Below are 115,343 nucleotides of genomic sequence, written 5' to 3' on the forward strand. Positions count from 1 at the left end.
ATTTGGATGGGCTGGATTCTCCTGTGTCACCAGGCTCCACTTTAGGCGGTGTTTTGATTATAAATTCGGTCAAGGCAGAATTGGCCAGCATACTTCATAAAAGTGGGAAGTCGCCTAAGGTTTTGAGCAGTGGCAAAATCGTTGGGGAGGAACAGGCAAAGGATTTATTTGAATCGGCCTATGACGAGCATGCCCATTTAATGGCAAAATTGTATGAAAATGTAGGCCTCCAAAAATAATCGTATGCACTTTACCTCAAAAATCACAAAAAACTATACAACGGATATTCTTATCATCGGTAGTGGAAGTGCCGGGTCTACCGCCGCAATTGCCGCCTCCTCGGGAAAATTCAAAGTAACCCTTGTGGAACGTTATGGGTTTCCTGGAGGTACTTCCACACAAATGCTGGATACGTTCTATGGTTTTTTTACTCCATCCGACAACCCGAAAAAAATTGTCGGAGGTATACCGGACAAAATAGTGGATACCCTGAACAGATCAGGAGATATATTTTTAAGGCCCAATACATATGGCGCCGGAACGGGTGTTAATTACAATCCTGAAAAACTAAAACAGGTTTGGGATAATCTATTCATGGAAAGCGGTGTAGAAGTCTTTTACCACTCCACCTTGGTGGGTGTAGAAGGTGTGGGGGAAACTTCTATCTGCATCTTCTTTCATAAGGGGATGGGTTTTTTTTCCATAAGTGCAAGGCGCATCATTGATGCTTCCGGTGATGCAGATTATTGCCATTGGGCAGATATTCCCTATGAACTTGCCGGGGAAAAAGAACCCGCACAAAGTATGACGACTACTTTTCGGATGTCAAATGTAGAGCATCAGGTTTATGAAGCGGCGGGAGGTAAGAAAATGCTCAAGGAAAAAATGGCAACTGCTTATGATAAGGGTTCACATCCCCTGCCCCGAAAGGAAGGATCCGCTCATGAAATGTGCCAGCCCAAATGTATATCCACAGTTGCCGTAAAAGTAGTAGACCTGGATCCTTTGGATGTGGAGGGCATTACCAAGGCAGAGATTGAAGGACGCAAGCAGGCCTTTATTTTTGAAGATTTCTTTAGGGCCGAAGTTCCTGGTTATGAGAATGCCAAAATAATTGGACTTTCCCATCAGATTGGTGTTCGGGAAACCCGTCGCGTTTTTGGTGAATACCGATTGACCAAAGCAGATTGTATGTCCGCAAAAATGTTTGATAACCAGATTTTTCTTTGTGGTGCACCTATCGAGGACCATCGTAAGTCCGATGATGGCACGTCGGAGACTTTTTGGCAATATGTTCCCGATGGAGGAACCTACGGTGTTCCGTACGGTACTATTGTCCCAAAGGAAAGTACAAATACCTGGGTAGTGGGTCGATGCTTTTCCGCTACCCACGATGCCCATGCCTCCTGTCGTTCCATGGCTCAGACTATGAGCATGGGACAGGCCGCCGGTGCTGCGGCGGTACTTTCTTTGAGCTTCGATCAAGAGCCGAAACATGTAGAAATCCCAAAACTACAGGATTCCCTAATTGAACTGGGAGCAGTTTTGGAAACACCAAGTAAGATTGCGGATATTTCGCGCAATGGATGGGCCAAAAATTAGAATTATGACGCAGGATTTTTTTAGAACCGTGTTAGGTGATAGGCCGGTTACGGAAATGGGGCTTACCTACGCCCATGAGCACATTGTTATAGATGATTGCTATGTTACCGCCAAACACCCGGAGTTCTTGCTAAATGATGTTCATAAAATTTCTGCCGAGCTTACCAGTTTTTACAATTCCGGGGGTAGAACCGTTGTGGATACCATGCCCGTCAATAGTGGTAGGAACATTTTAAAGTCGGTACAGGTTAGTGAAAATAGCGGGGTAAACATCATTGTACCTACGGGACTTCACCTGGAAATCTACTACCCGGAAAGCCATTGGCGCTATACTAGTACGGAAGATGACTTGACCCGACTTTTTATAGCGGATATTGAAGAGGGCATCGATCAGTTTGACTATTCCGGTCCTTTGGTCAAAAGAACGCCCCATAAGGCGGGGCTCATTAAATTGGCAACAGGGGATGATTCCTTTACAAAACATCAGGAGTTGATCTTTAGGGCTGTGGTCAATGCCCACCGGGAGACCGGAGCCCCAATTTTGACGCATACCAATTTTGGCAGGCAGGCACTGGAACAAGCCCAGCTTTTTGAAAAACTGGGCGCCAATTTGCAACACGTTGTTTTGTCCCATGTAGATCGTGCGATGGATGTTGAGTATAACAGGGCCGTTCTGGAAGTCGGTGTACGTGTAGAATACGATAGTGCCTTCCGCTGGAAAAAAGGACAGCCCAACCATACCCTCCATCTTTTGGAAGAACTACTACCGGAATATCCCGAACAGATTACCATGGGCATGGATATGGCCAAAAATGCCTACTGGAAGAGTTATGGTGGCCAACCTGGGTTAAACTATCTTATTGAAACCATACCTGATTTTCTGAAATCAAAAGGATTGGAGGAGTATTATCAGCAAGTATTTTTTGAAAACCCAAAGATGTTATACGCATTCTTTAGCCCCTCTTGAACAAATTACAGGAAGTAACTATTTCGAATCGGGTATTCTTTGGTGTTACAATACAAATCCCCATAAAGATTAAGACCCGCTTTGCTGGTTCTAAACCGAACTGAAATATGCAAAATGGGATTCCCTTTGGAAATCCCCAAATTTTGTGCTATTTCTTTCGTGGCAGTTATTGATCTTAATTCTTGTTCGGCACCCATTACTTCAATTAGGTATTCCTGACTCAGGGTTTTAAAAAAAGAACCCTCTACGAAATCATTCGGTTTAATAATCTCCAAGGCATTGAGCGAATACCAGTTATTCTCCAATACTACCGGTCTGTTGTTAATATGCCGAACCCGTTGAAAATATACACATTTGGATTTTTGCTCTTCCTGTGTCAGGGGAAATGCTATGGTCGGGTCCCAACTCGTAATTTTTGGTTCTTTGGTCAGTACCGTTTTCACTTCATAATCAATCGCGCCGGAAAACCCCTTTATGGTCAATAGCCCCAAGGATTTACGCCGTTCCAGAACTTTGCTGCCCTTACCATGTTCCTTTTCGATAAAACCTTCCTTTATCAATTCGTCAAGGGCCTTTCTTACCGTTGTCCTTGTTGTGCCGAACTTGTGGCAAAAATCATGCTCAGAGGGCAGATAACTTCCTATGGGATATTTACCGGTTTGTATCCTCTTCTTTATGTATTCCTGAATCCGTTGGTATTTTTTTGCTTTCTTCAATAGTAGGGAATCGCTGTTTATAGGGCAATATACATCATAATAGAAACTTTGGCCAAACCTATGGATTCCTGATCTTACTTTGTTTACGATGCCAAACTTTTAAAAATGATAACTTCAGTAAAAGGTAAAGTATTTATGATTCTCACCTAATAGGTGCAAGTGACCTGCCCATTTTAAATTTCTTAGCGAGCCCACAGCTAATTGTAAGAATAATTTGTCTATAGCACTTTTGTAGTTCTTGATTCTGGAGGGAATTACCGTATTTCTACTGTAACACTTATATCTTTTTGTCGTCCAAATAGAAAAGAAGTTTTGATGTGGATTTAGTCGTAATAAAAGAAGTCTCTTTGCTGATGAATGCCGTAGGGGTGGGGAATTGCTTTTTATTATCATTCTTGTACCTCAAAAAGAAAGAAGATAGAACGCTTGTAAATCCTGTTCTTTCCTTGTTGTTCTTTATTCTCGGGTCGGTAATCTTGAATACCATATTTAACTTTATGGACTATAGTAATTCCTTATATGGGTTTGAGCCCATTACAAATGCTCTTGTATTCGGCATAGCGCCTCTATTGTTTTTGTATGTACGAGGTCTTGGCAAAGAGGCTCATTTTACTAATCTATGGTCTGTTCACCTCATTCATTTGTACTGCTATTTGGCCATTACTATTATTTCTATAATACTTCCTCATAGTGGTTTTGGTCAATGGGGGCGATTGCTAACGGAGAGCAAATGGATGATCGTTTTATGGAATTTTCATTTTTTGGTCTATCTGATTGTAATTTTCCTTAAGTTTAGAAAGGAAGATATCAACTTTCCATGGACGTCAAAATTGTTGGTTTACGGCATCGCTTCTATTTGGTTTCTTAATTTATTGTTCTTCCTATACCGTTTTTACGTGCAACCGCTGCCTAATTTGTTCTACCTTAATATTACACTTTTGTTTTCCGCTATGACCCTGTATATTTTCTATCAAAAATTAGGGGTGGAAGTCATACCTAAATCAAATTGTAGAGGAAGAAAATTAGGTAAGACCCAAATGCCGAATGGTGGAACTGATGTTTTGGTAGCCACCATCCGGGAGCAAAAGTACTACAAGAATCCAGAACTTGATATTCGGACTTTATCCGAGCTGGTACAGATGCCTTACCACGAATTGAGTTTTAAAATCAACCAAGAATACCATCAAAATTTCAATACCTTCATCAACAGCTTTCGAGTCCAAGAAGTAGTTCGGGCACTTGAAAATCAACAACATAAATCATATACCATTATGGGCCTGGCCAGGCAAGCGGGCTTTAAGTCGGCATCTGTGTTTTATGCCGCCTTTAAGAAAGAGAAGGGCTCTACCCCTACAGACTTTCTAAAGGATATTATTTGAAATCTTCTTTTCCTGTTCTGATTTGTAAATGCGAACAATGAAAATTCAAGAAGCCATCTTGATTTTAATAGTATTGTCATAGCATTTATTTCATCAATCAATAATCTTTAGGCTGGGTACCGACTAAAAATCCGGTCTGTTTAAAAATGACATCATGAAACCGTTACTACAATTTACCGTATTATTCCTATGTATTTGCTATGGAACACACGCAAAGCAACCCCAACTGGATGTAAGAGAAAACAAGATCGCTTACGAAATTACTATTGATTCAAAAAACGTTAGGGTAGCCAAGGTCAGGATGTCCTTTATTCCTAAGGACAGTGTGCTCTACATGACCAATGGTGCCAGTCAGCTTCCTAAAAGATGGGCCACTTTTGTTCAAGAAATCAAAGCTGTGGATTCCAAAGGAAAATCGATTTCCCTAACACCAATGGACGATGCCATGTGGAGATTGCCATCGTCTGTCAAAGAAAGAATAACCGTAAGCTATGAGGTGCATCTTGATCACGAAAACTACGAATGGAGTGGAGGACTTGACGGAGTGGCTTATGCAACGGAGTGGGGCGTGTTTTACACGGCAAGGGCTCTTTTAATTTTTCATGGGGAGAACTGGGAGGATATCCGTATTGACTTTAATATACCAGAATCATGGAAGATGACCACGCCATGGCAAAAGCTGAATCCCGATAAGCACTCCTTTAAGGCCCAAAACCACTCGGCATTGATGCAAGCCATGTTATTTGCCGGTACCCATGATGAGCTTTCATTTAGAAAAGAAGGGTTTGAATTGGTTTTTGCATTAGGGGGACAAGAGGTATTGACCGAAAAGCAGACTTATGAAGATATGGCAACGGGGATATTGGATTATTATATCGACTTAATGGGTGGGGTGCCTAATCCGTCGCCCAACAATGTTTTGGACAAGGCGGTTGTTATTATCAACAGTGCGGGGACTACAGACGGAGAGGTAATCGGTAACAACATAAGTATTTTGGTTGAAAAGGGAGGAGATCAGATGTCCAAAATGATTTCCAAATTTATTTTTGCCCATGAGTTTTTTCACTTATGGAATGGGAAATCTTTCCTGCCGGAAGGGGAGGACACCGAATGGTTTAAAGAAGGCTTTACTAATTTTTACACCTTAAAAGCTTTACGCCATATCGGTTTTTTGAACGATGAGGCCTATTTTCAAGTGCTCAACAATCTTTTTTATCAGCGTTATAGCCAAGATGAGGGCGTTGGCAAACTATCAATGATACAAGGGGAGGAAAAACATGCTCATTGGGGGTTGATTTATGGTGGAGGATTGTTCGTAGCCATAGCCCAAGACATAATTATTCGCAAGGCTACAGCTAATGCCAAGAGTTTGGATCATTTGATGAAAGCTTTTTTTAAAAAGTATGGTGGGACGAATGAGCAATATACTATTGAAGATATACGGCATACTCTAAGTGAGTTGAGTTCAAAAGACCAAACTAACTTTTTCAAGACCCATATAGCCGGGACAGAACCTTTGCCCATAGCAGATTACCTCTCCATGGCCGGGTTGCATGCTAGAATAGAGGAAGGCAATCTTCGCATCGCTAAAAATGAAAGTGCTTCTCCTTTCGAAAAAGAGATGGTTAAAGGTCTTTTGGGACTTTTAGAATGACCTTGAGTAATTTTAGTATGAAAAGGAATATATTTCTCGTCCTAGCATTATTGAATTTAGCGTGCAAGGGTCAAAAAACCCAAGATAATGGGGAAATAGGGACGGTTGCCATAACCGGTACGGATGGAATAATTTACACCGGTGAATCCGGGTTTATCAATGTGCCGGAAAATAGAGATAGCTCGGTATCCAAAAGCATAAGACTCCCTTTTTTTAGGATAAAAACGGAGCATCCCGTTCCGTTTCCCCCCATTTTTGTTTTTGAAGGCGGGCCTGGCGATAGTCCCTCTATTTTGCAACACTTGGAGGATTTAATGCCGATTTTATATTCCTTCTCGAAACGTAGCGATGTGATTGTAGTGGAGCAGCGCGGAAATGGCCGGTCCGAGCCTAATTTAAGTTGCCCGGGGTTTTTTGAGCTACCTCTGGATGTTGACCTTACCAAAGAGGGTTTTTCCCAGGTTTATAAGGCATTTATGGAAAATTGCGCTCTGTATTGGCAAGATAAAGGGCGGGAGTTATCCGGTTATAACGTTTTGGAAATGGCCGACGATATCGATGCCGTTCGGAATTTATTAGGGTATGAAAAGATTATGCTATTTGGAGGTAGTTTTGGAAGTCACCATGCGCTGGCCTATCTGCAACGCTATCCTGATAGAGTAGAGCGCGTTTTATTGGATAGTGCCGAAGGACTGGGTCATACGATGAAACTTCCCTTGGATGCGGATTGTATGTTGAAACAGCTGTCGCAATTGATTTCGGAGCATGGCAGCCATTCCAAAACACTTCCATCCTTTATTGAATTAGTAAAAACAATAATTCGAAAATTGGATAAGGAACCTGTCCAGATAAATACGTTACACCCTGTCACCAATAAAGAGGTACCCATCGTTTTAGGAGCCTACGATTTACAATTGGCCACGGCCTTGGAACTAGGAAGAATAGGATATCGAGAGCTTCCGTATCGTTATTTGCAAATGCAAAAAGGGGACTTTTCTTGGTTAGCGGCCTATGCGATTCGGATACGCTTGGGACAGTCCCGTAACCTCATGGCAGTACTTACGGATTGTGCCTCGGGTGCCTCCATGGAGCGGCGGGAAATGGTAATGGAGCAAGGTAAAACGGCCATTTTGGAAGATGCGCTCAACAATATCAACTTTGAGGCCTGTGACCTGTTACCTTTTAGGAATGTGAATTTGACCTTGACGACGGACTTTAAGTCACCGGCACCCTTGTTGATAGTGAATGGTAATCACGATGCGAGAACTCCTTTGACCAATGCAAAGGAAATTTTGGAACACTTTGAAAACGGAAGGATTTTGGAGGTCAAATACGGTTCGCACGACCTGTTCAGGGAAGGTTTTGACATCTTGGCTCCCGTACTAATCGGTTATTTGACCAGTGATGACCCATTAGGCTTTAAGTTACCGGCCCGATTGGAAGTGCCTTTGAATCTAAGACTTCATTAAAAGGACGAAAATGATTTCAATGTTGCAATTTTTTGCAAAGAGTGGCTGTTGGTTCTAGGTACAAGTATTGTTACTAAAGATTCACAAATTCAAACCCGACCAAAGGAATATTCCGAAGATCCCTTTCTGTTTCATTGAGTAGAATGCCATGCTCCAGATAAGCCTTTAAGTTGGCCAGCCAAAAGGTCCAGCCATTGCTACATCCATAATGGATGTTCAACCTGCTCTCCTCGTCTGTGGGAATATCATACTGTTTTAAAGTTAGCAGACATGCGTTTCCTTGACTTTCTATTTGTACGGAGACTTTGCTGTCTGTAAAAGAAATCTCTAAAAAATCCATACCATTGTTCCGTATAACTTGTCCCTTTTCCTGGTCATCCCAATTATGCCATTCCCAAATATAGCTATCGCCGATTTGCATAGAGTCCTTTTCATTACGTCGCTCGCCTTCCGGCGAGAAGTACTGGGCCTTTCTCAGGAACCAGGAACAGATGCCTTCAGGAGTTGCCCAGCACCAATAGAGTTTTTCCTTTGTAGTGTTTATATATATTTTCTTGGTGAAAGAATCAAAACTTAGCTTTTCCATAGGGTTTATTTAGCACGTTTTAGTTCGTAATCATATAACTGTCTTCCCAACTCTGCTAAAAAGGGAATACCAATTTCATCATATTCATACTGGTTATCATTAAAGATACCGTCCTTATTGACCAAGATGGTGGCCGAAAGCATAAACTCTACATTATTTTCCGCATCCGTTATATACGCGCAGTCCGTGAGTGTGCCATAAGCAAAACCAACCTTATTGTAGATTTTTATGTTCCCAGGAATGTTTTCCTTGGTATCGCCGTACAAAAAGAATTTACAGTATCCATCATAATACTCCTCTGGGTCGTAACCCAGGGCTTTGGGCAAGGTATGCATGGCCGTTAATAAATATTCCCTTTGTGGTTCGGTAAGTTGGAACTTTTCCTTATCGGAAAACTTCTCCGGGAAAACTACCCTTTTCAATACCCCATGTTGGGCATCTATGGGATAATAATTTTTCAAACTAAAGTCAAAAGGTCCTTTCATTAATGAGTCTTCTTCATAGAACCCTGTTCCTTTCCTTGTTTTGTTCAGTTGCAAGGGCCTTGGAGCCGTATTTGTACTCCCCTCCAATGTGGCTGTTGTACTGTCATTGAGGTAAATGATAAGAGGTTTTGTAGTAACATCATCGGAATGATAGCCCAAACGGTGGGAAATCCGTACCGGGTCCACGCCCTTATCTCTTAATCGGTTATTGATCGCATCTTGACCTAAAAATTCTACCAAGCGATTATTGGCGTGATTGTCGCTAACCGCAAAAATCTCGGAAATAGCTTTGGCGAAGGTAGTCTCGATGGAATCGCCTTCCACATAAAAGCGAGTATTCCTATTCAGCGTATCGATTTCGTTTAGTTTTTCCAGGGCCAGGACCGCAATGGGAAACTTTACTGTGCTTGCGGGATAGAAATAATTGTGCTTGTCTACTTGAAAATCGTAATCTGTAAAAATGATACTGTCCTTTTTGCGATTTATTTGGGTATAGCGGATCTGTACTTCAAATTGGTCTACGCTATCCATAACTTGTTTTATATTCGGATTCTCTGAGGAAAGCACCTTTTGCAGGGGGTCCTCCAAGACCTGGGCATGCGAACAAGCCATTAAAACACTACATATGGCTAAAGAAAAAAAGAATAATCTCATTCTAGTTTAAGTTTTGGTCGGTTGTTTTTTCTTCATTGGACTAAAAGTGGTTGTATGTTTTTCATGATCAGGCTATTTCCCTTCTTTTGAGAACCCTGGAGAGCTCTTTTCGTAAATCTCTCCACGATGTGGCTTCAAAGCATCCCTTACTTTGATCATGTCAGACTCATCAACAATCAAATAGGCAATACTGTGGACATCGTTTAGTCGTTTGGAACCTGCAAGCCCCTTATTCAAATTAATGGTGGCACTATACTGTTTCAAGTGTATTTCGTGATGTTGTGCCGTTTTATCCGCGGCTGGGCCCCTAAAGTCCCAAATAAGTCGTATTCTTTTCATCGCTTTGGTTCCAAAGGTTTATGCATCGGCAACAGAGATGCCATTTTCGGCAAAGGCCTTAAAATCTTCTGCATATTTTTGAGATTGTTTCTTAAAAGCTCCGGGCATAAGGAATCCCATTACTTTCATCATGAAACTGGAAAACTGAAATTCCGCCTCGGATATCCATTGGGTACTATGTCCGTCTATGTCCTTAAAATAATTCTTCTGAATGTTGTGTACCCCTTTAGTATCATAGGTAGCATGAAATTCATGGGGAAAGTTGCTTCTAAGAATGGTTTCAATAAGCACCATATCTCGCTTGCCCATTTTATAATGTAGTTCCATTTGGGCCCCTTCCGCTCCTGGTGTGTCTGAGAGCTGTTTATAACTTACAAGGCCGCGTTGCCAATGTTTCATATTATCGGGATTATCCAACTTCTGGACAAACGCCTCAATAGGAATGTCAATAGTGATTTCAGTAGTATATTTCATGGTTGGTGTAGTTATTGTATTCGCCCTACTAATGTAATAAAATAATGTAGGGGCGGCCTCTAAAAATGTGTTAATCCAAGGTTCATAACTTGTTAAGCACACATTAATTTTTATTTTTGCCGGATGTTTATCTTTTTAAGCAATGCAAGGACAAAAGGTTTCCTTTGCTTTTTTGTAGTGCTCCTTATAATGTCCTGCGGTTCCTTTTTGAAGGAAAAAGAGGCAAAAGAACCATTGGCAAGGGTAGGGGAGCATTATTTGTACAATGAAGATATTTTGCCCCTGTTAAGAAAGGGCATTTCCCGTGAAGACAGCGCTTCCTTTGTTACCAATTACATCAATAATTGGGCTTCCAAACAACTTTTGTTGGATAAGGCAAAAATTAATTTACAGGAAGAAAAATTAGCAGAGTTCGATGCCTTAGTGGCCGATTACCGCACAGACTTATATACTAGGGCCTACAAGGAAGCCTTGGTAAGCCAAGGAAGTGATTCCTTGGTAAGCCACTCCCAATTGAAGAGTTTTTATGAGCGTGAAAAGGAAAACTTTAAATTGAAGGAAAAGCTGGTACAGCTTCGTTTTATTGAGCTCCCAACCGAGTTTCTGAATAAGGGAGAAGTCATAAAGCGACTAAAAAGCTTTACGGAAGAGGATATGGTCTATTTGGATTCCATAGGGGTGCAGTTCCGTAAATTGAATTTCAACGATTCCATTTGGATCAGGGCCTCCAGGGTAATCGAGGAGATTCCTCCTTTGACCATTGATAATCAGGACCGATACTTAAAAAAATCACAATTTTTTGAATTGGAGGATTCAATAGGGGTATATTTGGCTAGGATAAACGATGTTCGTCAGGTTAACGAAATAGCACCCTTGTCCTTTATAGAGCCTACCATTAAACAAGTACTTCTCAGCAGGAGAAAATTGGACTATATACGTAAATTGGAAACGGAATTGATAGATGAAGCCATTAAACAAAATGAATTCGAGGTCTATGCACAAGATAACTAAATCGCTTATTTTAGGTTCGCTTATATGTATGCAAGGGATTTTATCGGCCCAAAGTAGCAATGCTGTTGCATCGGATTCCCAAGAGGAGCCCATGGCGTCCACAATGCAAGCCGAGGCGGAAATTAAAAAAGACACCTCAGAGAACCTCAAAAGAATTAAATTGGATGGTATTGCAGCGGTGGTTGGCGACTATGTAATCTTGGATTCCGACATCGACAAAACGCTGATAGATCTCAAAAGTCAAGGTGCGTCCACCGAGGATATCACGAGATGTGGACTTTTGGGAAAACTTATGGAAGATCGCTTGTATGCACATCAGGCCGTACAGGACAGCCTTTTGGTATCTGATGATGAGGTGGCGGCCACTACCGAGGCACAAATTCAGGAACTGGTCTCAAGAACTGGATCTATGGCCAAGTTGCTAAAGTTCTACAAGAAGGATGACGAGGCCAGCTTGCGGGAAGAAATCGGTAAAATAAATAAACTTCGTATGTTGTCCGAAAAAATGCAACGTGATATCATTTCGGAAATTGAGATTACCCCGGAAGAAGTGCGGCAGTTTTTCAATAAAATCCCTGAGGATGAACGTCCTGTTTTTGGTGCCGAGCTGGAAATTTCCCAGATTGTAAAGCAACCAAAACCCACTGAAGCCGAAAAACAGAAGGTTATTGACAAGCTCAATACCATTAAAGCTGACATTGAGGACAACGATGCCAGCTTTAGTGTAAAGGCCATTTTATATTCCCAGGATCCCGGCTCAAAACCAAGGGGTGGATTGTATACTAGTATTACGAAGAAATCAGGGTTTGACAAGACCTTCAAGGATGTAGCTTTCAGCTTACGGCAAGGCGAGGTGTCCGATCCTTTTGAGACCATGTTCGGTTTCCATATTATTTATATTGAAAAAATAAGAGGTCAAGAATTGGACCTTCGCCATATCTTGATCCAGCCTGAAATTTCACAGGAAGCTTTGGATGGGGCAAAGTCCGAATTGGACAGTATAAGGCAGAAAGTGTTGGACGGGAAATTTACATTTGCCGAGGCAGCACTGAATTTTTCCGATGAAAAAGAAACCAAATTTGATGGAGGCCTTTTACGGAATCCTACCAATTTTGATTCTAAATTTGAGTTGACGAAAATGGATCCCACATTATATAACCAGGTGAGAAATTTAAAGGACAATGAGATTTCCTATCCCATTTTTGAGGAAGATCCACGGGGTGGCGGCCCAAAGTACAAGATTTTGAAGGTTACCAACAGGTATGATGAACATATCGCTGATTTTGCAAGGGACTATACCAAAATCCAACAGTTGGCCCTTACGGAGAAACAATACAATGCCATAAAAAAGTGGATGGAAGAACATATTGAGGATACCTACATTAGCGTAAACGACAAAAACAGGGAGTGCAATTTTGCCAACAATTGGGTAAAGAACTAGGAGAATGTCAGACGTTACGGCGATCAATCAACTTGTAGAAAAACATAGTGCGCTCAAACAGGAAATTGCCAAGATTATTGTTGGTCAAGAAAAGGTCATAGACCAGATTTTACTTTCCATTTACACGGGAGGCCATTCATTGCTGATAGGTGTTCCGGGGTTGGCCAAAACCTTAATGGTAAATACAATAGCCCAAACTTTGGGGTTGGATTTTAAGCGTATACAGTTTACTCCGGATCTTATGCCCAGCGATATTCTGGGGAGTGAGATCTTAGATCAGAACCGAAACTTTAAGTTTATAAAGGGACCGGTATTCGCCAATATAATTTTGGCGGACGAGATAAATCGTACACCACCAAAGACACAAGCCGCACTTTTGGAAGCCATGCAGGAGCGTGCGGTTACCATTGCCGGGCAACGCTATAAATTGGAATTGCCCTATTTTGTCCTGGCCACACAAAACCCAATAGAACAGGAAGGGACCTATCCATTGCCCGAAGCCCAGTTGGATCGTTTTATGTTTGCGATAGAGCTAAAGTACCCGTCCGTTGAAGAGGAAGTACGCGTGGTAAAGACTACCACCAATGACGAATTTCCAAAGGTTGAGGCACTTTTTAATGCCCAAGAGATCCTGGAAATTCAACATTTGATTCGGAGGATTCCAGTACCGGACAATGTAGTGGAGTATGCGGTCAATTTGGTCAACAGTACACGACCTGTTTTGTCATCTGCCTCGGATTTTGTTAAACAGTACATCGATTGGGGTGCCGGACCTCGGGCTTCACAGAACCTTATTTTGGGAGCCAAGGCCCATGCTGCCGTTCACGGTAAGTTTTCTCCGGATATGGAAGATGTCCGGGCCGTGGCCATGGGAATTCTACGGCATAGGATCATTAAGAACTACAAGGCAGAGGCCGAAGGTATTTCCGAAGAGGACATCATAACAAAACTTCTTTAGGAATTATTCCTAACTTTTCAAGGTGAAAAGAGCAAAGGACAAATTTTCAAAGCAATCCAAAGCGTATAAAAAATTCCGTCCAACCTATCCAAGTACCTTATATGAGGAACTATTAAAATGGGTGCATACCAAGGATGTGTGCTGGGACTGTGGTACCGGAAATGGTCAAGTAGCCTCTGCCTTGTCCCCATATTTTAGTACCGTTTTTGCCACGGACATTAGCCAGAAACAGATTCAAAACGCCGGAAACCGGGACAATGTTATTTTTAAGGTCGAAAGGGCCGAAAACACCAACTTCCAGGATAGTCAATTTGATTTAATAACCGTAGCACAGGCTATTCATTGGTTTGATACGGCCGGATTCAATAACGAAGTTAGGAGAGTTGGCAAAAATGGAGGGGTACTGGCTGTATGGGGCTATGGATTGCTGCGGATTTCCCCGGTAATTGATGAATTAATAGCTCATTTTTACAAAGATATCATCGGTCCCTATTGGGATAAGGAAAGAAAACATATTGACGCGGCTTACGAGACTATTGATCTGGACTTTCAACCACTTGCCATCAAATCGGATTTTGCAATAAACGTCCAATGGGATTTAAGAAGTCTAAACGGCTATTTGAATACTTGGTCCAGTGTTCAAAATTATATGGGCCAAAATAATGGCGAAAACCCTGTGGATGGTTTTATGGATAAGTTAAAATCCTCATGGGGCGATATCGAGCAAAAGAGCATCAATTTCCCAATTTTTATGAGGGCTTTCCGAATTGAAAAATAACTATGGGAGTAGTTTTTTTCTTCCACTTTTTCAGGTAGACGGACTAAATTATAATCAAACCCGAAATTTTTTGCCCATTACCTGAAAATAGTTGCCCTACGCGTTCAAAAAATTTCTTTTGCCCCTTGGATTTTCTTAATTTTACTGAATTGCAACCATTAAAACTAAGAAGAGAATGGCATTTGATATTGACATGATAAAAACGGTGTATGCCAACATCGCGGAAAAGGTAGAAGCTGCTCGAAAAATCGTTGGTAAACCACTTACCCTTTCGGAAAAAATATTGTATTCCCATTTGTGGGATGGCAAAGCTACCGAGGCTTTTGTCAGAGGCAAGGACTATGTGGATTTTGCGCCGGATAGAGTGGCATGTCAAGATGCAACGGCCCAAATGGCCTTATTACAGTTCATGCATGCCGGGAAGCCAAAGGTGGCCGTTCCCACTACGGTCCATTGTGATCATTTGATCCAGGCCAAAGTAGGGGCCGAAGCAGATTTGAAACGGGCAAACCAGACCAGTAACGAAGTATTTGATTTTTTGGAATCTGTATCCAATAAGTATGGTATCGGGTTTTGGAAACCGGGTGCTGGAATTATTCACCAAGTAGTTTTGGAAAACTATGCCTTTCCCGGAGGAATGATGATAGGAACGGACTCCCACACGGTAAATGCAGGAGGATTGGGCATGGTGGCCATAGGCGTTGGAGGAGCCGATGCGGTAGACGTAATGGCCGGCATGGCATGGGAATTAAAGTTTCCCAAGCTTATTGGGGTAAAGCTTACCGGAAAACTGTCCGGATGGACCGCTCCTAAGGATGTTATCCTAAAAGTGGCGGACATTCTTACCGTAAAAGGAGGAACAGGTGCCATAGTGGAATACTTTGGGGAAGGGGCTACCTCTATGTCCTGTACCGGAAAAGGAACCATATGTAACATGGGTGCCGAGGTAGGAGCTACCACTTCTACCTTTGGATATGATGAATCCATGGATAGATATTTAAGGGCTACAGATCGGGCCGATGTGGCCGATGCGGCATTACAGGTAAAGGAACACCTGACCGCTGATTCCGAAGTTTATGCAAATCCAGAACAGTACTTTAATCAAGTCATTGAAATAAATCTTTCGGAATTGGAACCTCATCTCAACGGCCCCTTTACTCCGGATTTGGCTACTCCTATTTCTAAAATGAGCGAGGCCGCCAAGGAAAACGATTGGCCGTTAAATGTTGAAGTAGGATTGATAGGTTCTTGTACCAACTCCTCCTACGAAGATATTTCAAGAGCTGCGTCATTAGCCAAACAGGTAGCCGATAAGGATTTAAAAATGAAATCCGAATTTACGATTACCCCGGGTTCCGAGCAGGTGCGCTACACCATAGAACGTGATGGATTTATCAATACCTTCAATACTATAGGGGCAACGGTCTTTGCCAATGCCTGTGGTCCTTGTATAGGGATGTGGGACCGGTATGGGGATAAGGCGGCCGACGGGCCTCGGAATACGATTGTACACTCCTTTAACCGGAACTTTGCCAAGCGTGCAGATGGAAACCCAAATACACTTGCCTTTGTGGGCTCCCCAGAGCTGGTTACAGCAATTGCTATCGCCGGACGGCTGGATTTTAATCCTGTTACGGACAAACTGATCAATGAGGAAGGTGAAGAAGTAATGTTGGACGAACCTAGGGGTTATGAACTTCCACCTGAAGGTTTCGCGGTAGAGGATGCGGGTTATATTGCTCCCAAGGAAGATGGATCCGGTGTTGAAGTTAAAGTTAGTCCAACTTCGGAAAGGTTACAATTGCTGGCTCCTTTTGAACCGATAAAACCGGAACAATTGCAGGGGATGAAGTTGTTGATCAAAGCCTTTGGAAAATGTACAACAGATCATATATCAATGGCTGGACCTTGGTTACGTTATAGAGGACATTTGGATAATATCGCCAACAATACGCTAATCGGAGCTGTTAACGCATTCAACAAAAAGACCAATTTTGTAAAGAATCAGTTGGAAGGAGAGTATGGCGGTGTTCCAGACACCCAAAGGGCGTATAAAGCCGATGGGATCAAAACCATTGTTGTTGGAGACCATAACTATGGTGAGGGATCTTCCCGTGAACATGCAGCCATGCAGCCTAGGCATTTGGGAGTTGCCGCAGTATTGGTGAAGTCCTTTGCCCGTATTCATGAAACCAACCTGAAAAAGCAAGGCATGTTGGCGTTGACCTTTGCCGATGAAAGTGATTACGATCGTATCCAAGAGGATGATACCTTCAATTTTGTGGATATTACTGATTTTAGCCCGAATAAACCCTTGACCATTGAAGTGGTTCATGCGGACGGAAGTAAGGACAACATCATAGCGAATCATTCCTATAACGATGCGCAAATAGGATGGTTTAAGGAAGGCTCGGCACTGAATGTAATCAAACGGGAAAATGCCTGAACCAAAACATTTTGAATATAAAACTCCCGATTTTAGGGAGTTTTTTGTTTAGATATTGCAATGAAACGAAGTACAATACTCACACTCCTGGTCATCGCCATGGTATTGGCACTTTTCGTTACACCCCTAGGTTATCATGGCAAAGTATGGCTGAATCAGTTATTTGCCGGAACTCCGGATATAATTCCCATCTCCAGACGGGACAAGCTGGTAGATTATAATTGGAAGCTTAAAGATGACCAATGGGATTTCTTTAGTTTTGAAAAATCCAAGGGAAATGTGGTCTTCGTCAATTTTTGGGCCTCTTGGCGCTTGCCTTGTGCAGCGGAACTCAAGGGCATACAGAAATTGTACGATGCCTATGGGGATAAAGTTGACTTTTATATCATTACCAATGAGGAACGACCTCCGGTGGAAGAATTTATGGAGGTCAAAGGTTTTACCTTTCCCGTCACCTATTTGATTATTGGTGGGCGTTCACCAATTGAGGTTTTGGAGCCTCCGGCTTCCTATATTATAGATAGGAATGGATACATTGTTGTAAAGGAAGATGATATCAAGGATTGGGATACAACATCGGTTTACCAATTGTTGGATAAACTTCTAAATACTGGGACTTAGTGAGATACTCAAAAAAACACGTTTTCTTACGCCTTTCAGTCCTAGGTACGTTGGTATTTTTGTTTTTTACCCCTTTAGGATCTCGGGTTATGGCAAAATTAAGTGGGTTGGTCGCTCAAAGTTCTGCGATAGTCAAAACGAAAATGCGGACCCCCTTGGATACGTATCAATGGGAATTGGAGGATATGGATTCCCAAACCTTTAATTTTGAAACCCAAAAAGGAAAAGTTGTGTTTCTTAATTTTTGGGCAACCTGGTGCCCTCCCTGTGTTGCAGAAATGCCCAGTCTTCAAAAATTGCATGATGCTTATAAGGACAAAGTCACTTTTATGTTTGTTGCCAAGGACGAACCCGAGCGTGTATCCAAATTTTTGAAAAAAAAAGGTTATGACTTGCCAGTTTATTATTCTAAAACCCAAGGGCCCAATGTTCTTACCGCGAAAACGATTCCGACTACTTATATTATTGATAGGGATGGAAAAATAATCCTTGCCGAGACAGGTTTGGCAAATTGGTATAGTGAAGAAGTTAGGGAAAAACTGGACGGTCTGGTTAAGACTGAATGAGAATGGATGCCGATCAAATAACTACCTTGACTTTCTTTAGATATTCCGGTCTAAGGCAGAAAATTTGGGCTTTTTGGATGATGCAATTTGCACATAACCCTTTGTCCCACACCCAAGGACTTCAATTCTACAAATTGCTGGGCAGTGGAAAGGTAGGCTTTAACCCCTTACCGGATTGGTCTGTTTATGGTCTCTTACAGGTTTGGGAGAATGAGGAAAAGGCAAATTCCTTCTTTGAAACCTCGGATTTAATGAAACGTTATCGTAGAAAAAGTTCCGAGCAATGGATACTCTATATGGGCAACATTAGTGCCAAGGGCGAGTGGTCCGGAAGCAATCCTTTCAATGAAAGCAGCAAACTGAACAAGCACAACCCTTATATTTCAGTAATCACTCGGGCCACCATAAAACTGAGATGGTTGGTTAGGTTTTGGAAATATGTACCAAACTCGCAGCAGCCCTTGACGAATAACAAAGGGCTGCTCTTTACCAGAGGTATTGGTGAGGTGCCTTTTACCCAAATGGCTACCTTTAGTATTTGGCAGGACAAGGCATCGCTAATGGATTTTGCTTACCGTAGTAATGCCCACCGCAGTGCAATTGAAAAGACACGGCAGCTGAATTGGTATAGTGAGGAAATGTTTTGTAGGTTTCAGCCCTATAGATCGGTTGGGACTTGGAACGGGAAAAACCCGCTCCCTGAATTACATACCTATCTTAAATAAAAGAAAAGGAAAAACACCAACTGGGACAGATATATGTGGATGGAAAAAAGTCTGTTTCCTTTGATATCCAACGCCCTAAGAATGAACTGAAGTACCAAGGCCAAAAAGAACCAGGTCACATAATTGGGGTAGGATGCCAAATTATCCTCAAAGGTCCAAAAGTCCAAAAGGTGGGAGCTTTGTTCCATAAAAAAATCGAGTGCCACCATCAAAAGTGCGGCACATAGTATTTTTAAGGTTTTCGATATTGAAAGATAATCTACAATTCCTGCACAGACAAAGGTGAGCAATGCCCATAGCGCTCCGATAAGATAAGGTACTCCATCTAGTTCTGGGCCAAGATTAGTACCATATTCATAGTTTCCAAAGAGTATCCCATAGTTTACACCAAGCCATTCCGTAAATATCCCACATGAAAAGAAAATGAGAAAAGCCAGTAGTCTTTTGATGGTATGGATCGGGTATACCCAAAAAAAGAGTACCAAAAAGACGATAAGGTTCAAAGGGGTCTTTTCAATGAACCACTGAAAATGGCCCAATGCAATGCCAATAATGGCGGAGATATGAAAAAGCCAGATAATGCCAATAGCCCATCCTACCTTGTTTTGTTTTAATCGTTCAAGCATGGTTCAATGGTTTTGGCGCAAGATCCCCCACGATTTTGGCTGAAAGTAGACAAAGCGGAATTCCTCCCCCGGGATGTACCGAACCCCCACAAAAAAGGAGGTTTTTTATAGAGGGTTTAAAGTTAGGGTGGCGCAGAAATGCTGCAAATTTGGAATTGCTGGCAGCTCCATACAACGCTCCCCTGTGGGAACTTGTATTGGATTCTATCCCCATAGGATCAAGAACATGCTCCACAGTAATCAATGATTCCAAATCTACGTTCAATTGGGTGTTTAGTTTTTGTATGATCCAATTACGGCCCTTTTTCCTTAAAGAATCCCAATCCTGACCATAATTACCAGGGGCATTGATCATCACAAACCAGTTTTCATGGTCTTTGGGCGCATCCGAAGGCTTATCCTTGCTGGTGATATTAATATAGATCGTAGGATCCTCGCATAGCGTTCTTTCTTGAAAAATAGCCTTGAACTCACGGGAGTAGGAACTGCTGAAAAAAATATTATGCAGATCCAGTTCGGGAAATTTTCTGGAGATTCCCCAGTAGAAAATTAGAGCAGAGCTGGAACGTTCTTGTTGCAGTACCCGTTTGGGCTGTTTTTGCCCCTGTAATAGATTTTTGTAGGTGGGATATACGTCCATATTGGAAACCACTAAATCTGCTTTGTGAAAACCAATATGGGATTCCACTCCGTTGGCTTTTCCCTGCGCTACATTGATGCGGTTTACTTTACAGTTAAAATTGAATCGAATTCCCTGTGATTGGGCCAGACGGTAAAGACTCAAGGTAATAGTATGCATTCCACCTTTAGGGAAATAGGTGCCGTAATACATCTCCAAATGGGGTATCATAGACATGATACCTGGTGTCTTAAAAGGAGAGGAGCCATTATAGGTGGCATATCTATTGAAGAGTTGGACTAGTTTAGGGTGTTCAAAAAACTTTTTGTTCACCTCATCCATAGAAGAATTGATGTCCAGCTTTGCCAGACTGGAAATGGCCTTGACAGTATCCTTGGAGATATAAGAGGATATTTTATGCAATGATTTTTCCAAAAATAGTGGTGCTGTCAACTCATATTTTCTACGATTTCGCTCAAGATATCGGGTTATGGATTTTTCGGAGGCACCAAAAAGTTTGGAGGTATCCTTTACAAAAGTTTCCATGTCGGACTTCGCGGTAAACCGGGTACCATCGTTCCAGAAATAATTGCATAGGGTCTTTTTTCGGATATACTTGAAATAAGCCTCGGGCTTAACTTCAAAAAGCTCAAAAAGTTCGGTTACCAAATGGGGCATGGTGAAAAGGGAGGGGCCAAGGTCAAAACGATAACCACTTTTTTCTATTGCGTGTAGCTTACCACCAGGATAAGAATTAGCTTCCATTACGGTTACCTCATAGCCTTTTTTCCGTAATCGCAATGCGGATGCAATACCGGCGATGCCAGATCCAATAACAATGGCATGCGCCATATGCCTTATTTCTTAAAGTATTTAAAGGGGACGAAAAGCATTCCAAAACATTCACCGTCCTCCTTGCCTAAATGCTTGTGATGCATCTTATGGGCTCGGCGTATGCCGCGAGCGTACCAATTGTTGGCATTTCTAAAGAGTTTGAAGCGCTGATGGATAAAGATATCGTGTACCAAAAAATACGTGCCACCATAAGCCATGATTCCCAGGCCGATAGGCCATCCATACCAAAACCAACTGGAAGTAGCTATCATAATGAAGGACATGCTTACCACTGCGTAGAAGATGAAAAAAGCGTCATTTCGTTCAAACCAAGAATCATGGTCCTTTTTGTGATGATCTTTATGTAGGCTCCATAAAAAGCCATGCATAATATATTTATGGGTAAACCAAGCCATAAATTCCATGAAGCAAAAAGTTCCTATAAAAATGATAATCCAAATTAGTGCTGTCATCTTATACCAAATGTAATTTATAATTCACATAAGATTTGGCCAACAAACCTATTTTCTCATAATTAGGAACCCGTATCCGTGTATTTTTGATTTCCAGAGAGGGTGTTTTCTGTAGCTTTTTTAAAAGTTTGTAATAGTACTTATAGGCAGTATACACCCCAAATTTGGCTTCTTGAGGCAATAGTAGAATTCCTTCATATCCTTTTTTGAAATCGGACTTGATATCTTCCACTATTTCGTTTTTGGATGCTTCATCCAACTCATTTAGGTTGGTATTTGGGAAATAAGTACGGTTAAGGTCTTCAAAATCCTCTTTTAAATCCCTTAAAAAATTCACTTTTTGAAAAGCCGACCCCAGAGCCATGGCTGAATCCTTTAGCTGTTCATACTTTTGTTCGTTGCCCTTAACGAATACGCGCAAACACATAAGGCCGACTACATCCGCTGATCCATAAATATAGGCCCGGTATTCCTCGTCTGAAAGGTATGCACTTTTGGTTAGGTCCGTGCGCATACTTTTCATAAATGAAGCTACCAAATGATATGGTATTTTATATTTATGGTAGGTATGCTGAAAGGAATTCAAAATAGGGTTTAGGCTAATTTTACTTTCAAGGGCATCTTTTAAACTATTTTCAAAATTATCAAAAAGTGTATGCTTTTCATAATCATGGAAGGTATCCACGATTTCATCTGCAAAACGTACAAAACCATAAATGTTATAGATATCCCCGCGTATGGAGGAATCCAACATTTTAGTGGCAAGCGCAAATGAAGTGCTGTAAGACTCCGTTACGATTTTGCTACAACTATAGGAAACTTTGTCAAAAATAGTTTTCATCCTCCACTTATTTCTGTTTGACAATTAGTTGAGATACTAGTTTCCCTGAAATTAATGAAGGAGGCACGCCTGGTCCTGGAACCGTTAGTTGGCCTGTAAAGTAAAGATTCTTTACTTTTTTGCTTTTTAGCCCAGGTCTAAGAAATGCCGTTTGCATTAACGTATTGGCCATGCCATAGGCGTTTCCCTTGTATGAGTTGTATTCTTCCTCAAAATCCTTGACACAAAAGGACTCCTTAAAAACAATATTTTGGTCTACCTTTTGTTTTGTGATATTTTGAAACCGATGCATGATAAGATCAAAATATTGACTTCTTAGTTCCGGGGTATCTTCCAGACCCGGTGCAATGGGAACTAAAAAGAAACCGGTCTCAGATCCTTCCGGAGCCATACTATCGTCCGTAACTGATGGGAAATTGGCATAAAAAAGTGGATTTGAGGGCCATTTCGGCTGATCATAGATTTCTTGGGCGTGCTGTTCAAAATCGGTATCAAAAAACAAATTATGATGTTCTACATTTTCCAATTTCTTGTTGAAACCAACATAGAACAAAAGTGAGGATGGCGCAAAGGTTTTATGTTCCCAATAACTCTCGGAGTATTGTCTATAGGCTTTATCCAACAAAGATTCGGAATGGTGGTAATCCGCACCGCTCAGTACAAAATCACTGTCTATCTCATTTCCGTTGCTAACAATTCCAATGCAACGGCCGTTCTTCACCCGTATTTTTTCCACCGGACTGTTCGCAAATAGGGTTACACCCAATCCTTCCGCTAAACTGCGCATTGCCTTAATAATTTCATACATTCCCCCTTTGGGATGCCAAGTCCCGAGTCCAAAATCGGCAAAATTCATAAAACTGTAAAAAGAAGGGGTCTTACTAGGTTTTGCGCCTAGGAATAGTACGGGAAATTCCAAGGTAGAAACCAGTTTGGAATTTTTGAAATTCTTCCTCACTTCCCCGCTAATGGTCTTAAAAAACTGGTCTACCCGCAGAACGGTCTCTTTGGTTACCAGCTCAAAGGGGGAAATTCCCGGGCGAAGTACTACATTGTTTATGGCAATTTCATAATTCTCCTGCGCTTTATGAATAAATTTTCGCAAGGGTGCCGAACTTCCATTTTCAATGCGTTCAAATTCGGCACAGATTTTATCCATGGTATCACCAATGGTGATTACATCGTCGGAAAAAAAAATCTTGTACGCAGGACTCAGTTTTTCCAATTGGTAGAAGTCGGATGTCTTCTTTCCGAAGTCGGCGAAGAATTTATCAAAAATATCTGGCATCCAGTACCAACTAGGGCCAATATCAAAAGTAAAACCATCCCTTTTCAGTTGCCTTGCCCGGCCCCCGAACGTGCTGTTCTTCTCATGGATTTCGACATCATACCCCTGTTGGGCCAAATAGCAAGAGGCTGATAGCGAAGAAAAACCAGAACCGATTATGATAACCTTTTTGCTCATTGCCATGGGGGATAGGGGACTCTAGTTCAGTTATAATTCATTGACCACCTGTTCTATAGAGGTGAAAGTCTTAATAAAATCGGGATGACCCTCTTCCCTTAGATATCGGGTTTGGTGGCCCAATACCCATAATCTTGGTTTTTCATATTCAGCTACCATTTCAGAGAATTCCTCAACATATTTTTGAAGCTTGTCCTTGGTGGGAGCTACGGTAAAATAGGAAACAAAGTAGAGGTCATTAAAATATTTTATGACATCCTTTAGGGTTTCCAATGGTACGGTCTGCCCTAAATAAATCGATTTATACCCTCGTAGGATAATTTCGTAATTCAAATACAAAAGACCTATTTCATGAATTTCGTTTTCTGGTAGAAATGGTACGAATATTTTATCGGTTTTGGTTGGCTCCAAATGCTGGAGCTTTTCTGTGTTGATAAGGATTTTCTGTTTGATTAGACTGGTAATAAAATGTTCATGAGCCGGACTAATGGTATCCGTTTGCCAAAGTAGTCCCAGTTCGTTCAATAGCGGAATGAATACATCATAAAAAATCTCACGAAAGGATTTGTCCGCCAAAAGGCCATTATAGGTATTAAGAAAAAGGGTTTGGTCAAAGTTTACCATAGCCAATTTAAAAGCATTGATGGCATGGTTCTTAACACTGTTCTTTGCTACAATTTCCTTAACTTTAAGAGGAATGTCCTGCTCATCTATCTTGGCTATTTTAGATATTTTATAGCCATTGTTGTACAGCAATGTAACGTTTAATAGTTTTTGAAGGCTGCTAAGACTATAGGTCCTAATATTGGTACTTGTTCTTTCCGGTGACAGTAATCCGTATCGTTTTTCCCAGATACGTATGGTATGAGCCTTTATTCCGGATAGATTTTCCAAATCTCGAATGCTAAAGAACTTTTTTACATTGTTCATACTTTATATGAAAAGTTTAAACAAATTTACAATTAAATATAAGCACTTGTACCAACTGATTGTTAAAATTTCAGTAAAAATGACCATCATTTTGATAAAATAATAAGAAAGATGTAAAGATCATGGTCCATTTTTTCAATAAATTGATATATTTAGCTTGTCCGTACAACTTCTTGCCAAGGGATTGTGTTAAATTGTGCATTCAGTACTTAATAAAATATTGATACAAAGCTTTTTAAAAAATAATAACAACATAAAGAATGAAAATGAATAGGGTATGCAGTTTAATTTGCCTGGTTTTAATGATGTTGGTTTCCTGCAAACAGCAGAAGAAGGACATTGAAACACGGACAGCTTCCGAGAAGGTGGTTAAAGAGAATGATGACTGGATTTCCTTGATGGACGCCAGTTTGTGGAGAGGTTATAACGAAGATGCACTTCCTGATAATTGGCAGTTCAAAGATGATATTATCGAATGCTACGGAACAGGAGGGGATATTGGTGGGGATATCATCACCAAAGATACCTATGATAATTTTGAACTGAGCTTGGAATGGAAGATTACGGATGGAGGCAATAGCGGTATTTTTTATCATGTGGTGGAGGACAAGATATATAAGGCACCTTACGAAACCGGAGCGGAATATCAATTGTTGGATGATGAGGGATTTTCCGAGCCCATAGAGAATTGGCAAAAAACTGGGGCAAACTATGCCATGCATGTGGCCGATAAGGATAAAAAGATGTTAAAGCCAATAGGGGAGTGGAATTCCTCTAAGATAGTATTCAATAAAGGAGAGGTGGAACACTGGCTCAATGGTCAGAAAATCGTAACCTTTAATAAGTTCTCGGATGATTGGAAAGAGAAAAGGAATAGCGGGAAATGGAACGATTTCCCGGACTATGGTAAAGCTAATGATGGTTATCTAGGTCTTCAGGACCATGGTGCGGGAGTGTGGTTTAGAAATGTTAAAGTCAGAAGATTGTAGATTTTTTTTGTGCTAGAAAAGACGAGAAATAAAAAATGCCATGGCAAATTTTGCCACGGCACTTGAGGTGCGCACGAGAAGACTCGAACTTCCACGGCCTAATGGCCACTAGCCCCTCAAGCTAGCGCGTCTACCAATTCCGCCACGTGCGCTCGGTGGAAAATGAAGGCAAATATAACAAAGTATTTTCATAGATCGTTCGGATAATTGGATTTGGTTTTTGATAATTAAGGAACATTGAAGTTACACTGACCTCGGAATAATTGGAATAAGGAACATGGTCAAGATTTCATCTTTATAGAATGGAAGTACGTTATCAAATTGACCATGTAAATAGGATGATTTCTCTTTTATTGAGTTATCGGGGTTACCGGATTTTTAACATCTGATTGTCATACTTTTTGGCAAGTACTGGCGGTGTTGATATTTGACTAAGTTGATCTATGGGGGACATAAAAGAAATATACAAGGGAAAAACTTACTTGCTGTTAGTGTTCCTGGTCACGCTTGTTACAGGTTGTGGAGTGGACAAACCTAAGGAAGTTGAATTGGCCGAGACCAAGCTGCCTAAGGTCATCGATTTTAACTATCATATTAAGCCCATCCTTTCCGATAGGTGTTTCGCCTGCCATGGACCGGACAAGAATAATCAGAAGGCCAATTTGAGATTGGATATCGCCGATTCGGCTTATGCTGCCTTACACTCGGGAGCGGGGGTTGCCATTAAACCGGGGAGCCTGAGAAAAAGTGAGGTCTATCATCGGATGGTGGCGACCGATCCGGATCAGGTGATGCCTCCGCCGGAATCGAACCTCACCCTTAGTCCTACAGAGATTGCGTATATCAGCAAATGGATAGAACAAGGTGCCGAATACAAACCTCATTGGGCCTTTACCAAACCCGAAAAAAAGAAAGTTCCCGAAGCGGGCAAGGATTGGGCCCGTAATGAAATCGACCAGTTTATAATGGCCAAACTGGAAGAAAACGATATTGAACCTTCCCCAATGGCGCGGCGTGAAATATTGATACGTAGGCTGTATTTTGATCTGACCGGGCTACCGCCCTCCGTGGAAGAGGTAAAACGTATTATGGCCGATAGTACCCCGGATTACTACGAAAGATTGGTCGATAGCCTCTTGGGACTGCCTTCATATGGGGAACGCATGGCGGCACATTGGCTGGATGTGGCCCGTTTTGCGGATAGCGAAGGGTATCTGGATGACTTTCACCATGAGATGTGGCCCTATCGCGATTGGGTCATTGAAGCTTACAACAAAAATTTATCCTATGACGATTTTATTCTTTGGCAGGTGGGAGGTGACCAAATTCCCGAAAGTACACCTGAGCAAAGGTTGGCCACGGCATTTAATCGTCTGCACAAGCAAAATTCCGAGGGCGGGGTTATACCAGAGGAATTCAGGGTGGAGTATGTCGCCGATCGGACCAATACCATTGGTACGGCCTTTATGGGCCTCACCGTAGCTTGTGCCCGATGCCACGATCACAAATACGACCCCATATCCCAAAAGGATTATTTTGAGCTGTTTAGCTTCTTCAATAGTACGGTGGAGAGAGGGGATGCCATATTTGCATATAACTCCATTGAGAATGGAAATGATGCCCCTCCTGAGCTTTCCATGAACGCAGGACCTGTAATGCCCGTGCCTGGGGACGAAAGTGTCGCGAAACTATGGGAATTCCTAAAGCGTGAAATCAAAACGAAATCGTCCAATATTCAGAAAGAAGTACTAAAAAGGAAGCCATTGGCCCAGGAATGGGCAAGTTCCAATCCCTCCGTTGAAGTCATGGAAGGAATCGTAGATAATGCCATCATGGTACATCTTGATTTTGACCAATCGGCAAATGGAGTAAGCCAAGACCGCGCGAAAGGTTCCAAGGATGCAAAATACTATGGGCATGCCTTTGTCCCAGGGAAGAAAGGTCTGGCATTGGAATATCAGGAAGGACAACTCATTGCAGACGGAAGCAGAATCAGTTTTGAGAGAACCGAACCCTTTACCGTAAGCTTTTGGATCAAAACCCCTAAGAAGTTCGACGAGGCCCGTGTTTTCTATAACGGTAACGGACGCATACAGGGCTACCGAGGTTGGGATGTGGTTTTGGATAGTACAAGGTTGTCCTTTAGGTTAAGCCATGCCCATCCCTATCAATCCCTGGATTTGCGATTAAAGGAAGAATTGCCATTAAACCAATGGCAGCATTTTGTGTGGACCTATGATGGCTCTAGTAATGCCAAGGGCATGAAAGTATATCAAAATGGGCAGTTAAAGGATCCGGAAATACTCCGGAACAACGTGCTCAGATCCACAAAACCCTATACGGACAAGCGTGCTACGGTATATATGCATTATCAAGGCCTTATTTTAGGGGCCAGCCACTATGATCAGCATTTTGATGGCGGCTTTTTGGATGATGTCCGTATTCTAAACGTGGAAGCAGGCCAACTCATGGCCCAATATTTATATGACGAAAAACTTGGGAGGGAGTCGTTCCAACAAGCCATGGCTTCCACATCAGAAGTGGCAACGGAATTTTATGCGCTGCACCTGGATGAAAAGCTAAAAAAGGAACGGGACGCTTTGCGCGAAATTCAACTGAGTGAGGTGGAGACGATGGATACCGTTCAGGAGATTATGGTGATGGGCGATTTGGATAAGGAGCGGCCCACCTATATTTTGGATCGTGGCCAATATGATGCCCCGACCGATAAGGTGGAGCGTGATGTCCCTGCAACTATTCTACCATGGCCGGAAGATTTGCCCCGTAATCGGTACGGTCTGGGAAAATGGTTGGTGCATGAAGACAATCCGTTAACGGCCCGCGTAGCCGTAAATCAAATATGGTATTTAATGTTCGGCAAGGGGTTGGTCTCCACCAATGAAGACTTTGGTAATCAGGGTGCTTTGCCAAGTCATCCTGAGCTTTTGGACTGGTTGGCCGTGGATTTTATGGAAAATGGATGGGACGTAAAACGATTGGTCCGGCAAATGGTAACATCGGCCACGTACAAGCAATCTTCCGTTGTACGGGAGGACCTAAAGGACATTGACCCGGACAACATACTCTTGGCAAGAAGCCCAAGATACCGCAGGTCCGCGGAAATGGTAAGGGATAATGTGCTGGCAGCCAGTGGCCTTCTTGAACCAAAAATTGGTGGAGAATCGGTGTTCCCATACCAACCCGAAGGTCTATGGAGAGAAACGATAACACATGCCTTTTTCCCGGATTATGAAGTGGATTATGAAAACGGATTGTATCGGCGTAGCCTTTACACTTTTTGGAAACGGAACGTTCCTGCACCGGGTATGCTGGTTTTTGATGCCTCCAACCGAAGTGAATGCCAAGTGGAAAGGCAACGTAGCAATACACCGCTCCAGGCACTGGTACTGTTGAACAGCCCGCAGGTTATTGAGGCTTGCAGGGTACTTTCCGAAAAAATATGGAAAGAGACATCGTTTGATCTTCCTGGAGCTATTGATGGCGTTTTTATCGCATTGATCGGAAGGACGCCAACGCAACAGGAAAAGAATATATTGACCCGACAGTATCATGAAGAGAAAGACTATTTCGTCTCCAAACCCACGGAAGCAAGGAAATATTTAAGTATCGGGGAGATGGGTCCCGCCCCGGAGATTCCCATGATAGAAAATGCGGCATTGGCCCGGGTAGCCAATACGGTCTTAAATTCCACGGAGGCCTATTACAAAAACTAGAACTATGGATTACAGCAAGGACATCCAACAAGCAAAGTACCTGCAGAATAGAAGAGAATTCCTTCGGACTACAAGCCGAGGATTGGGCAGTCTAGCCCTGGGCAGCTTAATTTTTCCGGATCTATTGGCCTCCCCGGGCTCTAAGGATATTAAGGCGGCTACCTTAAACAATGGCGGAGTCCTTTCGGGTCCGCACCATACCCCAAGGGCCAAAAGGGTCATTTATCTCTTTCAAAGTGGTGGGCCTAGTCAGTTTGAGCTTTTTGATTATAAGCCCGAGTTGATGAAACGCTGGGGAGAGGAAATTCCGGACTCCGTTAGAAATGGTCAGCGCGTATCCGGTATGCTTGCCGCTCAGTCCAGTTTTCCATTGGTAGGATCCAAGTTTAAATTTCAACAACATTCAAAAACAGGGGGATATTTCAGTGAATTGATGAAGCACACTTCCGGGGTTGCAGAAGATATCTGCATGGTCAATTCCATGTATACCGAAGCCATAAACCACGAACCGGCGGTGATTTTTATGCAGACCGGTTCACAACAGGTTGGAAGACCGAGCATGGGTTCCTGGATGAGCTATGGACTTGGGAGTTCCAATGATAACATGCCTTCTTTCATCGTCCTTCTATCGAGAGGGAAGGACAGTGCGCAAAACCTGAATATGCAGGCCTGGAATAGTGGTTTTTTGCCATCACATCACCAAGGGGTGCAATTCAGGTCGGGTTCTGATCCCGTTTTGTATTTGAGCAATCCTATGGGAATAGACCAGCAGAGTAGGAGACGCGAGTTGGACTACCTTTCCCAACTGGAGGACGAACAAAAGAAGGTATGGGGCGATCCCGAAATCGATTCAAAAATTAGTCAATATGAAATGGCCTATCGTATGCAGGCCAGCGTTCCGGAAATTGCCGATCTTTCCCAAGAACCCGATTATATCTTCGATATGTATGGTAAAGACGCCCGTATTCCTGGTACCTATGCCTACAATTGCCTTATGGCCAGAAGATTGGCGGAACGCGATGTGAACTTCATCCAACTGTATCATATGGGTTGGGACCAACATGGCAATCTTCCCAAGGAAATCGTAAAAATGGCCCGATCATCAGATCAGGCATCTGCGGCTTTGGTGAAGGATTTAAAGCAACGCGGCCTTTTGGAAGATACCCTGGTAGTTTGGGGAGGTGAGTTTGGAAGGACTAGTTTTTCCCAAGGAAAGTTAACGAAGGATAATTATGGCAGGGACCACCACCCAAGAAGTTTTAGCATGTGGATGGCCGGTGGGGGCATCAAACCAGGGATGGTCTATGGAAAGACTGATCCCTTTGGTTACAACATTGTCGAAAACCCGGTCCATGTACATGATTTTCAAGCCACACTTTTGAATCAGTTGGGCATTGATCATGAGCGGTTGGTCTTTAAACATCAAGGAAGGAGATATCGACTTACCGATGTACACGGACATGTAGTAAAGGATATTCTTGCCTAACCCCTAAGGGTTTCGGTTTGAATGATCTCCCATCTTGATTGAATGGAGACCGTATAAATTGAGGGCCATCGGGAATCCGATTGTTCGTTTTCTACTTTTCATTCACCTAAACCTATCTACCATTCATCTACGGGAATTGTTCATCCGTCTACATTACCACGGCAAAGGCCTTTAAAATTTTGAAATTTATCACGGAATTCCAAAGCACAAAAACATGAATATCCTATTTATCGAAGATGATAATATTGAGCTTATGAAGTTGAGACGAACGGTTTCAAAACTTAAGCTGAAGCACGTTATTACTGAAGCAAGAAATGGCGAGGAAGCCTTACAAAAACTTGGGTCCGATGATGCTCTCCCAGATATTATCCTTCTGGACCTGAATATGCCCAGAATGAGCGGGATTGAATTCCTGAAAATTCTCAAGGCGCACGATACCTTAAAATACCTTCCTACAATTATCCTCACAACTTCCGAAAACCGGGCCGATTTACTGGAGTGTTATAAGATCGGAATTGCAGGATACGTCATAAAGCCCTTAAAATATGAGCAATACCAATCCAAACTTCAAAAGGTTTTAGCGTATTGGGAAGCCAACGAACTGGTAAAAGGCTAACAGAAATCCCGGTTTCACAACAATTTTTCTGCATTGGGTGATACTTTTCTTACTTTTAATTTTGAAATTAAATCAAAATGAAAGGAATTGTTTTTACGGAGTTTTTGGAAATGGTCGAATCCAAATTTGGTCTGGAGACGGTAGATACCATTATTGAAAAAGCCAATTTGCCTTCGGAAGGAATATATACCTCAGTGGGCACCTACGATTTTAATGAAATGGTAAGTCTTATTACCGGTCTAAGCCAAGAAGTGGATATCCCTGTCGGAGATCTTATTTACACTTTTGGACTCTATCTTTTTAGCAGCTTGGGCAAGGCCCATCCAGAAGTGATCCAAAGCTATAAATCACCTTTAGGACTTTTATATTCCATTGAGGACCATATCCACGTACATGTAAAAAAGCTCTACCCGGATGCCGAATTGCCCACCTTCAAGATTTTGGAAAAGACGGAAACTTCAATTTCCATGATCTATTCCTCATCCCGGGGATTATACAGGTTGGCCCATGGGTTGATAGAAAAGACATTTGAACACTTTAACGGCAAGGCGGACATTACCTACCAACTTTTAAAGGAAGATGGCACCGAAGTTAAATTCGACATTGTCCAAAATGGACAGTAAGGAGGTTGTTCTTCTCAAAAAAGCGCTTGAACGGCAAAAAAAGGCACGCCAACAGGCGGAACGGATTTTGGAGGAAAAATCCAAGGAACTATATGATGTAACCCGCCATTTAAAACAGGCCAATAGTAAGCTGGAAAACCTTCTTTCCGAAACCGCCTCGGAAATGGATGGTGCTTTTATTGGTATTATCGACCCCTATGTGGTAATGGACCTAGAGTTCAATGTCATCAACATGAATGCTTCTGCAAAGGACTTTTTGGGGTATGACCATAGTCTGGAACCCATTAATCTTTCGAAATTGGTACACCCGGATTACGTTCAGTATACTGTGGAATCCTTTAAATCCTTATTGGAAGTGGGTACCCTTAAAAACTACCGGGCCAAAATACGGGTCAAGGATCGATCCGTAAAATGGGTACAGATCAATAGTAGTCTTATTTACGACAAAGTGCATAAACCCATAGCCGCACAGGGCATTATAAGGGACATTACACGGGAAATGGAAATCAAGGATTTGTTGGGGGAACAAAAAAAACAACTGGATATCATCGTGGAGAACTCTCCATTGGGTATTGTGCTTGCGGATAAGGGAAAAATCATTAAGGCCAACACCACCTTTAGCGAATTATTGGGCTATGATTCCGATGAATTGAACGGTATGTCCATACGGGATATTTCGGTTCCCGATAACGATGATGATACCCAGAAAATGATGGAGAAGATGAACCAGGGGAATTTGGATAAGTTCGTTATCATTAAAAGATACCGTAAAAAAGATGGCTCCGTTTTATTGGCCAAGACATCCGTAAGTGCCGTTAAGGATTCCCACGGGAAAATGGAATACCAAGTGGCCTTGATAGAGGATATTTCCAAGGAAGTAGAGGCAGAGGAACAGCTCAAGGCTTCGGAGAACAGGCTTTCCACTTTAATTGCCAACCTACAGACCGGGGTATTGTTGGAAGATGAAAACCGAAAAATAGCCTTGACCAATCAAATGTTCTGTTCCCTTTTCAAAATACCTGTAGCTCCCGAAAGTTTAAAAGGTGCGGACTGTAGTGATGCCGCGGAACAGAACAAGATACATTTCAAGGACCAAAATGGTTTCGTTTCAAGGATTGAAGCCATTCTTAAGCAACGGAAACTTGTACTTTCCGATGAACTGGAAATGGTAGACGGAAGAATTTTGGAACGGGATTATATCCCCATATTCAACAATGGGGTATATAAAGGTCACTTATGGACCTACCAAGATGTTACCATACGTAAGAATTTCAAGAAGAATCTGGAAGCCGAAAAGGAAAAATACAGCAATATTATCGCCAATATGAATCTGGGATTGATAGAGGTGGACAATAACGGAATCATTCAATTGACCAACCAGAGTTTTTCCAAAATGAGCGGATTTGCCGAAGAAGAGCTTTTAGGCCGGCCGGCCACGGATGTCCTAAAGGTACAGAATAGGGGGGTTATTGAAGAAATGACGGACAAGCGGCTCAAAGGTATTTCGGATTCCTATGAAATAGAGGTACAGCATAAAAACGGCTCTACCCGGCATTGGCTGATAAGTGGGGCACCCCGATATGACGATGCCAAAAATGTAATCGGTTCCATCGGTATTCACCTGGATATCACAAACCAAAAGCAACTGGAACTGCAAAAGGAAAAGCTATTGCAAGAACTGGAAAAGAGCAACCAAGGTCTACAGGAATATGCGCATATCGTATCCCACGACTTGAAATCCCCCCTTCGGAGTATTAGTGCCCTTTCCAGTTGGCTAACGGAAGATTATCACGATGTTTTGGATGATAATGGAAAATTCAACCTTCAGCAAATACAGGAAAAGATAGAGGGTATGGACAACCTGATCGACGGTATCCTCAAATATTCTAGTATCAACAACGATACCTTGGATACTACCACCGTAGACCTCAATATTGTGGTACAAGAAATACGGGAAATCATTTTTGTGCCGGACAATGTGAATGTGATCATTATGAATCCTTTACCTACAATCAGTGCGGACAAGACCCAGATACATCAGCTTTTTCAAAATCTGATAAGTAATGCAGTGGTCAACATCGAAGCGGAAGAGGGTCTGGTGGAAATAAGTTCCGTGGATAGAAAGACCCATTGGGAATTTAGCATTAAGGATAATGGTGTGGGCATCCCCACGGAATACCATGAAAAGATTTTCAAGATTTTCCAATCCATTGGTAGCGAGGAACGTTCTACGGGAATTGGCCTTTCGATCGTAAAAAAGATCATAGACCTCTATGAAGGAAAAATTTGGCTGGACAGCGAAGTCGGTTGCGGTACCACCTTTTATTTTACGTTAAAGAAATGATATGCAAGAGAAACCCAACCTTACCTATATAAAAGAGCTTGCCGGAGATGATTTGGCCTTTGAGCAAAAGTTTATCAAAATTTTAAAGGATGAGTTTCCAGTGGAGACGAATATCTATTATAAATCCATTCAAAATCATGAACCTAGGGCCGCAGCGGAAATCGTTCATAAACTAAAGCACAAGTTTAACATTCTAAGCATGGAGAAAGCCTATACGTTTGCCGTTAAGTATGAGGAAGAACTTAGAGCGGGCCGCACTGATATGTATTCCGGTTTCAATAAAATCTTGAATACAATAGAAGATTTCTTAAAAACCATTTAGCATGAACTGTATTATTATCGATGATGAAGCGGCCGCAAGGGCCATCGTAAACCAGCTTTGTTCCAAGATTCCCGAATTGGACGTTATTGAGGAGTTTGACAATGCCATTGACGCCATTAAGTTTTTAAATCAGCTGGATATCGATGTAGTTTTTCTGGATATTCATATGCCGGGCTTTAGCGGAATAGATTTTGTACAGACCTTAAAAAATCCACCCAAGGTGGTCCTGACTACTTCGGATACCGACTTTGCCATTGCTTCCTATGAATATGAGGCCATTGTAGATTATCTGGTCAAACCTATTACCAGCGAGCGTTTTGAAAAGTGTATAGGGAAGATTAAAAATTCCTTGACCCAACAACCCAAAGTATCAGTTACGGAACCATCGGCAGAAATGGGGGATGATCTCTACATCAATATTGACCGTAGATTGATTAAACTAAAGTTGGGCGAGATCTTGATGGTCGAGGCCAAGGGGGATTACATTGACATTAAGACCGAAAAGGAAGAATATCATGTACATACCACCTTGAAAAAGATAAAGGAAAAACTACCCGATCATCTCTTTCTGCAAATTCATCGATCCTATATCATCAACTTCACAAAAATTATTGATATTGAGGATAATAGCGTCCTTATCGAAAAGAACGTCATTCCCATAAGCCGCTCCAATAGACCCGAGTTGATGCGCCGATTGAACCTTTTGTAAATCTACTCCGCTTAGGAAAACTACGATTCGTCTATAGCTAAGTACCATTGACCTATCCTGGCCGTATCAGGGTCATTTCTATAGGTATATTTGAGGTATTCTAAAAAAGATGTATAACCTTAAATCCATATCGTATGAAAACTTTTTTACTTGTCCTTGTGTTGAAAGCGTTGGTAACCGGACTTAAGACCGTAATAAGCTCCGTAGTTGTAGGAGTAGCTTTGTCTATGGCGGGCTTGCTGTAAATAGCTTTCATTGCATAAAAGGCGCCCTTAGAGGCGCTTTTTTTATCCCTGAAAATCAACGTTATTCACTTGCAAATGTCTCATCTACAAAGACAGACGGTTCAACTACGGCAAATGACCATCTACCGAAACCCAGTATAAATCACATATTGTCATTCGGATATTTGTCCCATAAACCAAAACCTACTTCGTATGAAAAATATTTTACTTCTATTGGCAACTTTGACCTTGCTCGGCACGGGTTACAGCCAGAACTATAATTTCTTGGGGGAATATACCTCGGACGGTACCCCATTGTATTTTGATGAAAAGGACGAGGTGTCCCAGGAGACCTTGGATCTGATATCGGAAGCCCTTCCCGAGGGATTTCCCGTCCCGGATTACAATCCACAGTATATTACTTCGGGTTATGATACGGACATCGTATTAAATGAAGGTGCCGAAGTTTGGGTCACCTTTGTAGGTGAGGGTGCCGGTTATAGGAATGTACTTGGCTTTTACACCTATGAGGCCAATGATCCAAATCCTCAAAAACCGGAAGCTGAAGATATTACCATTATTTTCCCGAATGTTTCGGCAAAGAATAGCGGTGGGAGCCTAGAAGTTGGGCATAAGGTAAAGATTGGAACCTTCCCCGAAGGCACGGCAATCGGATGGGTGCTTTTGGCCAATGGATGGAAAGGTTATGTTACTTCAGGCCTTTGGCAATTACATTCCGGTATTGACTTTAATCCGGAGCCAGAAGAAAGCCTCCGCTACCATAACGTACTGTTGAATGATCCGGACAACGAGCGGATTATCCTGGGATTTGAGGATATCCGAAGGGACTATGCCAGTTGTGATCAAGACTTTAACGATGCCTTGTTTTATATTACAGCCAACCCCTATACGGCCATTGAAACTACCAATTACAATGAAATAACGGACCATGCCCCCGTAAGTTCGGGAAATGACGGTGGTTTGGAAAGTAATGGAGACCTGGCCCGTTTGATTGCAAAGCGAAATTTTGACCGCAACAAGACCAATAGCTTTAAGAACACCAAGAAAAGGCAAAGCAAATATGACAAAAGGACGTATAAATCCCTCGGTGCCAGATCTGGGGAATTGGACGCCTATTTCCCTTCCTCCGGTATGTTCGGTACCGAGACCACCTATGTCTCCAGTCCGGAAGATTTGTTGAATATCACCAATGCGGAAAACATCTTTTCCATAGACTATTATGAAGGGGCTAGTCGCGTTTCTGCGGCCCTGGCTACTGAGACCAAGGGTAAAGTGTATAACCACACCAAAACCATTTGTGATCGTTTGAACGACTCCCAATTATTGGATGTCCGTACCGTTACCCTTCAAGGTCATGAACTGGTCTATTCCCAATTGCAGCGGGCCAATGGATCTGTGGAGTATGCCTTGACCTTCTCGATTAAGAATGAAGGAGCGGCACAACGTCTCTATAGCTTATGGAATCTGGATGCCTATCCCAAAGGGGACTATCGCAACTTTCAGGTTTGGGGCAATAGCATGGGCCAGGTGACCACTTTGGTGAATCATATTCTAAATACCCTAACACAGCAGAAAGAATTGAAGTCATTTGAAGGAGCGGATATTCTCCCAACGGTCTTTATCAAAAATGGCTACTACAAGGAGGGGAAGCTACACCTAAATGTGGTGAACAAAGTGGGCGCAAGTTGGTTGAATATCGATGGAAATTATAAGGTGCACGAGCACGAGAAGGAACGTAATCTGAACAAGATGATTACCCTAAGCGGTGCCTGGGAGGAAGAAGTGATCGTGGATACCGGATATTTGTTCGATATAGGCATATCCATATTGGCCGAGAATTCCTATCAATATGATGCCATGTATTTGGCGGACGGTCCCTGGGGCGCCGATATGAACCCCAATATGGATGCCATTGCCGAATTCGAAATTAAGGAACATGCAGGGGGAATATCGCAAGAAGGTCATTCCATAGAGCGAAGTGTAAGTGCAAAAGGCGAGGTACGGGAAACCATAAATATTTTCCGAAACCTATTGGCCGGGGATTTGCAACTAGATATTTCCGACTATAACTTTTTACAGTTCAATATTCAAAATGACAGACCCATAGAGGTAAGCTTGGTAACGGATGCCACAGACCGATGGGAAGAGCGATTGCGGTTTGCCTTGGAGCCCCATACCGATGCTATGGACCAAAGTATTGCTCTCACCGACTTTAGAAACCATGAAGGCAAATCCATGAACTTTACCCAAGTGAAGACCATTGTATTCTCCGTACAGGGAGATTACCAAACCTATGCACCGTTTGCCCTAGAAATAGGGGGTATGGCACTCACCACTTCAGATATCCCTGAAGAAGAGGAGGAGACCCAAGAAGAGGAAACGGATGAAACGGTAATCCTGGTGAATTTTGATTCCGTGGAAAGTGTAGGGGTAGACCCGATTGTTGAGTACTTGGAGCTAAAACACTATCCCAATCCATTTATCGAATATACGGTGGTAACCCTACCCACCGAAACGGAATGGGTAACGGTAAACCTAACAAACCTTAGTGGACAAATGGTGTACCAAGATAACCTGGGCACCCAACAAAACAATAGTGCGGTACGTTTGGAGGTACCGGGGCTACATCCCGGAATGTATGTGTATACCATTATGGATTTCCAAAATGGAAGGACTTACCGTGGAAAATTGATCAAGGAATAGGCAGACGATAAATAGGACCTCCTATTAATTTGGGATCAGGAGTGAGGTTTTTAGTGCGATTCGGCCCCGTCTTAGGACGGGGTCGTTTTTTTGAAACCTCCCTGGCTATCGCCACCCCTCCTTAAGATATAAGGAGGGGACCCTTGAAAGAATCCTTTTGTTATTTAGATTACTTGTTCACCTAAAGGGTTATTTTAAAAGGTTCTCCCCTCATATTGCGTCCGACGAACGTAGGGATCGAACCGGTAAAACCTAAACACCCATTCCAACACCAAGTCTGGACATGCACGCTTACCTAAGAACGAGTTTGCCCTTTTATAGGCTTTTCTTTGGGGACGGAACAAACCCCTACTTATGTGAAGGAAGGGAGAAATAGAAATAAATTGTACTATTTTGCTAGGAGCTTTGAAATCAATGTGTATATTTCTCCAAATCGATGATGCACGTGTACATAGGCTGGTAACAACTAGATGATCAATCTTAACAGTTTTGATAAATCCTAAATCCATAGCGGTCCTCCCTTTTACCAATATGAGTACCGATCCCGATAATGAATGTTTTTCGGACGGATTGACCGAAGAAATCATTAATTCCCTTACTGGAGTTTCAGGTTTAAAAGTAATAGCAAGAACGTCGTCTTTTGCGTATAAGAATGTTAATCAGGATGTTCGTAAAATTGGCAAACGATTAAATGTCAGCCTTATTTTAGAAGGTAGTATACGAAAGTCCAAGGATAAAATTCGGATTACGGCACAACTTATCAGAACCTCGGATGGATTTCATATCTGGTCCGAAACTTTTGACAGACAGCTTACCGAAATTTTCGAACTACAGGATGAAATTAGCCTTTTAATAGTGGATAAAATACGGGAAAACTACGGTCATCTGGATGTCGGTGAACAGCTCATTAAAGTGAGTACCAGGAATGTTGCCGCCTACCAGCATTACCTAAAGGCAAAACAATTATACAATACTTGGGATATGACGGGTTTTGCCAATGCCGCCAAGGAGTATGAAAAGAGCATAGCGGCAGACCCGACGTTTGATTTACCGTATTTTGGAGCTGGATTAAGCTATAGTTTTTTGGGTTCCTGGGGAACCATGAAAAAAGAAGAGGCCTTTAAGCGGGTGAACCATTTTTTTAATACCGGGAATATGCTCAAAATTGAGTCCAGTATCCGATATTACAGTATAGCCAAACATTTGTTTTGGGGATTGTGGGAGTTTGACAAAGCCTATAAATCATTGTACAGGGCTTACGAAATGCTCCCCCAGGACGCTTCCAACAATGAGTTTATGAGTGAAATGAATGCCTTGGTCGGTAATTTCCTTTTGGCAAAAAAATATATTGAATCCAGTATTGAGATCAATCCTTTATCACCGACACACTACTACACCAAGGCACAGATTCTATTTTTACAAGATCAACTATCGGAAGCCATAACTGTTTTGGATAGAGGTATTGCCATAGACCCAACGTTTTCAATATCACAAGAGTTGCGCATATCTTGTGCGATCTTATTGGGCCATGAAGATACATTTAGAAGTTCGCTGGACTACTTCAATACGGACTTCAGCAAATTGTTTTACGCGATATATAGATTGGTACATCACAATCAGGACTTTGAGGATGGTTTACTGCAAAATGTTTACACCTCTGAGTTTAAACCGCTGCTCGCATGGGATCTATACGTATTCGTGTATAGGAAAAAATATGATGAAGCGCTAAAGCTTCTTCGCGAAAAGGTAGAAAATAGAATGGGCCAAGTACTCTATTTAAAATACGACCCTTGGCTAAAGCCGCTTCATGGTAATGAAACGTTTCGGGAAATCGTGCTAAGCTTTTGTCCCAAAAGCAACATCATAACATCTGGCCCCGATAAAACCAAAAGTATTCGGCTTACAAGACAGGAAGCGGAAGAATCCACAGAAAAACTAGTGGCCTTAATGGAATCGGAAAAGCTATATCTAGAGCCAAAATTGGGGCTCAAGGGTTTGGCGGATAAGGTAGGTTTGCATCCTAATAAGTTATCATGGCTTTTAAACGAGATACTCCATAAAAACTTCTATGAATTTGTAAATGGGTACAGACTCAAGGATTTTCAAAATAGGGCCAAGGATACAAGGAATACCCACCTAAGTATTCTAGGTCTGGCATTGGAAAGCGGATTTAACTCAAAATCCGTGTTCAATGATTTTTTCAAAAAAACGGTCGGCCAGACGCCAAAGGACTGGCTAAAAAACAACAATGACCAAAAGTCCTAATGCGCATTCATACGTCCTGACTAATTAAAAGGACGACTGATACCTCATGTGTTTTGCAGTTTTGCCCTGTATAATTCTAAAACGCAAAATCATGAAAAGTGTACATTTTAAGAGGGTCCTGGTTGCCGGATGCATCGCTTACGCCATTGGGGTAGCCGCATTTTTAACCTCATTCTTCATTCCGGTGATGTCCAATCCGGAACATCAAGCCAACGTGGTATTGGCATTTGCAATAATTCCAGCTGCTCTAGTCGGTGCAAGCTATTATTTGAAGAGAGATCATGAAACAAGTGGAATCGTAATAGGACTCGGTATGTTTTTATCCACTATGGTATTGGATGCAATGATTACGGTGCCATTTTTTGTAATCCCCCAGGGGGGCGACCACATCAGTTTTTTTACCGATCCCGGTTTTTGGGGCATCGCATTACTTTATATAACTGCCGTGACCATTTATGTAAAAAGCAAAAAAAGTTCCGCATTGGCCAAAAAATGAAGCTATGAAGAAGTTAGTAATACTTACCCATCCCAATATTGCTGAATCCATTGTGAACAAGGCCTGGAAAACAATGCTGGAAAAGAATGCCGAGGCATTTGTGGTGCATGCCTTATACGAAGTCTATCCAGACCTAAAATTCGATATAGCAAAAGAACAAGAAGTATTGGAAGCATTTGACGAAATTATTTTTCAATTTCCGATCCATTGGTATAGTACCCCCTTTGCCTTAAAAAAATATATAGATGAGGTATTTGCTTACGGTTGGGCCTTTGGTCCCGAGGGAGACCGACTTAAAGGAAAAAAAATAGGCTTTGCGGTCTCTACCGGAGGCCCGGAGGAGTCCTATAATGCACCAACAGGCATTTCGGTAAAAGGTCTTTTAAACGACCTCCATTTGACGTTTGAATATTGTGGTTGTGAAGTAACCCACCTCCATGTGTTTTATGGAGCAATGTTCAACTATCAAAATGGATTACTTGAAGAAAATGCAAAAAGCTATTTTAATATATTCGCAAATAGCAATTGATTGGGATAGCTACTGTAATCTTTATATCGGTTTGGGGGAACTCAAACCGTTTTGGTGTTTCGGAACGCATAGGTGCCGATAGGCAGAGGGGTTCTGAAATACAGGTGCCGACAGGCGAAGGGGTCGAACTAACTTCAATCCCAACACAAGGCCGGGCCACATATCTTCCCCAAGAACAACTATACCATTGAATTGAAATTAAGATGGCCGGAATATCTAAAGCCCACCTTTTACAATTCAACCCGCCTTGACGATAGTCCAGCATGAACCGCTTTCCAAGTCGATGGATTAGTTTGATTTTGCACCCATACTAATCTAAAAACTAGAAAGATGAATCAACTGACTTTAAAACAAATCGCAATTCCACTGGTTACTCTGGCCATAATTTGTTTCATGTACTTTGGGCCCATCACCAGGACCATATTTGAAAACCTTATTATTTCCGCAGTAATAATTATCGCCAACTATATTGAATACAACGGAAAACCCTTTGCTGCACTTGGGTTTTACCGCGAAAAATTCAATGTAAAAAACCTATTGGTTCTTGCCCCATTGACAGCATTTGGCCTATTTGTTTTCTACGTCTTTGCTTTAGTTCCTGGAATCGAGATGCTCACTGGAGTTCCTATTACCTATACAAACACGGCCCAATTGAAAGGTAATCTTCCGACTACGATCACCTGGTTATTCGTAATTTGGGCCACTGCAGCCTTTGGGGAAGAAATTATTTTCCGTGGCTATTTTATGCGACAGTTCGTCAAATTCTTTGGGGATCGTAAAATCAGTCTTCTTATCAACATGCTCATCTTTTGTAGCTTCTTTGGATACATGCATATGCAGCAAGGAATCACTGGACAAATTGTTGCAACTACGGTAGGAGCTCTCTTTTTTGTCATATTCTACCTGCGTAAATACGATTTGTGGTTTATGGTTATGATACATGGCTTTTTTAATACCCTAGGGATACTTAGTTTTTACTTTGGATTGGCTTAACCTCAGTGATCAATTGAGCCACCCACGTGGGTTGATTGCAATTACGGTCCCGAATGCTCGGGAACTATGTCCGAACCTACCCCGACTGCCTACGTGGCGTGTAGGCCGAAATTGCTTCCGTCGGTTTCAAAACAAATAAAACATAAATTTGACCGTTACTGATAACTAAAGAATGCGGTAGCAAAAATTGAAACCAAATCCAATGAAGAAAATAGTTTTAGCAATTCTATTGATCCTACCTCTTATATGTACTTCACAAAAGAAGCTTGGTGCCGTAATTGGACTTAATAATTCTTCTATATCGGAGGGATTTCTCAACGAGATTTATATAACGGACAAGCTAGGATTTCATATTGGTGGGTTCTATGAATTGGATTTGTCCGAAAAAATAGTGTTCAGACCTAAGTTGATGTATTCACAACAAGGCAATCGGGGTGTTTACAGGAATTTCGGGACGGAAAAACTGGACTATATAAACATCCCTCTGGATTTTAAATTTTATGACACCACCTATCTGTTGGTTGGGCCACAAGTGGGATTTTTGGTTTCGGAAGGCAATTCCATATTCTCCTCCAGTACTAGGTCAGCATTTGATGCCGGACTTAAACTGGGGATAGGCCAAAAAATCAATGATTTTTTTATCGAACTGAACGTCTACCAAGGACTTACCAAAGCTGTTGAAAGTAGGGACTTTAACAAAGGAACCAATACCGTGATTCAATTAAGTGCGGGGTACTATATTTTGTAAAAACGTTGGCTAGCAAGCTGTATACCAAATCACGCTTGGATGCCTAAAACGGAATCCTTTCCCAATAATTATCCCCGCCTACTGGCAAGTAGGTCCAGTATTGAGGTGGACATTTTCCGTAACATAAAATACGACTAGTTGTAAAGGTTCACAACTAATCACATCCCTAAACGTTATAGGTAAAGCCAACCAATTTGGAAAATATTTAGGTTACCTTTAATTGATACGCTTTCTTATGTTAGGATATTATGGGAAAATCAGCAATCAATTTAATCTGTCCCAGGTTAAAAGAAGAAAGATAAGGGAGTTCAAAGATGTCCTTACAAACAGTTCTGGTGATAATCCACCTCGATTCAGGGACATTCCACCCGAGGAATTAAAGAAGATCAAAGACCGAATCCGAAAAGAAGCCGCAATTGAAAATCGGCAGGAAATTCGGAAAAGACTGCTTGCATTTGCTGGGGCCATTTTCTTTATCTGGCTCCTAATTAAAGCATGCACTCATTAAACACAATTTAACCTACATATATGAATGTCTATGATTTAGCACATCCTTCCCTCTAACCAGCACTATTATCCTCTATTAAACCTTGAACAAAATGTAAGCTTCCCTTAAAACTGAACTGTTTGAATTGAAATAAAGCCCATAAGCTGATAAGATTTCCATAAAGAACTTACGGATTATATCATTACTCCCCAACCTTGGCATAAAACACCGGCTTTTTCGTAAACAACCATTTCAATTTCAAGCCAATTTCGGTAAACTCAAAACCGGCGGCGGTAGCTGAGGCAATGTTGCTGTATTTTCCATAGAGGTCAGCGCTCAAACGTTTGGAGAATTGGTGCTGTAGTCCGGCTTCGGCCCTAAATAGCGTCGTATTCGGGTCGTCCTCTACTTTTTGCAGGCCCGTGGCCGCACTGGCCCTATACCGGGTCTTTTCGGAGATATTCCCACGGATATCCGCAAATACTTCCACGGCCTGGTACTGCTCTGGGCTAAAATAGACCGTGGGCAATTGCTCCTTAAAGGTGATGTACTGGTAGTTGACCCCCAATTTTAAGGCAGGCTTTTGAAACACTGTATAGTACAGGGAGGTAAACAACAGGTCCCGGGTATTGGCATCGCTCTGCTCCGTATGGATTACCTGGGTATACCAACCCAAGTTAAAGTTGGTGCCTAAATTGTAATTGAGGCCATAATGGTTTTGTACGATCTCCCGCTCGATCAAATCGGCATTAAAATTCTGTACCTCCCGTTGGTAGCCCAAGGTCAGGTTTTGCAATTTTAAGGGCTGTAACTGTAGCTTGGCCTCGAGAACGGGTTGGGTATAGGCATCGGCCATAAAACGGGAATTGTTGAATCCCACTACGGTTTTTAATAAGGTCTTGGGGAACAGTTTATAATCCAGTCCGGCCAGCACCACATGGGAATTGGCCGTATTTCCGGTTACCGTATTCTCGGTAGTGCGATAGAAATAGGAAACCCGGGTTCTAAATTTGGTGGATACCGGAACATCCGTGGTGGTGTTGGTATAAAAGGCCACATTATTGCCATTGTCAAAGGTATAGGCCGCATGCTCCTCAACACTGGGGGTATACATAAGATTTAGCTTTTCGATAAACCCAAGGGCATCTTTTTGATCTTCATAAATGGCCAAGGTCTGGAAAGCCGCCTTATAGGCCGGAAGGATCTTATCACTGGCAAATAGGGCATTGGCCTTTCCCAAATTGCCATCAAAGGAAGTACTGTCCTTTGCCAAAATGGTGTTGTAACTTTCTTCGCTGGTCTTTGCATCACCAGTATACAGGCCTAAGGTCGCTTTTAGGGCCAGAATCCAGTTGCGATTCGGGTAGACCTGGGCTAAACTATCGATTTGTTTCCGAGCCTTTCCAAACTTCCTGTTCCAAATCAAGGCCTGTACATAGCGGTCATAGGTACGCTCGATTAGTTCGAAATCGGTAAAACCGGCTACCTTGGCCCTAGCCGTTTCGGCTACCTGCAAGGCGACTTTTTCATTTTCCCCGATATGCTCGGCCAGTGCAATGCCATTTAAAGCGGTAATGGAATCCTTGGGGGTGGTGGCATATCTTGTATAGGTGGCTTTGGCACTATCTACCTGTTTGGTGATCAAATACAGGTTGGCCAAGTTCAACAATGCATCCTTATCTTCCGGGAAATCGGTAAAGATATCTTGCAATAGAGCCTTTCCTTGCTCATAATCCTGGGCGTTTACAAATGCATTGGCATATCCCAATTGGATATATTTCCTAGAAATTTTCGCACTCCCATTTTCCGGGGCCAAGGCGATGGCCTTGTTTATCCAGACCAGGGCCGCCTTGTATTCCTTTAAGTTACTTAAGGTATTGGCATATCCCAAAATAGCGGCGAACCTATCCGGGTAATCGGCCACCAATTTTTCGTACAACGGTTTGGCGGCCTTATAGTTCCCGGCCCATAAAAGAGATTCGTTATAATTTACGGCGATTTCGAAATCCTGGGGGTAGGTTTTGAGCAAACCCCCGAACAGGGCCTTGGCCTTTTGGGGCGCTCCGTTGAGTCCAACGGCCCTGCCGTAACAGATTTGTGCAGTCTTGTTCTCGGGATTTGTATCTAAATAGGCTTTAAAAAAGGTTTCGGCCTGTTGGAACTTTCCATTCTCCAAATAGGCAAATCCGTTTTCTAGGGACTCCTGGGCTTGGCCCATTAAGGTAAATAGGAATACTGCGGTTATCAGTCTTACGGTTTTCATAGGTTAAGTTTTTAAGGATTCAGGGTTGTGTTTTGGTTTGCCTTATATCCTGTTAATTAAGCTGTTGTAAAGTTACGGCGGACCTTTCCGTACCGGAAGTACGATACCCGCCATTCGTCTACAGTAAACCGCCATCCGCCTAAATCGGGGGTTGTAGAACGGCGATCTGTGGGATATTTGCCTTGACAATGCAACAAAAAAGCTTAACCTGAAAACCTCATAGTATGGCTTTACAAATCACAGAAACCAGAAGAATGTTCTCTGTTCATGGCGTATTGAACCGTGGTAACGCAGCAATCCTCAAACGTCATTTGAGCAGATTTTTACATCCTGACCAACCGCTGATCCTAAACTTGGAACGCGTATTGGATATAGACACTGCCGCCGCTCATACCTTACAGGAATTGTACCTTCATGCCATGCGATCCAATCGGGTCTTATCCATTCTCGGTATGGAAAACGGAAACATATTTCCTATGCTCAAGGCAACAAAAACCACCTATATATTAAGTCATGACCGCGTTTAGGATAGCTCTTAAAAAAGTGTCCCCGGAACAATTGTTTATGGGGAGTGTACTTCTGGTAAACGGAGGCAACTACCTATACAACTTATTGCTGGGCAGGTTATTGGGACCCGAGGTCTTTGCCGAAGCCGCCCTATTGGTAACCTTGTTATTGGTACTGTCCTTTTTGGGGATGACCTTTCAACTGGCCACGGCCAAATTTGCCGTTTTGTTTTCGGATACGGACTGGGAGGCCTTTCAGAACATGATGTATCGGTACGCCTTAGGATTTGGTCTATTGATAGGAATACTACTTTTCGCCTTTGCCGGAAGTTTGCAACAAATATTCCAGACGGATTCCGCCTTGCTGTTCAAAACCTTTGCCGTAGGGATACCCCTGTACTTTTTTATGTCCGTTAATCGCGGGAAATACCAGGGAAGGCAGGATTATGGAAATCTTTCCGTAACCTACCAAACGGAGATGTGGAGTAGGTTGCTGCTTACCTTGGGCCTACTTTGGTTCGTACCTTTGTCCCCTGCTTTCCTGGTAGCCTTGGGTATCGCATTGTCCTTTGTTTTTGGATTGATTCCGTCCAATTTCAAATTAGGGTCCCTATTTAAAAAGATATCCCTTTCCACTGATCATAAAAAGCAAGTAACCCGATTTATGGTCTTGACCGCCTGTTATGAATTCACACAGATTATTATAAACAATAGCGACATACTGTTGGTAAAACATTACTTTGATGCCCTGGATGCCGGATTATACGCCTCTTTGGCACTGATCGGTCGGGTGGTTTATTTTGTGGCATGGATGTTCGTCATGTTATTATTGCCCGCAGTAGTACAAAGACAAAAGGGCGGAGAGCCAACCGCTCCCGTTCTATTCAAATACGTGGGCTATATTGGGCTTCTGTCCCTTGTCATAGTTTTGGCCTGTAGCTTGTTCCCTAAAATGATCATTACGCTATTGTTTGGGGATGCTTACCTAGCTATGGCACCTTTACTTTGGCAATATGCCTTGGCAACTTCGCTTTTTGCCATATCCAATATTTTTGCCTATTACTTTTTGTCCTTGGACCATTACGTTCCGGTAATGGTTTCAGGAGTATTTGGTATTTCTCAAATAGGACTGATCGTCTTTTTTCACAGCAGCCTAAATATGGTAGTTCAGGTACAGATTATTACCATGATTGCTTTGTTAATTGCCCAGCTGCTATACTTTGCCCATAAGAGCATCATACGGTAACCAACTCATATCAAAATCAGCTTAGCCCAGAGGACATCCCCCGTTCCTGGGCTTTTGTTTTTAAATCCCTCCGCCTGTCGGCATCCATGCGTTCCTCTAACTCTAAAGTTGATTTTTGGATTCAAACAAATGCAGACACTTTTCATTCGGATAATTTAACTTATCCCTTCATTGTTTCCATTCACCTACAGCAATCTTCCATCCACCGTAAAGCCCCGATAAAACAATAGGTTTCGAAGGATATTTGTGTCAAATACTTAACCGAATATCAATTTAAAACTTAACCTTATGCGACTAGCCATTGTAACGGCGTATCCGCCCAGCAAAGTAACCTTGACCGAATATGGATACCATTTGGTAAAACATTTTAGACTTCAAGAGGAAGTAAGTGAAATTATCCTCATCACGGACAAAACAGAAGGCGAGAAGGACCTTTCTTTTGAAGGAGAGGGATGTACCATCACCGTAAAGGAATGTTGGAGCTTTAACAACTATCTGAATGTGTTCAAAATCAACAAAGCCATTTCGGAAACCCGACCGGATGCCGTATTGTTCAACCTTCAATTTCTAAAGTTTGGCGATAAGAAGATACCAGCGGCCCTTGGTCTTATGTTACCATTAATCTGTAAGCTAAAAGGTATCGCTACCATTTCCTTGTTGCACAATATCTTGGAACAGGTAGATTTGGATAATGCCGGGATTACCACAAACAAGTGGCTCCAGAAAATCTATAATTACATTGGAAGTACCTTGACCCGATTCGTATTGGCTTCCGATGTCCTGGCGGTTACCATAAGCAAATACAAGACTATTTTGGAAAAAAAGTACAAGTCCCGAAATGTAGCCTTGATTCCCCATGGGGCTTTTGAAACACCGCCTGAACCGGACTATAGATTACCTGAAGGTCCAAAACAGGTTATGGCTTTTGGGAAGTTTGGAACCTACAAAAAAGTAGGGATTATGATCGAGGCCGTGGAACTGATCCGCAAAAGAACGGGCGAAAATATAGAAATTGTGATTGCGGGTACGGACAGCCCAAATACCCCGGGTTATTTGGATGCCGTAAAAGAGAAATACAGTGATGTGGAACAGATCCGGTTTACAGGCTACGTAGCCGAGGAAGATGTACCTCAAATTTTTGGTGAGAGTGCCGTAGTGGTCTTTCCGTATACCTCTACAACCGGAAGTTCAGGCGTTCTGCATCAAGCAGGAAGCTATGGTAAGGCCGTTGCCTTACCGGATCTGGGCGATCTGAGCATCCTAGTCCAGGAAGAAGGATATAAAGGCGAATTCTTTGATCCTGAAAGTACGGAATCCCTGGCCGATGCCATAGAAAGTGTTTTGCTGGATGATTCCTATCGGATACATTTAGGCATGACCAACTATAAGGCAGCCTGCTCGTTGCCCATGTCCGATATTACAAAGATGTACGTTGATTATTTTAAGGCGATCCGACTTTCAAAATCGAAAGGGTTCACTTTGAATATTCCAAGTATCGAAAAAGAAATAACGATTTAAAATATAGGTTAGGTTAAGTGAAAAGGGGAGTGGCCTGGTTAGCTGCTCCCTTTTTCTATTTATTCCCTATCGTCCGATTCTCCTTTCAAGAATGTATCAAGGATAAAGGTCAAATCCATATCTTTACAGCCTGATTTACTAGTTCTAACATACTATCTACGTCTTTCCGTAAGACCCATGCCATACTTGGCGTTTATGGGGCAATGGAACTTTTTGTTTCCCCATTGCCATAGATAGTCATCACATTTTTATTACCACTTTTTGTATAACGACCACCATCGGTCATACAATCAATTGCTTTATCCTACGTACCCGATAAAGCTTAAATTTTAGTAAAATGAATAGTAAATCACTAATAAATAGAGATATAGAATTGTTTTATAACCGGGCATCCGAAGAAACCCGATTGGAAAAAGGGATGGGAATCCTCGAATTCGAACGGGTGAAAACGCTCATTGAAAAGTATATTCTATCCCCATCTTCAAAAATTGTAGATGTTGGTGGCGGTACCGGTAAATATGCCGAATGGCTTGCCAAAAAGGGGCATAGCGTCCATGTAGTAGAACCCGTTGAAAAACATTGCTTGCTGGCCCAAGATAGGGCAGACCAACTAAAGAAGCCGTTTGTTGTCCATAGGGGGGAAGCCCGGAATTTGAACTTTTCCAACAACTTTGCGGATGTCATTATTCTTCATGGGCCGCTGTACCACCTTCAGAAAAAAGAAGATAGGATAAGTGCCCTGCGGGAAGCAAAACGAGTAGTGCGGAAAAATGGGATCGTTCTGGGTTTTGCCATAAACTATACCGCCTCAACTTTGGCCGGCCTTTTCAATGGATTGATCCATAAACCTGCCTTTTTTGATATGTGCCGATCGGAACTGACGACCAGCGTCCATAACCCGCCTGATGCCTTTCCATGGCTTTTGGCTGAAGCATTTTATCATAGACCGGAGGGGTTAAAAGCCGAATTTCAAGAGCAGGAATTGGAATGTATTCATATGCACGCGGTTGAAGGCATGGTCTGGTTGGATAAAAACTATTTTGCAAGTTTGAACCATGAGAAGAAGCGGAAAAATTTGATGAGACTTTTAGAAATTACAGAAAATGATTTTGGGCTCTTGCCTTTTAGTCCACATATGATGATTGCAGCAAAGAATACACCATGATAGATAAACTGAAATACTACGAGGCCTTGAAATTGGATAATGGTCGCTTGAATGAAATAGAGCTAGGTGAAGAACTGGGCATCGATGAAGATAGAACCCGGGAATTGATTGCCATCCTATTATCCGAATACAAAATAATGTACGCGGTAAACGGATGCTGTAACTATAGCATTTTTTCCAAGGGGAAGTCCAGACTCAATAGTTGGCAGGGAATAAAAAATTAATCGGTAACATCAAAAACGGTATAGGCTGATTTAGGTCGGCCTTCTTTGTCGATGATTCCGAAATGTCGTTGTTTCCCCGTACGCCAGGGCAGACTACCGACAACAGCTTTGGGGATGGCCTCAAAATCATACAAGGTCCAGAACATGTAGGGAAGGCCCTGAGTTTTTAGCGTTTTCTGTATTTGAGAGAAATAGGTAGCTTGGGCTTTCTCAGAACCCAAATATAGGTTCCAAAGTCCGTCATAGGAAGAATAGCCATACTCCTGTAATAGTATGGGTTTATTGGGAACAGCGGTTTTAAGTTGGTCAAGGGCTTCCAAAAAATCCGTAGGGTCTAAATAGTAATGAAAAGATACAAAGTCGACCTTTTCGGACAAATGTTCCGCAGCGGCGGGATTGGACCATCCAATGGTAACCGGATGCTCGGTATCCCACGTTTTGATTTCCGAAATCATTTGGGTCAACCAGGCCATGACCCTTTCCTTGCCACGCGAGTCAAAATCCAGATCGGGTTCATTTTTGATATCCCAGGCCAGGAGCGCCTCATGTCCCTTTAAAGCCTTTACGATTTGTTCGACATGTCTATGGGTAAGCGTCCAATTATGGATAGTATAATCCCCATAAAAATCAAAGAGCGTTACCATAACCTGCAATCCATTCTTTTCGGCCAGATCTAAGGTTCGCTGTAATCGTTCCAATCTATCTTTCCATACCTCCGCCTTACCAAAATCCATGTAGGGTACAAAGATGCGTACGGTATTTAAATTCAGTTTCTTAATCCGTATAAAATCGGCATTGATGATGCTGTCATTAAACTCCTCCCCGAACATATCCCATGGGGTTTGTTGCGGATAGTAGTTGATGCCCTTGACTTTTGAAACGGAGTTTACCGAGGGTACGTTTTTTAAGGATAATTGCGTCTTTTCTTTGGTAGTAGGTCTTTCCACCATATGTCTGATTCTCCAAAATCCATCTTCCAATAGCAGCATCACCTGATAGGAGGCCGATTTTTTTTGTTCCAATATTAATTTGTCCTCAACATAGATTTTTTCATAACGTTCCACTTTTTGATCGGTGAGCACTACTATTTTGCCATCGGCACTATAAAACTCCAGTTTTGGGTTGTGCCGTAAGGTTGTCGTCTTTAGGGTACTGTTGTTGGCCCTGTTGAAATCAAGGATTTTGTACAATTTCACACGGGCACTGTCCGTGTAATAATCCGCTATACCATAGCGATTGTTGGTTTCCAATGCCAGGTTTCGAACACGCCAAGCCTTTGGATAGTCGCGCTCTATCTCTTTCAAAGTCTGTGCTTCCATCGGTCGACCTTCATTGGACAACGTATCCCATACCACTTTGGGAAGATAATCGGCGGAGAGCTCTTCGGATACATGTAACATGTTAGAACGATCGGCCCCAGTATTCAAGTAAGACCATACGGCACCTATACCGAAAAGAATCAGGCCGTTAACCGCCAAGAATGACAGGATTAGCAGAATGCGATATAGGGTTCGGTTTACCTTCATTTCAATAACACATTCTTTCTTTTGATCATTCCCGCCGCTTCAATGGTAATTGTATAGGAGCCATTGGGATAAAAATCCTCAGACATCGTGAATTGGGCTTTCCCCAGTCTCGAGGTCGTTCTTTTGGAATCGAATAACGCCTTGTTTTCGTCCTCTAATCTTAGGGTAATTGGCATACCATCCGGTATCCATTGCCCCATAAAGCTTTGCATTTCTTCAATTTTGAGTATTCTTCCATTTTCAGAAAGGGAAAGCTTGAAATCCTTTAGGGCTGCTTCAAAATCTAGGGTAATGGTGTTGCTTTTAGCGGCTCCGGTGATATAGGCGGTTACTTTCCAGGTTTCGGCCTCAGTAGGATGCAACAAACGGGCCTCTGCCACTCCGTTGATTGTAGTTCCTGCCGTTTGGAGTACCATACCCTTGGTATTGGTAATTGAAAACGAAACCAATGTACCATCGCTTTCGATATTCCCAAATTCATCTTGTATGACGTCGGTTGAAAAAGTGATGATCTGATTTCCATCGGCATACGGATGCGTTCGCTCATACGCTATCTGAAAATCGATAGGATTGGCAGGGTTTACCAAGGTGGAAAGCTCCTTGCTGTGGCTGTCATTGCATGATGCGGTGACCAAAATACGTCCGGATTTTTCGGTACTATGGATATTTTTCCAAGCTATCAGATTTCTTGAAAGCACGGGGCTGCTTTGCACAATATCCCCATAGTGATAGTTATAGGTTATCTCCGTACTATCGGACAGGGGATTGTCATAGATATCGGTAGGGGAGGTAACGAACATGGAAAAATCGGTTTTTCCCGCAATAATGCTTTGAGGCCCCAAATAGGATTCCATAAGGGTTCCTTTTGCGGGATTGGGACGGATGGAAATTTCTCCCTTGTCATAGATGGTCCCATTGTATACCAATGCCCAGTGACAGCTCCCTGCTCTTTGTTGGAAGGCTTTTGGGAATCGAAACGTCAATTCGGTATCTTTCCATGTAGGGCTAAGCACTGTACTTCCCCAAGTATTGGAAAGCACCAAATGGGTAGAGTCCGTTACATTTCCCTTAAATCGAACTTCGATGTTATCCCCAGCGGAAAACACACTTTTTAACGGTATCCGTTCATAAGAAACGGGATGGTGGGTGTTTTCGGTATCCGCTTTCCCACATCCGAGCCAGAGCACTAAAAAGACAAGTATGTATAAGGTACGTTTCAAATTATCTGGGATTTCCGATATAACCGTTCATATCAATTTTTAAAAACCCAAAGCCATCACCTGCATAAGGCTGTAATTGATCCTGGGCATGGGAAAGGAATCTATTGGGAAAAATCTTTTCTGAAATGGATGCATTCGGCAACCCGTTTACGAAACAAAAATCCAGACTACTGTTGACAATGGATAAATCGGTCAATTTTAAGGGCGAATAGTCAAAGAACTGTTTACGCTGTATACGCACCCCTTCTTCCAAAAAGTGATGGTCTACCCATAGCAATTCCCTATCCTTGGAGTAGTACGAGAACAAGAGCTGGGGCACGGTTACCTCCTGTATGCCGGAATTAAATAGTACGCCGCTCATACCATTTTCCGTAAACTTCAGGTCCTGCAGGCCAATGTGTTTGTATAGATCGGTTACAGCCACATTACCGGCACATTGGAGATTGAATTTGGTAGGCTGTTCCGCCAAGGCTACCGGAGTAAACTCATCGGGGTCAAAGGTAGGGGGGAGGGTATCTTTGGTAGAAGACCAAGCAATTCCCTCAAAATCGATTCGAAACGGTGTAGTTTCCTTGGGCATCAATTTATGTTTTATATGATACTTGGCGTTGTAATTGGCCAATTTAGTATCCCCATCATTATACAAGGTGGCCTTGATGACCACATCCGCGGGAATATTATCCACATTTTGTAGTTCGCCAACGATACTATAACTCCCCTGAAACTTTACCAGTTTGGCTTGAAGTATCTCTAGGACGGGTTGCTTCAATACATCTTCATGATGTGTTTGTTGGGTGGTTATCCGGCGCCTACCCTGATTGTAAAAGGCGGTTCCGTTTGACGAAAATAGCTGGTCTGGCGGTAGGTCATTATCAAAAGTGGTAGGAACTATATACCACTTGTCGGTATTCTTTAAAAGGGTGTGGTAAAAAGTCTTACTTACCTTTTCCAAGGGCGTGATCCATTGCGTATACACTTTGGCCCTTGCACTGGTCGGGGTCTCATCCAAGAGCTCAACGCCTATGGAGTCCAATTTTGCATAGGAACTAAGAATACCATCCGTTACGGAAACTTCCAGCATGTATTGCGCCAAGCTCACATCGTCCTCCGGATTCAAGTAGGAATGGGCCCTTTTGAACTCTTTAAAGTCCAGGGCGTCATAGTAGGCGGTTACTACATTTTTAGGTGTTATTTGCGACGCATTTTCGAGATAAATATGATACCCTTCGTAGCTGAGTATACCTATCAAAAGAAGTGTCCAAATGTGGTTTACTGTAATCATTGGTTTTGAAAATCCTTTATACGGAATGGCATAGTTTAGAAACTCTCCTTTTGGCAAGGGTTTGGATTTTAACATACGGTACCCTACCCATTGTATGTTGAGCATGAAAGCCAATATCACGGTGAGAAATGGAAGGATGCCCCACAAGATTTTTAGATAGGTAGGAACATCTTCTTTGGGCAATAGGGACGGTAGGGGTGGAACATTCAATTTCTCCCATACCATAATACCGTTCTCCAATTGTTGAAGTCGCTGCCAACCACAGAAGTATAAAATGGGGTCATAAAACTTGTCATTGGAAAATATGTATTTCAAGTTGTACTTCTCGGGGACGGTCAAAAACTGTTGTAGGGAACCGATGCCCTCCACACCCCTGAATTTTGAGTTTTCCAAGCGTTCTATGGCCCGTGTGGTCAATTCGGGAAGCCTACGGGCCGAGTGATAGTTGCCATCTACCGTCATGGCATTGGTCTGCGCGGACAGCCAGGCCATTTGATCCCCGAACCCCAAAGGCAGATATCGCCATTGGTCATGCTGATCCTGGTTCAGAAAATTGACAATGGGCAACATCTTGATTTTTTGAGGTTGCGAAGGCCTAAAATAATTGAGGCTCATGGTAAAAATGACCATGAGCAAAATTCCTCCTGCAATACAACCCCCAAGAATACGATGATATAACACACCAAACCGTTTTTGTAAATACGTCCTGAAATCCCCTTCCACCAAACGATAGGCAAACTCACCAAAAATGGGCAGTGCCATTATGGTAGCCCAAAAAGTAAAACGGTCCAAGGTCAAGATGTTGAAGGCGGTCTCGCCGAGCATAATTTTTGGAATAGGGGTAGTACCACCTGTACCTAATAGAGCGAGTATGGCAAAGGATAATCCAAAGAAGAGATGGCGTTTGCTAAAGTATCGGTACAGGATGTAAGGTAGAACAAAGAGCAAAATACCCCAGGGTACCAAAAAGAAGACCAAACCCGATGAGGTTACCTCCAAAAAATTATCTCGGGAACCGTGGGGAATGGGTACCTGTGTAATGGGGTTTTCCTTGGAGTTGATCCAATACGGCAGTATGCAGACTACAATGAGAACTAGGGAAGAGAAGCCAAAACCTATAATTCTCCAAATCAATTTTTTAAACTGTGAGAAGAATACTTTAAACGTTATGGCCTTTGTATGGGATACCTGGTCTTTAGCGGCATCCATAAGCACCATACCGATCAATGGAAAAATAAAGAATACCATTCCAAAAATTGGCGTTACATGATGGGAGGTAACGGTAACGGCTATCAACGAAAGGCTGGTGGCCAAATACCGATATTTCCCGGTCTTTATCCAGAGATAGATTTCAGGTAGGGCATGGAGTAATACGGACAGTCCGATGATACTCGGTAACTGGCCAAAGATGTGCAAGGTTTCTATAAAGGTGGATGAAAACACGGACAAAAGCGCCGTATAACCGGCGACTCTTCGCTCTCCCGTTATCAACAGTCCAAACCGATAAGCCCCGGTAATAAAGAGTAGTACGCCCAACAGGGCTATGGCGAATAACCCAAATTTTAAGCCGCCCAGATAGGATAAGATTGCAATGGATTGATGCACCAGCGGTGGGTAGGCCTGTACCGTAAAACCGGTGTACCAACGGTAATCCCAAGGTTCGAACCAGTTTTGGGCATAGTGGTCGGCAAAGAACAGATGGATCAATGCATCATAGGTAGTCTCCAGCGTAAAGAATATACTGGAACCGTGGAAGGCCACCCCTATACAAAGGGCCAAAACAAGCAAGATATTGGTTCGTTGCACGGTTATAGGTCTGTAAGAAAATATAACATTATAAAAGTAGATATATTGTGGATTACTACCGTAATCACCTATCGGACAATAGCATCCATTCGTCTACAGAAAACTGCCATCCATCTTTTGTCCGTTCCAAAAGGCGTCAGATGCCCCTACATTTGACCTATAATTATTGAAATTTATAACCGAATTTTTATTTAAAATCTTAACCTATGAAAATCTTAGCAATAGACGACCAACAGCTTATTTTACTTTCTGTAGAAAAACGATTGACTGAATTGGGATATCAAGTGGAAATTGCGAATAGCGGTCAAACCGGCATCGATTTATACGAATCGTTTCAACCGCACTTGGTATTGGTGGATATCAATATGCCCGATATGTCCGGCTTACAGGTAGTAAAACATATTCGCTTTATCAGGGACTCAAAAACGCCTATTTTGGTTATGTCTGGAAATACAGATGAGAACGTGATTATGGACGGCTTTACTTTGGGAATCGATGATTACATGAAGAAACCGGTAAGTTTGGATGAAATGGCGGCTAGGATCAAGCGTATTATCGGTATGCCCAAATCTTCGGGGGCCGTCATAAACGAGTACGGCGATACCCGTATGCTACAAAAGAACTGTATTGGGGTGGTTATTCCCTGCTACAATGAGGAAGAACGACTTTTAAGTTCTGAATTCAAGGCGTTTGCCCATAAAAACTTAGGCTATCATCTTTGTTTTGTAAATGACGGTAGTACGGACAATACCTTAGCCGTTTTGGAGGAATTAAAGGAAGCCAACCCTACCAACATCAGTGTATACAACTGTGAGAAAAATGGAGGCAAGGCCGAAGCGGTTAGGCAGGGTATGCAACATTTGATCAAGGATCAACAATTTGATTATATAGGTTTTCTGGATGCCGATCTATCAACGGATTTTAGGGATTTCGATGATTTGGCAAAAACCATTGAAAACTCGGATTTTAAAATAGTTAGTGGTTCCCGAATTAGTAGAATGGGAGCGGATATTACCAAGGAATCCGCCCGAAAAATAATCAGTAAAACCATAAATCTTATCATCCAAACCATTTTGGGCATGCCTTTTAAGGATACGCAATGTGGCGCAAAGATTATGGATAGGGAAATTGCCGCCACCGTTTTCCGGAAAAAGTTTATTACCAAATGGTTGTTCGATGTAGAAATTTTTATGCGTATGCGGAAATTCTACGGCAGGGAGCAAGCAAAGCAATTAATTTGTGAACAACCCTTAAAACGATGGATACATGCGGATGGTTCTAAATTGTCCATGAAAGATTCCATTAAAATTGTGGGGCAATTGGGTCAGATAGCATTACATTACCATCGATAGATTTTAGACCCGTCCATCCAAAAAGGTCAAAAGCTTTAGGTTTTTGGCCTTTTTGCATGTATTATCTCCGTATTCTTTGGAACATTTCCACATAATGATCGGATGGTTTAAAGATCCCGGCACTTTCCTTATAAAACTCCTTTTCAATGGGATAGATACCGTTCCGGGTCTGCGTCCAACTGGCCTGTTCCATAGGGTGGTGCCCCATCATGGTATCCCAGTTTTTATAATATTGATGGCCATTGGTTTCCTGAAGGCCCAGATTCATTTCGGGAAAAGGGGGAAGTCTCGCCGCAATAGATTTGTTCCAATCCACGAGTATAGGGTTTACGGTAAGGTCCGCACAGAAGCATGGAATATTCCGTTCAAAGGCCAATTGGGTAATTTTTAGGGTCATACTCAAGGTTTTCGCTATGGCCTTGACCGCAATGGATTTATAGCCTTGTTCTATACGTTTGGCAGCATCCTCGGCCGTATGGGCACTCTCATCTGCTGCAATGCGTGCACCCAGATTCCCAACAAAAGCATCATTGAACTCGTCAAAAGGTTCTTCCAAGACAGCAATTTGATCCAAAGCTTTTATTTTGTCCGCATGGTCCAGAAAACGCTTTAGGGTATCCTTGTGCTCATATCTACCGTTGGCATCAAAGTAATAGGGGATTTTCCCGTTTTTAGTATATGGGGTTTCGTAATCCCCGATGGCCTTATGCAAATCTGTAAGGAAATCCATATCCTTTTTGATCATTTCCTCTTGCGTTCCGGAAGATCCGGTTTTCAATTTCATGATAAAGTAGCCTTTATCGGCCGCGGCCTTAATTTCCGAAACCGGGGTGCCTACACTAAAGGAAGGGATACTGGCGACTTTGGTATGCCTATGGGACAACCCTTGTCGGTATTCCTCGGGGATCATGGCATCAAAATCCGCAAATCTGTTATGGTCAAAATAGAGCTTCCAAAGGGCGTTATCCACACATACCAGGGAATTGAGCGCAAATGTTTTGCGCATATTTGGATTTCCTGAAATCTTCTTGCCATAGGCCAGAATTTCGGGGAGCAATTCGTCCAGAACTTCTACGGGACTGGTAAAGGAAACACCTTTCAACATTTGGATGGCCCTTTCGCTCATGGCATACATGATGGCGTTTCCTCCATTTTCGGAGTGACCGAAGAACACTTTGGAATCCGACCACAACACCCCTTGCGTACCTAGTCCGATTGCAGTACCTCCGGCATCGCTTTTAAGATAGCAGACCGTTTGCCAGATTTCAGAAACCCCACTTCCTTTAAATCGATACGGTTTAATCAGCGGTTCTCGCTCAAAATTGGAGTCTACTTCCTCAATTTTGATTTTGCCCGGTTTTGTACCCAACAAAGGTTCGTTTTTTGAATTTGAAAAAGAGTTTAAGGTGGTAAATCCCAAGGCGGCCGTAGTACTGCTATTGATAAACGTTCTTCGGGACATTTTTCCGGAATCCTTGGACATGATGTGTTGTTTTCTATTAAAAAGTCAAATTAATGAAATTATCGGACTTGCCCTTGGGATTGCCTTAAGATTGCTTAAACATCTTTTGAAAACCCTTTACGACCAGTAGCCCAATCAATCCTACCACCAGACCTACGATAAATTCTTGAAGCAGCGAAGGAAGACTGGGTAGAAAATGATGTAAGAAGTCAATATTATGGATAAAGATTCCCCCGGCAACCAAAAGCAGGGCAATTGTACCGATAACGGATAGTCCCTTGATTACTTTGGGCAAGGCACGAACCAAAAACGTTCCCATAACATCCGAAAAACTGTGGCTTTTAGTGTTAAGTGCGATCAGTCGGTTTCCAAAATCATCCATACGTACAAGTAGGGCCACAATACCATATACCCCTACTGTTGCGATGATCGCAACCACAGAAACTACTATGATCCGAGTAACCAGAGGTTCCTCCAAAACGGTGCCCAAGGCAATAATCACAATTTCTACGGACAAAATAAAATCGGTTACTATGGCCTCTTTGATACGCTTTTTTTCCAGTGCGAGGATTTCACTTTCCGTCCTTTCTTTTACGTGGATTTTTGCATGGGATTTTTGATGCGGAAAAAAATACTCGTAAATCTTTTCCCCGCCTTCATAGGCCAAGTAGATAGCTCCTAATACTAAAATAACCGTAATGGCCCAGGGTAGAAAAGCGCTGAGCAAAAATGCCGCCGGAAGAATAATAAGCTTGTTTAAAAAGGACCCCTTGGTGATGGCCCATAGTACCGGAATTTCCCGTGAAGAAACAAATCCGGATGCCTTTTCCGCGTTTACGGCTAGATCATCGCCTAATATGCCAGCTGTTTTTTTGGTTGCAATTTTACTCATCGAGGCAACATCGTCCATAAGGGTCGCGATGTCGTCCAGTACTGCAAAAAATCCTGATGCCATTGTAGTCCTATAACTCTAAACAAAGTATGCTTTCTGCACAAAAGTAAATCAATGTCTGAGAACTGATAAATCCAATTGGGAAAAATAATACGATACACCGGACTTGACGAAAGCTTACCGTCAGTATATAAATTGTTCTTTTACATTGAAAGAACCAATTGGATGACCAATTCCTTAACTTAGGTTTAATCTACTTTCTTTAGGAACCCTATAATTTTGTCATGCCCATTTTGGGAACGTTCTTAATATTTGAGTTAGTAGTAAAAGCCGGTACCCCACTATCGGCTTTTTCTTTTGGCTTTAGGGGGTAATTTTTCTTAATACGGTACAAACTTCGATAGGTAGTTTCTATAAATATATCTACTGTGCTTTGGGCCCTAGTCAGCTTTAATGAGCTCTGAAATTGATTTTTTGTTTCCTTGAAAATCCAATAAACAAATGGACGAACCCTGAGCTTTATTGGATTGTACAAGTATATGTGACCCGTCCGGTGAAACCGAAAATGCCAATCCATCACTTAATTTTGTGGGAGTGGAACTTTCTAGTTCGTAGATATAAATCTCCCAAAAACCGTTTCTATTGGAATTGATCAGTAATTGTTCTCCATTAGGATGCCAAAGCGGTAGATTATAACCTTTACAATTGCATATACGTTTTTGTTCTCCTTTTTTATCTACCAAGTAGACATCAAAGTTTGTATTGTTTCCATCGCTGTCATGGATAAAGGTGAGGACTTTACCATCCCTTGAAAATACCGGGTCGATGGAATTGTTAGGAAGTCGGGAGTGTTTTTTAATTGTACCTGATTTTGTGTCCATGGTATAAATTTCAAACTTCCCATTTTTACTCGAACCAAAGGCCAGCTTTCGACCGTCCGTGGACCAGAAAAAATTTCTGTCGTCGTATCTTCCCACGGTAAGTTGGATTACATTGCCATTGCTCAAGTCCTTTGTACAGATTTTGGTAAAGTTGTCCGATGATGAACAGCTATATGTAACGTTTTTGCCGTCCGGTGTCCAATCAAAAAAGAAGGGAGTTATATTTTGTTTTGTATGTACTAATTTTGAGTTAGAACCATCCCTATCTATGTTGAACAGCTCCTTTCCTGATAAAAAGAGAAGTTGGTCTTCCTTGGGAGACCATTTAAATTGGGTTACGTCCGATGTTAGGTCCGTAATACATATTGAAGTCAAGGTTTTAAATTCCGATACATATAGTTGATATGAACCCTTTTCATTGGACAGGTAAGCAAAGAATTTTCCGGATGGGGACCAAGCTGGACGGATATGTCGTACATTTTTTTCGTTGGCTTGGGAATACAAGCTGCAGCATAAAATAAGGAAAACTACAAGGCAGGGAATGGCTTTTGCAAAACTGCGTTTTTTGGGAAAATTTGACTTTGGCATGGGATGAGTTTCTTTTCGAAAATCCAGATATGATCTAATGTGATACATTTATCCTGGTTGGACGGTTTTTTAATCAAAAAGAATGTCCGTATTGATGTATATGTACATTTTAAGAAATTTGGTCAAACCTAGGAAGAGATTCTTGGTTCCGATCAAGTTGAGGTATAGGATTTCATAAACTCTTTTGGGGTCATTCCGGTGACCTTTTTGAACATCGTATTAAAACTTGATTTGGAATTAAATCCTGCCTTATTTGCTATGGCCTCAATAGTGATATTGCTATTGACCGGATCGATCATTAGATCTTTTACTTCCTCTATCCTAAACGTATTTACATATTCGTAGAAGCTTTTACCGATTGAATTATTGAGGATCATGCTGAGGTACTTCGGGTTTACCTCCAGATTTTGGGCCACATCATTAAGACTGAGTTTTTCGTTTAGATAGATTTTTTCCACACGCATTAAGGACTCCAATCGATCTGTTATGCTATTTAACTCAGCTTTGGTAATGGATACCAATCCATTTACACCGTTGTTGGTTTTGTTCAACAAAAAGAATTTGGGATTGTTCATTATTTCGAAACAGATCCAGTAAATAAAAAGTCCATAGGACATCCATAAAACTTGATAAAGTAAGGTGGCAATACCGAAACTATAGATCCAGTAGTTGACAAAGATTAACAGGCCCCAAATGATCAGGATACCGAGAAAGGTATAGTTGAATCGTAACAACCAGGCGGACAATGTATGGTTTCTAAGGGCATGCTTGGACTTCCACTTCTTAAACGCTCTAAAGGAAATTGCAAAATAAATCGATCCGAAAAGGACCGCAATACTTTGCTCGTAATGACTTATTACGACCTCGAAAGGGGAATGCATTAGCTCCCGCTTTGTGGATTCCTCGGTCAGACTGGTACTTAAATACCATAGAAATATGATCAACCCTGGGACAAAGTGCAGGAAGTAAGGCCTTTTAAATCTAAAATTGGTACTTAGGACACTTTTATTGTAGAAATAGAGCAGGGGACCTAAGATTACAATAAATGAAATAGGCGTAAAAAGGGATTGAAAGGAATCGGTCATACCGTAGGGGACACCAAACAGTTGATTTTTCAATCCATATAGTGCTAAGACCAGGATTATCGCGGCCAAAAAAGGATTCAGGAATTTTTTTCTCCCTAAACCAAGGGATAGGAGGGATAAAAGTCCAAGGGCAAGACCAATAAAAAAAGCGGGATAAATCAGCTTAGGATAGATTTGGTTGAAGGTAGAGTTGGTATAGGTAACTTCGATTGTATTGGAAATACGCCCTTTTATCCCCGTTGGTTCTTCTATCAATGGCATTCCACAAACTGTACAGACCCCCGGTGCCCCAAATACTAAATGGTCATTGGAACAGCCACAAGGTGGGCAAACGTATCTTTTATCCTGAATCGATACACTTTCTTGCTGTGCTAATAAAGTTGATGGGAAAACGTCGAACAGCGTAACTAGGCAAAGTATTTTGAACAATGTAAGCTTCATAATCTTGGCTAGGTATGTCCTAAAATAAATAAAGCTTTTAAACCAGCTAAGTTTTTTTTAATAACATTTTCTTAAATCAACCAGGTTACATATAGAATGATGGATCGCATCCAACCGTATATACATGGCTTTACTTTCACCGTTTCTGATTTTGCTGGTTTTTTTGTCCATTTGGTTCTATACACACAAAACCTAAACGTTATTTCATGATCAAAAACCGTTTTGACCCTTACTTTGACAAAAACCGATTATGAAACAAATTCAGCTGTTGGTTCTATTATGCTTTGTTTTCTTCTCTGCTGATGGAAATGCCCAGAAGAATGAAACCCCCAAAAGACGAAATGTGGCCATATTTCTATATGAGGGAGTGGAGTTGTTGGATTTTAGCGGCCCTGCTGAGGTCTTTGCAGCTACCTCCATTAAAACCAAGAAGGATCAATGGATTTCTTTATTTAATGTATACACCGTTGCTTATGGTGCAGATCATATTAAAAGTCAGGGTTTTGTGGAAATCGTACCCAATTACTCCATTGAAAACTGTCCTACACCTGATATTATAGTAATTCCAGGAGGAGCCACCAGTAAATCCAGAAAAACCTCGGACGTAATTGATTGGATCAGAAATAGTTGGGAAAGGACCGAAATCTTCTTATCCGTTTGTACAGGGGCATTTTTATTAGGGGATGCCGGTCTGCTCAAGAACCAAAAGGCAACTACGTGGTACGGGAGCACGGAACGTTTAAAAGAAACCTTTACCGATACCGAGGTTTTACAAAATGTCCGTTTTGTAGACAATGGAAAGATTGTGACAACAGCCGGTGTTTCCGCGGGTATTGATGGCGCCTTACGTGTAGTGGAAAGATTAATTTCTAAAGATGTTGCACTGGAAACGGCCAAATATATGGAATATGATAAGTGGAATCCCAATGAGGGCTACGTAGTAGGCGAGGAGTAAGGTTTTATAGAGTGACCAAATATTAAATATTACGAGTAGGATATATATGAAACTATGAAAAAACGACTGTTCCTTGCTTTATCCACCTTACTCCTTTTAAATTGCAAATCGGAACGCCAAGAGTTGGAAGGTCATATCGGGAGACCGGATATTTCACCAGATGGAACAAAGATTGTTTTTATTTACGCTAAGGATACATCAAAAGATGTTTGGGAAATATACTCCGCTAATATTGATGGTAAAAATGTTAGACAGCTGACGACTTTTCCGGAAGCTCGAATCAAAAAAGGCCCCGTCTGGTCACCTGATGGTGAAAGTATACTTTTTCATGCCGACATTGAAGACGGGTCACAAATCTTTACCATAAGCGCCAATGGCGAAAACCTGAATCAACTTACGCAGTTGCCCGGATACAATGTGGAACCAACCTGGTCACATATGGGTAATGAAATCATTTTCAATTCCATTCTTGAGCATGGTAAAACGAAAATATACATCATGGACAAGAAAGGCTCACGGATAAGGGAACTTTACAATCCTGATGGTGAAAACTGGTATCCCCGAAAAATAATAGGCGATAAAATACTTTTTACTTCTGATTTTAAACAAAGGGGTACCTATAATATTTTTCAAATGGATTCCAATGGGTCGGACTTTCGGCAATTGACATTTCTGGAAGGTATCAATTGGTTTCCCGAAATTTCGCCTGCTATGGATAAGATCGTCTTTCACTCCAACAGGGATGACCCCAAATTGAGCGATTCCGGGAATTACAACCTCTACCTAATGAATACCGATGGAACCGAAGTGGAAAGAATTACCAATTTACCAGGTCAAGAACTTCATGCCAAATGGCATCCTGATGGCGATAAATTGATTTTTGAATGGCACGACCCAACTTCCAAGGGTCTGTACCTATTGGAACTATCCACCGGTGCTGTACATAAAATACGACTTGTACCGTAATCGAAAATTTGTATGTATTCTTTTCATTTGCGTTCCACATTTTGAGATTTTTATAGGTGAGACCACCTACTTCATTTAGGCTTATCAGTGGTTTACTAAAAACATTTGTTCTAAGAATCAATCAAAGTGTTATCCGCCTTTAGATGATATGGCTTCAGCTACCTTGTTCAAAACCGGCTGCAAACAAAGCTGTTATGGGGGTAGGGATGTATTGTAGAAAAAAATATCACAAAATAATGATGTATAGAAAAAAAACTACAAATAGTTGTTTTTTCATAGATTTAAAACATAGCTTTGTTGAGCTCAGTTGTTTATGGATATACTGAATACCGAGCTAGGAAGAACAGAAAAATTCTATGGAAATAAAACATTTGATCGGCTCTGTGGCAATGGGTTTTTTAATTACGGGTGTTGCCATGAAAGCCTGTGTATCGGACATTTCCGCTTCCATTACCATCGACGATTTGAGATGTGAATACTTGATAAACCCATCTGGCATTGAAATCTTGCAACCACGATTAAGTTGGGAGCTTAAATCCAAAGAAAAAGGCCAGGGCCAAATTGCATATCAGATACTGGTAGCCAGTGATTCCACAGCACTCTCCCGTAATCTGCCCGATATTTGGGATTCGGGTAGGGTTAAATCAAATAAAACCGATCAGATTGTTTTTAAAGGAAAGGAATTGCAATCACTACAATCGTATTATTGGAAAGTAAGGGTATGGGACACCAATGGAGATTTAAGCGATTGGAGCCCAATTAAACATTGGTCCGTAGGACTTTTGGACAAAACCGACTGGAAGGCTGAATGGATCGGTCCGTAATGGAGAAATGTACTAAACCTAGAACATGGAAAATTGTTTGGTAATTACCTTCCAGCCGTCTTGAAATTTATATAGGGTAAGGTAATCCACATATTTCAGTTCTCTTTCTTCATCTATACGAAGTTTAACCATAGCGGTTTGTCCTTCATAATCGATAATTTCAAATTGCCAACTATAATTTTTTTGAGGTAAGTTCCTTGCGCGGGTCGCCTTGATATTTTCAATCCACTTTGCTCTGGACGTCATATAAAATTCACCCTTGTACAATACGTACATGGTGAATTCCTTATGGAATCCCTGCTTTATTTTATCAAGATTGCCATTGAGGTATAAGGGTTCTACATAACATTCGGTGATGATTGTTTCAATTAGACTTTTATCATCCAATTCTTGGGCATTACAAAATATGCAGTCTGCTATACATAAAAATGATAGGAGGACGACTAATTTATGAGTTTTCATTTGTATGACTAATACCAAATTCCATTATCTACAATTTATTTTAAAGAACTGAATAAAATATAGCAGCCAAAGGCCAAGACGTACAAATAGAAGCAAATGCACTAAATTACGTAGTGCCCAAATCCATGTCTAAACCCAAATTCCTTTAAATGGGTTTCGGTTTGTCCTTATGGATTTTTTGACTTTTTAAACAAATAGGAATTCATTTAGGGTGGACCATCTTGATTCTAAGGATACGCCCAACTGATTCAATAGTTATATACCTATTCAATTACTAATGTAGGCCTATAACTAAATTTGTGCACTTGGGGGAATCACTACGGAAGTAGGGCCGATTTCACCGTATTGTGGTCTTTTTTCAAATACATTGTTTTGAGCAATTTATTTAAATCATATGACCACAGTCTTACGAAAGCTGGTTCTACTTATCCTTCCGTTTTACGTTTTTGGGCAGGAATTGGAAAGCAAGACCTATCGGATTGAAAAAATCGAAGAAAACCTTGTTGCAATTGATGGCGAACTGGATGAAGCGATTTGGAGGCAAGCCAGCCCTGTTCTACTAGAATATGAAACCAATCCTGGGAACAATATAAAGGCAGAGGTAAAGACGATATTACGGATGGCGTACGACAATGAAAATTTCTATTTTTCATTTGAAGCAAATGATGATGATCCTGATAAAATACGAGCGATTATAACGGACAGGGATAGGCTGGATGACAACGATTATGTCTCTATTTTCTTAGACCCATTTAACGATTCTAGAAGGGCATTTTTCTTTTCGATCAACCCTTATGGAGCTCAAGAGGACGGATTTTATGATGAGCAAAGTGGAAATTCCGACCTCACTTGGGATGCCATTTGGACCTCCAAAGGTAAACTTACTGGAACGGGATATCATGTTGAAGGCGCAATTCCTTTTAAATCGCTGAGGTTCCCAAATAGTGGGGAAAATATGTCATGGCGGTTTTTTGGATTCCGTGCCTACCCGCGAAGTTTGGAAAAGGAATTTCGTACAATACCTATTGACCAAAATAACAATTGTCTTTTGTGCCAAGCCGATCTATTATCGGGATTTACTGCGATTAAGTCCGGACAGAATTTGGAATTTACCCCTACTTTGACACTGAATAGATTTGATGAAAATCCAGAATTTCCCAGTGGATCTCTACGGAAAGGGGATGTTGAAACAAATTTGGGATTGAATGCCCGTTGGGGTATTACCACCAATGTTATTTTTGATTTGGCCATTAATCCTGATTTTTCACAAGTGGAGGCAGATGATGCCCAATTGGATGTAAACAACCGATTTGCGTTGCAGTTTCCGGAAAAGCGACCTTTTTTCTTGGAGGGCAACGACTTTTTCAACACGCCGTTGAATGCTTTTTTTTCAAGAACTATTGCAGATCCCTCTATTGGATCAAAGATTACCGGGAAAGTAAGGAAAAATGCATTTGGTTTGGTATATGCCAAGGACCGGATAAACCATCTTATAATTCCGGGATTTCAGGAATCCAAGAATATATCGGTGGACGAAAATGTTTCGAACTTCATAGGGAGATACAGAAGGGACATAGGTGAAAACTATAACGTTGGGGTTTTGTATACCTTAAGAGATGCCGAAACCTATTACAATCACCTAGGCGGATTTGACTTTTTTCTCAGACCCTATAAACCCTTGGTTATTAGAGCACAATACTTGCATTCAAAAAGTAGCTATTCCGATTCGGTAACAGAAGAAAATGGAATTTCCGATTCGGATGTTACAGGTAATTCGTATAACCTACAGCTAAACTATGAAACCCGAAACTGGGAGGGTGCCTTAATTTTTGAAAACCGTACCAAGGGCTTTAGGGCCGATGCCGGTTTTGTTCCTCAAGTAGACTATAGAAGGTATAGAATGTATGTAGAAAAGAAGTTCTGGCCAAAAGAAGCGACTTGGTACCAAAATATAGGATGGAACGCCGGGGGTTTTCGAAGAGAATCCACTCAAGGAATCTTGGATTTTGAAGGTATATGGACAAGTGCCTATTTTAATGGCCCCCTGCAATTGAATCTATGGTTGAATCCCGATTTGGTTTGGCAAAGATTTAACGGGGTAACTTTTAGATTACCAAGATTTTGGACAGGTTTTGACATACAACCTACGGGCAACCTAGGTATTAATGGCTGGGTTAACCTAGGCCCGGCGGTAGACTTTGTAAACACAAGAAAGGCCGATAACCTGCAATTTCGCATTGAGTCCGATATCCGAATCGGAAATCGCATAGAAATGACCTTGAATCATCAATACCAAAGACTTCACCTTTCCGGCAATGCCATTTTTACCGCCAATCTGTCCCAATTGCAAGCGGCCTATAACTTCAGCACCAAACTCATTTTTAAAACGGTGGCACAATTCCGTCACACTTCGAGAAATCCAGAGCTCTACATGGATGAGGTCAATGCTGTTGACCGTTCCTTTTTTACACAGTTAATTCTCTCCTATAGACTGAATCCTAGATCTGTACTATTTTTAGGTTATGTTGATAATTTGTCCGGTTTTGAAAATACTTTCTCAAATCAACAATTTGAGCTGGAACGTATGGCCCGGACTTTATTCTTTAAAGTTGGATATGCATGGAGGCCCTAGGAAATGGGGTATTCCTAAGTCTGAAATTCTATAAGCAAGACTAATTTATTTCTTCCATTCTTTTATCAACATCAACCAGATAAATATCCTTATTGCCCTTATTGGCAGAAAACAATAGGCTTTGATCATCCGGCATCCACTCTATCCCATGTTCACGCTCCGGGGAATTAGTGATTCGGGTTACTGCGCCTCCGTTTTCGGCCATCACATAGATATCATAGTATTGCTCCTCATTATTGTTGGATACAAAGGCAATTGCTTTTCCGGAATGTGAGAATACGGGGGAGCTACCGCCATCCAAGGTATTTACAACTTCCTGGAAGTTATTGGGTCTATCCAAATCCAATTTGTAGATTTTTTCGGCACCGTCAAAATCCCCTGAGAAAAGTAGTTTTTTACCGTCCCTGGAAACGCTGGATGCATAAAGCGTAGTGTTTTCATCTTGTACTAATGGGCGGTAGGTATTGGATGACAAATTGAACGTCCAGATATCATAATTGCCATAACTTGTATCTGGGTCATAGGAAAAAACAAGATTATCGTGGTCGATCCACTGATAATTTTTAATTCCCCCAATGTCGGTTAGTTGTTTTTTATTGCTGCCATCCTTTTCCATAATCCAAACATTGTTGGTGTCGGAAGCACCTCCGGAAATATGGATAAAGGAAATTTGATTGTTTGAACTTGGAACCCACATAGGATTAATGTCAAGCTGATGATCTTCCGCTGGGGCGATGATGACATCCTTGCTTGTACGCATATTCCTGATCACTATGTTATTTTGATCATTGAACAAGAGGTACGTGCCAATATCATTTATATTGGCATCAGTTTCATAATTGTTGGGACCATTGGGCATAACCAATGTAACTAAGCTATCCTTAAAGGAAAAGGAGTACAAACGATCTTTTTCATGTCTGCCGACAAATGCCAATCTGTTATCAAAGGGAGACCAGTTCATAGGGTTCCATTCTATTATGATTTCTTTTTTTAGCAAAAGACTTTTTTCCGATTTCGTTCTTCGGTCATATACCTTTATTTCGTTGGATTTGTCCCAGGAAAAGTAAGCAATAAGGTTTTCATCATAGTTCATCGCAGGGCCAAATTCCTCTATTTCACGGTTGGTGACCCTAAACAATCCCTCTTTTGATCCATCAGTAACCCAAATATCCGTCATTTCGTTATTCCAAGTGCTATAAAAGATTACCTCAAATGCCATACGTGACCATCTAGGATGCCATTCAAATCCAGATTCGTCGCTGACCAACGGAATAATTTCCTTGGTTCTCAAATTTAGGGTATGGAGGTGTGGAAATGGGGTCCCTCTTGAATTGAATCCCACGTAATTCCCATCATATGAAAAGCCAAAATTGATCTCATCACCTTCCATTTTAGTGAGTTGTGTAAATTCTGAGGAAGTTATATCCAATGACCATAGGTCTTTCCCTTTTTGATTAAAATCCATAACAAGCGTATGACCATCGGGGGACCATTTGGCATCAGAGGCCTTTTGTTCTTCCTTAGTAATACTTTTAATGGTAGCATCGGACAATCTAAAAACTCGCACGGTCGGTATGCCATCCAAATAGGAGGTGAAGGAAAGGAATTGGTCATCAGGAGACCATTCTATATCCTCATTGTGGTGAATAGAGTCGGTCACTTTTATTTTTTTCTTCTCAAGAAAATCATAGATAAAGATATCCTCACGCTTGTGTTCTGTAGAGATATAGGCAAGATACCTACCGTTGTTTGAGAATTTTGGACTGTATTGGTCTCCTACATCGGTGGTCAAACGATATAGATTTTGGGTTTGAGATTCAGAAACGGTTTCCGAAGAGTCGGATAAGCAAGAAGAGCAAATAAAACTTAAGACAAGTGAAAATCGAAATAATCCTTTCATGGCGGTGGTTTGGAATGAAAATAATACGAGATAGAGATTCACCCTGGGAAAAGGAACCATAACTCGTATGAATACATTCATCCGAACACAATTGAACAAATGTTCTCGGTTTTTCTTCTAAACAGGCCCATAGTTTAGATTGCGTAATGGGTCCTTACTCTGAGAAAGGGCTAAATTTTTATAAAGATCTGCTTTTTATACAAAATGTACAGAAAGAGCCATACCAGCGCAGTGGCCCCAAAAGCGACGAGTACCTCATGCCATTTCTCGGGAAAGATGTCAAAAAGTCCTCCGAAAAGTGTGGATGAGGTATATGAAAAATCAATGAAGCGATAGGCCAAATAAACAGTAAGGGAATTGAGCCCGATGACCTTAAAAAAGAAAGCCCATTTTTTGAAACCCTTTACATCAATGATGAAGTAGAAAAAGGCCAATATCAAAAAAGACAGCCCACTGGTAAGCATAATGAAAGAACTACTCCATAACCGTTTGTTTATAGGAAAATGCAGATTCCAGATAAGTCCAATAATAACAGTGATCGCCCCAATTAGAATCAGGTTCAACGTTTTTTTGTTTTCAGTGGCGTTACTTCGAAGCATATCCCCCGCCAAGCTTCCAAAAATGGTGATGCAGAGTGCCGGGAATTGGGTCAGCAGGCCTAACTCATCATAGTCTCCCTGCTTAAGACGTCCTGGTAAAAAAGTACGGTCGAACCATCCCACCAGATTGCCCTCAAAAGATAGGTCTCCCGCTCCATAGCCAGGTACTGGTATAAGGAAAAGGGAGGCATAATAAGCGATAAGAATACCCGCGATCCAATAGAGTCTTTGGACCCTTGAAAAATTCAGGTATAATAGGGTAGTGATAAAACAAGCAAATCCGATGCGACCCAAAACACTACCCATACGTATTTCGGATGGCTCAAAGAAAGGAAACGGACTGTTCTTGTAGAGAATTCCCAATCCGATTAGAATTAACATTCGTACAAAAACCTTTTTATACAAGTTGTACTTGGTAAGGCCCATGGAGAGACCCTTATTCAGCGAGTAGGAAAGCGAGACTCCTGCAATGAATAGAAACAATGGAAAAATAAAGTCGTAGAAAACAAAGCCGTTCCAAGGTACATGTTTTAGTTGATCGGCCAAAGCATCTATCCAGGGTATTTCCGTCTTCCCTTTTAAAAGCACCAGAAAAGTCCCGCCTCCGGAGATAAAGAACATATCAAAACCCCGCAGGGCATCCAAGGAGAGCAGGCGAGAAGTCTTTTTGGTGGTCATAGGTACAACTTATCCTAGCTATGAAGATAGGATGTTTTTTCTTAGTATTCTGAAAACAGTTTTTGTTTCATCATTGTTTTTCCGAACTTTTATAGTTCCAAGTGATCGTGACAAATGGAATTGGTTATACTCCATTACATGTAATTTGATAGCTTCCTAAAAAAAGAATTTATGAACCAATTTTTTAGGGTTTTGATGGTCACCTTATTTGTTTTAGGGTGTTCCAATTCCGAAAATACTTCCTCCACCCAAAATGCAAAATTTTCAGAAGAACTTTCAACACTCAAGGAATATTTCAGATACCAGGACTTAGCATTTTGGTCAGTAAGGGAGATTGGACCATGTACGTGGACTATATGGAAATGGCAGTTGGTCGATAAGGTGGAACTTGTCATTGAATAGACCTAGTCCTTAACGCTTACTCATTAACAAAGACCATACAATGTTGCCAAGGGAGGTTGCCGATATTCCGTTCCAGTTTTAAACCCGCTGCCTCCATTTCCTGTACAGCCTGCACCTGGGTCATTTTGTGTAACTTTTTGATGGGCACTCTATCATCCTCACCACGATATTCGATAAGAAACAGTTTTCCGTTGGGCCGAAGCGCTTTTTTTAGTGAAGCTATCATTTCAATGGGATAATTGAACTCATGGTAGACATCCACAAGGAGTGCCTTGTCCACCGAATTTTTCGGTAGGTTCACACTTTTTTCACTTCCTTTTACGAGAGCAACGTTTTTGACCCGGCCTTTTTCTTTTTTCCTGCGCATCTCGGCCAACATTTCATCTTGAATATCGACGGCATAGATAAGACCTTTTTTGGCCATGGCCGCCATCTTGAATACATGGTAGCCCGAACCGGCGCCAATGTCGGCTATGGTGTCACCAATTTGGATATTCATGTTCTCCAAGAGCTTGGTGGTATTTTCTTCGTCTTCACGGTCCGTGCGATCTAACCACCCCATGCCTTGGAAACCCATAACATGGGCAATTTCACGCCCCATATACCACTTCCCTATGCCATTAGGGTCACCTTTTTTAATGGTATAGCGAGCATTGGGTTTGGCTTTCTGGCCATGGCATTGGTATAAGGGGGTTGTAGCTACAAATAAGAATAGTAGGGAGACAATTTTTTTCATTGGCATTCTTGAATATTCCCAAGATAATGATTTTAAATTCCCCTTGGGAAATTGAAGGTATCCAAAATGAATCGGTACTTTGTCGATTTAGTTGACCGTACATCCATTTTTTGTAAGATTATCCTGTACTTTATTGTTCTCACTATCCCTTACTAACTTAAAACCTACTTGCCATGCCTTTGAACATAATCGTAATCGATGATTCCCCTATCCAACTTTTGATATCCTCCAAGTTGATACAACAAAATAAAAGATTAAAACTCTTAGGTGCTTTTACCAATCCTTTCTTAGGGTTGAAAGCGATACATACCATGGAAGTGGATATTGTACTTCTGGATGTTGAAATGCCCGAAATAGACGGATTCTCACTTAAAAGAATGTTCAAGAAACCGGTGGAGGTGATTATGAACTCTACCAGGCCCATATTTGAACTTCAGGCCTACTCGCATGGAGCCATCGATTTCATAAAGAAACCCTTAAGTACAGAACAATTGGATAGTTCTATTTCCAAAGTAATGCATGAAGATTCATTTTTTAGGGACCAAAAAAAAGTACGTGTGGCACTTGCCAGCTAGAGCAATGACCTGCTTGGAAAAGAGCTTCTTTTTACTAACCCAATTACTCAGTTGCTTTGGAATGAACCGGTTACAACATAGTAAAAAAAACCGGTGACGAAACGTACACCGGTTTTCCAAACTAACTCAAACTAAACTAACTACAACAAAAAGATTTGTATTTTGAATTCGATCGCAGGGCAACTATGCGCCCCTCTTTTCTTAGATTTAATACCCAGGATTTTGAATCAACTCGGGATTTGTTTGTATCTCGGAATCCGATATGGGCAATAGCAAATGCTTTTCCTCAAAGGTTTGGCCAAAGGTATTCTGTCTGCCTACCAAATCGACAAAAGTAACATCGCCATCTGCACCGGCGGGATATTTACGTGTCCGTACCATATCGAACCAAAGTTTTGAGTCGAATATCAATTCACGATTTCTTTCTTTCCAAACTTCTTCCACAAAATCGCCTACCGAAAGCCCGGCGAGCTCCGCCCGTATAGTCTCGGGATCCGTGGTCCAGTAAGCTCTTGCCCGTATTTGGGTGAGATAATCAACAGCCTCGGCGGTAACCCCTTCCGATTGGGCAATGGCTTCCGCTGCGACCAATAAGGCCTCAGGATAACTATACACTCGTAAATTCTTGGCGGACTGTGCTGTCGTAAAAAAGACCTCTTCGTCCAACCAGATATAAGGAGTCACAGGAAAGGTAATCTCATCGCCACCCGTAGTGGTAAAGGTGGTATGAAAATACTGCTTTTCCTGTGCCCTAAGGTCTAGCACCTGGTCATACTGTGCATAGAGTTCGGGTCGTGGGCCATACGCATTATTGATATTCGCGTAGGCCGATCCCACACTACCGCTAGTGGAGGCGGGAAATGACCATTGCGGATAGGGAAATGAACGGATACCGACTTCATATTCAATCTGATAGATATAATCTTCGGCCAAGGTCTTTGCCTTACGCATTTTGTTATAGGCACTGTTTTCCAATATAACATTTCCTTCCCCGTCTGTATCATGGGGGACAAGAGAGAACGCGCCACTATTAATTACCGCTCTTGCTGCCTCCGCTGCATTGGTATAGCGATTGTCGGATAGGGGCGCTCCGCTCATGGTCAAGTAAACATCGGCCAAGAGCATTAGGGCAGTTTCCCTAGTGATGCGAAAACCGTTGTTCACCATATTGCCATTAGGCAAACTTCCTGACGTTGTAGCCACGTTCAAATCCGAAACGATAAGGTCATACACCTCGGAAACCGGGGAACGAGGTAGAAATACCTCCTCCAAGGCACCTACGGGTTCGGTAATCAAAGGTACATCACCGAACATACGTACCAGATAAAAATATGCAAAGGCGCGGAAGAAACTGGCCTGTCCAATGAGATTCGTACGTTCCGTTTCGGAAAGGCCCGGCGTATCCGGAATATTGGCAATGGCAAGGTTGGCCCCAGCGATACCTCTATAAAGATCTTGCCATATCCCGTTCAACGTGGCATCTATTTCAGTGGGCGAAATGGCCAATTGTTGGGCAAGATCTACCTGACGTTCCTGACCGTTGAACTCGTTGTCAAAAAAACCGGAGAGATACTGTAGATACATGACTCGCGCACCGCTAAAAACCCCTTGGACTAGATACATATCGGGAGCCCCATTCTGATAAAGAAAGTTTACGGCACTTTCAGCTTGTCCAGGCTCCGAAAAGAATTGATCAACACTTTGCTGGTCCCGAGGTTCCTCTTCCAAAAAGTCAGAGCAGGACACTATGAATAACATAAGACTTAAAAAAACTTTTATTTTTAGATATTTCATAGCCATCAAAATTTAAGATTAAAGCCTAGGGTAAAAGTCCTGGGCCTTGGATATTGAAAAAAGAAAATATTCTGCCCGAATTGATTCTCATTCGAAGACCCCTCGGGATCAAATCCTTGAAAACTGTCGGACTGAAGCACAAAAGCATTGTCCACACTTCCATAAATCCTTAGCATATTGAGACCTAGGGAGTTTATGAAGTTATCCGGGAAGGTATAACCTAAGGTAAACAGATTGCCGCGAAGATAGGATCCATCGGCCACCCAACGGCTATCTACTTGACTGTTCTGGCCCGAAGTACCCTGATTTCGGATTTCCTGTACCTGTGTATTCTGGTTCTGGGGCGTCCAGCCTTCGGTAAGGATGGTACGTAAACCATTGGCAATACCGGATCGATCCTCTGTGGAATGATGGGCCTGCTGAAGGATATCCACATCAAAAACAAACTGGAGGTCTGCTGTAAAGTCAAACCGGCCTATACGGAAGTTGTTGATAAAACTTCCGGTCCATGCAGGCAGACCATTGCCGATAATGGTACGTTCCGCGGAACGTTTGGCCTCCCCGGGCAGGGCTCCGACCGCCGCGGCTTCCGCGGCCTCGTCCGTTCCCCAAATGCCAAGGCGCTCCAGCCCCCAAAAAGAGGCCACGGGTTCCCCGACACGGAGAATGGTATTACTACCGGAAACGAAACCTGGACCAGGAAAGATATCCTCGTCATTGGCGCCCAACTTCTCTATACGGTTTACATTGTAGTTCATATTCAATGTTGATTCCCAATAGAAATTTTCCTTTGTATACTGGGAGCCTATTGAAATATCGGCACCTCTGTTGGAAATGGAACCAATGTTATCACGGATATTATCAAAACCGGTAGAGCGTGGTATCGGTCTTTCCAATAACAAGTCTTCGGTGAGTTTGTAATAGTAATCCAGTTCCAGATTGATCTGTGGATTCGTCTTGGTACTCAATTCCATTCCAACATCAAACTGGGTTGTGGTCTCCCAGCCCACATCCGGGTTGGGGATACGAGTTACAAAACTGTCGTTGACCCGTTGGCCATTGACTAGAGCTGTACCCGATTCTATGGTCGCCAAAGTAGAGTAGGGATCAATTTCTGTATTCCCAGTAACTCCATAACTGGTCCGTAGTTTTAACCGATTTAGGAAGGAGGATTCCGAAAGGAATTCCTCTTCGGACAGTACCCAACCCAAACCTATAGAGGGAAAGAATCCGTATTTGTTATTCTCACCAAAACGGGAAGAGCCATCCGCACGCCCGGTTAAGGTTACCAGATACCTATCCTTATAGGTATATCCCACTCGTGCAAAATAAGAGTTAATGGACCAATCGTTATACTGGGATCTTGGTACATCTGGAATGCTGCCTGATTCCAAACGGTAGAAGGACAATGAATTGTCAGGGAAACCTTGGGACCTAGCACGGAAACTAAAGAATTCACGTTGTTGCCAGCTGGCTCCGAGGACCGCATTGATACGCGAATTTTCAAAGGATTTGTTATAGGTTAGGAAATTCTCCTGTTGCCAAAAAGTTACCTTTTCTTCTTCAACAATGGCCTCTCCCAAGGGCGCTGAGATATTAATCAAGTCGTTTGGCGAGAAAAACTGAAATGTGCGGTCTTGTTTATCTATGCCGAATTGGGTCTTGAAAGTAAGTCCTTCCGCAATGTTAAACTCAAAGAAGACATTCCCAAATATCTGGTTTCTCAAATTACGCCGTATTTGAGTTTCCAATACGTGTACCGGGTTGGCCATAGCTTCCAAGTTGAAGTTATCGGTTATGGTACGGCTATTGGACCAGCTTCCGTCCGGGAAGCGTACCGGAAATATGGGGGGCATTTCGATCATGGTCCGTCTTGGCATTTGGTTTCCCCCAGTTTCCTGATAGGCATTTTCTTTGGTATAGTTCACCAATAGATTAGCCCCAAAGGATAACCAATCCTTTATTTTGGTATCATAAGTTAATTTTCCGTTCCAACGTTCCAAATCATTATTGAGCATGATGCCCTCGATGTCCGAAAAGTTTAAAAAAGCACCGACTGAGGAATTTCCATTGCTTTGCTGAATGGCAAGTTGATGGTTGTGCGTAATGGCCGTACGGGTGGCCTCCTCTTGCCAATCCGTATCGTATAAGGGATTGCCCTGGGCATCAAAAAGCCTGGGATCGTCCCTTGTTAAAATAGGAGCTACTGTAACATCGTCACGATACTTTGGTGTGTTGGCAAAACCGGTCTCAACCACTTCCAAGAATTCTTCGGCATTGAGCAGGTCTATCTTTTTCCGCAATGTCCCTGCACTCATAAAACTATCATAGGACACTGTAATACCTTCGGTCTTTGCTCCCCGTTTTGTAGTGACCAGTATTACGCCATTGGCCCCACGTGCTCCATAAATGGCCGTAGAGGAGGCATCCTTAAGCACCTCCATACTAGCAATATTGTTAGGGTTAAGAAACTGAAAATCTTCCATAACTACCCCATCTACCACGAATAAGGGATCGGAACTGGAATTTATGGTGCCCAACCCTCGGATGATGATTCGGGGAACCGCAGTAGGGCTTCCGGAATTGAGGTATACATTGGCACCGGCAACACGGCCCTGTAAGCCCTGTATGGCATTGGCCACTGGTCGCCTTAACAGGTCTTCCCCAGCCACACTGGAGACCGATCCGGTGACATCGGATTTTCGCTGTACCCCGTAACCCACTAGTACTACTTCTTCAAGTTGTGCGGTATCCGTGGTAAGCTGAATTGACATTTCATCACCAGGAGTTGCACCAACCTCTTTGGTGACAAAACCGATATAAGAAACCAGTAATACGGCATCGGCATCCTGAAGGGAAATTGTAAATTTCCCATCAAAATCCGTGACAACACCATTTTGTGTGCCCTTTTCAATAACATTGGCACCTGGAAGGGGGTCTCCATTGGCATCGGTTACCGTACCGGATACTTGAAGTTGTTGGTCTTCCTCGGTTTTATCGGGTAGGGGAACTACCTTAGCGGACTTCGGTAAGGGTAGTGAACGTAGGATGATCAATTTTCGTCTCAGTTTATAAGAGATGTCCGTTTGTTGGAACAACCTTTTTAAAACACTGGACAATTTTTCGTTCTCCGCGGTGACCGAAACCCGTTGATCCGCATCAATTTCATTGTTCGTATATACAAATTTAAAGTCTGTAATGGCCTCTATTTCCTCAAGCACTTGTTGCATGGTAGCGTTCTCAAAGTTTAAGCTTACCTTGGTCCGCTGCGAATAGGCATTGGCATGCACGGACAGGATGGAGGCTAGTAAAAGAAAGAGCGTAAGCTTCAACGCTAGACTTATTTTTATGGAATTGAACGTAAAAAGTCCAATTCCTTTTAATTTTTCCATATTTTTAAAGGATTTTAGTTAACTCGTATCAGTTGATTACTAATCTATCGGGGAATGGTACCAGCATTTCCCGATTTTTTTTGTTGATATTTTTGGTATCTATCTCATTGGCTATTGCATTTTATGTTAGTCTAATTTTCGGGTTTGTTTATAGTGATTTCATTTCCATCAACTTCAAAATAGAAGGGGATGATTTCGCTGAGCGATCCCATTACTTCCTCAATAGTCTCAATGTCATAGCTAGCGGTAAAAACCTGATTATTTAAGATGGGGTAATTGTTTGTGATGGATATGTTATAGTGCCGTTGTAGTTTGGGAATAATCTGTTTAAAGGGTGTTCGTTTTAGGATCAATCTTCCATGGATCCAAGAAGTGTGAAGATCCGTATCCACGGCTTCCATGGCCATGGTATTACTGGTTTTGTCCCAAGAAGCCATATGTCCCGGCTTCAATAATGTAGAGTCGGTAGTTATGTTGTCCTTATTGGAAAGACCAACGGAACCCGAGACCAAGACCGTATTGATTTCTTTATCCTCTGGATAGGCCTTTACATTGAATGTGGTGCCTAACACTGTTACGACCAAATTATCGCTGCTAACCATAAAAGGACGTTCGGCGTCCTCGGTTACCTCAAAAAAGGCCTCGCCGCTCAAAAAGACCTCTCTATTTGCTCCTTTGATGAATTTGACCGGATACTTTATGGAAGAACCTGAGTTGAGATGTATTTTTGTTCCATCAGAAAGCTGTATGCCAAACCGTTTGGCATATGGAACCGTTAACGTATTGTAGACCAGCTTTTCCACTGAAGTTGAGTCCGAATACGCTAAGTTGGATCCTTTTTTGGTGACCACCAAGTTTCCCTCCTTGTCTTTGATTTGTGAAGATCCATCTTCGGACAACACTTTTATCTCCCCATTTTCCAATTGTAAGGTAATCGCATTTTTATCAGGTGGCGGCATTATCTTTTCCGGGGTTTGGACTGAGTGGAACAAGTACCAGAAAGCAAAACCCAGAAGTCCTATAAAAATGGCCGCATATCTTAAAATAGGCCTTGCCCGGAAGGTTCTTTTTCGGGAAGTCTTATTTGTATCTACTTTCTGAAGTACTCTATCCCAGGCTGCAATTTCGTTTAGGGTTCCCAATTCCCTAATATCCTTTCCGGATTCCTGAATCAGGCTTATCCGATTAAAGATTTCCTCATTTTCATGGGACGAGCGTAACCATGAATCAAATTCTTTCTCTTCGGCTTCCGAAAGCTGGGAGGTCAGTTTTTTTATAATAAGTTTGGTTATTTCCATAGTCGGTTTTCATAGCCTATACTACTAAGACACGGAATACCATAAAAAGGGTGATGCTAAAATCGAAAAAATTCAAAAAGAAGCTACCTTAATTGAGAAATCAACAACAATAGCAGGAATAATTGGGTGTCCTGCAATTCCACGCGAAGGATCTTGTAGGCTTTTTTCATATGCGATTTTACGGTGTTTACGGAGATATTCAGGGTTTCGGCGGCGGTACTATACTTTTGACCCTCCAAAGCGCAAAGCTCAAAAACCTTCTTGCACTGTATAGGTAAATTCTCTATAGCACTTTTGATTTCCTCGTCATGGTCAATCCGTTGCGGATTTTCATACTGGGGGAGTTTTAGTACCTTCTCCGAAATGGGCTCTAATTTTTTTGATTGTCTGATTTTGTTGAGACTGGCATTTTTCACCGATCTTTTCACATACCCTTCCATATTCAGTATGTTATGATCTTGGCGTTTTAGTAAGGAGATAAAAACATCCTGTACAATATCTTCGGCTTCATCAAGATCGGCAACATAACTATAGGCAATTAAGCAAAGTTCCTGATATTGCCTTTTAAATAAATTCTCTACCCTGCCCAGCCACTGATGATTCATGTACATTAATTCAAAAACTTAATCCGCGTCAACCCCCTAATGTTATGAATAAAAAAACGATTTTGCGCATTTGAAATTATTTTTAACACAGAATCGTTGGTTCCAAATCCAAGTAAAGCCAAGATACAAAATAATCCAGTTTTTATTCATCCTGGAGCAGAGGATAGATCAAATTTTAGCTTTTTTAAAGAGATTTTGACGATACCTCTCCCATCGTTTAAAATTGACCCAAATCATATCAAAGTTGGGTTTGACAAGACCTTACCATTTTCAGGTTTTTTCATTTGAGTGACTTTAAGTCAATTGGATACCCTGAAATATTCATACATTGCAATAACCGACCGAAAAAATTAAGTTATGAAATTCCAAAATACGAATCATGCATACTAAAAAGAAATATACCGCCTTCGAAATGGCGATGTGGACCCGATTTGAAACGCTTCTTTTCCTTTTGATTATAGTGGTTTGGGTGGCCATCTACTACTTTTTCGATTTAGGTTGGTTAAAAATTCCTTGGACCCCTTTGGCATTGATCGGTACGGCCGTGGCCTTCGTCATCGGATTTCAAAATAATTCCGCTTATGGAAGAATTTGGGAAGCTCGCAAGATATGGGGAGGTATTGTAAACACCTCCAGGACCTTTGGTATGTTCGTGCAGGATATGTTGACTAATGAATATGCTGAATCGCCCATGACCGAGCCACAAATCCATAAGGAGATCAAAACCCTAACGTATCGCCATATTGCTTGGATGACAGCATTGCGACACGCCATGCGTATGCCCAGACCTTGGGAAACAAGTGCAAGCCATAGGACCAATCAAGAATGGGATTTGCGCCCACCAGAATTGGATTCTAGCTTGGAAGACGATTTAAAATCGTATATCACAGAAAATGATTTGGCCTACGTATTGGGCAAGAACAACAAACAAACCGCTTTGTTATACTTACAATCCCATCATCTAAAAAAACTTAAGGAGCAAGGTATAATTTGGGAATTTTCCTTTTTGGAGCTGGAGGCCATACTTCAGGAATTATTTACACTTCAAGGGAAAAGTGAACGGATCAAAAATTTTCCATATCCAAGGCAATTTGCCACACTCAATCATTTTTTCATGTGGATTTTTATTCTGTTGCTCCCCATGGCTTTGGTACCTCAATTCATTGATATCGGAAAAGGGTTTTCGGAATCCCATGCCCTTATGGGCGATTTATTTGCTTGGCTATCCATCCCTTTTTATATCATTGTAGCTTGGATATTCCATACGATGGAAAGAATCGGGAGAACTGGCGAAAACCCCTTCGAAGGGACAGCTAACGATGTTCCCATCTCAACAATTGCACGAGGTATTGAAATTGACCTCCGTCAGAATCTGGGGGAGTCCAATGAAAAAATTCCAGATCAGTTTGCCGTTAAACATGATACACAATTCTGACAATAATTGCGGATAGCCCAGAAGTACATATTTCAATTCTTGACAAAGCAATAAGGTATTCCAAAACATTCTAAAATATGACCAAAAGAACATTATTTATAGCCTTTGTAGTCTCCTTGGGAGGATTTTTATTTGGTTTTGATGCCGGTATCATCTCGGGCGTCATGTCCTATGCCGGTCCCGAATTTGACTTGAACGATGCCCAGACCGGTTGGGCCGTAAGCTCGCCTTCTTTTTCCGCAATGATCGCCATGTTGATTTCCGGCCGTCTTAGTGATAAGATAGGACGAAAAAAGATCTTGATCATTGTGGCATTTTTATATGCTGTTTCGGCACTTTTTTCTGCTTATGCCATCTCCTATGAAATGCTATACATAGCACGTATGATTGGTGGTTTGGCATTTGGGGCCGCCCTTATATTGGCACCCATATATATTGCCGAGATTTCCAATGCCGAAAATCGCGGGAAATTGGTCTCCATTCAACAATTGAATATCGTTCTCGGTTTTTTTGCGGCATTCTTAAGCAATTATTATTTCAATAAGCTATATAGCTCGGGAGATTCATTTCTTACCGAAGACACGGTTTGGCGTTGGATGTTGGGTGTTGAGTTGGTGCCGGCCCTGCTCTATTTTTTATTTATGTTCTTTGTGCCAAGGAGCCCACGTTGGTTATATATGCGGGGCAAGGTTACGGATGCGAACCACGTTTTGAAGCAGTTGCACGGGGATGAAAAAGCCAAGAAAGAGATTCACTCGATTGAAAAGAGCATTCGTGAACAAAAAAGTACAGTGAAGGTATCCATTGGTGAATTGGTGAAACCCACCTTGCGCTTTATCTTTTTGGTGGGTCTTACGATAGGAATTCTTCAACAAGTCACCGGAATAAATGCGATATATTTTTATGCTACGTCCATTTTCAAACAAACGGGTATTGGTACTGATGCGGCTTTTAGCTCAGGGGTTTTGCTAAGTTCTACCACGGTGGTTTTTACCATAGTTTCCATGTTTTTAATTGATAAACTCGGAAGAAGGCCCTTGCTGCTTTTTGGCATAGCAGGTATTGCGATCAGTATGCTCTTATGCGCTTATGGATTCAATAACGCCACCTACGAACTGAAATCCTCTGAAATTGCACAGCTTGAAAATATTGACAAAGATGCTTTGGACCAATTTGCGGATAAAAAATTCGATAATGATGTTGATTTCAAAAATGCTATGAAATCGGCTTTGGGAACCCAAGTTTATGCAAAAAATGAAGGTACCTTGATTGAAGCGGCCACTGAAATGAATGCCACCCTGATTTTAATAGGGATTTTTGGTTTTATCGCCTGTTTCGCTTTTTCCCTGGGTCCGGTAATGTGGGTTCTTTTATCGGAAATGTATCCTAATAAATATAGGGGGTTGGCTATAGGAGTCATTGGTTTCGTAAATAGTTTTGCCAGTTGGTTGGTACAGCAGGTGTTTCCTTGGGAACTATCCAACTTAGGCAATGCCATGAGCTTTTTCATTTTTGGTATTATCGCCGTAATCGGATTTTTCGTTCTGTTTAGAATATTGCCGGAAACGAAGGGAAAGTCTTTGGAACAGCTTGAAAAGGAATTGATTGGACGATGAATAATATACAAAATCCGATATTGCGGGGGTTCAATCCGGATCCGTCGATTTGCAGGGTAGGTGAAGATTATTATATCGCCACATCAACCTTTGAATGGTTTCCAGGGGTACAAATCCATCATTCCAAAGATCTGAAAAATTGGAAGCTGATAGCCCGACCGTTGAATCGTATTTCTCAGTTGGACATGCGGGGCAACCCGGATTCCTGTGGTGTATGGGCACCATGCCTCTCTTATGATAAGGGTACTTTTTATTTGGTGTATACCAATGTACGATCTTTTGATGGTGTCTGGAAGGATACCCCCAACTATTTGGTGACCACAAAAGATATTACAGGTGACTGGAGCGAACCGATCTATTTATCGTCACGAGGTTTTGATGGGTCGCTATTTCATGATATTGATGGAAAGAAATGGTTTCTCAACATGTTGGTCGATCATCGTAATGGTAAATTTTTTGGTGGTATTGAAATGCAGGCATATGACCCGGTGGGCCAAAAGTTGGTAGGTAAAGTGCATTACCTCACCGAGGGTACGGTCTTGGGCCTTTCCGAAGGACCCCATCTGTACAGGGAAAATGGATATTATTATCTGGCACTAGCGGAAGGAGGTACGGAGTATGGCCATGCCATGAGCATTGGACGAAGTAAAGATATTTTTGGCCCATATGAATTTCACCCTGAAAATCCCTTTGTATCCGCAGCCGCTAAGAAGAACCACCCGCTACAGAAGTGTGGACATGGAGATTTGGTCCAGACCCAAAATGGTGATTGGTATACCGTTTTTTTAGTAGGACGACCTTTAACGACCCTGGGTAATTGCACTTTGGGACGGGAAACGGCCATTGAGGAAGTGATCTGGAAAGCCGATTGGCCTTATTTAAAAGAAGGAGGATGTGTGCCCCGTTTTGAAATTCCTGCCCCCGATTTACCGAAGTTCTTACACGAAGCTCCTCCTGACAGAATCAATTTTGACCAAAAAGAAATCTCTCTGGATTTTCAATCCCTACGCATACCGATTACCGAAGATTGGTGTTCCCTCACGGCTAGAAAGGGGTTCTTAAGATTATATGGCCGGGAGTCCTTGAACTCTTTGCATCATCAAAGCTTACTGGCGCGAAGAATCCAGAATTTTCATGTATGCGTAACAACCTCCATTGATTTTCAACCCGAGAATATCCTACATATGGCCGGTCTGGTATTCTATTACAATACCGGTCATTATCATTACGCCTATATCACTTCAAATCGCAAGGGAACCCAGAAGTACTTGTGTATTGTTTCTTCGGACAATTTCAAAATGAGCTTTCAGGAAAAATTAGTGGACATAGCCGATAGGGAGTCAATTGTTTTACGGGGCGATATGAATCGGGACAAGCTTCAGTTTTATTTTAGCCTTGGGGAGGGTAAATTCGATAAATTAGGCACCGAATTGGATGCCCATATCTTATCGGACGATTATGTAAGGGAGGGCAGTGACAGATACCGCCCAGCCTTTACGGGAAGCTTTGTTGGCATTTGTTGTCAAGACCTTGCCATGAATACCCATTATGCCGATTTTGAGTGGTTCGAGTATAAAGAAATAAATTAAGGAAATGAAATTAGCCGCTATATGCTGCTTGGCCTTACTACTAGTGGGTGGCGAAAAGCAGCAAAGGAAGATGGATTCTATGCCATTGGAAATTGACGAAGAGCAAGTTCGCAAACGTGCCAAATTCGAACCCAAGGATGGTGAGGTACTGCTCTTCGTTGGCCAAGAACTGGAAGCCGCAGGCGGGTTGGATGAATATAGCGATGGCTATTTGGATCATTTTGATACTCCGGCCGGGTGGACAACTTATACCAATATCAACCCTGGAGAGAATTCCTTTGGCCGAATTATGGAGGGATTGGATGGCGTGTATGAAACCCATGATTGGGGAGATAATGATTACAATGCCACCCTTCAATTAAACGACCCTGATTATGCAAACATGGCCCTGGCCATTGGGCTGCAGTTTGTTAATCACGAAGAGAAGGTTGCCAATGGCACACATGATAAGTACATAAACCGGTTGGCCGATTTTCTCTTATCCTTGGGGAAACGCCCTGTTTTTTTACGTATTGCCTATGAGTTTGATGGGGAGCCCTGGAATCATTATGAAAAGGAAAGTACCATAAAGGCCTATAGGAGAATTGTGGATATGTGTAGGGCAAAGGGAGTGACCAATACAGCTTACGTGTGGCAATCCACAGGATTTATGTCTCCTAATGATGGCGATCTGGAATCATGGTATCCCGGAGACGATTATGTAGATTGGTTAGGTTTTTCATTTTTTAACCGATGGGCGGACCAAAAAATGATTCCTTTCGCCAGAAAAAAAGGAAAACCCGTTTTTATCGCGGAAGCCTCACCCACAATTTCGGATGTTGATGCAAAGACCACAGGGAATACCTTGGAAACGCAACTGGGCAATCCTAAGCAGGCGGAGGAAGCTTGGCAAAAATGGTTTATCCCTTTTTTTAAGACTATTGATGATAACCCTGATGTGGTCAAAGCAGTACATTATATCAACTGCCATTGGGATTCGCACCCCATGTGGTATGAAAATCCAACGTTTAAGAGAATTGATGCCCGACTTCAATTGAGTGATTCAATCAGTAAGCGATGGAGAGAGACTACCGCTCATCCCAAGTATATCAAATCCTCCCCGGATTTATATGAAAAACTTTACCATAAGGATTAAGCAAGACCTTGGGGCCTGCCCTTTGGTGAAACTGTAAACAAAAACTCCCGCTTACTTTTAACCATCCAGATACTATCGGATTCGGAATGATTATGACGACAACATCCAGTATCACTGGGTCGAGTACAACACTAAAGAGTACAAGAGAAACAGGGCAAGGCCATGTATAGGCAACCCAAATCCCCTTTTTTTAATATAGCCACCTGGAATGACCATTGTCATTTTAAGTCTAAATAGCGGATACTACCTTTAAATTATTAAAAACAAAGGGAATGAAAACGATACTCTACGCTACCGACTATTCCGAAAATTCCGTGGACGCCTTAAAATACGCATATGCACTTTGCAGGGACTTGAAGATTCGTTTGGTCATGACCCATATCTATGATGTCCCCACGGTATTGGGCACTCAATTAACGGCATCCTTTCCCAGTTTGTCAAAGGATGCCAGGCGTCATGAACGTGAAAAACTACAGGTTTTTTTTAAAAAAAATTTGGGAAAAGTATCGGATACAATGAAGCTACATTTTGAGCCCATGGAACATATGTCCGTAATTCGGGGTATTATTTCCAAGGCAACCGAATGGCACGCTTACCTCATATTTGTGGGCATGAAAGGGGAGGGGAGATTACGGGAAATACTTATGGGAAGTACTACAAAATCTCTTATTGAGAAGGCACCTTGCCCCGTTTTGGCCATTCCGGAAAATACAAATTATAAGCCTTTCAAAACAGTAGTTTATGCAACCGATTTTGAAGAAGAGGATGTTTATGCCATTCGAAAACTGACAGAAATGGTCAGAACCTTCCAAGCCGAAATAAAAGTGGTACATATCATTACCGAAAAGGAATATCAGGGAGAGACCCAAATGGAATGGTTCAGGGATATGTTGCAAAACAAGGTGACCTATGAAAAAATAGCGTTCAAATTATTGTTTTCTGATGATATTTTCGAAGCACTCAGAATGTATCTCGAAGATGTTGGGGCAGAACTTATGGTGATGTTGGAAAGGGAAAAAAAAGGGTTGCTAAAAAAATGGTTCCATCGAGATTTGGTCAAAAAAATGGAATCCTACGGTCAGGTACCTTTAATGAGTTTTCGGGATAGTAACCATCAACTCTTCTATTTTAGTACTGCTTTATAACCTTCACGATAGTATGAAAACGTTATATATGGGAGTTGCAGATATACGGTCTTTTAATTGGCCGTTTCAACGACAACTTTAGGGTTTCGGGTATTGATACCTCTGGTTTGATTCGGGACTCCTTGGATTCTGGGCTGAGGGTAGGTATTTTGTATTTTCAAAAAAATTACCCTATTCCATTTCAGGTTTTCCGTGCCAAACACTTGAACCAAAAGTGGTAAGATATACGTTCTCCGAATTGTTTTCATCCACGATGACCCGGTGTCCCCAGTGGAAGTCATAATCCTTCATTTTTTTCCAGGATTTTCCATAGTCATCGCTCAAATATGCTCCCTGGTTGAATGTATTGCAGTAGATTCTACCTGGCCGAGAGCTATCCACTGTAACGTCATAAACAAATTGGTTTTCATCGAATACTCTGCTCCAGGTGGTTCCCCCGTCTTCGGACATTAGAATACCTCCATCCAAATCCAAAAGTTTATTGCCTCCCGTTGCTATGGCTACACTACGACCGATTAAATCACTCAATTGGATATCTGACCAAGAACCCAAGTATAGCCTGTTCGGATTTCCCGGATCATAGGCCAGGCCATTAGGAAATTGGGTTTTTTCACCAACGTCCAACTGCTTCCATGTAAGCGCACCATCGGTTGATTTGTAAACGGCTCCCATAAATACTTCCCTTCCTAATTCTCTGTTCCGATGTTGAGGAGTAGGACTGGTAATCAAATATAGGGTCCCGTCAGGTACAACCGTGATTTCAAATGCCGCCATACTTCCTTTTATCCCATTGTTACGGAGCTTCCAAGTTTTGCCGTTGTCCGTGGATTTAAACACTCCTTTTCCGTAGGCGGCAACGTAAAGTGTCCTGTTTTCGAGAGGAGAGTTTTTATCGAGCACAATACAGGTGGCAGGTGTGTCAAAACCCATGCCCTCAACCGAAGGCATCCAAGACAAACCACCATCCGTTGAAACCGCCACACCTCCTTTTGCATATTGTTTCCATTTTGGATTTCTGGTCATTTTACCTCTTGGAAAATCGTGCAATGAAGACCAAACAGACCATATTCTATTTTTGATGCCAGGGTCAAATTCCACCCAATAGCATGTATTTTGCCACTCAACAGGGATTCCCTTTGTAGATCTATACCAACTCTTGCCTTGATTGAACGAATGATGGTATCCAATATCAGTATAACTGATGGCCATATGGGTTGAATCAAAAGGATCAAAATGAACGCCATAGGTGGTGGTAACATTCAACCCATTGGAAATATAGCTGCCGTCTTCCTGCCGCGTGGAATAGATGGTCTTCCAAGTCTTTCCACCATCAACCGTCTTCATACTGCGGTACCAGTCCGTAACTATGGCCACATCACCATTATTAGGAGCTACTCCAACATCGATCAATCTGATAAAGTCTTTCCCAAATGCTTCATTTACCCATGCATCCTTAAGGTTTGATGCATCGTTCCCATCTCGAACACCATATTGACCCGAGCCTCCCCCGCCTTTCCAAACCCATTCCCATGTTTCACCAGAATCACCAGATTTTAAAGCGCCAAACCAAACGGCTTTTGTACCATCATCTTTCTTTTCTTCATAACTACTTGTAACAACATAAACATTTTGGGCATTGTTCTCCGAAGCGGCCAAAGTGGAATACGTTGGTAATGTATTTGTACTATTGGTCAAAACATCACCCGTATGCCGCTGCCATGTTTTTCCTTGATCTTTTGATATCCAAAGCTCAGTTGGAGCCAATTTTCCAGAATCTCTATCAACTTCATTATTGTGAAGCGCATAAAATAGTGAACCAGTACCATTGCTAATTGTTCCTCCTGTAACTGAAAAAGCCGGTTGCATCATGGAAGGATAATCCTTTGTCTTAGCTTGCCAATTTTTTTTGCTAACGGTATTGACGTTTGCGGAAGTAAACACCAACACATGGTCTTTGGCATCACCACTATTGGTATATATAAATTCAACTTCACTATCCATTTTTAATCTGCTCCAAGATTCTCCTCCATTCTGCGTATGGAAAAAGAAGTTGTTCATGCTAAAATAGATATACTTGGAATCATTGGGATCCACTTTGATATTCTTTACTTTAGGACTGTTGCCGAATGTTCCTGTTTCGGTGTCCGCTGTATTGTAAAGGGAACTCTTCCTAACTTCAATGACGTAGTCTGCGTGGTCACCACTATAACTCTCTTTTACGATATCTTCTTCAAATGGATAGATTCTTACCCAGGTTTTGCCACCATCAATTGATTTGTTGAGCGTGTTGGCGCCTATATACATTACACTTGGGTTTTCCGGGTCATAGGCAAATGATTGGGAACCATTGGGATAATTAATCTCTTCATATGAATTTCCCCCATCTTTTGTATGGTAAGCTCCGGTCATATCACAGCGAATAAAAAAATCCTTTTCACTTTTGTAAGAAAAGGTCGGAATGAAAGTAGACCCTCCGCCGCCAGGGCCAAGTAGCGTCCAATTGGTACTCTTGTGGTCAATTAGATCTTCCTTTATTCTTTTAGTTGAAGAATCCTTACATGAAAAAAAAATTAAGATGATAAGATTAACAATGGACATTTTAATTTTTGTATTCATGTATTCTTTGATTGGGTTGGTATTTGATCAGTGGTTTAATTCTTTTCATTTTAAGAGCCAAATTTAAAAATTTGGCTGACTTTATTGATTGCCTTGACTTTGGATCTTGCAGAAGGACACCCGTGTTACGTATTGCTATTGTTGTGCTTTCGTTTTCTATTTCGTCCTTAATTTTTGTTTTCATTGGTTGCATATCCATATTTGATAATCCATTAAAAAGTGTCACCTCATCATTTTTGGTTATCAGTTTTAATCGCCCATTTTTATCCAAAAGGTAAATGCTTTTTGCTTTTCTATAATTTGTTTTCCTTCATTTTTTACTTCCTCTTGGAAGTACCTCTTCCGGAAAGGGAAAGAGAATGGTAGAATTTTTCTCGGCAGCAATATTGGATAAAGTTTGATAGAGCCTGAGTTTTATGGCGGACGGCGATTTATCTATCTGCAAGCCGGCTTCCAGAAGTTTAGCCGCGGCTTGTTCCTCGGCTTCTGCAAGAATGACGCGTGCTCTTCTGGAACGCTCCGCTTCCGCCTGGTTCGCCATCATCCGCCTCATGTTTTCGGGCAATTGGATATCCTTTATTTTTACATCTATTATCTCTATTCCCCACTCATGGGTCTCTTGTTCTACAATGGATTTGATGTTCTTGCCCATTTCTTCCCTTTTGGAAAGGATGGTGTCCAGTTCTACTTTTCCGCAAACATCCCTTAGGGCAGCTTGAGAAAGCTGCGTAATCGCAAAGGAGAATTCCTCCACTTCCAATACCGCTTTTTCGGGGTTGTTGATTTTAAAGAAGACTACGCCGTCAATGCTACAAGGTACATTATCCTCCGTCATGACTTCTTGGGAAACGACATTTATGGTAATTACCCGGATATCCACAATCTGTATGGTCTCCACAAGGGGAATAATCCATCGAAAACCGGGTTGTAGCGTTTTGATGTATTTGCCAAAACGGAATTTTAAGGCCCTTTTATACTCAAATACTATACGTATTCCTGCCAGTAGGAAAAGGCCTAGAATGATGGAAAATAAGAACAACGGATTCATAGTGATATACTTTAGTTTAGATAAATCAATCTCTTACGAAAATTCCGAACAATTGAATGTTCCTGTAAAGGAGGCCTTGGGCCTGTTTTAGGAATGGCGTCGTAGCGCTTCCCAATGGTAGGGGTCGGTCTCTTAAAGTTACGAATATTACTCGGGGAACAAAAAAAATTGAGCCTCAAAATGCCAGTAAATTTGTCTATTTCATGGATTTGGAAAGACATTGCCTGGTATAGGTCAATTTAGGGAATTGTGTTCATTGGAAGTAGGTTTTTAGCTCTTTGTAAAAGGAAACATTAATTACCCTTAAAAACGGGAATAATAACCGGGATGCCTAGGTGCGATAGCCCTATATCACATGACTCGCAATTAGTAAAAAGATTCGTATAAATGACCATGGTCATTTACAGATAGTTTACTGTGGCCTAATTTTGTAGTAGTTAAATTTATCAGCAATGAGAAAAGTACTATACGCTACGGATTGTACCCGGAATTCCGCTCCTGCATTGCGCTATGCGTACCGACTTAGCAGGACTATGGATGCTGAGCTACATGTTTTCCATGTATACGAACTTCTCCCGGTTACAGTGGCAACGATACGGCCTCCCCAACAGTTGGAGGAAAGGTTGCATCAAGAACAAAAGGATATCGTTACGAATTTTTGTGCTACCCATTTAAAAAATGAACTGCATCTAAACCCCGTAAGGGTACAGGTTTTAGAAAGTAATTTTGTAACAAAAAGCATACTGTCCGCTGTTCGGACTCTTAAGGCAGATCTTGCTATTGTGGGCATGAAGGATTCATATACCTTTAGGGGCATTTTTTCGGGAAATATTGCAAATGAGCTTCTGAATAAATTAGATATTCCTTTATTGGTGTTGCCAAATGATATGTACTATCATGGATTGTCTACCCTAATCTATGCTACGGATTTTGAGGAAGCCGATATTTACGCAATCGGAAGCTTGGTGAAAATCGTGGAATCCTATGGGGCTTTAATCAAAGTGGTGCATATACCGCTTAAAAATGAGTCCGACGCAGGTCAGCATATGCGATGGTTTGAAAACGAGGTAAGGCAACGAATATCATACCCTGAAATTGTCTTTAATGTGTCCGATGCCGAGGACGTCGAATCTGGATTACATTCCCTAATCCGGAAAGAACGTGCCGATATGCTGGTGATGATGGAGCGTGAACATTCTTCAATTTATGATAAATTATTCCATAGGGATTTGGTGCGTACCATGGAAGGTGAGGTATCCATTCCGTTCTTGGCATTCAATCAAAAAAGAATACGTAAGGAAATGAAGAAACTGGAAAACAATTCGTATTCTTTTGTTCCATAATAGAGGTTTTTAAGAAGAAAACACAAAAGTAATGGTGGTCCTTAAAGACATCAAAAGTGGCATTTGAGTAGGGAAGGTTCTTTTTGCGTGGATATTGATATAGTTGCTCCTGGTGGGCAAGATGCAGGTAGACCTCTTGGAGCATTCTTTTATTGTTGCCTTATGAAATAATGGTAAGGTCATTGGAATACCGATTATTTGAGTTTAATTCAGGTTTTGCTTGTATGAACTTAAAGCCATCAGCGGTAATACTATTAGCAGATTTTCTTCGTCTTTTCTGAGCTTTGGTACGTTTTGGGAATTAAATGCTCTCTACTAATTTACCTTGGATTAGATAGTTTTTGCACGGTAAGAAGATAACTTAAGAGCATTTAAAAAATTTGTTGTATGTTTGTACTATATGTATAGTACAATATTATAATAGTATAATGATCAAATTTAAATTGGACCCTAAGACTGGAATCCCATTTTACAGGCAAATCATTGATCAAATCAAGTTTGGTATTGCCTCCGGAAACTTAAAAACAGGTGAACAACTTCCTACGGTTAGGTCTTTGGCTGTGGATTTGAAGGTCAATTTAAATACCATTGCCAAGGCCTACAAGGAGCTTGAAATCCAAAATGTACTAGAGACGCATCAGGGTACGGGTACTTTTATCAACGAGAACAAAATCCGGATATCGGCGAAGGAAAGGGCGCAAAAACTTGGTGAAATATGTAACGAGTTTACTTCCATTGCCTACAGCTATGGATTTACGATAGACGAGATAATCGATCAACTGCAAAATCAAAAATAATATGAAAGCGATCACCAAAAAATTTTGGAACCCCATTTCCGCGACCGTAATGATAACCACATCAAGTATATGTTTAGCGCTTTACTACTTTGATGTGGTCAACTCCCAACAACTGGCTGTACTATTGTTGGCTTGTCTGTTGTTATCAAGATCCATACATATAGCGGATCAGTGGGAAAAAGCGGTCGTACTAAGGATGGGCAAGTTCCAGGGCCTAAGGGGACCAGGTATATTTTTTATTATTCCTATCATCGATCAAATAGACAAATACATTGATCAGCGTGTAAGGGTTACGGATTTTAAGGCGGAACAGACCTTGACGAAAGATACGGTTCCGGTAAATGTGGATGCCGTGGTATATTGGACGGTTTGGGATGTTGAAAAGGCCGCCCTTGAGGTGCAGGAATATGAAAGGGCCATTTTCTATATTGCTCAGACCGGATTACGGGATATTATTGGGAAACACGAGTTGGCGGATATTCTTCAGGAAAGGGAAAAGATTGCGGAGGATTTACAAAAGGTTTTGGACCATAATACGAATCCCTGGGGCATTACGTGCCAAACAGTTGGGATAAAGGATATAATCATCCCTCAGGTTTTGGCGGATGCCATGAGTAAAGAAGCCCAGGCGGAACGTGAGCGCAGGGCACGAGTAATCCTTGGAACGGCCGAAACGGAAATTGCCCATAAATTTTCAGAAGCCAGTGAACGCTATAAAGAGAATCCCGTTGCCTTGCACCTTCGGGGAATGAATATGTTATTTGAAGGTTTAAAGGAAAAGGGGTCCATGGTCATTGTACCCAGTTCGGCATTGGATTCCATGAATCTTGGGGCCGTGGGCGGATTGGTCTCCTTGGCAAAAGGTAACGAGGAAGAATTTCCGGGTATGGACTAAATATTTGATTATTGATAAATTGAATATTGGAAGGCCGGACCGGGGCTCTTCATAAGACCCAATATTGCCTATTTTTTATTTAGCCTTCATTTTGTTTCCCCTCCTTTCATGTGTCACTTCGGCAAGTCCCAGAGCCTCCATAAGTGGTGGAATATACATGCCGAACCGGCCCTTAAATCCTTTTTTTAGACCATACCAATCACCAATAGGGTTTTCCGGAGATCTGCCCCAATGTTCAACAGTATCGGGTTTTGTTTCCACTTTTTCATCTTTACTGCCCAGTTCCATCCAATCGCCTCGTTTTTTGAGCATCTGGTGCAAGTCCTCAATGCAGCGTATATCGTAGTGCAGTACGGTCGATTTTACCGTACATACGAGTATCTCTCTGCCATCTTTTTCGTCTACGTGCATGGTGTATTCCGATGATTGTGGAGGTGTCTTAAGCACCATTGGATTTTCTTTTGTTCCGATTTTTTCTCTGTAGTTCATGTCGTTGTTATTTTGAGTTTTGGATTAATTCCGCTTCTTTCATAAGGTCCTTGGCGAATTTTTCAAAGGATTGGTCAAAGGGTGGTATCATTTTGGCGAACAAAGGAAACATAGGGCCGCCTATTTTCTCTGTCATCGTAAAGTTGGTAAGTTCGTCACCGACTGTTTTTAAGGTGTACGTACGTGTGCCCATGGCATCGCCCCAGACTAAACGGTTCTCAGCCTCAAATTCCTTTACTTTTAGCTTAAAGGCCCTTTTGGGGTCAAGTACCGATTTGAGTTTAATTTTTTCACCTTTGGCTATATCGCCTTCAATGGATAGTATAGTGCTATTCCAACGGCTGTAATCCTCTGCATTGATCAATAATGCCCAAATAATACTCTTGTTGGCTTGGATATCGATACGTACTGCGGTTTCTCTACTAAAGACTTTTTTGCGAGTTACGGCTTTGCCGTCTGATGCCATTTTTGTCATTTTCTGTTCTTTTTCGTTTCATGTATATTCTTTTGACGTTTGAACAGGATATAACGATAGGCAATTTGTTATTTTTTTTTGGTGATATCGTCCATCACCTTTCTATTATGCTCTAAATGATGTAATTGAAGGTCTGAGCCATTGGAATTAAAAGGATCAATGTTCTTAACGATTTCAAGTCGTAAATCCAGCAAGTGCTCTCTGTTGGGATTATTCGCTTTTTTTGCAAATTCTATTTTATTCTTTTCCTCCTCAAAATTCTGTTTCGGATTAAAAATACCGTTGAGTTCCGAACATTGATGACAGGTTCCCTTCTTGTTGATCAAGGCACATCGCCCTTCAAAAATTTTGATCATTTTGGCACGTGCCGTATGCAGATAATATTTGACCATTGCCTCGGTGATATCCAAAATTCTGCTGATTTCCAATACCTTGAATTCGTGGACTTCTTTTAGCAGGAGGCAGATTTGTTGTTCGAGCGGTAGTGATTTTGAAATACAGGTAAGACAAAAATTTATATGCTCCTTGATTTCAAATTTTGCTTGCTGCGATGTTTGTTGGATTTGCATTATTTCCGGAAAATAGTTGGGATTGGACAATGCTTTCTCGCGGCAAATGTCCGTAACATTTTCGGTCCAACGTTTTTTTGCGCGTAGATTGTCCTTTGCAAGGTTTGAAGCAATGGTAAAGATCCATGTCCTCACAGAACTTTCGCCACGGAACGTATCCATTTTCTCCGAGGCCTTGATAAAAGTGTCCTGAACAATATCCTCCGAGTCCTGAATGCTCGCTGTAATCCTTAGTATGTAGGCCTTAAGTTGTGGCCTTGCCTTTTCAAATTCGGCGATGAATTGTGCGTTGGTCATTTTTTCTTTTAGCTTTAAATCCGGGATATTGTATTGCATACCTGTCTGATGGGGTAGCCGTATATCCCTAAAGGGAATTTTGTTGGAAATCCTTGATTTAAACTTTGGCAGAGCTTATGTATAGGGGTTTTTCTTAACCTTTGCCTTACCATGCTCCGCTCTATTTTACTTCAAAGGTCAGCGTGGCCCAATTGGATTCATAATCAAATTCCTCTTCTTTACTTTCCTGCATGTGAATTGTGGCAATATACCATTGGCCCACATTGGCAATCGTAAAGCTGACTTCCCCTTTTTCGTTGGTTTTTAAGGAAGTTTCCTCCTTGCCCTGCTCTTCCAAAGTTGTACGTGAGCTTATATGAACGGTTTGATTGCCCAGTGGCTCACCCCGATATACAAGTTTGAATGATACATCATCACCAACCGATAGTTCATAGGGATTTTTCAAAGGGATGAATTCAATGGGGTAATTCAATTGGGTTGAAAAGTCGTCCGTTCTTGTATCGTCTACTTGAAAGAGGGCCTTAACGTGTTTGGAATACTTTTCTTTAGCGGTCTGATCGAAGATTCCCTTGTTTTTTCTATCCGAAATTACCCTGGTCAATCCTTCGTGTTCCAGGTAGGCCGTAAAATCCTTTCCGTTAAGTTCTATAGCCCTGGGGAGGGTAGATATCCCTGCCACGTAAGTGCCGGCTTTGCCGGTTTTGAATTTTAAATAGGTGATGTCATCGGTATCATAAAAATCATCGGAGGTAGGTATAAAATTGTAGTTGGGACCGAGTATTTTTGGATTGATGATTCGGTCTCTGGTGATTACATTTTCGCTTTTATCAAATGTTCCGTTAAAAAGGTAAAGTTCCTCTTGGCTATTTTCTTCAAAAAAATAACGGTCGGACTTCAGGAACAGTTCATGGGATGATAAAAGTAAGTACAGGATTACTAGAAAAAAGGTGGTATATATTCTTCTCATTTCAGCACAACTATTTTTTACGTATAACAAAGTTATGGCAATGTAAGATACATTGCGATATTCCAAATAAAATTGATGAGATAAATACACCCTTATCCATAATATCACAGATGGGATTTAAGCTGAAAACTTATAGGGCTTTATATATCTTGAGGTGGAATTGTTTTGTGCTATCCACTTCAAAAACCCTCATTTTATAATCATCCTTTGGTTCGTATACCGTCATTTCGGATAGACCTGAGCTTGATAACTGATCGGCATGTGGATATTGGCCAATGGCCTCGGTAGATTGCCCTTGTGGCCCAATCGTGTTCTCAGATTGTCTTTTCAATAGGGTAGAGGGTTCTGTACTTGTATCACTCCGGTGCTTCCTAACCAAGGTGTTATTCCGATCTGCATCTTCTGATTGTTGTAGATCCTGGGCATGCAAAGGGTAAATTCCCAACCATACCATTGCGATGAGATAAAAGAACTTTTCCATATCAAAATAGTTTCAGTATCTAAATTTAATGAATTACAATCCCGGATCTAAATTTTTAAAGGTGGATCTTTAGAAAAGGTTCACCAATGTTCGGTTCCTGGATTCCCTTTAAAAGGTCCAACTAGGTCAGGAGTTATCCATCCCGCATAGAATCTACCGGGTTGGGGCAGGACCTTTATCCCATCCACTTTGCAATCCAGATATTGGGGATAGAAGGCCAAATGATGCTTTAGTCCTTCAAACTCACTAAAAGGTTTTGGATATGACCAGGCCACCGGTAGGTCCGTCATATCTTTTAGTGCCCAATAGACGGCACTGCCCTTCCATTCGCATAATGAGGTTTTTCTGGGCATGCAAACAAGCATACTTATGTCGATATCCTGTTCTGGGATGTAGTATGTTGGCGGACTGGCGGTCTCCAGTACGGCAAGGGCATCTTTGGAATTGGCAATAGGTCTGTCCTTATAGTGGATTGTTACCGGTTTGGTCACTTTTTCGATGATGGGTGGGCGCGGAAAGTCCCAAACCGAGCGTTGTCCTTTTTGGGGTTCAATGGCAAATGGGGGTCTCTTTTCACCTTTGTGGCTCCAGCCTTCGCGGGCCTTCTGCAACCAGTTTGCTTTGGTATTGCTTCGCGCATTGGATTTCATGGGATTAACCTAAATTCTTAGTACATTAAAATGTCAAGATATTTCCCCATTTTAAAAGAAATAGGGTTAAGAGTGTAAATCCTATACTATATAAAATTGCACCTTGCCAATACGATAATCGCGTTGGCCATTGTCTCCACATCTTTGCACCATATTCTCTTCTGGCATATGCACGGGTAAGCCTCCAAAAAAGAAAAGAGAATAGTAAGAAAATCAATAGCGCGAAGAATATTAGCCATTTTTTTTCCATTTGCTGAACTTTTGGATGTGTTCTCAATTGTTACCTACATCGCAATGCTTCTGGTTGAAGATAACCAAAAAATAACGAATAAATATCGGCAGATTGTTAATTATAGCTCATCACAGCAGCATCTTCGATAACTTTATTTTTGATAATTGCTTTGCCACACGGAAAAGGAAGCTCTTTCCATACCATTCTCATCCAAAAGACCCGTATCTCTCCATATTTGTCCAAGATCTTTCACTTCCTCAGGAAAAGTTTCCCAAAGCGCATCATAATCTCGGTGCGCCCACCAAATGATGAATTCGTAAGCTTGGGTATCAGCATTCTCCAATAAAGTTTCGAGATAAACGTTTTGTTCATTTTCATTGCCGTCAATGGACACACTTAGATTTGGAATCACTAAGTTTTCCGCAATATGGGCGGTTTCTACAAAGGCAATCGGAGGAATGGCTTGGTCATGTAAAAAGTCCAGCGCCTCCTGGAACCCCGTTTTTGAGCTTAGATTTTTCAAAAAAGGGTAGAAGCTGATTGCCAAAAAGTCATTTTGATTTACATGATCCATGATGTCCCTAATATAGGTTTGCGGATCTGACACTTCAGGTTCGTACAAATTATGCAATGAGATGGATTCTGAAATTTTTAAATCGGGGTAGGACTGCTTAATTCTTGTCTTAACATCAAAAATCAAGTTGGTATAGGAGTCCCATTTTTCTGGGGACCTAAGCCGAAGCTCATTGACTTCAATAGCGATAACCAGATAATCCGGTGCAAATGCATCCACTAAGTAGCTGATATGCTTAAAATACGCCTCCCTAATATGGGCATCATCAAGGTTATCATAAGCGGGTACTGTATTGTCAAAATCCGAGGCCAGTTCATCCCGGTTTGAATTCAATAAGCTGACAGAAAGCAATACTGGTTTCCCGGAAATTTTTCTGTTGGCCCGTCCCATAATTTCGTTGGTGAATTCTGATGGTAAGGGCAGGTCATTGATCCATGCATTCCAAGGAATGTTGTTATCAATATGTTCGGCGTATATATCGGCGTTACCCGTTATAAATGAATAGGTGTCATTTACATCTTCTAAATTGGGCCCATAACTCCATGTGGTAAACCCCATCTTAAACTCCCTTCCCGATAGTGCTGCAACGCCCGGCTCATCCTCGGAGCAGTTGGTCAGAAGGCATACAAGTAAGGCCGCGACTATAGTATTTTTCATTTGTATAGTATTGTTACTAACAATAGTATAACTAACGGTTCTGTGCATGATTAGTTGCTTGGGTCAGTGCTTAAAGTGCGATTGAAAGGCACCTTCCACCCCCAAAATCCCTTTTCGCTAGGTTGCCTAGGGATGTACATTTCCTAGTCACAGTTTTGCTTAACACTAAAGTCGTCCGCCTGGGATAAGGCCTCATTCTGGGAAATGTCCTCCTTGTGAAGCAATATCCGGTCTATGGCATGAAAGTCCGAACGGGCCGAGATTTCCATGAGATATATGTTGGGTGTGTCGAAGGTCACATAAATGTCATGGGCGTCGTGGTCCGAGGTCCGGGCCTGCCATTTGAAAGCATTGTCATCGCCGCTCCGGTATACCTTGAACCAACCCTCTTTTGAGGCCCCATTGGGGTTAGGTTCCTTCCCGGAACCATCGGGATAGACTCTGCTGCCACCATCTTTCATCCCAAAGAAGTCCTGGGCATCCGGAAAACGCAACCAGGAATCATTGTGTTCCGTTCCGTTATCTCCTTTTCGGTACGATGATTTCCAAGTGAATCTATAGGTGCCGGTATCGGTTATTCTAACGGGAAAAGTTACCATGCCATTACCGGGATTGCCCATACTGGGGTCGTCCTCCCATTGCATATAGCCGTCACCGGAAACGTCATTTGCATCATTTTTCAACACCCAACCTTCCGGGAAACTATTGTCCTCAAATTCAATGGATAGGATACCGTCTTTTTCCTCAAAAACGAATCCAATTGAACCTGGGCAATCATTCCCTGGTTCTTTAGGATCTTGCGCATCTTCATGTTCCGTACTATCTTCCATTAACTGTTCCTCCAAGGAGGCTTCCTCATTGCTACAGGATGGGAAGGCAAATACAATGATAAGGCATACGATAAATACGGTTCTCATGATTTGGATTTTGACTGGAAAACGCCAAAAGCAAAATCCATATTGTTCAAGCATGGGAACATTCGATGAAATTCAGTCTAAAAGACAGCAGGTTACCCGACTTTTCGTCAAAACCAAGTGGACCATCCTATTAAAAGCAGGAAATGGACAATTCAATTATCCCGGTCACTTCAAACAGATGTCCTCCAAGTTGAATACTTCTTGTTTGGGTACGTCTTTTTTGCACTATTTTCCACTTTTTATGCATGTTTTCTACATTTTCATGCAAAATCGTACATTTGGAGCCTTACTTTGTATACATGCAAAAAGACAAAAGACAGGAGGTAATTCTCGAAAAACTCCAGTTGGAAGGTAAGGTGGTTACCCTACAATTGGCCGAAAAACTCTTGGTATCCGAGGATACGATTCGCAGGGACCTTAATGAAATGGCGCAAAAGGGACTGCTTTCCAAAGTGCATGGCGGCGCAATTTCCTCCATTCAAAAATTATATTACTACAACGACAACGTCGTAAAAAATCAAGAGGAAAAAAATCGTATTGCCAAAAAGGCCTCAAGCCTATTGCAAAATGGAATGACGATCATAATAAGTGATGGTACCACCAATCTCGCTTTTGCTCGGAGTATTCCAAAAGATTTAAAGGCCACGGTCTTTACCTATTGTTTGCCCATAGCCATGGAACTGACCGAACATCCGGGAATCGAGATTATTTTTTTGGGTGGGAAAATCGAGAAAAAATCCATGGTGAGCCTGGGGAATGAGGTCGTGAATAAATTTTCCAATATTCATGTGGATTTATGCTTTCTAGGCACGGGAAGCATAGGCCCTCTTGAGGGAATAACCGAAGGTTCCTATGAAGTTTCCCTAATTAAAAGAGCCATTATAGCCGCATCCGATAGGGTCATCTCGCTGGCCACATCAAACAAATTGGGACGGCGACAGCCCTATACTATTTGCAAACCCGCTGAAATCGGATTACTGATTACGGAGTTGGATCCAGCGGACAACAAGTTATCCCAATTTGCGGAAGCGGGGATTCAATTACGCTGATCCAATCGTATTTCTGCCTACACTGCAGATTTCTGTCTGGATTAGGGTAGGCAATTGACCAATGTTAAACTTGCCGTTTTTTTGCATGTTTATAAATATATATTGCATTTTATATTCATTATTGAATATATTTATATCGAATTTGTTGCGATTTCATGAAAAGAACGCCTACGGTAATCGGTATTGATATTGGTGGAACCAAGATTTCCGCCGCCTTGTTTCATCATAAGGGAGACCTATTGCACAAAGAGGTGCGGGCCTTGGCCGATAGAAAAGGGGAGGAGGTCATCGCTTTGATCGGTGCCATGATCCAATCGCTTATGGATTATGCGCAGAAAGGGGCTCATAAGGTCATCGCTATTGGCGCCTGTGTCCCCGGCATCTACGATCCTATCAAGAAAACCGTGTGGGCCCCCAACATTCCGGATTGGGACCATATCCCATTTCAGGAAGAACTTAGGAAGTATCTGGAAGATCAATCCATACATATCATTTTGGAGAGCGACCGATCTTGCTACATCCTGGGAGAGGCTTGGAAAGGTTGTGCCAAAGGTTGTGCCGACGCAATTTTCATTGCCGTAGGCACGGGTATAGGTGCTGGAATACTATCGGGTGGGAGAATTATCAATGGTAATGGAGGTATTGCCGGAGCCATTGGCTGGATGGCGTTGGAACCCCCTTACGATAAAAAATATGATGCCTGGGGTAACTTGGAGCACTATGCATCCGGTGATGGTATCGCACGGAGTGCCGCAGAACTATTGGGAAAAAGCCGAACAGCAACCAGTCTTTTGGATGCCATTCCAACGGACCAGATTACAGCACATCACGTTTTCGATGCATATGAAAAACAAGATCCAGTGGCCGTTGAGGTCATTGAAAAAGCTATCAGGTATTGGGGGATGGCATTGGCCAACTTGGTAAGCATATTCAATCCCAGAAAGGTGATTTTCGGTGGTGGGGTCTTTGGGCCTGCCGACCAATTTTTGGACCGCATATTAGAGGAGGCAAAGCAGTGGGCACAACCCCTTTCCATTCAAGAAATCCAACTGGAAACTTCGGCCTTAGGGGGTGATGCTGGGTCAATCGGTGCCGCATACTTGGCCCTTACCACAATAAACGACCAAGTGCATGACGAATAAGGGGTATCACAAAGGTTACGTATTTACCGCAGCCTGCATTGGAATGTTGCTTTTTGGAGTCGTAATGATATCCTTGGGATCCATTCTACCCGAAGTTAGCGGGAAGTTTGTATTGAACGAAGCCCAAACCGGTTTTTTGACCACTCTACTGCCCTTGGGTATTTTGGTGGGTTCCCTAGTCTTTGGACCATTGATTGATTGGTTGTCCTACAAAAAAATCTTAATCGCAGGAAGTATTTTTACCTTGCTTGGGCTTGAAGGTATCGTGTTCGCCAAAAGCACAATTTTCTTGCAGGCATCCGTTTTCTGTATCGGTCTGGGTGGGGGAGTACTGAACGGTACCACCAATGCCATTGTTTCGGAGATCAGCGAAGAGAATCATAGTGCGAATCTTAGCCTATTGGGCGTTTTCTTTGGAATAGGGGCTTTGGGAACCCCGGTTGTTTTAGGTTTATGGAAAGGGCTGTATTCCTTTGAGACCATTTTTGCCCTTCTGGGAGGCCTTATAACCCTGCCGGTCTTGTTCTTTCTGATGATTCGTTTTCCAAAATCAGCCGAAACCAAGGGACTTCCTATCCAGGAAGGGCTGAAAATGGCAAAAGATCCCGTATTGCTCTTATTCGGCTTTATCCTATTTTTTCAAAGTGGTATCGAGGGACTGACCAATAACTGGACTACCACTTATCTGGAAACGATAAAGGAAATGAAGTCCGCCAACGCATTGTTTATCCTGTCCTCATTTGTTGGGGCCATTACGATTACCCGAATCGCACTGGGTAAAATTCTCCGCATGTTCCCTCCTTTAAAGGTAATGGTCGTTGGTTTTTTCATTGTCTTTATAGGAGGCTTAATACTACAATACGGCGATTCATATACCCTATTTATAGCAGGAATGATGGCCATGGGGGTAGGCCTGGCAGCAGGATTCCCGGTTATTCTGGGCTATATCGGCCAGCTATATACCCACCTTTCGGGTACGGCCTTCAGCATTGTGATTACTATTGCCCTTATCGGAAACGTCCTAACCAATTATTTGATGGGCCAAGTTTCACAATATCACGGTACCGGAGTGTTCCCCTATCTTATTCTGACCTCTGTACTTATGGTGCTCATCTTACTGTATATCACGAACAAGAAATATAATTCCAAAATAAGTTAAAACTCAATTTTATGTTAGCAAAGCAATGGCTGGATAATGCCAGAAACGTAATGGATAAAATAGAAAGTACCCAAATGGAAAACATTAAAAAGGCTGCCACTATTATGGCCGATTCCATAGAAAAAGGAAAATGGGTACATACTTTCGGATGTGGCCATGCCACCCTCCCCATCGAGGAAATGTACCCTAGGATTGGTGGTTTCGTCGGGTTTCACCCTATTGTTGAACTGCCATTGACATTCTTTACCAACATTACTGGACAAATGGGAGTGGACCAATTCATTTTCCTGGAAAGGGTGGAAGGTTATGGACGGGAAATCATGAAGGGCCATAATTTTGACAAAGAGGATACCATGTGGCTGTTTTCACACACCGGTGTAAACGCCGTAAATATCGATATTGCTCTGGAGGCCAAGGAAAAAGGGATGAAAGTAATCGTCTTCGGCTCCGCGGCGGAGGCCCGGGGCAAGACCACAAAACATTCCTGTGGAAAGACCTTGTTCGAATTGGCGGATTTGGTCGTGGATTCTTGTGCACCCTCTGAGGATGCAACGGTTCACCTAAAGAATCATATCGATAAAATTGGACCTGTATCCACCATGGCCTTTGTCACTACCGTATGGATGACCGTGACCACAGTAGCCGAAATATTGGCGGATCGGGGTGTTACATTGCACATTCACCCCTCTCACAACATCCCAGGCGATTCCACCTCAAAACAGCGATTGGCGGATGCCCTAAAGGAATACAAAAGAAGAATAGCCTCTGTTTAGCATAACCTACAAAATGCATTAGATCATTAAAGCATAAAATCATAGCCCGTACCATTAAAAATCGCATTTTAAATTTCAACTCATTATGAAAAAGTATGTTGTCCTCCTTGGCGTAATCCTGGTTGTATCCTGCGTCCAGAATCGCACCACCGAAAAATCGGGAGTGGCCGTTGTTCGGATAAATCAATTGGGATATTTACCGGAAAGTATTAAAGTGGCGGTTTTCGCGGCAAAGGAGGCTACTTCGGTCAATTCGTTCTCGCTGTACGATGCCGAGACGGACAAAGAGGTATTTGTATCAACCACACCGGTATCCAAAGGTGCCTACGGACCCTTTGAAAGCGCTTACCGCTTAAATTTTAGTGAGTACCAAACGCCGGGCACCTACTATCTTAAAGCAAATGGTACGCAATCCCCGGTATTTCGGATCAATTCGGATGTCTATGACCATTCTGCGGATTTCCTCTTGGAATACATGCGTCAGCAGCGTTGCGGATATAACCCGTTTTTGACCGATTCTTGTCATTTGGATGACGGATACATCCTGTATAACCCTGAAAGGGAGGGAGAACGAATTGATGTGACCGGAGGATGGCATGATGCCACGGATTACCTGCAATATACGGCTACCTCTGCCAATGCCGTTTTCCAATTGCTGCTATCGTACCGGGACAATCCCGAGGCTTTTGACGATGCCTATAGGGCCAATGGCCTACCGGGCCCCAATGGCATTCCGGATATTATTGATGAGGCCAAATGGGGGATGGATTGGCTTAAAAAGATGAACCCGTCTCCCACGGAGTTTTACAATCAAATTGCAGATGACCGGGATCATGTCGGTTTCCGATTGCCCAATGAGGATTCCGTGGTTTATAACCCAAAACGAAAGGGGCGACCCGTATATTTGGCCAGTGGCGAAAAACAAGGTGTATTACAATACAAAAACCGTTCTACCGGTGTAGCATCCACTGCTGGTAAGTATGCTTCGGCCTTTGCCTTGGGTGCCTCGGTCTTGAAAGATTTTTACCCAGGGTATACGGTTGACCTGCCGAAGCGTGCCCAAGACGCTTATGACTTTGGTGAAAAAAATCCGGGAGTTAGCCAGACCGCACCGGGCAGTGCACCCTATTTTTATGAAGAGGACAACTGGATGGATGATATGGAACTGGCGGCAAGCAGTCTATACAAGCTTACACAGGACGATAATTATAAGGAAAAGGCCTTGCACTATGCCTCGGAAGAAAAGATTACGCCCTGGATCGGACGTGATACGGTAGTGCACTACCAGTATTATCCGTTTTTGAATGCCGGTCATAACGAACTGGCGACGGCCTTAAAGTCACAGGAAAAGGAGACCGTCGCTTCGTATTATGACATGGGGCTTCGGTTATTGCATGAGCGAGGGAAGGACAACCCCTTCTATATTGGGGTTCCCTTTGTATGGTGCTCCAATAATTTGGTGACCGCAGCCGTGACCCAATGCAAATTGTACCATCAGTTGACCGGAGATGATACATATCTGGAAATGGAAGCCGCCCTACGCGATTGGCTTTTTGGCTGCAACATTTGGGGTACATCCATGATAGTGGGGCTTCCCAAGGACGGAGATTACCCCGTAGATCCCCATTCTTCCCTCAATCATTTAGAGGGATATCAAACTTATGGGGGTCTGATCGATGGACCGGTTTATGGTTCCATAGCGAACAGTCTTATTGGGGTTGAACTTCACGATGAGGATGAGTATGCGGAATTTCAATCGGATTTGGTAGTTTATCAGGATGATGTGGGTAGTTTTTCTACCAACGAACCCACTATGGACGGTACAGCCTGTTTGGTCTATTATCTTTCGTCCTTGGAAAATGCAAGTATCACGGGAGGCCACCGTAAAAGGCAATATACCTATGATCAAAGCGGTGCGATTATTCGAGGAGATAAGTCGGAAAGAAAAATAAATTTGATGTTCTCCGGGGATGAATATGCCGATGGAGGGGAAGAAATTCTTAAGGTCCTCGAAAAGCATGGCATTAAAGCCTCGTTCTTCTTTACCGGAAACTTTTATAGAAACAAGAATTTTGCCCCCCTTATTGAAAAAGCAAAAGATCAGGGGCACTATCTCGGGGCGCATTCCGACAAGCATCTGCTGTACAACGACTGGGAGGAAAAAAAGCGATTGGTAAGTCAGGAAGAATTTAAAGCCGATTTAAAAGCCAATTATGAGGAAATGGAAAAATACGGCATCAAGGAGGCACCGTATTTCTTGCCCCCCTATGAGTGGAACGATGAAATCATTACCCAGTGGGCCGATCAAATGGAAATTGCCGTTATCAATTATACTCCGGGGACACTTTCACATGCGGACTACACTACCCCTAAAATGGATAATTACCGAAGTACGGATCGTATTATGCAATCTATTTTGACCTTTGAGGAAAAAGAGGGATTAAACGGGTTTATGCTGCTCTCGCATATCGGTACGGAGGACGATCGCACCGACAAGTTCTATTCCAGACTGGATGATTTGATAACGACCCTCAAAGAACGCGGTTATGAATTCGACACCTTGGAAAACCTTTTGAGCTTAAAGGACTAAAGTATTGGCCTTGTTCAAAAAGTGTAGGGTAACAAAAAATAAAATGAAAAACACGGGCACGGCATCACCGAACCTTCGCATCAGCACCATAGATGTGCTACGCGCCCTGACCATGTTCCTGATGATTTTTGTCAATGATCTGTGGTCGCTTACCGGGGTTCCAAAATGGTTGGAGCATACCTTGGCGGGGGAGGATGGTATGGGATTTTCAGATGTAATTTTTCCACTTTTTTTGTTTATCGTAGGTCTGTCCATTCCGTTGGCCATTGATGTACGGTTTAAAAGAAAGGAAACCAACACCGCTATCCTTGGCCATATTCTTATGAGAACGATTGCCCTTTTGGTCATGGGGTTTTATATGGTCAATTATGGGGTAATCAATGAGGAAGCCACTGGATTGGATAAAAACATATGGCAAATTCTTATGGCCACGGCTATCTTTTTGATTTGGCTAGACTACAAGAGATTGTCCTATCTGCGAAAAGGGTTGGTTTGGGGATTACAGGCTTTGGGCCTGTTGATTCTGTTGTATTTAGCCTGGATTTACAGGGGTGGGGCATTGGAAGATATACATTGGATGCGACCGCGATGGTGGGGGATTTTAGGCTTGATCGGATGGGCTTATTTTCTGAATGTGTTACTCTACTTGGTTATCCGAAAAAGGGTTATTTACTGGGTGCCAATTTTTCTCTTGCTACTGTTTATGAACATACAGGAAAATAACTATTTTGAATCCCTTCCCAGCTTTAAACTGGTCATTAGTGCATCCAATCATGTGTTGGTTATGGCTGGCCTGTTGTGTACCGTATTTTATTTGAAGTTCAAGTCAGGGGGAGGGAAATTACCGCAATTCTTAAGTCTTGTTGCCCTGGCCAGCGGTCTTTTTGTTCTCTTTGGATTCTGGATTCGCCCGGCCTTCCCTATATCAAAAATTTTGGCCACACCTTCCTGGACGGTCATTTGTATTGGGATAAGTTTGCTATCCTATATTTTACTCTACATTTTGGTGGATTGGTGGGGCTATTCCAAATGGGCATATCCCATTAAGGCTGCCGGCACCAGTACGTTGACTTGCTACCTTATGCCCTATTTTATCTATCCCACCATAATACTGGTCGGTTTTCAATGGCCGAAATTCCTATCGGACGGTTTCATGGGTATTGTAAAATCGCTTCTTTTTTCCCTGGTGATTATACTACTGGTAAGGCTATTGGAAAAAAGAAATATCCGGCTTAAGATTTAACTTAATACCACTTGAAGTAATTGCTTTTAGATAATATCCCGTTGTTTTCAACTTGGCTTTGGCGCGCTTGGATTTACTCCAAAACAAAAACGTTACGTATTCTAAAATCGATCGATCTCCATTTTCCAAGGAATAAAATGCTTTGATTTCGCCTTCCCTCGGGGAAAATAAATCTATATTTTTGATTGAAAGTTTTCTGGTATGGATTCACTTCGTGACCTGGCTGGGTCTTCACTCGTCTTCGCTCGGGACAGGCTTCTCGCCCCACTTTTATTGCATAAAAAAACCCGACCAAAAAAGTCGGGTTTCCATGTCACTTCGTGACCTGGCTGGGTCTTCACTCGTCTTCACTCGGGACAGGCTTCTCGCCCCATTTTATTTCATAAAAAACCCGACCAAAAAAGTCGGGTTTCCATATTACTTCGTGACCTGGCTGGGGCTCGAACCCAGGACCCTCTCCTTAAAAGGGAGATGCTCTACCAACTGAGCTACCAGGTCATAATTTGTAGGTTTGGCAGGCCTGCCCGCCGAAGCAATACCAATGGTATCGCCTAAGAGGGTGCAAATATAAGATCATTAATTTATTTAACAAGTCGATTTTAGTAGAAATTTATCTTTTCTTTGCCTTCAAAAGCAAATAGAACATTTTTTAAAATAAACATTCCAGTTGAAAATAGTTTTAATAGGTTATATGGGAAGCGGCAAGTCTACCATCGGCAGAATACTGGCAGACGAATTGGGATTGGACTTTTTGGATTTGGATACATATATAGAGCATTCCGAAAGGGCTACCATTCCAGAATTGTTCAAGAAAAAGGGAGAGATTTATTTTCGCAAAAAGGAAAATGAGTATCTAAAGCACATACTGCAGGATAAACACAATTTTGTACTCTCTACCGGGGGTGGTGCCCCATGCTATGGAAATAATATGGAAATCATACAGAAGGGAACAAAAAATGTCTTTCACCTCAAAGTATCTGTAGGGGAGTTGGTAAAACGATTGGCTACCCAAAAGTCTGAGCGCCCTTTGATCAAAAATATCCAGGATTACGATTTGCCCGAATTCATTGGGAAGCATTTGTTCGAAAGAGGATTTTTTTATGAAAAGGCCTGGCACACGATTGTATGCGATGGGAAGGAAGTCGAAGAGATTGCCCAGGAAATCCGCACCTTTCTAGTCTAGATAAACCCGGTCATTTTGCGTTTCAAATTTTACATGAACATGTTCTTGCAGGGATGTAGAAAGCGAAATACCCTTATAGTCGGCCTTTACAGGATATTTTTTATGGTTCCGGTTCACCAGGACCGCCGTTTTCAGTTGTTTTAAGGGAGTCTTGAGAAAATGCTGTACCCCATAGATCAAAGTGGTACCGGAGTTCAATACATCATCCACCAGAACAACGGATTTTTGCAAGTATTCTTTTTCTGGGATAGAAGTGGTAACCCCGCTTTTTAAGGGATTACTTTTATCCATCTGTACCTTACATAAAAGAATCTTGGCTGTGGTTATCTTTTTGAGAACCATCTGTATTTTTTTGGCAAAATCAAGCCCACCACCTTCTATTCCGGCAACAATGATTTCTTGCTCATCCACATTGGCTTCATAGATTTGGTAAGCGATTCGCCGTATTTTATGTTGTATTTGGAGATGGGATAAGATGTTATTTTGCATAGAACAAATAGCTTGTGTTTCAAATATAAAAAAACTGTGGTTACATTAAATCCTAATTGTCGCTTTCATCATCTTCAAGAAAAGGGGAGGGGGTATCCAAATAATCTTCAATTTCCCTACGATCTTTTTTTGTAGGTCGGCCTGTTCCTTTCTTTCGATAATAGTCCTTGGAATACTTCAATAATTCGTTGGTTTCAAAGGCCTCTTTTGGTGTCATATCCTTTCTATAGATGTCTACTAATTTTGCGCCTACCCTGGAAGGGGGGATTTGCAGAATTTGTAATTGATAATCGATTTGGTTTTTCCGAACCACAAGGGTATCCGTTGGATATACTTCCCGTGAAGGCTTTGCAATGTGACCATTAATCTTAACATGGCCCTTTTTACAGGCATTGGATGCCAAGTTCCGTGTTTTAAAATAGCGGGTACTCCAAAGGAACTTGTCAATACGCATTTCCCTTCAAAATTGTTTGTTAACGATTCCTGCAAAAATACGGGAAAATTGTATCTTGCCGCCCTTAAAGATTGCCTAATGAAAAGATTTCAACTTGCAGTGCCATTGATGCTACTGATTCTCTTGGGGTCATGTAAGAACGACGACAATGGACCGGCAGCGGAAATAGTGCCCCCTAGAATGTTGAGCGAAGTTGCCGCCGAGGATGAAGAAGAATTGCAAGAATTCCTAAAGTCCCATTTCTACAACTATGAGGATTTTGAGGAACCTATTGATCCTGGTTTCGATATGATTGTACGGATTGATACAATTGCTGGGGACAACGCCGATAAAAGACCGCTTTGGGAGGATATTCAAAGCGAAAGTGTTGTTGTGGAATCCTCGGATTTTGGATTGGATGATGGGGAAGAAATTCAACACAATCTGTATTATGTGGTTGTTAGGGAAGGCGTGGGTGGAAGCCCTACATTTGCTGACAATACAGTGCTCCGATACGAAGGTTCCTTTTTGGATGGTAATGCCTTTGATGCTTCCAATACCCCTGTAAATCAATACCTCTCCGGAAACCTTATTCCAGGGTACGCCATTGGGGTGGAAAAACTTAATGCAGGCGAAGGCCCTTTTGATAATGGTGATGGGACGGTAAGTTTCATGGATTATGGTATTGGAATACTATTTATACCTTCAGGTTTAGGCTATTTTGACAGGCCACCACCCGGTTCAGGGATACCTCAATACATCCCATTAATTTTTAAGATCGATGTTTTGTCCTTCGAGCCGGATACCGATTTTGATGGTGATGGTATTCCTTCCATTTTGGAAGATGTAAACGGAGATGGGGATTTGAGCAATGACAATACGGACGAGGACACGGAACCTTTTGGTGTGTTTTTGGCCAATCACAATGATACGGATGATGATGCAGATGGCATACCCACGCGTGACGAAATTGATATTGATGAAGAGGGTAATGTTACCTTCCGCGATACGGACGGCGATGGGATATGGGACCATTTGGATAATGATGGATAAACTTCCTGGATATCCAGTAAATAAAAGGCCCCGCGAGTTTATTGCTCGCGGGGCCTTTTATTACAATACTTTTATTATAATTTTAAGGAGAGACTTACGATAAGCTGATCCGGACGGGTATCTATCCTACTTGGGCCCACCGAGGTGATATTGGTATTAATAAATTCAGCCTCATTGTTACTGAACCCCCTTTCGTATCTTACATCAACACCTAGTTTTCCCAAATTTACCCCTGCGCCGATATTAACGCCTACGGTAAAATCGTTTTCCACATCATCGATATCGATACCATCAAATTCCGTATTGAGGATATACTGAAAAGACGGGCCTGCAAAAACATGTAAGGGACCAATGACTTTAGCCCCTAGGAGTACAGGGACATCAAGCTTACTCATGTTAAAATCACCCCCGTCATAGTCAGACTTCGTCCTAGTATACACCAATTCCGGCCTCAAATAAAGTCTGCTGATTTCTAATTTGCCGAACAGCCCAATATGGTATCCCACATTTCTATCGGGATCTCGGGCCACATCCCCGACCGATTCGAAATAATCGCCATTGGCATTGTAGTTTAATCCGGCTTTTATACCAAACCCGGAATCTTTTTGTGCAAACGCAGCAGTACCTAAAAAAAGGCATGCTGCGCAAAGAAGTAGATGTTTCATAGTGTTCGTTTTTAATATCCAAGTGATATCAAAAACGATACCACTGTTACTTTCTTTTCAACACTCTCAAAACGGCCTCCTCGATCGCTTTATTGTTTAGACCGTATTTGTCCATTAGCTGATCCGGAGTGCCACTTTCGCCAAAAGTATCCTTGGTGGCAACGAATTGCTGAGGCGCAGGATATTGAGCAGCAAGGGTTCGCGCAATACTTTCGCCCAGACCGCCTAAGTAGTTATGCTCTTCCGCGGATACTACACAACCTGTTTTTTTAACAGACTTTAACACGGCTTCCTCATCCAGGGGCTTAATGGTGTGAATGTTGATAACTTCTGCGGAGATACCTTGATTTTCCAGATTTTCAGCGGCTATTAACGCCTGCCATACCAAATGTCCGGTAGCAAGTATGGTAACATCGGTTCCTTCATTTAGAAGCAAGGCTTTCCCAATTTCAAACTCTTGGTCGGCCGGAGTAAAATTGGCCACTTTAGGCCTACCAAACCTCAGGTAAACCGGACCTTTATAATCTGCAATGGCTAATGTAGCAGCCTTGGTCTGGTTGTAATCGCAAGGGTTTATGACAGTCATTCCGGGAAGCATCTTCATCAACCCGATGTCTTCCAATATTTGATGTGTTGCACCATCTTCCCCTAAGGTGATTCCCGCATGTGAAGCGCAGATTTTTACATTTTTCCCAGAATAGGCTATGGATTGCCGTATTTGATCATAAACCCTACCCGTGGCAAAGTTGGCAAAGGTACTGGCAAAGGGTATTTTGCCACCAATGGTAAGCCCGGCGGCTATCCCCATCATATTGGCTTCGGCTATCCCGATCTGAAAGAAACGATCTGGGTTTTCAGCAATGAACGTATCAATTTTTAATGACCCCACCAAATCGGCACACAAGGCCACTACATTGGGATTGCTCCTCCCCAATTCGGTCATTCCTGCACCATATCCGCTTCTTGTATCGTTTTTCCCTTGGTCTATATATTTTTTCATCGAAATGTGATTTTTTGTTGTACCCGAAAAAGCGGGCGTCTTTATAAAAGGGATTTGCTTTCAATAATCTCCCAATGTCTCAGGATTTTGTGCCAATGCCGTTTCCAGTTGGTCATCGTTAGGTGCCTTTCCATGCCATGCATGAGTATGCATCATAAAATCCACACCATGTCCCATAACCGTATTCATAATAATGCAAACAGGTTTTCCCTTTCCGGTTCTGTTCTTTGCTTCCTGCAGCCCCGCAATAACTTCTTCCAAGTTATTACCATCCTGTATCTCCAGGACATCCCAACCAAAGGCAGTAAACTTTTCATTGAGATTGCCCAAGGGTAGAACTTCTGCCGTAGGACCATCGATTTGTTGTCCGTTACGGTCAATGGTAGAAATCAAATTATCCACCTTGTTTCCCGCCGCGTACATAATGGCCTCCCAGTTCTGACCTTCCTGCAATTCGCCATCGCCATGTAAGCTGTAGACAAGATGACCATCACCGTTAAGTTTTTTGGCCAAGGCAGCACCTATGGCTACCGACATTCCCTGTCCCAAGGATCCCGAGGCTACCCGAACGCCAGGAAGGCCCTCGTGCGTAGTTGGATGTCCTTGCAAACGAGAATCTATCAAGCGAAAAGTATTCAGCTCTTCCACTGGGAAATAGCCTTTGCGGGCAAGTACACTATAAAAAACCGGTGAAATATGCCCATTGGATAAAAAGAAAAGATCCTCACCTGCACCATCCATATCAAAACCCTCTTTGAGTTCCATAATTTCATGGTATAGGGAAACGAAAAATTCGGTACAACCAAGAGATCCGCCAGGATGGCCGGAATTTACTTTATGTACCATCCGAAGGATATCCCTACGGGTTTGGACAACAATGTCCTCTAAAGCTTTAATGTCTGACATGGTCATTTTTTTAATGATTTCAAAAGTAGGAGCAATCTTTTGGGTATCCAAACGGTAATTATAATATTTTATCAACCGGGACAAATACAAGGAACTTTATTTTTTTGTTAAGGACATTATGCAGGGCAGATGACTATATTTGCCACTTTAATGGTGAATTTTGAAGTTTACTTTACATGATACTGATTCCCAGAGTAAGGCAAGGGCCGGTACGATAACCACATTCCATGGCGTGATCGAGACCCCAATTTTTATGCCAGTGGGTACAGTCGCTTCCGTAAAGGGAGTGCACCAGAGGGAATTGAAACAGGATATAGACCCGGATATAATCCTGGGGAATACCTATCATCTCTTTTTACGGCCCAAAACACATATTTTAAGGGAGGCCGGTGGTCTACATAAATTTATGGGATGGGACAGAAATATCCTGACGGATAGTGGGGGGTATCAGGTGTATTCCCTTTCTGCCAACCGAAAGATCAAGGAAGAAGGTGTGAAATTTAAATCC

At 42.1% G+C, this 115,343-nt stretch carries 101 protein-coding genes and 2 tRNA genes (2 of these 103 cut by a window edge); 58 read left to right on the forward strand and 45 right to left on the reverse strand.

Going from position 1 to position 115,343, the window contains the following annotated elements; all coding sequences use genetic code 11:
* The 3 genes in view from ACP2AF_RS12135 to ACP2AF_RS12145 are tightly spaced (at most 4 nt apart) and all read left to right on the forward strand, a layout consistent with a single transcriptional unit that may run on beyond the window.
* Positions 1–239, forward strand: partial view of a sugar isomerase domain-containing protein gene (locus ACP2AF_RS12135; RefSeq protein ID WP_425236421.1) — the final stretch only. 547 nt of this gene lie to the left of the window's left edge; 239 of the gene's 786 nt are visible here — the last part of the coding sequence; its start codon lies off the left edge, out of view; it ends in the stop codon at positions 237–239.
* A 4-nt stretch (positions 240–243) separates the two neighbouring features.
* On the forward strand, positions 244–1,602 hold the full coding sequence (locus tag ACP2AF_RS12140; protein WP_425236422.1) for an FAD-dependent oxidoreductase: 1,359 nt from the start codon (positions 244–246) through the stop codon (positions 1,600–1,602).
* Positions 1,603–1,606: 4 nt separating this feature from the next.
* Positions 1,607–2,569 (forward strand): phosphotriesterase family protein, encoded by a 963-nt coding sequence (locus tag ACP2AF_RS12145; protein WP_425236423.1) that lies wholly within the window; start codon positions 1,607–1,609, stop codon positions 2,567–2,569.
* 5 nt (positions 2,570–2,574) lie between these two features.
* Here the strand turns inward: ACP2AF_RS12145 and ACP2AF_RS12150 are convergent, their stop codons facing one another.
* Positions 2,575–3,285 (reverse strand): GntR family transcriptional regulator, encoded by a 711-nt coding sequence (locus tag ACP2AF_RS12150; RefSeq protein ID WP_425236424.1) that lies wholly within the window; start codon positions 3,283–3,285, stop codon positions 2,575–2,577.
* A gap of 317 nt (positions 3,286–3,602) precedes the next feature.
* On the opposite strand from ACP2AF_RS12150, the gene ACP2AF_RS12155 reads away from it, so the two are divergent.
* The 3 genes from ACP2AF_RS12155 (at position 3,603) to ACP2AF_RS12165 (ending at position 7,787) form a co-directional block, all read left to right on the forward strand.
* On the forward strand, positions 3,603–4,664 hold the full coding sequence (locus ACP2AF_RS12155; RefSeq protein WP_425236425.1) for a helix-turn-helix domain-containing protein: 1,062 nt from the start codon (positions 3,603–3,605) through the stop codon (positions 4,662–4,664).
* 154 nt (positions 4,665–4,818) lie between these two features.
* Positions 4,819–6,318, forward strand: coding sequence for a hypothetical protein (locus ACP2AF_RS12160; RefSeq protein ID WP_425236426.1), 1,500 nt, complete (start codon positions 4,819–4,821; stop codon positions 6,316–6,318).
* Between the two features lie 17 nt (positions 6,319–6,335).
* Complete coding sequence (locus ACP2AF_RS12165; RefSeq protein WP_425236427.1) at positions 6,336–7,787, forward strand: alpha/beta fold hydrolase; 1,452 nt, start codon at positions 6,336–6,338, stop codon at positions 7,785–7,787.
* Positions 7,788–7,860: 73 nt separating this feature from the next.
* On the opposite strand, the gene ACP2AF_RS12170 is transcribed toward ACP2AF_RS12165, so the two are convergent.
* The 4 genes from ACP2AF_RS12170 to ACP2AF_RS12185 form a co-directional block, all read right to left on the reverse strand.
* On the reverse strand, positions 7,861–8,373 hold the full coding sequence (locus tag ACP2AF_RS12170) for an SRPBCC family protein (RefSeq protein ID WP_425236428.1): 513 nt from the start codon (positions 8,371–8,373) through the stop codon (positions 7,861–7,863).
* Between the two features lie 5 nt (positions 8,374–8,378).
* The gene (locus ACP2AF_RS12175; RefSeq protein ID WP_425236429.1) at positions 8,379–9,512 is read right to left on the reverse strand and encodes a serine hydrolase; all 1,134 of its coding nucleotides are present in this window, start codon (positions 9,510–9,512) and stop codon (positions 8,379–8,381) included.
* Positions 9,513–9,584: 72 nt separating this feature from the next.
* The gene (locus tag ACP2AF_RS12180) at positions 9,585–9,851 is read right to left on the reverse strand and encodes a hypothetical protein (protein ID WP_425236430.1); all 267 of its coding nucleotides are present in this window, start codon (positions 9,849–9,851) and stop codon (positions 9,585–9,587) included.
* An 18-nt stretch (positions 9,852–9,869) separates the two neighbouring features.
* Positions 9,870–10,325, reverse strand: coding sequence for an SRPBCC family protein (locus tag ACP2AF_RS12185; RefSeq protein ID WP_425236431.1), 456 nt, complete (start codon positions 10,323–10,325; stop codon positions 9,870–9,872).
* Positions 10,326–10,448: 123 nt separating this feature from the next.
* On the opposite strand from ACP2AF_RS12185, the gene ACP2AF_RS12190 reads away from it, so the two are divergent.
* The 8 genes from ACP2AF_RS12190 (at position 10,449) to ACP2AF_RS12225 (ending at position 18,871) form a co-directional block, all read left to right on the forward strand.
* Positions 10,449–11,336 carry a peptidyl-prolyl cis-trans isomerase gene (locus ACP2AF_RS12190; RefSeq protein WP_425236432.1) on the forward strand — a complete coding sequence of 296 codons (888 nt, stop codon included), beginning with the start codon at positions 10,449–10,451 and terminating at the stop codon, positions 11,334–11,336.
* Positions 11,320–12,777: a peptidylprolyl isomerase gene (locus ACP2AF_RS12195; protein ID WP_425236433.1), complete on the forward strand. Its 1,458-nt coding sequence runs from the start codon at positions 11,320–11,322 to the stop codon at positions 12,775–12,777. Before ACP2AF_RS12190 ends, ACP2AF_RS12195 begins: the two co-directional genes overlap by 17 nt.
* Positions 12,778–12,781: 4 nt before the next feature.
* Entirely contained in the window at positions 12,782–13,735 is a 954-nt protein-coding gene (locus tag ACP2AF_RS12200) for an AAA family ATPase (RefSeq protein ID WP_425236434.1), read from the forward strand.
* 22 nt (positions 13,736–13,757) lie between these two features.
* The gene (locus tag ACP2AF_RS12205) at positions 13,758–14,513 is read left to right on the forward strand and encodes a class I SAM-dependent methyltransferase (RefSeq protein ID WP_425236435.1); all 756 of its coding nucleotides are present in this window, start codon (positions 13,758–13,760) and stop codon (positions 14,511–14,513) included.
* A gap of 175 nt (positions 14,514–14,688) precedes the next feature.
* Positions 14,689–16,959: an aconitate hydratase gene (locus tag ACP2AF_RS12210; RefSeq protein ID WP_425236436.1), complete on the forward strand. Its 2,271-nt coding sequence runs from the start codon at positions 14,689–14,691 to the stop codon at positions 16,957–16,959.
* A gap of 60 nt (positions 16,960–17,019) precedes the next feature.
* On the forward strand, positions 17,020–17,580 hold the full coding sequence (locus ACP2AF_RS12215) for a TlpA family protein disulfide reductase (protein ID WP_425236437.1): 561 nt from the start codon (positions 17,020–17,022) through the stop codon (positions 17,578–17,580).
* A gap of 89 nt (positions 17,581–17,669) precedes the next feature.
* Complete coding sequence (locus tag ACP2AF_RS12220) at positions 17,670–18,146, forward strand: TlpA family protein disulfide reductase (protein ID WP_425236438.1); 477 nt, start codon at positions 17,670–17,672, stop codon at positions 18,144–18,146.
* A gap of 2 nt (positions 18,147–18,148) precedes the next feature.
* Positions 18,149–18,871, forward strand: a complete 723-nt coding sequence (locus ACP2AF_RS12225) for a DUF3291 domain-containing protein (protein WP_425236439.1) — start codon at positions 18,149–18,151, stop codon at positions 18,869–18,871.
* On the opposite strand, the gene ACP2AF_RS12230 is transcribed toward ACP2AF_RS12225, so the two are convergent.
* From ACP2AF_RS12230 to ACP2AF_RS12255, 6 genes are read right to left on the reverse strand one after another with little or no spacing between them, the layout of a single operon-like run.
* Positions 18,859–19,497: a carotenoid biosynthesis protein gene (locus ACP2AF_RS12230; RefSeq protein ID WP_425236440.1), complete on the reverse strand. Its 639-nt coding sequence runs from the start codon at positions 19,495–19,497 to the stop codon at positions 18,859–18,861. The two genes, ACP2AF_RS12225 and ACP2AF_RS12230, sit on opposite strands and share 13 nt — an antisense overlap.
* Positions 19,490–20,968 (reverse strand): 1-hydroxycarotenoid 3,4-desaturase CrtD, encoded by a 1,479-nt coding sequence (gene crtD / locus ACP2AF_RS12235; protein WP_425236441.1) that lies wholly within the window; start codon positions 20,966–20,968, stop codon positions 19,490–19,492. The genes ACP2AF_RS12230 and crtD overlap by 8 nt, the downstream gene beginning before the upstream one ends.
* 5 nt (positions 20,969–20,973) lie before the next feature.
* Positions 20,974–21,423, reverse strand: a complete 450-nt coding sequence (locus ACP2AF_RS12240) for a sterol desaturase family protein (protein WP_425236442.1) — start codon at positions 21,421–21,423, stop codon at positions 20,974–20,976.
* Position 21,424: 1 nt separating this feature from the next.
* Positions 21,425–22,264 (reverse strand): phytoene/squalene synthase family protein, encoded by an 840-nt coding sequence (locus ACP2AF_RS12245; RefSeq protein WP_425236443.1) that lies wholly within the window; start codon positions 22,262–22,264, stop codon positions 21,425–21,427.
* Between the two features lie 7 nt (positions 22,265–22,271).
* Positions 22,272–23,729, reverse strand: coding sequence for a phytoene desaturase family protein (locus ACP2AF_RS12250; RefSeq protein WP_425236444.1), 1,458 nt, complete (start codon positions 23,727–23,729; stop codon positions 22,272–22,274).
* Positions 23,730–23,759: 30 nt separating this feature from the next.
* Positions 23,760–24,659 (reverse strand): MerR family transcriptional regulator, encoded by a 900-nt coding sequence (locus ACP2AF_RS12255; RefSeq protein WP_425236445.1) that lies wholly within the window; start codon positions 24,657–24,659, stop codon positions 23,760–23,762.
* Between the two features lie 266 nt (positions 24,660–24,925).
* Here ACP2AF_RS12255 and ACP2AF_RS12260 point away from each other — a divergent pair, with 266 nt between their 5' ends.
* Complete coding sequence (locus ACP2AF_RS12260) at positions 24,926–25,648, forward strand: 3-keto-disaccharide hydrolase (protein ID WP_425236446.1); 723 nt, start codon at positions 24,926–24,928, stop codon at positions 25,646–25,648.
* Between the two features lie 68 nt (positions 25,649–25,716).
* Here the strand turns inward: ACP2AF_RS12260 and ACP2AF_RS12265 are convergent.
* Positions 25,717–25,800 (reverse strand) — tRNA-Leu (locus ACP2AF_RS12265).
* Positions 25,801–26,091: 291 nt separating this feature from the next.
* On the opposite strand from ACP2AF_RS12265, the gene ACP2AF_RS12270 reads away from it, so the two are divergent.
* The 14 genes from ACP2AF_RS12270 (at position 26,092) to ACP2AF_RS12335 (ending at position 43,969) form a co-directional block, all read left to right on the forward strand.
* Positions 26,092–29,382, forward strand: coding sequence for a DUF1553 domain-containing protein (locus ACP2AF_RS12270; RefSeq protein WP_425236447.1), 3,291 nt, complete (start codon positions 26,092–26,094; stop codon positions 29,380–29,382).
* A 4-nt stretch (positions 29,383–29,386) separates the two neighbouring features.
* Complete coding sequence (locus ACP2AF_RS12275) at positions 29,387–30,868, forward strand: DUF1501 domain-containing protein (protein ID WP_425236448.1); 1,482 nt, start codon at positions 29,387–29,389, stop codon at positions 30,866–30,868.
* A gap of 214 nt (positions 30,869–31,082) precedes the next feature.
* Complete coding sequence (locus ACP2AF_RS12280; RefSeq protein WP_425236449.1) at positions 31,083–31,484, forward strand: response regulator; 402 nt, start codon at positions 31,083–31,085, stop codon at positions 31,482–31,484.
* A gap of 77 nt (positions 31,485–31,561) precedes the next feature.
* Complete coding sequence (locus tag ACP2AF_RS12285) at positions 31,562–32,107, forward strand: heme NO-binding domain-containing protein (RefSeq protein ID WP_425236450.1); 546 nt, start codon at positions 31,562–31,564, stop codon at positions 32,105–32,107.
* Positions 32,097–34,451 (forward strand): PAS domain-containing sensor histidine kinase, encoded by a 2,355-nt coding sequence (locus ACP2AF_RS12290; RefSeq protein WP_425236451.1) that lies wholly within the window; start codon positions 32,097–32,099, stop codon positions 34,449–34,451. Before ACP2AF_RS12285 ends, ACP2AF_RS12290 begins: the two co-directional genes overlap by 11 nt.
* Position 34,452: 1 nt before the next feature.
* Complete coding sequence (locus ACP2AF_RS12295; RefSeq protein ID WP_425236452.1) at positions 34,453–34,773, forward strand: Hpt domain-containing protein; 321 nt, start codon at positions 34,453–34,455, stop codon at positions 34,771–34,773.
* A 1-nt stretch (position 34,774) separates the two neighbouring features.
* Entirely contained in the window at positions 34,775–35,482 is a 708-nt protein-coding gene (locus ACP2AF_RS12300; RefSeq protein WP_425236453.1) for a LytR/AlgR family response regulator transcription factor, read from the forward strand.
* A 437-nt stretch (positions 35,483–35,919) separates the two neighbouring features.
* A complete protein-coding gene (locus ACP2AF_RS12305) occupies positions 35,920–38,430 on the forward strand; it encodes a DUF4114 domain-containing protein (protein WP_425236454.1) in 2,511 nt (836 codons plus the stop codon).
* A 489-nt stretch (positions 38,431–38,919) separates the two neighbouring features.
* Positions 38,920–40,695: a helix-turn-helix domain-containing protein gene (locus tag ACP2AF_RS12310; RefSeq protein WP_425236455.1), complete on the forward strand. Its 1,776-nt coding sequence runs from the start codon at positions 38,920–38,922 to the stop codon at positions 40,693–40,695.
* Between the two features lie 91 nt (positions 40,696–40,786).
* Positions 40,787–41,191: a DUF5367 family protein gene (locus ACP2AF_RS12315; RefSeq protein WP_425236456.1), complete on the forward strand. Its 405-nt coding sequence runs from the start codon at positions 40,787–40,789 to the stop codon at positions 41,189–41,191.
* Between the two features lie 4 nt (positions 41,192–41,195).
* A complete protein-coding gene (locus tag ACP2AF_RS12320) occupies positions 41,196–41,720 on the forward strand; it encodes an NAD(P)H-dependent oxidoreductase (RefSeq protein ID WP_425236457.1) in 525 nt (174 codons plus the stop codon).
* 330 nt (positions 41,721–42,050) lie between these two features.
* Complete coding sequence (locus ACP2AF_RS12325; protein WP_425236458.1) at positions 42,051–42,713, forward strand: lysostaphin resistance A-like protein; 663 nt, start codon at positions 42,051–42,053, stop codon at positions 42,711–42,713.
* Positions 42,714–42,915: 202 nt separating this feature from the next.
* Complete coding sequence (locus ACP2AF_RS12330; protein ID WP_425236459.1) at positions 42,916–43,461, forward strand: outer membrane beta-barrel protein; 546 nt, start codon at positions 42,916–42,918, stop codon at positions 43,459–43,461.
* A gap of 235 nt (positions 43,462–43,696) precedes the next feature.
* Positions 43,697–43,969 carry a hypothetical protein gene (locus ACP2AF_RS12335; protein ID WP_120712961.1) on the forward strand — a complete coding sequence of 91 codons (273 nt, stop codon included), beginning with the start codon at positions 43,697–43,699 and terminating at the stop codon, positions 43,967–43,969.
* Between the two features lie 181 nt (positions 43,970–44,150).
* Here the strand turns inward: ACP2AF_RS12335 and ACP2AF_RS12340 are convergent, their stop codons facing one another.
* Positions 44,151–46,211: a tetratricopeptide repeat protein gene (locus ACP2AF_RS12340; protein WP_425236460.1), complete on the reverse strand. Its 2,061-nt coding sequence runs from the start codon at positions 46,209–46,211 to the stop codon at positions 44,151–44,153.
* 224 nt (positions 46,212–46,435) lie between these two features.
* Here ACP2AF_RS12340 and ACP2AF_RS12345 point away from each other — a divergent pair, with 224 nt between their 5' ends.
* From ACP2AF_RS12345 to ACP2AF_RS12365, 5 genes are all read left to right on the forward strand, one after another.
* Positions 46,436–46,738, forward strand: coding sequence for an STAS domain-containing protein (locus ACP2AF_RS12345; protein ID WP_425236461.1), 303 nt, complete (start codon positions 46,436–46,438; stop codon positions 46,736–46,738).
* Entirely contained in the window at positions 46,725–47,963 is a 1,239-nt protein-coding gene (locus ACP2AF_RS12350) for an oligosaccharide flippase family protein (protein WP_425236462.1), read from the forward strand. Before ACP2AF_RS12345 ends, ACP2AF_RS12350 begins: the two co-directional genes overlap by 14 nt.
* 288 nt (positions 47,964–48,251) lie before the next feature.
* A complete protein-coding gene (locus ACP2AF_RS12355) occupies positions 48,252–49,481 on the forward strand; it encodes a glycosyltransferase (RefSeq protein ID WP_425236463.1) in 1,230 nt (409 codons plus the stop codon).
* A 337-nt stretch (positions 49,482–49,818) separates the two neighbouring features.
* On the forward strand, positions 49,819–50,646 hold the full coding sequence (locus ACP2AF_RS12360) for a class I SAM-dependent methyltransferase (protein ID WP_425236464.1): 828 nt from the start codon (positions 49,819–49,821) through the stop codon (positions 50,644–50,646).
* A complete protein-coding gene (locus ACP2AF_RS12365) occupies positions 50,643–50,870 on the forward strand; it encodes a hypothetical protein (RefSeq protein WP_425236465.1) in 228 nt (75 codons plus the stop codon). Before ACP2AF_RS12360 ends, ACP2AF_RS12365 begins: the two co-directional genes overlap by 4 nt.
* On the opposite strand, the gene ACP2AF_RS12370 is transcribed toward ACP2AF_RS12365, so the two are convergent.
* Genes ACP2AF_RS12370 through ACP2AF_RS12380 form a run of 3 tightly spaced genes read right to left on the reverse strand, consistent with a single transcriptional unit; the run spans position 50,867 to position 56,704 of the window.
* Positions 50,867–52,396, reverse strand: coding sequence for a cellulase family glycosylhydrolase (locus tag ACP2AF_RS12370; protein ID WP_425236466.1), 1,530 nt, complete (start codon positions 52,394–52,396; stop codon positions 50,867–50,869). The two genes, ACP2AF_RS12365 and ACP2AF_RS12370, sit on opposite strands and share 4 nt — an antisense overlap.
* Positions 52,393–53,616 carry a hypothetical protein gene (locus tag ACP2AF_RS12375; RefSeq protein ID WP_425236467.1) on the reverse strand — a complete coding sequence of 408 codons (1,224 nt, stop codon included), beginning with the start codon at positions 53,614–53,616 and terminating at the stop codon, positions 52,393–52,395. Before ACP2AF_RS12375 ends, ACP2AF_RS12370 begins: the two co-directional genes overlap by 4 nt.
* Before the next feature lies 1 nt (position 53,617).
* Positions 53,618–56,704 carry a hypothetical protein gene (locus tag ACP2AF_RS12380; RefSeq protein ID WP_425236468.1) on the reverse strand — a complete coding sequence of 1,029 codons (3,087 nt, stop codon included), beginning with the start codon at positions 56,702–56,704 and terminating at the stop codon, positions 53,618–53,620.
* Between the two features lie 206 nt (positions 56,705–56,910).
* On the opposite strand from ACP2AF_RS12380, the gene ACP2AF_RS12385 reads away from it, so the two are divergent.
* Positions 56,911–58,056, forward strand: coding sequence for a response regulator (locus tag ACP2AF_RS12385; RefSeq protein ID WP_425236469.1), 1,146 nt, complete (start codon positions 56,911–56,913; stop codon positions 58,054–58,056).
* 61 nt (positions 58,057–58,117) lie between these two features.
* On the opposite strand, the gene ACP2AF_RS12390 is transcribed toward ACP2AF_RS12385, so the two are convergent.
* The 4 genes from ACP2AF_RS12390 to ACP2AF_RS12405 form a co-directional block, all read right to left on the reverse strand.
* A complete protein-coding gene (locus ACP2AF_RS12390; protein WP_425236470.1) occupies positions 58,118–59,539 on the reverse strand; it encodes an enolase C-terminal domain-like protein in 1,422 nt (473 codons plus the stop codon).
* 64 nt (positions 59,540–59,603) lie between these two features.
* On the reverse strand, positions 59,604–60,473 hold the full coding sequence (locus ACP2AF_RS12395) for a DUF808 domain-containing protein (protein ID WP_425236471.1): 870 nt from the start codon (positions 60,471–60,473) through the stop codon (positions 59,604–59,606).
* A 377-nt stretch (positions 60,474–60,850) separates the two neighbouring features.
* Positions 60,851–61,879 carry a hypothetical protein gene (locus ACP2AF_RS12400; RefSeq protein ID WP_425236472.1) on the reverse strand — a complete coding sequence of 343 codons (1,029 nt, stop codon included), beginning with the start codon at positions 61,877–61,879 and terminating at the stop codon, positions 60,851–60,853.
* 152 nt (positions 61,880–62,031) lie between these two features.
* Positions 62,032–63,225, reverse strand: a complete 1,194-nt coding sequence (locus ACP2AF_RS12405; protein WP_425236473.1) for a helix-turn-helix domain-containing protein — start codon at positions 63,223–63,225, stop codon at positions 62,032–62,034.
* Positions 63,226–63,655: 430 nt separating this feature from the next.
* On the opposite strand from ACP2AF_RS12405, the gene ACP2AF_RS12410 reads away from it, so the two are divergent.
* The 3 genes from ACP2AF_RS12410 to ACP2AF_RS12420 all read left to right on the forward strand — a co-directional run bounded on the left by ACP2AF_RS12410 (position 63,656) and on the right by ACP2AF_RS12420 (position 66,150).
* A complete protein-coding gene (locus ACP2AF_RS12410) occupies positions 63,656–64,360 on the forward strand; it encodes a DJ-1/PfpI family protein (RefSeq protein ID WP_425236474.1) in 705 nt (234 codons plus the stop codon).
* 54 nt (positions 64,361–64,414) lie between these two features.
* Positions 64,415–65,326, forward strand: a complete 912-nt coding sequence (locus ACP2AF_RS12415) for a TolB family protein (protein WP_425236475.1) — start codon at positions 64,415–64,417, stop codon at positions 65,324–65,326.
* A gap of 356 nt (positions 65,327–65,682) precedes the next feature.
* Complete coding sequence (locus ACP2AF_RS12420) at positions 65,683–66,150, forward strand: hypothetical protein (protein WP_425236476.1); 468 nt, start codon at positions 65,683–65,685, stop codon at positions 66,148–66,150.
* 18 nt (positions 66,151–66,168) lie between these two features.
* Here ACP2AF_RS12420 and ACP2AF_RS12425 read toward each other — a convergent pair whose 3' ends face one another.
* Entirely contained in the window at positions 66,169–66,612 is a 444-nt protein-coding gene (locus ACP2AF_RS12425) for a nuclear transport factor 2 family protein (RefSeq protein ID WP_425236477.1), read from the reverse strand.
* A gap of 394 nt (positions 66,613–67,006) precedes the next feature.
* Between ACP2AF_RS12425 and ACP2AF_RS12430 the strand changes: the two genes are divergently transcribed.
* On the forward strand, positions 67,007–69,244 hold the full coding sequence (locus ACP2AF_RS12430) for a DUF5916 domain-containing protein (protein ID WP_425236478.1): 2,238 nt from the start codon (positions 67,007–67,009) through the stop codon (positions 69,242–69,244).
* Positions 69,245–69,284: 40 nt separating this feature from the next.
* On the opposite strand, the gene ACP2AF_RS12435 is transcribed toward ACP2AF_RS12430, so the two are convergent.
* Together ACP2AF_RS12435 and ACP2AF_RS12440 are read right to left on the reverse strand one after the other, a co-directional pair.
* Positions 69,285–71,144 carry a hypothetical protein gene (locus ACP2AF_RS12435; protein WP_425236479.1) on the reverse strand — a complete coding sequence of 620 codons (1,860 nt, stop codon included), beginning with the start codon at positions 71,142–71,144 and terminating at the stop codon, positions 69,285–69,287.
* Positions 71,145–71,314: 170 nt separating this feature from the next.
* A complete protein-coding gene (locus tag ACP2AF_RS12440; protein ID WP_425236480.1) occupies positions 71,315–72,421 on the reverse strand; it encodes an acyltransferase family protein in 1,107 nt (368 codons plus the stop codon).
* Between the two features lie 171 nt (positions 72,422–72,592).
* On the opposite strand from ACP2AF_RS12440, the gene ACP2AF_RS12445 reads away from it, so the two are divergent.
* Positions 72,593–72,823 carry a hypothetical protein gene (locus tag ACP2AF_RS12445; protein ID WP_425236481.1) on the forward strand — a complete coding sequence of 77 codons (231 nt, stop codon included), beginning with the start codon at positions 72,593–72,595 and terminating at the stop codon, positions 72,821–72,823.
* 16 nt (positions 72,824–72,839) lie between these two features.
* Here the strand turns inward: ACP2AF_RS12445 and ACP2AF_RS12450 are convergent, their stop codons facing one another.
* Positions 72,840–73,559 (reverse strand): class I SAM-dependent methyltransferase, encoded by a 720-nt coding sequence (locus tag ACP2AF_RS12450; protein ID WP_425236482.1) that lies wholly within the window; start codon positions 73,557–73,559, stop codon positions 72,840–72,842.
* Positions 73,560–73,732: 173 nt separating this feature from the next.
* Between ACP2AF_RS12450 and ACP2AF_RS12455 the strand changes: the two genes are divergently transcribed.
* Positions 73,733–74,134, forward strand: a complete 402-nt coding sequence (locus tag ACP2AF_RS12455; RefSeq protein ID WP_425236483.1) for a LytR/AlgR family response regulator transcription factor — start codon at positions 73,733–73,735, stop codon at positions 74,132–74,134.
* A 207-nt stretch (positions 74,135–74,341) separates the two neighbouring features.
* Here ACP2AF_RS12455 and ACP2AF_RS12460 read toward each other — a convergent pair whose 3' ends face one another.
* The 4 genes from ACP2AF_RS12460 to ACP2AF_RS12475 all read right to left on the reverse strand — a co-directional run bounded on the left by ACP2AF_RS12460 (position 74,342) and on the right by ACP2AF_RS12475 (position 81,223).
* The gene (locus tag ACP2AF_RS12460) at positions 74,342–75,928 is read right to left on the reverse strand and encodes a RagB/SusD family nutrient uptake outer membrane protein (protein ID WP_425236484.1); all 1,587 of its coding nucleotides are present in this window, start codon (positions 75,926–75,928) and stop codon (positions 74,342–74,344) included.
* A gap of 5 nt (positions 75,929–75,933) precedes the next feature.
* Positions 75,934–79,320 carry a SusC/RagA family TonB-linked outer membrane protein gene (locus ACP2AF_RS12465; RefSeq protein ID WP_425236485.1) on the reverse strand — a complete coding sequence of 1,129 codons (3,387 nt, stop codon included), beginning with the start codon at positions 79,318–79,320 and terminating at the stop codon, positions 75,934–75,936.
* Between the two features lie 131 nt (positions 79,321–79,451).
* Entirely contained in the window at positions 79,452–80,618 is a 1,167-nt protein-coding gene (locus tag ACP2AF_RS12470) for a FecR family protein (RefSeq protein WP_425236486.1), read from the reverse strand.
* Positions 80,619–80,701: 83 nt separating this feature from the next.
* On the reverse strand, positions 80,702–81,223 hold the full coding sequence (locus tag ACP2AF_RS12475) for a sigma-70 family RNA polymerase sigma factor (protein ID WP_425236487.1): 522 nt from the start codon (positions 81,221–81,223) through the stop codon (positions 80,702–80,704).
* 379 nt (positions 81,224–81,602) lie between these two features.
* Here ACP2AF_RS12475 and ACP2AF_RS12480 point away from each other — a divergent pair, with 379 nt between their 5' ends.
* From ACP2AF_RS12480 to ACP2AF_RS12500, 5 genes are all read left to right on the forward strand, one after another.
* Positions 81,603–82,658: a bestrophin family protein gene (locus ACP2AF_RS12480; protein ID WP_425236488.1), complete on the forward strand. Its 1,056-nt coding sequence runs from the start codon at positions 81,603–81,605 to the stop codon at positions 82,656–82,658.
* A gap of 77 nt (positions 82,659–82,735) precedes the next feature.
* Positions 82,736–84,274 (forward strand): sugar porter family MFS transporter, encoded by a 1,539-nt coding sequence (locus ACP2AF_RS12485; RefSeq protein ID WP_425236489.1) that lies wholly within the window; start codon positions 82,736–82,738, stop codon positions 84,272–84,274.
* The gene (locus tag ACP2AF_RS12490; protein ID WP_425236490.1) at positions 84,271–85,863 is read left to right on the forward strand and encodes a glycoside hydrolase family 43 protein; all 1,593 of its coding nucleotides are present in this window, start codon (positions 84,271–84,273) and stop codon (positions 85,861–85,863) included. The genes ACP2AF_RS12485 and ACP2AF_RS12490 overlap by 4 nt, the downstream gene beginning before the upstream one ends.
* A 4-nt stretch (positions 85,864–85,867) precedes the next feature.
* Complete coding sequence (locus ACP2AF_RS12495; RefSeq protein ID WP_425236491.1) at positions 85,868–86,998, forward strand: glycoside hydrolase family 26 protein; 1,131 nt, start codon at positions 85,868–85,870, stop codon at positions 86,996–86,998.
* Between the two features lie 272 nt (positions 86,999–87,270).
* Positions 87,271–88,143 carry a universal stress protein gene (locus ACP2AF_RS12500; protein WP_425236492.1) on the forward strand — a complete coding sequence of 291 codons (873 nt, stop codon included), beginning with the start codon at positions 87,271–87,273 and terminating at the stop codon, positions 88,141–88,143.
* A 171-nt stretch (positions 88,144–88,314) separates the two neighbouring features.
* Here ACP2AF_RS12500 and ACP2AF_RS12505 read toward each other — a convergent pair whose 3' ends face one another.
* Genes ACP2AF_RS12505 through ACP2AF_RS12515 form a run of 3 tightly spaced genes read right to left on the reverse strand, consistent with a single transcriptional unit; the run spans position 88,315 to position 91,807 of the window.
* Positions 88,315–90,759: a hypothetical protein gene (locus ACP2AF_RS12505; RefSeq protein ID WP_425236493.1), complete on the reverse strand. Its 2,445-nt coding sequence runs from the start codon at positions 90,757–90,759 to the stop codon at positions 88,315–88,317.
* Complete coding sequence (locus tag ACP2AF_RS12510) at positions 90,743–91,030, reverse strand: hypothetical protein (protein WP_425236494.1); 288 nt, start codon at positions 91,028–91,030, stop codon at positions 90,743–90,745. The genes ACP2AF_RS12505 and ACP2AF_RS12510 overlap by 17 nt, the downstream gene beginning before the upstream one ends.
* 39 nt (positions 91,031–91,069) lie before the next feature.
* Entirely contained in the window at positions 91,070–91,807 is a 738-nt protein-coding gene (locus tag ACP2AF_RS12515; protein WP_425236495.1) for a slipin family protein, read from the reverse strand.
* Between the two features lie 452 nt (positions 91,808–92,259).
* Here ACP2AF_RS12515 and ACP2AF_RS12520 point away from each other — a divergent pair, with 452 nt between their 5' ends.
* The 3 genes from ACP2AF_RS12520 to ACP2AF_RS12530 all read left to right on the forward strand — a co-directional run bounded on the left by ACP2AF_RS12520 (position 92,260) and on the right by ACP2AF_RS12530 (position 94,842).
* Positions 92,260–93,150 (forward strand): universal stress protein, encoded by an 891-nt coding sequence (locus tag ACP2AF_RS12520; RefSeq protein WP_425236496.1) that lies wholly within the window; start codon positions 92,260–92,262, stop codon positions 93,148–93,150.
* A 428-nt stretch (positions 93,151–93,578) separates the two neighbouring features.
* A complete protein-coding gene (locus tag ACP2AF_RS12525; protein WP_425236497.1) occupies positions 93,579–93,947 on the forward strand; it encodes a GntR family transcriptional regulator in 369 nt (122 codons plus the stop codon).
* Position 93,948: 1 nt separating this feature from the next.
* Positions 93,949–94,842, forward strand: a complete 894-nt coding sequence (locus ACP2AF_RS12530; protein ID WP_425236498.1) for a slipin family protein — start codon at positions 93,949–93,951, stop codon at positions 94,840–94,842.
* Between the two features lie 75 nt (positions 94,843–94,917).
* On the opposite strand, the gene ACP2AF_RS12535 is transcribed toward ACP2AF_RS12530, so the two are convergent.
* The 8 genes from ACP2AF_RS12535 to ACP2AF_RS12570 all read right to left on the reverse strand — a co-directional run bounded on the left by ACP2AF_RS12535 (position 94,918) and on the right by ACP2AF_RS12570 (position 101,150).
* The gene (locus tag ACP2AF_RS12535; RefSeq protein WP_425236499.1) at positions 94,918–95,331 is read right to left on the reverse strand and encodes a DUF6855 family protein; all 414 of its coding nucleotides are present in this window, start codon (positions 95,329–95,331) and stop codon (positions 94,918–94,920) included.
* A 7-nt stretch (positions 95,332–95,338) separates the two neighbouring features.
* A complete protein-coding gene (locus tag ACP2AF_RS12540) occupies positions 95,339–95,806 on the reverse strand; it encodes a hypothetical protein (protein WP_425236500.1) in 468 nt (155 codons plus the stop codon).
* A gap of 68 nt (positions 95,807–95,874) precedes the next feature.
* Positions 95,875–96,711 carry an RNA polymerase sigma factor gene (locus tag ACP2AF_RS12545; protein WP_425236501.1) on the reverse strand — a complete coding sequence of 279 codons (837 nt, stop codon included), beginning with the start codon at positions 96,709–96,711 and terminating at the stop codon, positions 95,875–95,877.
* 121 nt (positions 96,712–96,832) lie between these two features.
* Entirely contained in the window at positions 96,833–97,639 is an 807-nt protein-coding gene (locus ACP2AF_RS12550) for a DUF4198 domain-containing protein (RefSeq protein ID WP_425236502.1), read from the reverse strand.
* A 130-nt stretch (positions 97,640–97,769) separates the two neighbouring features.
* Complete coding sequence (locus tag ACP2AF_RS12555; protein ID WP_425236503.1) at positions 97,770–98,120, reverse strand: hypothetical protein; 351 nt, start codon at positions 98,118–98,120, stop codon at positions 97,770–97,772.
* A gap of 80 nt (positions 98,121–98,200) precedes the next feature.
* Positions 98,201–98,770 (reverse strand): DUF427 domain-containing protein, encoded by a 570-nt coding sequence (locus ACP2AF_RS12560; RefSeq protein WP_425236504.1) that lies wholly within the window; start codon positions 98,768–98,770, stop codon positions 98,201–98,203.
* Between the two features lie 383 nt (positions 98,771–99,153).
* A complete protein-coding gene (locus tag ACP2AF_RS12565) occupies positions 99,154–100,233 on the reverse strand; it encodes a hypothetical protein (protein WP_425236505.1) in 1,080 nt (359 codons plus the stop codon).
* Between the two features lie 143 nt (positions 100,234–100,376).
* Entirely contained in the window at positions 100,377–101,150 is a 774-nt protein-coding gene (locus tag ACP2AF_RS12570; RefSeq protein ID WP_425236506.1) for a hypothetical protein, read from the reverse strand.
* Positions 101,151–101,449: 299 nt separating this feature from the next.
* Between ACP2AF_RS12570 and ACP2AF_RS12575 the strand changes: the two genes are divergently transcribed.
* The 6 genes from ACP2AF_RS12575 (at position 101,450) to ACP2AF_RS12600 (ending at position 109,106) form a co-directional block, all read left to right on the forward strand.
* Positions 101,450–102,199, forward strand: coding sequence for a DeoR/GlpR family DNA-binding transcription regulator (locus ACP2AF_RS12575; RefSeq protein WP_425236507.1), 750 nt, complete (start codon positions 101,450–101,452; stop codon positions 102,197–102,199).
* 155 nt (positions 102,200–102,354) lie between these two features.
* Positions 102,355–103,341: an ROK family protein gene (locus ACP2AF_RS12580; protein WP_425236508.1), complete on the forward strand. Its 987-nt coding sequence runs from the start codon at positions 102,355–102,357 to the stop codon at positions 103,339–103,341.
* Complete coding sequence (locus ACP2AF_RS12585; RefSeq protein WP_425236509.1) at positions 103,331–104,500, forward strand: MFS transporter; 1,170 nt, start codon at positions 103,331–103,333, stop codon at positions 104,498–104,500. The genes ACP2AF_RS12580 and ACP2AF_RS12585 overlap by 11 nt, the downstream gene beginning before the upstream one ends.
* Positions 104,501–104,511: 11 nt before the next feature.
* Complete coding sequence (locus tag ACP2AF_RS12590; RefSeq protein WP_425236510.1) at positions 104,512–105,273, forward strand: sugar isomerase domain-containing protein; 762 nt, start codon at positions 104,512–104,514, stop codon at positions 105,271–105,273.
* An 85-nt stretch (positions 105,274–105,358) separates the two neighbouring features.
* Positions 105,359–107,863, forward strand: coding sequence for a glycoside hydrolase family 9 protein (locus ACP2AF_RS12595; protein WP_425236511.1), 2,505 nt, complete (start codon positions 105,359–105,361; stop codon positions 107,861–107,863).
* A 43-nt stretch (positions 107,864–107,906) separates the two neighbouring features.
* Positions 107,907–109,106 (forward strand): heparan-alpha-glucosaminide N-acetyltransferase domain-containing protein, encoded by a 1,200-nt coding sequence (locus tag ACP2AF_RS12600; protein ID WP_425236512.1) that lies wholly within the window; start codon positions 107,907–107,909, stop codon positions 109,104–109,106.
* Between the two features lie 425 nt (positions 109,107–109,531).
* On the opposite strand, the gene ACP2AF_RS12605 is transcribed toward ACP2AF_RS12600, so the two are convergent.
* Positions 109,532–109,604, reverse strand: a tRNA-Lys gene (locus tag ACP2AF_RS12605).
* A gap of 169 nt (positions 109,605–109,773) precedes the next feature.
* Here ACP2AF_RS12605 and ACP2AF_RS12610 point away from each other — a divergent pair.
* Positions 109,774–110,289: a shikimate kinase gene (locus ACP2AF_RS12610; protein ID WP_425236513.1), complete on the forward strand. Its 516-nt coding sequence runs from the start codon at positions 109,774–109,776 to the stop codon at positions 110,287–110,289.
* On the opposite strand, the gene ACP2AF_RS12615 is transcribed toward ACP2AF_RS12610, so the two are convergent.
* Both ACP2AF_RS12615 and ACP2AF_RS12620 read right to left on the reverse strand, forming a co-directional pair.
* Complete coding sequence (locus tag ACP2AF_RS12615; protein ID WP_425236514.1) at positions 110,281–110,778, reverse strand: phosphoribosyltransferase family protein; 498 nt, start codon at positions 110,776–110,778, stop codon at positions 110,281–110,283. The two genes, ACP2AF_RS12610 and ACP2AF_RS12615, sit on opposite strands and share 9 nt — an antisense overlap.
* A gap of 52 nt (positions 110,779–110,830) precedes the next feature.
* A complete protein-coding gene (locus tag ACP2AF_RS12620; RefSeq protein WP_425236515.1) occupies positions 110,831–111,232 on the reverse strand; it encodes an RNA-binding S4 domain-containing protein in 402 nt (133 codons plus the stop codon).
* A 78-nt stretch (positions 111,233–111,310) separates the two neighbouring features.
* On the opposite strand from ACP2AF_RS12620, the gene ACP2AF_RS12625 reads away from it, so the two are divergent.
* Positions 111,311–112,264 carry a hypothetical protein gene (locus ACP2AF_RS12625; RefSeq protein WP_425236516.1) on the forward strand — a complete coding sequence of 318 codons (954 nt, stop codon included), beginning with the start codon at positions 111,311–111,313 and terminating at the stop codon, positions 112,262–112,264.
* Positions 112,265–112,338: 74 nt separating this feature from the next.
* Here the strand turns inward: ACP2AF_RS12625 and ACP2AF_RS12630 are convergent, their stop codons facing one another.
* The 3 genes from ACP2AF_RS12630 to ACP2AF_RS12640 are packed head-to-tail and all read right to left on the reverse strand — an operon-like array spanning position 112,339 to position 114,835.
* Positions 112,339–112,929, reverse strand: a complete 591-nt coding sequence (locus tag ACP2AF_RS12630; RefSeq protein WP_425236517.1) for a porin family protein — start codon at positions 112,927–112,929, stop codon at positions 112,339–112,341.
* A gap of 46 nt (positions 112,930–112,975) precedes the next feature.
* A complete protein-coding gene (locus ACP2AF_RS12635) occupies positions 112,976–113,929 on the reverse strand; it encodes a transketolase family protein (protein WP_425236518.1) in 954 nt (317 codons plus the stop codon).
* Positions 113,930–113,989: 60 nt separating this feature from the next.
* Complete coding sequence (locus ACP2AF_RS12640) at positions 113,990–114,835, reverse strand: transketolase (protein ID WP_425236519.1); 846 nt, start codon at positions 114,833–114,835, stop codon at positions 113,990–113,992.
* Between the two features lie 160 nt (positions 114,836–114,995).
* Here ACP2AF_RS12640 and tgt point away from each other — a divergent pair, with 160 nt between their 5' ends.
* Positions 114,996–115,343, forward strand: partial view of a tRNA guanosine(34) transglycosylase Tgt gene (gene tgt / locus ACP2AF_RS12645; protein WP_425236520.1) — the 5' portion only. 783 nt of this gene lie beyond the right edge of the window; only the first 348 of its 1,131 coding nucleotides appear in the window; the start codon lies at positions 114,996–114,998; its stop codon lies beyond the right edge, outside the window.

The organism is Ulvibacterium sp. (assembly GCF_965248315.1).
Lineage (GTDB): Bacteria > Bacteroidota > Bacteroidia > Flavobacteriales > Flavobacteriaceae > Ulvibacterium.

Coding starts and splice junctions, on each gene's coding strand:
- ACP2AF_RS12140 (WP_425236422.1), top strand. CDS start 244: ATGCACTTTACCTCAAAAATCACAAAAAACTATACAACGGATATTCTT.
- ACP2AF_RS12145 (WP_425236423.1), top strand. CDS start 1,607: ATGACGCAGGATTTTTTTAGAACCGTGTTAGGTGATAGGCCGGTTACG.
- ACP2AF_RS12160 (WP_425236426.1), top strand. CDS start 4,819: ATGAAACCGTTACTACAATTTACCGTATTATTCCTATGTATTTGCTAT.
- ACP2AF_RS12165 (WP_425236427.1), top strand. CDS start 6,336: ATGAAAAGGAATATATTTCTCGTCCTAGCATTATTGAATTTAGCGTGC.
- ACP2AF_RS12170 (WP_425236428.1), bottom strand. CDS start 8,373: ATGGAAAAGCTAAGTTTTGATTCTTTCACCAAGAAAATATATATAAAC.
- ACP2AF_RS12175 (WP_425236429.1), bottom strand. CDS start 9,512: ATGAGATTATTCTTTTTTTCTTTAGCCATATGTAGTGTTTTAATGGCT.
- ACP2AF_RS12180 (WP_425236430.1), bottom strand. CDS start 9,851: ATGAAAAGAATACGACTTATTTGGGACTTTAGGGGCCCAGCCGCGGAT.
- ACP2AF_RS12185 (WP_425236431.1), bottom strand. CDS start 10,325: ATGAAATATACTACTGAAATCACTATTGACATTCCTATTGAGGCGTTT.
- ACP2AF_RS12190 (WP_425236432.1), top strand. CDS start 10,449: ATGTTTATCTTTTTAAGCAATGCAAGGACAAAAGGTTTCCTTTGCTTT.
- ACP2AF_RS12195 (WP_425236433.1), top strand. CDS start 11,320: ATGCACAAGATAACTAAATCGCTTATTTTAGGTTCGCTTATATGTATG.
- ACP2AF_RS12200 (WP_425236434.1), top strand. CDS start 12,782: ATGTCAGACGTTACGGCGATCAATCAACTTGTAGAAAAACATAGTGCG.
- ACP2AF_RS12210 (WP_425236436.1), top strand. CDS start 14,689: ATGGCATTTGATATTGACATGATAAAAACGGTGTATGCCAACATCGCG.
- ACP2AF_RS12215 (WP_425236437.1), top strand. CDS start 17,020: ATGAAACGAAGTACAATACTCACACTCCTGGTCATCGCCATGGTATTG.
- ACP2AF_RS12220 (WP_425236438.1), top strand. CDS start 17,670: ATGGCAAAATTAAGTGGGTTGGTCGCTCAAAGTTCTGCGATAGTCAAA.
- ACP2AF_RS12225 (WP_425236439.1), top strand. CDS start 18,149: ATGGATGCCGATCAAATAACTACCTTGACTTTCTTTAGATATTCCGGT.
- ACP2AF_RS12230 (WP_425236440.1), bottom strand. CDS start 19,497: ATGCTTGAACGATTAAAACAAAACAAGGTAGGATGGGCTATTGGCATT.
- crtD (WP_425236441.1), bottom strand. CDS start 20,968: ATGGCGCATGCCATTGTTATTGGATCTGGCATCGCCGGTATTGCATCC.
- ACP2AF_RS12240 (WP_425236442.1), bottom strand. CDS start 21,423: ATGACAGCACTAATTTGGATTATCATTTTTATAGGAACTTTTTGCTTC.
- ACP2AF_RS12245 (WP_425236443.1), bottom strand. CDS start 22,264: ATGAAAACTATTTTTGACAAAGTTTCCTATAGTTGTAGCAAAATCGTA.
- ACP2AF_RS12250 (WP_425236444.1), bottom strand. CDS start 23,729: ATGAGCAAAAAGGTTATCATAATCGGTTCTGGTTTTTCTTCGCTATCA.
- ACP2AF_RS12255 (WP_425236445.1), bottom strand. CDS start 24,659: ATGAACAATGTAAAAAAGTTCTTTAGCATTCGAGATTTGGAAAATCTA.
- ACP2AF_RS12260 (WP_425236446.1), top strand. CDS start 24,926: ATGAATAGGGTATGCAGTTTAATTTGCCTGGTTTTAATGATGTTGGTT.
- ACP2AF_RS12270 (WP_425236447.1), top strand. CDS start 26,092: ATGGGGGACATAAAAGAAATATACAAGGGAAAAACTTACTTGCTGTTA.
- ACP2AF_RS12275 (WP_425236448.1), top strand. CDS start 29,387: ATGGATTACAGCAAGGACATCCAACAAGCAAAGTACCTGCAGAATAGA.
- ACP2AF_RS12280 (WP_425236449.1), top strand. CDS start 31,083: ATGAATATCCTATTTATCGAAGATGATAATATTGAGCTTATGAAGTTG.
- ACP2AF_RS12285 (WP_425236450.1), top strand. CDS start 31,562: ATGAAAGGAATTGTTTTTACGGAGTTTTTGGAAATGGTCGAATCCAAA.
- ACP2AF_RS12290 (WP_425236451.1), top strand. CDS start 32,097: ATGGACAGTAAGGAGGTTGTTCTTCTCAAAAAAGCGCTTGAACGGCAA.
- ACP2AF_RS12295 (WP_425236452.1), top strand. CDS start 34,453: ATGCAAGAGAAACCCAACCTTACCTATATAAAAGAGCTTGCCGGAGAT.
- ACP2AF_RS12300 (WP_425236453.1), top strand. CDS start 34,775: ATGAACTGTATTATTATCGATGATGAAGCGGCCGCAAGGGCCATCGTA.
- ACP2AF_RS12305 (WP_425236454.1), top strand. CDS start 35,920: ATGAAAAATATTTTACTTCTATTGGCAACTTTGACCTTGCTCGGCACG.
- ACP2AF_RS12315 (WP_425236456.1), top strand. CDS start 40,787: ATGAAAAGTGTACATTTTAAGAGGGTCCTGGTTGCCGGATGCATCGCT.
- ACP2AF_RS12320 (WP_425236457.1), top strand. CDS start 41,196: ATGAAGAAGTTAGTAATACTTACCCATCCCAATATTGCTGAATCCATT.
- ACP2AF_RS12325 (WP_425236458.1), top strand. CDS start 42,051: ATGAATCAACTGACTTTAAAACAAATCGCAATTCCACTGGTTACTCTG.
- ACP2AF_RS12330 (WP_425236459.1), top strand. CDS start 42,916: ATGAAGAAAATAGTTTTAGCAATTCTATTGATCCTACCTCTTATATGT.
- ACP2AF_RS12335 (WP_120712961.1), top strand. CDS start 43,697: ATGTTAGGATATTATGGGAAAATCAGCAATCAATTTAATCTGTCCCAG.
- ACP2AF_RS12340 (WP_425236460.1), bottom strand. CDS start 46,211: ATGAAAACCGTAAGACTGATAACCGCAGTATTCCTATTTACCTTAATG.
- ACP2AF_RS12345 (WP_425236461.1), top strand. CDS start 46,436: ATGGCTTTACAAATCACAGAAACCAGAAGAATGTTCTCTGTTCATGGC.
- ACP2AF_RS12350 (WP_425236462.1), top strand. CDS start 46,725: ATGACCGCGTTTAGGATAGCTCTTAAAAAAGTGTCCCCGGAACAATTG.
- ACP2AF_RS12355 (WP_425236463.1), top strand. CDS start 48,252: ATGCGACTAGCCATTGTAACGGCGTATCCGCCCAGCAAAGTAACCTTG.
- ACP2AF_RS12360 (WP_425236464.1), top strand. CDS start 49,819: ATGAATAGTAAATCACTAATAAATAGAGATATAGAATTGTTTTATAAC.
- ACP2AF_RS12365 (WP_425236465.1), top strand. CDS start 50,643: ATGATAGATAAACTGAAATACTACGAGGCCTTGAAATTGGATAATGGT.
- ACP2AF_RS12370 (WP_425236466.1), bottom strand. CDS start 52,396: ATGAAGGTAAACCGAACCCTATATCGCATTCTGCTAATCCTGTCATTC.
- ACP2AF_RS12385 (WP_425236469.1), top strand. CDS start 56,911: ATGAAAATCTTAGCAATAGACGACCAACAGCTTATTTTACTTTCTGTA.
- ACP2AF_RS12390 (WP_425236470.1), bottom strand. CDS start 59,539: ATGTCCAAGGATTCCGGAAAAATGTCCCGAAGAACGTTTATCAATAGC.
- ACP2AF_RS12395 (WP_425236471.1), bottom strand. CDS start 60,473: ATGGCATCAGGATTTTTTGCAGTACTGGACGACATCGCGACCCTTATG.
- ACP2AF_RS12400 (WP_425236472.1), bottom strand. CDS start 61,879: ATGCCAAAGTCAAATTTTCCCAAAAAACGCAGTTTTGCAAAAGCCATT.
- ACP2AF_RS12405 (WP_425236473.1), bottom strand. CDS start 63,225: ATGCCATTGATAGAAGAACCAACGGGGATAAAAGGGCGTATTTCCAAT.
- ACP2AF_RS12410 (WP_425236474.1), top strand. CDS start 63,656: ATGAAACAAATTCAGCTGTTGGTTCTATTATGCTTTGTTTTCTTCTCT.
- ACP2AF_RS12415 (WP_425236475.1), top strand. CDS start 64,415: ATGAAAAAACGACTGTTCCTTGCTTTATCCACCTTACTCCTTTTAAAT.
- ACP2AF_RS12420 (WP_425236476.1), top strand. CDS start 65,683: ATGGAAATAAAACATTTGATCGGCTCTGTGGCAATGGGTTTTTTAATT.
- ACP2AF_RS12425 (WP_425236477.1), bottom strand. CDS start 66,612: ATGAAAACTCATAAATTAGTCGTCCTCCTATCATTTTTATGTATAGCA.
- ACP2AF_RS12430 (WP_425236478.1), top strand. CDS start 67,007: ATGACCACAGTCTTACGAAAGCTGGTTCTACTTATCCTTCCGTTTTAC.
- ACP2AF_RS12435 (WP_425236479.1), bottom strand. CDS start 71,144: ATGAAAGGATTATTTCGATTTTCACTTGTCTTAAGTTTTATTTGCTCT.
- ACP2AF_RS12440 (WP_425236480.1), bottom strand. CDS start 72,421: ATGACCACCAAAAAGACTTCTCGCCTGCTCTCCTTGGATGCCCTGCGG.
- ACP2AF_RS12445 (WP_425236481.1), top strand. CDS start 72,593: ATGAACCAATTTTTTAGGGTTTTGATGGTCACCTTATTTGTTTTAGGG.
- ACP2AF_RS12450 (WP_425236482.1), bottom strand. CDS start 73,559: ATGAAAAAAATTGTCTCCCTACTATTCTTATTTGTAGCTACAACCCCC.
- ACP2AF_RS12455 (WP_425236483.1), top strand. CDS start 73,733: ATGCCTTTGAACATAATCGTAATCGATGATTCCCCTATCCAACTTTTG.
- ACP2AF_RS12460 (WP_425236484.1), bottom strand. CDS start 75,928: ATGAAATATCTAAAAATAAAAGTTTTTTTAAGTCTTATGTTATTCATA.
- ACP2AF_RS12465 (WP_425236485.1), bottom strand. CDS start 79,320: ATGGAAAAATTAAAAGGAATTGGACTTTTTACGTTCAATTCCATAAAA.
- ACP2AF_RS12470 (WP_425236486.1), bottom strand. CDS start 80,618: ATGGAAATAACCAAACTTATTATAAAAAAACTGACCTCCCAGCTTTCG.
- ACP2AF_RS12475 (WP_425236487.1), bottom strand. CDS start 81,223: ATGAATCATCAGTGGCTGGGCAGGGTAGAGAATTTATTTAAAAGGCAA.
- ACP2AF_RS12480 (WP_425236488.1), top strand. CDS start 81,603: ATGCATACTAAAAAGAAATATACCGCCTTCGAAATGGCGATGTGGACC.
- ACP2AF_RS12485 (WP_425236489.1), top strand. CDS start 82,736: ATGACCAAAAGAACATTATTTATAGCCTTTGTAGTCTCCTTGGGAGGA.
- ACP2AF_RS12490 (WP_425236490.1), top strand. CDS start 84,271: ATGAATAATATACAAAATCCGATATTGCGGGGGTTCAATCCGGATCCG.
- ACP2AF_RS12495 (WP_425236491.1), top strand. CDS start 85,868: ATGAAATTAGCCGCTATATGCTGCTTGGCCTTACTACTAGTGGGTGGC.
- ACP2AF_RS12500 (WP_425236492.1), top strand. CDS start 87,271: ATGAAAACGATACTCTACGCTACCGACTATTCCGAAAATTCCGTGGAC.
- ACP2AF_RS12505 (WP_425236493.1), bottom strand. CDS start 90,759: ATGAATACAAAAATTAAAATGTCCATTGTTAATCTTATCATCTTAATT.
- ACP2AF_RS12515 (WP_425236495.1), bottom strand. CDS start 91,807: ATGAATCCGTTGTTCTTATTTTCCATCATTCTAGGCCTTTTCCTACTG.
- ACP2AF_RS12520 (WP_425236496.1), top strand. CDS start 92,260: ATGAGAAAAGTACTATACGCTACGGATTGTACCCGGAATTCCGCTCCT.
- ACP2AF_RS12525 (WP_425236497.1), top strand. CDS start 93,579: ATGATCAAATTTAAATTGGACCCTAAGACTGGAATCCCATTTTACAGG.
- ACP2AF_RS12530 (WP_425236498.1), top strand. CDS start 93,949: ATGAAAGCGATCACCAAAAAATTTTGGAACCCCATTTCCGCGACCGTA.
- ACP2AF_RS12535 (WP_425236499.1), bottom strand. CDS start 95,331: ATGAACTACAGAGAAAAAATCGGAACAAAAGAAAATCCAATGGTGCTT.
- ACP2AF_RS12540 (WP_425236500.1), bottom strand. CDS start 95,806: ATGACAAAAATGGCATCAGACGGCAAAGCCGTAACTCGCAAAAAAGTC.
- ACP2AF_RS12545 (WP_425236501.1), bottom strand. CDS start 96,711: ATGCAATACAATATCCCGGATTTAAAGCTAAAAGAAAAAATGACCAAC.
- ACP2AF_RS12550 (WP_425236502.1), bottom strand. CDS start 97,639: ATGAGAAGAATATATACCACCTTTTTTCTAGTAATCCTGTACTTACTT.
- ACP2AF_RS12555 (WP_425236503.1), bottom strand. CDS start 98,120: ATGGAAAAGTTCTTTTATCTCATCGCAATGGTATGGTTGGGAATTTAC.
- ACP2AF_RS12560 (WP_425236504.1), bottom strand. CDS start 98,770: ATGAAATCCAATGCGCGAAGCAATACCAAAGCAAACTGGTTGCAGAAG.
- ACP2AF_RS12565 (WP_425236505.1), bottom strand. CDS start 100,233: ATGAAAAATACTATAGTCGCGGCCTTACTTGTATGCCTTCTGACCAAC.
- ACP2AF_RS12570 (WP_425236506.1), bottom strand. CDS start 101,150: ATGAGAACCGTATTTATCGTATGCCTTATCATTGTATTTGCCTTCCCA.
- ACP2AF_RS12575 (WP_425236507.1), top strand. CDS start 101,450: ATGCAAAAAGACAAAAGACAGGAGGTAATTCTCGAAAAACTCCAGTTG.
- ACP2AF_RS12580 (WP_425236508.1), top strand. CDS start 102,355: ATGAAAAGAACGCCTACGGTAATCGGTATTGATATTGGTGGAACCAAG.
- ACP2AF_RS12585 (WP_425236509.1), top strand. CDS start 103,331: ATGACGAATAAGGGGTATCACAAAGGTTACGTATTTACCGCAGCCTGC.
- ACP2AF_RS12590 (WP_425236510.1), top strand. CDS start 104,512: ATGTTAGCAAAGCAATGGCTGGATAATGCCAGAAACGTAATGGATAAA.
- ACP2AF_RS12595 (WP_425236511.1), top strand. CDS start 105,359: ATGAAAAAGTATGTTGTCCTCCTTGGCGTAATCCTGGTTGTATCCTGC.
- ACP2AF_RS12600 (WP_425236512.1), top strand. CDS start 107,907: ATGAAAAACACGGGCACGGCATCACCGAACCTTCGCATCAGCACCATA.
- ACP2AF_RS12615 (WP_425236514.1), bottom strand. CDS start 110,778: ATGCAAAATAACATCTTATCCCATCTCCAAATACAACATAAAATACGG.
- ACP2AF_RS12620 (WP_425236515.1), bottom strand. CDS start 111,232: ATGCGTATTGACAAGTTCCTTTGGAGTACCCGCTATTTTAAAACACGG.
- ACP2AF_RS12625 (WP_425236516.1), top strand. CDS start 111,311: ATGAAAAGATTTCAACTTGCAGTGCCATTGATGCTACTGATTCTCTTG.
- ACP2AF_RS12630 (WP_425236517.1), bottom strand. CDS start 112,929: ATGAAACATCTACTTCTTTGCGCAGCATGCCTTTTTTTAGGTACTGCT.
- ACP2AF_RS12635 (WP_425236518.1), bottom strand. CDS start 113,929: ATGAAAAAATATATAGACCAAGGGAAAAACGATACAAGAAGCGGATAT.
- ACP2AF_RS12640 (WP_425236519.1), bottom strand. CDS start 114,835: ATGTCAGACATTAAAGCTTTAGAGGACATTGTTGTCCAAACCCGTAGG.